100 protein-coding genes (1 of these 100 running past the window's edge) are annotated in these 115343 nt (G+C 74.3%); 50 read left to right on the forward strand and 50 right to left on the reverse strand.

Annotated features, from left to right (window positions below):
- Positions 1-352 precede the first annotated feature (352 nt).
- A complete protein-coding gene (locus AC5L3Z_RS07680) occupies positions 353-766 on the forward strand; it encodes an RDD family protein (protein ID WP_494840659.1) in 414 nt (137 codons plus the stop codon).
- Between the two features lie 140 nt (positions 767-906).
- On the opposite strand, the gene AC5L3Z_RS07685 is transcribed toward AC5L3Z_RS07680, so the two are convergent.
- On the reverse strand, positions 907-1596 hold the full coding sequence (locus tag AC5L3Z_RS07685; RefSeq protein ID WP_494840660.1) for a DUF4191 domain-containing protein: 690 nt from the start codon (positions 1594-1596) through the stop codon (positions 907-909).
- 170 nt (positions 1597-1766) lie between these two features.
- On the opposite strand from AC5L3Z_RS07685, the gene AC5L3Z_RS07690 reads away from it, so the two are divergent.
- Together AC5L3Z_RS07690 and AC5L3Z_RS07695 are read left to right on the forward strand one after the other, a co-directional pair.
- Positions 1767-1973 carry a hypothetical protein gene (locus tag AC5L3Z_RS07690; protein WP_494840662.1) on the forward strand — a complete coding sequence of 69 codons (207 nt, stop codon included), beginning with the start codon at positions 1767-1769 and terminating at the stop codon, positions 1971-1973.
- A gap of 173 nt (positions 1974-2146) precedes the next feature.
- The gene (locus tag AC5L3Z_RS07695; RefSeq protein WP_494840664.1) at positions 2147-5035 is read left to right on the forward strand and encodes an ATP-binding protein; all 2889 of its coding nucleotides are present in this window, start codon (positions 2147-2149) and stop codon (positions 5033-5035) included.
- Between the two features lie 91 nt (positions 5036-5126).
- Here the strand turns inward: AC5L3Z_RS07695 and AC5L3Z_RS07700 are convergent, their stop codons facing one another.
- Both AC5L3Z_RS07700 and lipA read right to left on the reverse strand, forming a co-directional pair.
- Positions 5127-6779 carry a hypothetical protein gene (locus AC5L3Z_RS07700; RefSeq protein WP_494840666.1) on the reverse strand — a complete coding sequence of 551 codons (1653 nt, stop codon included), beginning with the start codon at positions 6777-6779 and terminating at the stop codon, positions 5127-5129.
- 119 nt (positions 6780-6898) lie between these two features.
- Positions 6899-7945: a lipoyl synthase gene (gene lipA, locus AC5L3Z_RS07705; protein WP_494840667.1), complete on the reverse strand. Its 1047-nt coding sequence runs from the start codon at positions 7943-7945 to the stop codon at positions 6899-6901.
- A gap of 357 nt (positions 7946-8302) precedes the next feature.
- Between lipA and aspS the strand changes: the two genes are divergently transcribed.
- Entirely contained in the window at positions 8303-9589 is a 1287-nt protein-coding gene (gene aspS, locus AC5L3Z_RS07710; protein ID WP_494840669.1) for an aspartate--tRNA(Asn) ligase, read from the forward strand.
- 48 nt (positions 9590-9637) lie between these two features.
- On the opposite strand, the gene nadE is transcribed toward aspS, so the two are convergent.
- From nadE to AC5L3Z_RS07730, 4 genes are all read right to left on the reverse strand, one after another.
- Positions 9638-10474 (reverse strand): NAD(+) synthase, encoded by an 837-nt coding sequence (nadE, locus tag AC5L3Z_RS07715; protein WP_494840671.1) that lies wholly within the window; start codon positions 10472-10474, stop codon positions 9638-9640.
- An 89-nt stretch (positions 10475-10563) separates the two neighbouring features.
- Positions 10564-10956 (reverse strand): VOC family protein, encoded by a 393-nt coding sequence (locus AC5L3Z_RS07720; protein WP_494840673.1) that lies wholly within the window; start codon positions 10954-10956, stop codon positions 10564-10566.
- A 50-nt stretch (positions 10957-11006) separates the two neighbouring features.
- A complete protein-coding gene (gene lipB / locus AC5L3Z_RS07725) occupies positions 11007-11648 on the reverse strand; it encodes a lipoyl(octanoyl) transferase LipB (protein WP_494840674.1) in 642 nt (213 codons plus the stop codon).
- Between the two features lie 89 nt (positions 11649-11737).
- Positions 11738-13558, reverse strand: coding sequence for a DUF6311 domain-containing protein (locus AC5L3Z_RS07730; protein WP_494840675.1), 1821 nt, complete (start codon positions 13556-13558; stop codon positions 11738-11740).
- Positions 13559-13779: 221 nt separating this feature from the next.
- On the opposite strand from AC5L3Z_RS07730, the gene AC5L3Z_RS07735 reads away from it, so the two are divergent.
- Positions 13780-14982, forward strand: coding sequence for an extracellular catalytic domain type 1 short-chain-length polyhydroxyalkanoate depolymerase (locus tag AC5L3Z_RS07735; protein WP_494840676.1), 1203 nt, complete (start codon positions 13780-13782; stop codon positions 14980-14982).
- 102 nt (positions 14983-15084) lie between these two features.
- On the opposite strand, the gene AC5L3Z_RS07740 is transcribed toward AC5L3Z_RS07735, so the two are convergent.
- Positions 15085-15984: a TIGR01777 family oxidoreductase gene (locus tag AC5L3Z_RS07740; protein WP_494840678.1), complete on the reverse strand. Its 900-nt coding sequence runs from the start codon at positions 15982-15984 to the stop codon at positions 15085-15087.
- Positions 15985-16377: 393 nt separating this feature from the next.
- Here AC5L3Z_RS07740 and AC5L3Z_RS07745 point away from each other — a divergent pair, with 393 nt between their 5' ends.
- On the forward strand, positions 16378-17277 hold the full coding sequence (locus AC5L3Z_RS07745) for a restriction endonuclease (RefSeq protein ID WP_494840680.1): 900 nt from the start codon (positions 16378-16380) through the stop codon (positions 17275-17277).
- Positions 17278-17488: 211 nt separating this feature from the next.
- Complete coding sequence (locus tag AC5L3Z_RS07750; RefSeq protein ID WP_494840681.1) at positions 17489-17659, forward strand: hypothetical protein; 171 nt, start codon at positions 17489-17491, stop codon at positions 17657-17659.
- Positions 17660-17778: 119 nt separating this feature from the next.
- Here AC5L3Z_RS07750 and AC5L3Z_RS07755 read toward each other — a convergent pair whose 3' ends face one another.
- The 4 genes from AC5L3Z_RS07755 to lpdA form a co-directional block, all read right to left on the reverse strand.
- Positions 17779-18693: an LLM class flavin-dependent oxidoreductase gene (locus tag AC5L3Z_RS07755; protein ID WP_494840683.1), complete on the reverse strand. Its 915-nt coding sequence runs from the start codon at positions 18691-18693 to the stop codon at positions 17779-17781.
- A gap of 94 nt (positions 18694-18787) precedes the next feature.
- The gene (locus AC5L3Z_RS07760; protein ID WP_494840684.1) at positions 18788-20131 is read right to left on the reverse strand and encodes a low temperature requirement protein A; all 1344 of its coding nucleotides are present in this window, start codon (positions 20129-20131) and stop codon (positions 18788-18790) included.
- A gap of 193 nt (positions 20132-20324) precedes the next feature.
- The gene (gene sucB / locus AC5L3Z_RS07765; protein WP_494840685.1) at positions 20325-22163 is read right to left on the reverse strand and encodes a 2-oxoglutarate dehydrogenase, E2 component, dihydrolipoamide succinyltransferase; all 1839 of its coding nucleotides are present in this window, start codon (positions 22161-22163) and stop codon (positions 20325-20327) included.
- Positions 22164-22236: 73 nt separating this feature from the next.
- Positions 22237-23667 (reverse strand): dihydrolipoyl dehydrogenase, encoded by a 1431-nt coding sequence (lpdA, locus tag AC5L3Z_RS07770; protein ID WP_494840686.1) that lies wholly within the window; start codon positions 23665-23667, stop codon positions 22237-22239.
- A 141-nt stretch (positions 23668-23808) separates the two neighbouring features.
- Between lpdA and AC5L3Z_RS07775 the strand changes: the two genes are divergently transcribed.
- Complete coding sequence (locus tag AC5L3Z_RS07775; protein WP_494840687.1) at positions 23809-24138, forward strand: hypothetical protein; 330 nt, start codon at positions 23809-23811, stop codon at positions 24136-24138.
- 546 nt (positions 24139-24684) lie between these two features.
- Here AC5L3Z_RS07775 and AC5L3Z_RS07780 read toward each other — a convergent pair.
- Positions 24685-26256 (reverse strand): leucyl aminopeptidase, encoded by a 1572-nt coding sequence (locus AC5L3Z_RS07780; protein ID WP_494840688.1) that lies wholly within the window; start codon positions 26254-26256, stop codon positions 24685-24687.
- A 162-nt stretch (positions 26257-26418) separates the two neighbouring features.
- Between AC5L3Z_RS07780 and gcvT the strand changes: the two genes are divergently transcribed.
- A complete protein-coding gene (gene gcvT, locus AC5L3Z_RS07785; RefSeq protein ID WP_494840690.1) occupies positions 26419-27543 on the forward strand; it encodes a glycine cleavage system aminomethyltransferase GcvT in 1125 nt (374 codons plus the stop codon).
- Between the two features lie 128 nt (positions 27544-27671).
- Here the strand turns inward: gcvT and AC5L3Z_RS07790 are convergent, their stop codons facing one another.
- The 4 genes from AC5L3Z_RS07790 to AC5L3Z_RS07805 all read right to left on the reverse strand — a co-directional run bounded on the left by AC5L3Z_RS07790 (position 27672) and on the right by AC5L3Z_RS07805 (position 33587).
- Complete coding sequence (locus AC5L3Z_RS07790; protein WP_494840691.1) at positions 27672-28958, reverse strand: DUF2314 domain-containing protein; 1287 nt, start codon at positions 28956-28958, stop codon at positions 27672-27674.
- Between the two features lie 65 nt (positions 28959-29023).
- Positions 29024-29797 (reverse strand): adenosylcobinamide-GDP ribazoletransferase, encoded by a 774-nt coding sequence (cobS, locus tag AC5L3Z_RS07795; protein WP_494840693.1) that lies wholly within the window; start codon positions 29795-29797, stop codon positions 29024-29026.
- A complete protein-coding gene (locus AC5L3Z_RS07800) occupies positions 29787-31739 on the reverse strand; it encodes a bifunctional adenosylcobinamide kinase/adenosylcobinamide-phosphate guanylyltransferase (protein ID WP_494840695.1) in 1953 nt (650 codons plus the stop codon). Before AC5L3Z_RS07800 ends, cobS begins: the two co-directional genes overlap by 11 nt.
- A gap of 48 nt (positions 31740-31787) precedes the next feature.
- On the reverse strand, positions 31788-33587 hold the full coding sequence (locus tag AC5L3Z_RS07805) for a serine/threonine-protein kinase (protein ID WP_494840696.1): 1800 nt from the start codon (positions 33585-33587) through the stop codon (positions 31788-31790).
- 156 nt (positions 33588-33743) lie between these two features.
- Here AC5L3Z_RS07805 and AC5L3Z_RS07810 point away from each other — a divergent pair, with 156 nt between their 5' ends.
- Complete coding sequence (locus tag AC5L3Z_RS07810) at positions 33744-33944, forward strand: hypothetical protein (RefSeq protein ID WP_334531201.1); 201 nt, start codon at positions 33744-33746, stop codon at positions 33942-33944.
- A complete protein-coding gene (locus AC5L3Z_RS07815) occupies positions 33944-34744 on the forward strand; it encodes a site-2 protease family protein (RefSeq protein WP_494840698.1) in 801 nt (266 codons plus the stop codon). The genes AC5L3Z_RS07810 and AC5L3Z_RS07815 overlap by 1 nt, the downstream gene beginning before the upstream one ends.
- A gap of 55 nt (positions 34745-34799) precedes the next feature.
- Here AC5L3Z_RS07815 and AC5L3Z_RS07820 read toward each other — a convergent pair whose 3' ends face one another.
- Both AC5L3Z_RS07820 and AC5L3Z_RS07825 read right to left on the reverse strand, forming a co-directional pair.
- Complete coding sequence (locus tag AC5L3Z_RS07820) at positions 34800-35798, reverse strand: aldo/keto reductase family protein (protein ID WP_494840700.1); 999 nt, start codon at positions 35796-35798, stop codon at positions 34800-34802.
- A gap of 44 nt (positions 35799-35842) precedes the next feature.
- On the reverse strand, positions 35843-41323 hold the full coding sequence (locus AC5L3Z_RS07825; protein ID WP_494840702.1) for a WG repeat-containing protein: 5481 nt from the start codon (positions 41321-41323) through the stop codon (positions 35843-35845).
- Between the two features lie 162 nt (positions 41324-41485).
- On the opposite strand from AC5L3Z_RS07825, the gene AC5L3Z_RS07830 reads away from it, so the two are divergent.
- From AC5L3Z_RS07830 to AC5L3Z_RS07840, 3 genes are read left to right on the forward strand one after another with little or no spacing between them, the layout of a single operon-like run.
- Positions 41486-42337, forward strand: a complete 852-nt coding sequence (locus AC5L3Z_RS07830; RefSeq protein WP_494841265.1) for an ABC transporter permease — start codon at positions 41486-41488, stop codon at positions 42335-42337.
- Positions 42330-43142 carry an ABC transporter permease gene (locus AC5L3Z_RS07835; RefSeq protein ID WP_494840704.1) on the forward strand — a complete coding sequence of 271 codons (813 nt, stop codon included), beginning with the start codon at positions 42330-42332 and terminating at the stop codon, positions 43140-43142. The genes AC5L3Z_RS07830 and AC5L3Z_RS07835 overlap by 8 nt, the downstream gene beginning before the upstream one ends.
- Entirely contained in the window at positions 43139-44152 is a 1014-nt protein-coding gene (locus AC5L3Z_RS07840; RefSeq protein WP_494840706.1) for an ABC transporter ATP-binding protein, read from the forward strand. The genes AC5L3Z_RS07835 and AC5L3Z_RS07840 overlap by 4 nt, the downstream gene beginning before the upstream one ends.
- Positions 44153-44156: 4 nt before the next feature.
- Here AC5L3Z_RS07840 and AC5L3Z_RS07845 read toward each other — a convergent pair whose 3' ends face one another.
- From AC5L3Z_RS07845 to nadA, 3 genes are all read right to left on the reverse strand, one after another.
- Positions 44157-44750 (reverse strand): DUF3043 domain-containing protein, encoded by a 594-nt coding sequence (locus tag AC5L3Z_RS07845; protein WP_494840708.1) that lies wholly within the window; start codon positions 44748-44750, stop codon positions 44157-44159.
- An 80-nt stretch (positions 44751-44830) separates the two neighbouring features.
- A complete protein-coding gene (gene murA, locus AC5L3Z_RS07850; protein WP_494840710.1) occupies positions 44831-46186 on the reverse strand; it encodes a UDP-N-acetylglucosamine 1-carboxyvinyltransferase in 1356 nt (451 codons plus the stop codon).
- A 214-nt stretch (positions 46187-46400) separates the two neighbouring features.
- On the reverse strand, positions 46401-47600 hold the full coding sequence (nadA, locus tag AC5L3Z_RS07855; RefSeq protein WP_494840711.1) for a quinolinate synthase NadA: 1200 nt from the start codon (positions 47598-47600) through the stop codon (positions 46401-46403).
- 95 nt (positions 47601-47695) lie between these two features.
- Between nadA and AC5L3Z_RS07860 the strand changes: the two genes are divergently transcribed.
- The 4 genes from AC5L3Z_RS07860 to AC5L3Z_RS07875 all read left to right on the forward strand — a co-directional run bounded on the left by AC5L3Z_RS07860 (position 47696) and on the right by AC5L3Z_RS07875 (position 51116).
- Positions 47696-48832: a glycerate kinase family protein gene (locus AC5L3Z_RS07860; RefSeq protein WP_494840712.1), complete on the forward strand. Its 1137-nt coding sequence runs from the start codon at positions 47696-47698 to the stop codon at positions 48830-48832.
- A gap of 216 nt (positions 48833-49048) precedes the next feature.
- Positions 49049-49417: an iron-sulfur cluster insertion protein ErpA gene (erpA, locus tag AC5L3Z_RS07865; RefSeq protein ID WP_091104634.1), complete on the forward strand. Its 369-nt coding sequence runs from the start codon at positions 49049-49051 to the stop codon at positions 49415-49417.
- A gap of 218 nt (positions 49418-49635) precedes the next feature.
- On the forward strand, positions 49636-50613 hold the full coding sequence (locus tag AC5L3Z_RS07870) for a carbohydrate kinase family protein (protein ID WP_494841266.1): 978 nt from the start codon (positions 49636-49638) through the stop codon (positions 50611-50613).
- Positions 50610-51116 (forward strand): P-loop nucleotide/nucleoside kinase family protein, encoded by a 507-nt coding sequence (locus AC5L3Z_RS07875; protein ID WP_494840714.1) that lies wholly within the window; start codon positions 50610-50612, stop codon positions 51114-51116. Before AC5L3Z_RS07870 ends, AC5L3Z_RS07875 begins: the two co-directional genes overlap by 4 nt.
- Positions 51117-51135: 19 nt before the next feature.
- Here the strand turns inward: AC5L3Z_RS07875 and AC5L3Z_RS07880 are convergent, their stop codons facing one another.
- The gene (locus tag AC5L3Z_RS07880; protein WP_494840715.1) at positions 51136-51360 is read right to left on the reverse strand and encodes a sulfurtransferase TusA family protein; all 225 of its coding nucleotides are present in this window, start codon (positions 51358-51360) and stop codon (positions 51136-51138) included.
- Positions 51357-52508, reverse strand: coding sequence for a cysteine desulfurase family protein (locus tag AC5L3Z_RS07885; protein WP_494840717.1), 1152 nt, complete (start codon positions 52506-52508; stop codon positions 51357-51359). Before AC5L3Z_RS07885 ends, AC5L3Z_RS07880 begins: the two co-directional genes overlap by 4 nt.
- Before the next feature lie 168 nt (positions 52509-52676).
- On the opposite strand from AC5L3Z_RS07885, the gene ctaC reads away from it, so the two are divergent.
- Both ctaC and AC5L3Z_RS07895 read left to right on the forward strand, forming a co-directional pair.
- Positions 52677-53648 (forward strand): aa3-type cytochrome oxidase subunit II, encoded by a 972-nt coding sequence (ctaC, locus tag AC5L3Z_RS07890; protein WP_494840719.1) that lies wholly within the window; start codon positions 52677-52679, stop codon positions 53646-53648.
- A 10-nt stretch (positions 53649-53658) separates the two neighbouring features.
- Positions 53659-54084, forward strand: coding sequence for a cytochrome c oxidase subunit 4 (locus tag AC5L3Z_RS07895; protein WP_334531248.1), 426 nt, complete (start codon positions 53659-53661; stop codon positions 54082-54084).
- A gap of 1138 nt (positions 54085-55222) precedes the next feature.
- Here AC5L3Z_RS07895 and AC5L3Z_RS07900 read toward each other — a convergent pair.
- The 4 genes from AC5L3Z_RS07900 to AC5L3Z_RS07915 all read right to left on the reverse strand — a co-directional run bounded on the left by AC5L3Z_RS07900 (position 55223) and on the right by AC5L3Z_RS07915 (position 58173).
- Positions 55223-55426 (reverse strand): hypothetical protein, encoded by a 204-nt coding sequence (locus tag AC5L3Z_RS07900; RefSeq protein WP_494840721.1) that lies wholly within the window; start codon positions 55424-55426, stop codon positions 55223-55225.
- Between the two features lie 128 nt (positions 55427-55554).
- Positions 55555-56601: an anthranilate phosphoribosyltransferase gene (gene trpD, locus AC5L3Z_RS07905; RefSeq protein WP_494840723.1), complete on the reverse strand. Its 1047-nt coding sequence runs from the start codon at positions 56599-56601 to the stop codon at positions 55555-55557.
- Between the two features lie 88 nt (positions 56602-56689).
- Positions 56690-57085, reverse strand: coding sequence for a response regulator (locus AC5L3Z_RS07910; RefSeq protein ID WP_494840725.1), 396 nt, complete (start codon positions 57083-57085; stop codon positions 56690-56692).
- 107 nt (positions 57086-57192) lie between these two features.
- Positions 57193-58173 (reverse strand): cytochrome c oxidase assembly protein, encoded by a 981-nt coding sequence (locus AC5L3Z_RS07915; protein WP_494840726.1) that lies wholly within the window; start codon positions 58171-58173, stop codon positions 57193-57195.
- A 108-nt stretch (positions 58174-58281) separates the two neighbouring features.
- Between AC5L3Z_RS07915 and ctaE the strand changes: the two genes are divergently transcribed.
- The 5 genes from ctaE to AC5L3Z_RS07940 all read left to right on the forward strand — a co-directional run bounded on the left by ctaE (position 58282) and on the right by AC5L3Z_RS07940 (position 63431).
- Positions 58282-58881, forward strand: coding sequence for an aa3-type cytochrome oxidase subunit III (gene ctaE, locus AC5L3Z_RS07920; RefSeq protein ID WP_334529408.1), 600 nt, complete (start codon positions 58282-58284; stop codon positions 58879-58881).
- 72 nt (positions 58882-58953) lie between these two features.
- Positions 58954-59787, forward strand: coding sequence for a cytochrome bc1 complex diheme cytochrome c subunit (gene qcrC, locus AC5L3Z_RS07925; protein WP_494840728.1), 834 nt, complete (start codon positions 58954-58956; stop codon positions 59785-59787).
- 67 nt (positions 59788-59854) lie between these two features.
- On the forward strand, positions 59855-60943 hold the full coding sequence (qcrA, locus tag AC5L3Z_RS07930) for a cytochrome bc1 complex Rieske iron-sulfur subunit (RefSeq protein WP_494840730.1): 1089 nt from the start codon (positions 59855-59857) through the stop codon (positions 60941-60943).
- Positions 60940-62571 carry a cytochrome bc1 complex cytochrome b subunit gene (gene qcrB, locus AC5L3Z_RS07935; protein WP_494840732.1) on the forward strand — a complete coding sequence of 544 codons (1632 nt, stop codon included), beginning with the start codon at positions 60940-60942 and terminating at the stop codon, positions 62569-62571. Before qcrA ends, qcrB begins: the two co-directional genes overlap by 4 nt.
- Positions 62572-62750: 179 nt before the next feature.
- The gene (locus AC5L3Z_RS07940) at positions 62751-63431 is read left to right on the forward strand and encodes a DUF4142 domain-containing protein (RefSeq protein WP_494840734.1); all 681 of its coding nucleotides are present in this window, start codon (positions 62751-62753) and stop codon (positions 63429-63431) included.
- Positions 63432-63514: 83 nt separating this feature from the next.
- Here the strand turns inward: AC5L3Z_RS07940 and AC5L3Z_RS07945 are convergent, their stop codons facing one another.
- The 5 genes from AC5L3Z_RS07945 to AC5L3Z_RS07965 form a co-directional block, all read right to left on the reverse strand.
- The gene (locus tag AC5L3Z_RS07945; RefSeq protein WP_334529392.1) at positions 63515-63802 is read right to left on the reverse strand and encodes an Lrp/AsnC family transcriptional regulator; all 288 of its coding nucleotides are present in this window, start codon (positions 63800-63802) and stop codon (positions 63515-63517) included.
- An 80-nt stretch (positions 63803-63882) separates the two neighbouring features.
- On the reverse strand, positions 63883-64704 hold the full coding sequence (locus AC5L3Z_RS07950; protein ID WP_494841268.1) for a nucleotidyltransferase family protein: 822 nt from the start codon (positions 64702-64704) through the stop codon (positions 63883-63885).
- A gap of 80 nt (positions 64705-64784) precedes the next feature.
- A complete protein-coding gene (locus AC5L3Z_RS07955; protein WP_494840735.1) occupies positions 64785-65324 on the reverse strand; it encodes an NUDIX hydrolase in 540 nt (179 codons plus the stop codon).
- 76 nt (positions 65325-65400) lie between these two features.
- Positions 65401-67188, reverse strand: a complete 1788-nt coding sequence (locus tag AC5L3Z_RS07960) for a RelA/SpoT family protein (RefSeq protein WP_494841269.1) — start codon at positions 67186-67188, stop codon at positions 65401-65403.
- Positions 67189-67316: 128 nt separating this feature from the next.
- A complete protein-coding gene (locus tag AC5L3Z_RS07965; protein WP_494840737.1) occupies positions 67317-69074 on the reverse strand; it encodes a DEDD exonuclease domain-containing protein in 1758 nt (585 codons plus the stop codon).
- Between the two features lie 127 nt (positions 69075-69201).
- On the opposite strand from AC5L3Z_RS07965, the gene AC5L3Z_RS07970 reads away from it, so the two are divergent.
- The 4 genes from AC5L3Z_RS07970 (at position 69202) to AC5L3Z_RS07985 (ending at position 73511) form a co-directional block, all read left to right on the forward strand.
- Positions 69202-70608, forward strand: coding sequence for an NYN domain-containing protein (locus tag AC5L3Z_RS07970; protein ID WP_334529380.1), 1407 nt, complete (start codon positions 69202-69204; stop codon positions 70606-70608).
- 120 nt (positions 70609-70728) lie between these two features.
- Positions 70729-70947 carry a hypothetical protein gene (locus AC5L3Z_RS07975; protein ID WP_494840739.1) on the forward strand — a complete coding sequence of 73 codons (219 nt, stop codon included), beginning with the start codon at positions 70729-70731 and terminating at the stop codon, positions 70945-70947.
- 183 nt (positions 70948-71130) lie between these two features.
- On the forward strand, positions 71131-72390 hold the full coding sequence (locus tag AC5L3Z_RS07980; protein WP_494840740.1) for a M48 family metallopeptidase: 1260 nt from the start codon (positions 71131-71133) through the stop codon (positions 72388-72390).
- Positions 72387-73511 carry a glycosyltransferase family 4 protein gene (locus AC5L3Z_RS07985; protein WP_494840742.1) on the forward strand — a complete coding sequence of 375 codons (1125 nt, stop codon included), beginning with the start codon at positions 72387-72389 and terminating at the stop codon, positions 73509-73511. Before AC5L3Z_RS07980 ends, AC5L3Z_RS07985 begins: the two co-directional genes overlap by 4 nt.
- Positions 73512-73652: 141 nt before the next feature.
- On the opposite strand, the gene AC5L3Z_RS07990 is transcribed toward AC5L3Z_RS07985, so the two are convergent.
- Positions 73653-75761 carry an MMPL family transporter gene (locus AC5L3Z_RS07990; protein WP_494840744.1) on the reverse strand — a complete coding sequence of 703 codons (2109 nt, stop codon included), beginning with the start codon at positions 75759-75761 and terminating at the stop codon, positions 73653-73655.
- A gap of 142 nt (positions 75762-75903) precedes the next feature.
- On the opposite strand from AC5L3Z_RS07990, the gene AC5L3Z_RS07995 reads away from it, so the two are divergent.
- Positions 75904-77208, forward strand: a complete 1305-nt coding sequence (locus AC5L3Z_RS07995; protein WP_494840746.1) for a sensor histidine kinase — start codon at positions 75904-75906, stop codon at positions 77206-77208.
- Entirely contained in the window at positions 77160-77873 is a 714-nt protein-coding gene (locus tag AC5L3Z_RS08000; RefSeq protein WP_494840747.1) for a response regulator, read from the forward strand. The genes AC5L3Z_RS07995 and AC5L3Z_RS08000 overlap by 49 nt, the downstream gene beginning before the upstream one ends.
- Here AC5L3Z_RS08000 and AC5L3Z_RS08005 read toward each other — a convergent pair.
- From AC5L3Z_RS08005 to AC5L3Z_RS08025, 5 genes are all read right to left on the reverse strand, one after another.
- Positions 77862-79565 (reverse strand): putative bifunctional diguanylate cyclase/phosphodiesterase, encoded by a 1704-nt coding sequence (locus AC5L3Z_RS08005; RefSeq protein ID WP_494841271.1) that lies wholly within the window; start codon positions 79563-79565, stop codon positions 77862-77864. The two genes, AC5L3Z_RS08000 and AC5L3Z_RS08005, sit on opposite strands and share 12 nt — an antisense overlap.
- 76 nt (positions 79566-79641) lie before the next feature.
- Entirely contained in the window at positions 79642-80454 is an 813-nt protein-coding gene (locus tag AC5L3Z_RS08010) for an SAM-dependent methyltransferase (protein WP_494840749.1), read from the reverse strand.
- Between the two features lie 200 nt (positions 80455-80654).
- Positions 80655-81323: a response regulator transcription factor gene (locus tag AC5L3Z_RS08015; protein WP_007072219.1), complete on the reverse strand. Its 669-nt coding sequence runs from the start codon at positions 81321-81323 to the stop codon at positions 80655-80657.
- A gap of 7 nt (positions 81324-81330) precedes the next feature.
- Positions 81331-83022: a sensor histidine kinase gene (locus tag AC5L3Z_RS08020; RefSeq protein WP_494840751.1), complete on the reverse strand. Its 1692-nt coding sequence runs from the start codon at positions 83020-83022 to the stop codon at positions 81331-81333.
- 14 nt (positions 83023-83036) lie between these two features.
- Positions 83037-84836, reverse strand: coding sequence for an AMP-dependent synthetase/ligase (locus tag AC5L3Z_RS08025; RefSeq protein WP_494840753.1), 1800 nt, complete (start codon positions 84834-84836; stop codon positions 83037-83039).
- Between the two features lie 224 nt (positions 84837-85060).
- Here AC5L3Z_RS08025 and AC5L3Z_RS08030 point away from each other — a divergent pair, with 224 nt between their 5' ends.
- The 6 genes from AC5L3Z_RS08030 to AC5L3Z_RS08055 all read left to right on the forward strand — a co-directional run bounded on the left by AC5L3Z_RS08030 (position 85061) and on the right by AC5L3Z_RS08055 (position 90581).
- On the forward strand, positions 85061-85516 hold the full coding sequence (locus tag AC5L3Z_RS08030) for an SRPBCC family protein (protein ID WP_334529349.1): 456 nt from the start codon (positions 85061-85063) through the stop codon (positions 85514-85516).
- Positions 85517-85550: 34 nt separating this feature from the next.
- Positions 85551-86228 (forward strand): hypothetical protein, encoded by a 678-nt coding sequence (locus AC5L3Z_RS08035; protein ID WP_494840755.1) that lies wholly within the window; start codon positions 85551-85553, stop codon positions 86226-86228.
- 74 nt (positions 86229-86302) lie between these two features.
- Complete coding sequence (locus AC5L3Z_RS08040; RefSeq protein ID WP_494840757.1) at positions 86303-87250, forward strand: ROK family glucokinase; 948 nt, start codon at positions 86303-86305, stop codon at positions 87248-87250.
- Positions 87247-87972: an endonuclease/exonuclease/phosphatase family protein gene (locus tag AC5L3Z_RS08045; RefSeq protein WP_494840759.1), complete on the forward strand. Its 726-nt coding sequence runs from the start codon at positions 87247-87249 to the stop codon at positions 87970-87972. Before AC5L3Z_RS08040 ends, AC5L3Z_RS08045 begins: the two co-directional genes overlap by 4 nt.
- A 151-nt stretch (positions 87973-88123) precedes the next feature.
- Complete coding sequence (locus tag AC5L3Z_RS08050) at positions 88124-89533, forward strand: flavin-containing monooxygenase (protein ID WP_494840760.1); 1410 nt, start codon at positions 88124-88126, stop codon at positions 89531-89533.
- 232 nt (positions 89534-89765) lie between these two features.
- A complete protein-coding gene (locus AC5L3Z_RS08055) occupies positions 89766-90581 on the forward strand; it encodes an alpha/beta hydrolase (protein WP_494840761.1) in 816 nt (271 codons plus the stop codon).
- A gap of 9 nt (positions 90582-90590) precedes the next feature.
- On the opposite strand, the gene AC5L3Z_RS08060 is transcribed toward AC5L3Z_RS08055, so the two are convergent.
- Positions 90591-92009 (reverse strand): alpha,alpha-trehalose-phosphate synthase (UDP-forming), encoded by a 1419-nt coding sequence (locus tag AC5L3Z_RS08060; RefSeq protein ID WP_494840762.1) that lies wholly within the window; start codon positions 92007-92009, stop codon positions 90591-90593.
- A gap of 160 nt (positions 92010-92169) precedes the next feature.
- A complete protein-coding gene (locus AC5L3Z_RS08065; RefSeq protein ID WP_494840764.1) occupies positions 92170-93012 on the reverse strand; it encodes a DUF308 domain-containing protein in 843 nt (280 codons plus the stop codon).
- Positions 93013-93250: 238 nt separating this feature from the next.
- Here AC5L3Z_RS08065 and AC5L3Z_RS08070 point away from each other — a divergent pair, with 238 nt between their 5' ends.
- Positions 93251-93964, forward strand: coding sequence for a lysophospholipid acyltransferase family protein (locus tag AC5L3Z_RS08070; protein ID WP_494840765.1), 714 nt, complete (start codon positions 93251-93253; stop codon positions 93962-93964).
- A 16-nt stretch (positions 93965-93980) separates the two neighbouring features.
- On the opposite strand, the gene AC5L3Z_RS08075 is transcribed toward AC5L3Z_RS08070, so the two are convergent.
- Positions 93981-97556, reverse strand: coding sequence for an ATP-binding protein (locus tag AC5L3Z_RS08075; RefSeq protein ID WP_494841272.1), 3576 nt, complete (start codon positions 97554-97556; stop codon positions 93981-93983).
- Positions 97557-97608: 52 nt separating this feature from the next.
- Between AC5L3Z_RS08075 and AC5L3Z_RS08080 the strand changes: the two genes are divergently transcribed.
- A complete protein-coding gene (locus AC5L3Z_RS08080) occupies positions 97609-97878 on the forward strand; it encodes a hypothetical protein (protein WP_494840767.1) in 270 nt (89 codons plus the stop codon).
- Positions 97879-97962: 84 nt separating this feature from the next.
- On the opposite strand, the gene AC5L3Z_RS08085 is transcribed toward AC5L3Z_RS08080, so the two are convergent.
- Entirely contained in the window at positions 97963-98655 is a 693-nt protein-coding gene (locus AC5L3Z_RS08085; RefSeq protein WP_334529310.1) for a Crp/Fnr family transcriptional regulator, read from the reverse strand.
- 295 nt (positions 98656-98950) lie between these two features.
- On the opposite strand from AC5L3Z_RS08085, the gene AC5L3Z_RS08090 reads away from it, so the two are divergent.
- The 5 genes from AC5L3Z_RS08090 (at position 98951) to AC5L3Z_RS08110 (ending at position 102639) form a co-directional block, all read left to right on the forward strand.
- Positions 98951-99448 carry a polyadenylate-specific 3'-exoribonuclease AS gene (locus AC5L3Z_RS08090; protein WP_494840768.1) on the forward strand — a complete coding sequence of 166 codons (498 nt, stop codon included), beginning with the start codon at positions 98951-98953 and terminating at the stop codon, positions 99446-99448.
- Positions 99449-99541: 93 nt separating this feature from the next.
- On the forward strand, positions 99542-100045 hold the full coding sequence (locus AC5L3Z_RS08095) for a pyridoxamine 5'-phosphate oxidase family protein (protein WP_334529304.1): 504 nt from the start codon (positions 99542-99544) through the stop codon (positions 100043-100045).
- A gap of 178 nt (positions 100046-100223) precedes the next feature.
- Positions 100224-101252 (forward strand): 6-phosphofructokinase, encoded by a 1029-nt coding sequence (locus AC5L3Z_RS08100; RefSeq protein ID WP_334529330.1) that lies wholly within the window; start codon positions 100224-100226, stop codon positions 101250-101252.
- Positions 101253-101325: 73 nt separating this feature from the next.
- Positions 101326-102144, forward strand: coding sequence for a pyrroline-5-carboxylate reductase (gene proC / locus AC5L3Z_RS08105; protein WP_334529301.1), 819 nt, complete (start codon positions 101326-101328; stop codon positions 102142-102144).
- Positions 102145-102288: 144 nt separating this feature from the next.
- On the forward strand, positions 102289-102639 hold the full coding sequence (locus AC5L3Z_RS08110; RefSeq protein ID WP_494840769.1) for a DUF2203 domain-containing protein: 351 nt from the start codon (positions 102289-102291) through the stop codon (positions 102637-102639).
- Positions 102640-102642: 3 nt separating this feature from the next.
- Here the strand turns inward: AC5L3Z_RS08110 and AC5L3Z_RS08115 are convergent, their stop codons facing one another.
- Both AC5L3Z_RS08115 and AC5L3Z_RS08120 read right to left on the reverse strand, forming a co-directional pair.
- Positions 102643-103323 carry a class F sortase gene (locus AC5L3Z_RS08115; protein WP_494840770.1) on the reverse strand — a complete coding sequence of 227 codons (681 nt, stop codon included), beginning with the start codon at positions 103321-103323 and terminating at the stop codon, positions 102643-102645.
- Complete coding sequence (locus tag AC5L3Z_RS08120; protein ID WP_494840771.1) at positions 103320-104186, reverse strand: DUF4397 domain-containing protein; 867 nt, start codon at positions 104184-104186, stop codon at positions 103320-103322. The genes AC5L3Z_RS08115 and AC5L3Z_RS08120 overlap by 4 nt, the downstream gene beginning before the upstream one ends.
- A 141-nt stretch (positions 104187-104327) precedes the next feature.
- On the opposite strand from AC5L3Z_RS08120, the gene AC5L3Z_RS08125 reads away from it, so the two are divergent.
- Positions 104328-104810, forward strand: a complete 483-nt coding sequence (locus tag AC5L3Z_RS08125; protein WP_494840772.1) for a GNAT family N-acetyltransferase — start codon at positions 104328-104330, stop codon at positions 104808-104810.
- Between the two features lie 9 nt (positions 104811-104819).
- Entirely contained in the window at positions 104820-105368 is a 549-nt protein-coding gene (locus AC5L3Z_RS08130; protein ID WP_494840773.1) for a GNAT family N-acetyltransferase, read from the forward strand.
- A 58-nt stretch (positions 105369-105426) separates the two neighbouring features.
- On the opposite strand, the gene AC5L3Z_RS08135 is transcribed toward AC5L3Z_RS08130, so the two are convergent.
- A complete protein-coding gene (locus AC5L3Z_RS08135; protein ID WP_494840774.1) occupies positions 105427-105915 on the reverse strand; it encodes a glutathione peroxidase in 489 nt (162 codons plus the stop codon).
- 143 nt (positions 105916-106058) lie between these two features.
- Between AC5L3Z_RS08135 and AC5L3Z_RS08140 the strand changes: the two genes are divergently transcribed.
- Positions 106059-107678 (forward strand): glycosyl hydrolase family 18 protein, encoded by a 1620-nt coding sequence (locus tag AC5L3Z_RS08140; protein WP_494840776.1) that lies wholly within the window; start codon positions 106059-106061, stop codon positions 107676-107678.
- A 69-nt stretch (positions 107679-107747) separates the two neighbouring features.
- On the opposite strand, the gene AC5L3Z_RS08145 is transcribed toward AC5L3Z_RS08140, so the two are convergent.
- Complete coding sequence (locus AC5L3Z_RS08145) at positions 107748-108740, reverse strand: AraC-like ligand-binding domain-containing protein (RefSeq protein ID WP_494840777.1); 993 nt, start codon at positions 108738-108740, stop codon at positions 107748-107750.
- A gap of 176 nt (positions 108741-108916) precedes the next feature.
- A complete protein-coding gene (locus AC5L3Z_RS08150; RefSeq protein ID WP_494840779.1) occupies positions 108917-109801 on the reverse strand; it encodes a lytic polysaccharide monooxygenase in 885 nt (294 codons plus the stop codon).
- A gap of 125 nt (positions 109802-109926) precedes the next feature.
- Between AC5L3Z_RS08150 and AC5L3Z_RS08155 the strand changes: the two genes are divergently transcribed.
- The 3 genes from AC5L3Z_RS08155 (at position 109927) to AC5L3Z_RS08165 (ending at position 113025) form a co-directional block, all read left to right on the forward strand.
- Positions 109927-110409 (forward strand): hypothetical protein, encoded by a 483-nt coding sequence (locus tag AC5L3Z_RS08155; protein WP_494840781.1) that lies wholly within the window; start codon positions 109927-109929, stop codon positions 110407-110409.
- Between the two features lie 69 nt (positions 110410-110478).
- Complete coding sequence (locus AC5L3Z_RS08160; protein WP_494840782.1) at positions 110479-111885, forward strand: class II 3-deoxy-7-phosphoheptulonate synthase; 1407 nt, start codon at positions 110479-110481, stop codon at positions 111883-111885.
- A gap of 108 nt (positions 111886-111993) precedes the next feature.
- Complete coding sequence (locus AC5L3Z_RS08165) at positions 111994-113025, forward strand: threonine aldolase family protein (protein ID WP_494840784.1); 1032 nt, start codon at positions 111994-111996, stop codon at positions 113023-113025.
- A 75-nt stretch (positions 113026-113100) separates the two neighbouring features.
- Here the strand turns inward: AC5L3Z_RS08165 and AC5L3Z_RS08170 are convergent, their stop codons facing one another.
- Both AC5L3Z_RS08170 and pknB read right to left on the reverse strand, forming a co-directional pair.
- Positions 113101-113958, reverse strand: a complete 858-nt coding sequence (locus AC5L3Z_RS08170; RefSeq protein ID WP_494840785.1) for a deoxyribonuclease IV — start codon at positions 113956-113958, stop codon at positions 113101-113103.
- A gap of 8 nt (positions 113959-113966) precedes the next feature.
- Positions 113967-115343: the 3' portion of a Stk1 family PASTA domain-containing Ser/Thr kinase gene (pknB, locus tag AC5L3Z_RS08175; protein WP_494840786.1), read on the reverse strand. It continues 591 nt past the right edge of the window; the window shows 1377 of its 1968 coding nt (coding positions 592-1968); its start codon lies off the right edge, out of view; its stop codon occupies positions 113967-113969.

The raw sequence follows: 115343 nt of genomic DNA on the forward strand, positions 1-115343 counted from the left end.
AGGTTGAAGTGCTGCATCACGCCGGGCAGGTCACAGAACCGTACGTCGACGAACCTCACGTCCTCGTTCTTGAGGTATCGCAGCAGTTCCTCGGGATTGGCAAACACACGTCCTCCTGGCACGTCCACTCCGGTGGCTGGGCTCTGGCGACGCTATGACCGCGGGGTTGCCCGGCCGTGTCTCCTATGTTTCTGCCGTGTTACGTCGCTCGCGGAGTGTCATCTGCGCCGCTCAGTCCCCTCCGGGTATCCGTTCGGACGATACCGGCCGGGGCGGAGTACCGCCAATTGATGCCATTGGCCCGATTCCCCGCACCGTGCCGATCCGGACGACGCCGATTCGCTGACTACCCTTGACCGCTGTGACCAACCCGTACGCCGCGGCACCGGTGCCGCCCGCCGCAGACCCCGCCTTCACCCCGCCGAGCCTCGGCCCCCGGTTCGGCGCCCTGGTGATCGACTGGGTGCTCTGCCTGCTGGCGTCCAACATCTTCGCCGACCCGTTCCGCGACGCCTGGGCCCCGGTGCTGGTGCTCGTCGTCGAGTACGGCCTCTTCCTCGGCCTCTTCGCCCAGACCCCCGGCATGTACGTGACCCGCGTCCGGTGCCTCTCCTGGGCCGACGGCGGCCGGATCGGGGTGCTCCGGGCGCTGCTGCGCGGCGTGCTGCTCGCCCTGGTGGTGCCCGCCCTGCTCATGGACGAGCACCGCCGCGGCCTGCACGACCGCCTCACCGGCTCGGTCGTCACCCCCGCCCCCCGAGCCTGATCCCGCGCCGCCCGACCCAAGGTCGCGCTCGAACCAGGAAACAGTGGCCCCCGAGCGGAAGGGTCACCACTGTTTCCCGGATCGAGCGCGATCTGGTGAGGTGCCGGACGGGCCCGGCTCTTCCGGGTACGACGAGGGGGTCAGCGGCCCCGGGACTGGCGGAACGCGCTGCGCGGCGGGCGCATGTTCTTCGGGACCGCGCCCTTGGGCATCTGCGGCCGGGCGGTGAGCGCCTTGAGCCGCTTGTCCAGCGCGTTGACGTCCTTGGGGCTGAGGTCGCGGGGCAGCCGCATCAGCGTCATCCGCAGCTTGCGGATCGGCAGCTCACCCTCACCCTGGCCGATCACGTAGTCGTGCAGCGGCGCGGAGCCGATCACCTTCGCCAGCCGGCGCTTCTCCTGACCCAGCAGGCCACGGACCCGCTGCGGGTTGCCCTCGGCGAGCAGGATCACGCCGGGCCGGCCGATGACCAGGTGCACCATGTCCATCTGCGTGGTGGAGCTGACCGCCGGGGTGACCCGCCAGTCGCCGCGCATGCTCTCCATGATCTGCGCCGCCGCGCCGGGCTGGCCCTCGGCGGCGTTCATCATCGCCTTGTTGGATCGCAGGTTCAGCACGATCAGCAGGGCGAGCAGGGTGAACAGGATGCCCAGCGGCAGCCAGAGCCAGCCCCAGAGGATCACCGCGACCACGGTGAGCGCGAGCGGGATCAGCACCGCGCCGGCGGCCAGTGGAGCGAACCACCTGTCCTGCTTGGCGGTGAACTTGAACACCATCCCGATCTGCTTCAGCCGCTGGCCGAACGAGACCTTCTCCTGGGGCTTTGCCATGCCGCAGAGTCTAGTGGTCGCCGCCCGTGAGGTTGATCCGCGTCCGGGGGTCCGCCGGCTGAGTACCTTACGGCGTGCCGACCCCCGCCGGGCGCCGGAGTAAGGACGGGGATCGGCCGAAGATCAGGCAGCGCACCCATGCCCCGGCGGCACCTTCGCGTGGAACGTCGATGTCAGCAGACGACGACCACCGCAAGGAGCCCGCGATGTTCGGCAACGACCCAGACTTCATCCTCACCATCCACCGTACGCACGCCGCCGAGCTGCGTGCCGACGCCGACGTGGACCGGCTCGCCCGGACGCTGCCGCGCCGCACCGTGCGCGGCTGGCTCAGTCGACGCGACCACGCGGGTCGCACCGGCGACGCCCGCCGGTGAGCCCTCCGCGCCCCCCGGCGGCGGTGCCGACCGATCCGCACCGCGCGCCACCGGCCCCGCCCGGTCACCCGGCCGGCGGGGCCGGTGCGGGGCGGTCGGCGAGGGGTGCCCCGCCCACGGACCGACCGATCGGCGGGAACGGCGCCGGCCCCGGCCATGGCATGCTCGGTGCCGTGACCGCACGCGCCGTCAGCACCGTCCTCGTCGGCCGCCGGCGCGAGCTGGTGGCTCTGCGCGACGCGCTCGCCCGGGCCCGTACCGGGGAACCCACCACCGTCCTGGTCGGCGGTGAGGCCGGCGTGGGCAAGACCCGGCTGCTGGAGGAGTTCGGCCGCTCGGCCACCGACGCCGGCGCCCGGCTGCTGGTCGGCCAGTGCCTGGAACTCGGCGAGGTCGGCCTTCCCTTCGCGCCGTTCGCCGCAGCGCTGCGTGCGGTGCTGCGGCGCGACGGCGCCGAGGTCTTCGCCGGGTACGAGGCCGAGTTCGCCCGCCTCCTGCCGGAGCTGGCCCGGGGCCCGCTCGGCGGCACCGCTCCCGCCGTCGCGCCCGGCTCGGACGCCCCGCGCGGCTACCTGTTCGACCTGGTGGCCGAGCTGTTCCACCGGCTCGCCGCCGTCCAGCCCCTGATACTGGTGATCGAGGACCTGCACTGGGCCGACCGCTCCACCCGTGACCTCATCGGCTTGCTGGTCCGGGGCGCCCGCACCGCCCGGCTGCTGCTGGTCTGCACCTACCGCACGGACGAGCTGCACCGGGGGCACCCGCTGCGTCCCTTCCTCGCCGAGCTGGACCGGGCCCGCGGCGTCGAGCGGGTCGAGCTGGGCCGCCTCGACCGGGACGGCACCGCCGCGATCCTGGCCGACCTGCTCGGTACGGAGCCGGCCGCCCGCGCGGTCGACGACATCCACGACCGCACCCAGGGCAACCCGTTCTTCGTCGAGGAACTGGCCGCGGCCGGCGACCCGATCGGCTGCGCCGCGCTGCCGGAGACGCTGCGCGACCTGCTGCTCGCCCGGGTGGAGCGGCTGCCCGAGGCGGCCCAGCGGGTGCTGCGCATCGCCGCCGCCGGCGGCACCCGGATCGCCCACCAGCTGCTCGCCGAGGTGGCCGGGTTGCCCGAGTTGGAGCTGGAGGACGCGCTGCGCGCCGCCGTCGCCGCCCAACTGGTGGTGGCCGACCCGGACGGCGACTACGAGTTCCGGCACGCGCTGGTCCGCGAGGCCGTCCACGACGAGCTGCTCCCCGGCGAGCACGCCCGGCTGCACGCCCGCTTCGCCGCGGCCGTCGAGGCGCAGCCCCACCTGGTCGCGGCCGGCCGCGCCCCGGCCGAGATCGCCCACCACTGGTACGCCGCGCACGACCATCCGCGGGCCCTGGTGACCGCCCGGACGGCCGCCTGCGCCGCCGCCGACCGGTACGCGTACGCGGAACAGAGCCGGTTGCTGGAACGGGTGCTGGAGCTGTGGGAGCTGGTGCCCGACGCCGCCGACCGGCTCGGCATGGACCACCTGGCGGTGCTGGAGGAGACGCTCGCCGCGGCCACCACCGCCGGTGACTACCACCGAGCGCTCACCCTGACCCGGGCCGCGCTGGCCGAGGTGGACGGCGACGCGGAGCCGCTGCGCGCGGCGCGCCTGCTGGAGCGGCGCGGCCGGATGCTGGCCATGCTCGGCAAGAGCGACGGCGCCGCCGAGCTGCGCGAGGCGTACCGGCTGGTGTCGGGGGTGCCGGACGGTCCGGAGCGGCTCCGGCTGCTCGTCGACGTCGCCGCGTACCTGGTCAGGATCGACCCCGGACAGGCCGCGTCGGTCATCGGCGAGGCGATGACGGCGGCGGAGGCGCTCGGCGAGGACGTCACCCTGCTGCCGACCCGGATCGCCTTGCTCTGTCGCACCAGTCGGGCACCCGATCTCGGCCTGGCCGAGATGCGCCGGGCGGAGGCCCTGGCCCGTGCCGCGGACAACGCGCCGGCACTGGTCAGCGCCCTGGTCCACAGCTCGGACGTGCTCTTCGAACTCGGCCGGTACGCCGAGTCGGCGGAGGCGGCCGCCGCAGGGGTGGTCGAGGCCCGTCGGGTCGGAATCAGCCGCTCCTCCGGCGCGTACCTGCTCTCCAACCAGGCCGAGGCGCTGGTCGCGCTGGGCCGTTGGGACGAGGCGGACGCGGCCTGCGCCGAAGCGGCCCGGATCGACCCGCCGGGCGTCTCCGGGCTGCACTGGCTCCAGCTGCGGGCCGGCCTGCGGTTGGCCCGGGGACATCCCGCTGCCGACGAACTGGTCGGTCGGGCGCTCGCGTTCCTGGCGCGGCCGTACCTGTGGCCGAATCACCGCCTGCCGCTGCTGGAGCTGCGGATCGAGGCGGCCCTGGCGGCGGGCGACCGGGGCGAGGCGGTGCGGGCCGGGTGGAGCGCCCTCGCCGACGACCGCCTGTCGCAGCTTCCCCGGGAGGGCTGGCCGGTACTCGGGGCCGTCGCTCGGGTGGCGGCGCTGACGGGAGACGCCGATCTGGCCGCCACCGTGGCCGCGCGAGCCGCCGACCTGCCCGCCCGCCATCCGGCGGAACGGGCGTACGCCGCCCAGGTCACCGCGACCCTGGCCGCTGACGGGCAGGCGGTGGCCGCCTGGCGGGCCGCCGTGGCCGCCTGGCGTGCGGCGGGACAGCCGTACCCGCTCGGCCGGTCGCTGCTGGCGCTGGCCGAGGCGGCGGCCGGCGCGGGGGAGCGGGACGAGGTCGGCGCGGCGGTGCGCGAGGCCAGCGTGATCGCCAGCCAGCTCGGCGCGGCACCCCTCGCCGAGCAGACCGCGACCCTGGCCCGACGGGTCGGCCTGCGCGGCGCGACCCGGGGCCGCCCCGGCGCGGACCTGCTCACCCTGCGCGAACAGGAGGTGCTGCGGCTGGTCGCCGAGGGGCACAGCAACAGCCGGATCGCCGCGGAGCTCTTCATCTCGCCGAAGACGGCCAGCGTGCACGTCTCCCGGATCATCGCCAAGCTCGACGTGAGCAACCGCGTCGAGGCCGCCGCCCTGGCCCACCGCCTCAACCTGCTCGCCGACCCCCGCTGACCCCCTCCTTCCCGTCCCACTGTCGCGGGAAGGGTGACTGCCCCGCCCGAATGTCCATGTCCGTGACAGCGCGCGGGAGGTGGAGGGTGGGTCAGCGGTGCGGGAGGTAGATGCGCCAGCCGTCGATGGTGACCAGGTCGAGGGTGGGCGGTTCGGCGCGCAGGCGTTCGTCGAGGCGGGCGGCGAGCGGCGAGCCGGCGGGGGCGACCCAGGCCGCTGAGGTCGACGCCGCCACCGCCTGGCGGTACGGCCGGTAGCGGTCGTGCCCGGGGTTCAGGTCGTCGTCGATCACGGCGCAGAGCACGTCCTCGCCGCTGGCGAAGGTGAGCCGGTTGCAGGTCCAGTAGCCGCCGTACACGTGCCGGACGCCCCGCTCCCGCAGCGTGGCCACCAGTTCGGCGTGGCGGGCCTCGGCGGCGCGGGCGGCCGGCGCGGCACCGACCGCCCCGGCGGTGGCGACGACGGCGGTGCCGAGTGTCGCCGTCAGCACCCCGGCCGCCGCGAACCGCAGCGCGGGATCCCCTCGGGCGGGGTCGGGCCCGCAGGCCCGCCGCCGGGCGGCGGCCCACAGCGGCCACAGCAGCGCCGGTACGGAGATGAGCAGGCAGGACAGGTAGCGACTGCTTTCGATCGGCGTCCGCCCGGCCGCGCTGCTGACCGCGTAGACGGCGAGCGTCGCGGCGGCGGCGACGACCAGGGCGAGCGTCACCGCCGCAGCGATCCGCGTCCCGCCCGGCCCGACGGTGGCGGTGGGGCTGGGCCGGACGGGGGCCGGCACGCGGCCCGGCGGGCCGGCCGGGGAGACGGCGCGCAGGGTGCGCCCGGCGGCGACACCGGCGGCGGACAGGAGCACCGGCACGGCGACCGCCCACCACAGCTGCCAGGGCGCGCAGTGGCTCGGGAAGCAGAAGCCCATGCCCAGCGGCGGCCCGAGCACCAGCCCTCCGTACAGCCGTTCGGGCCATCCGGCGGTCTGGCCGGCGCCGCTCGCGGCCAGCACGGCGGCGAGCGGGCTGCGACCTGCCACCAGGCTGTGCGCCAGCAGCGGCCCGGCACCGACCAGCGCCCCGAGACCGAGCAGCGCGCCGGCCCGGCCGGCCAGTTCCCGCCGGCGGAACGCCACCAGGACCGCCCCGGTGGCGGCCACGTACGGCAGCACCAGCGGGTCCACCCAGACCATCAGGCCGGCGAGGAACCCCCAGGCGGCCCAGCGCGGCAGCCGGCGACCCGGCCGACCGGCCGACAGGTCGTACGCCAGCAGGGCGAGCGCCACCCCGACCGGGTTCATCTCCGGGTAGCCGCCGCCCGCGATCAGCTGGTTCTTGACGATCCGGTCCGAGCCGAGCGCGAGCAGCACCACGACCAGCAGGGCGAACCAGCGGTCCCCGGTCAGTCGCAGCGCCAGCCGCCAGGCGAGCAGCACGAAGAGGGCGTACAGCGCGAGGGCGGGCAGGCGCAGGCCGAGCGTCGACGGGCCGGCCAGCGCGAACACCGGCGCGGCCAGCCACGCCTCCAGCGTCCCCATGTACGCCTGGCCGTAGAAGAAGACCGGGAAGTCCTCACCCAGGGCGATGCGCACCGCGGCCAGACCCATGGTGGCCTCGTCGCTGTTCGTCGGCGGCGAGTGGTGCAGCAGCAGGCCGAGGCGGTAGCCGATCCCGGCCGCGACGGCGAGCAGGGTGAGCAGCCCGGGCAGCCGGGACCACCGGGCGGGGGCAGGCGCCTGCGGCGCGTACGCCGACACCTGTGCATAACGGACGAACCGTAGCTGATGTCACGTAACGCCGCAGACGTGTGCGCGGGCCGTGATGGCCTGTCGCGGAAGCGGGCTCACCGCCGGCCAGAGGCGGCGCCGGCCGGGGGTCAGCCGGCGGCGGGAGAGCTCTCGCGGGCGTCGAGGGCCTGCTGGTAGAGCCGGCCGGCCCGGTACGACGAGCGCACCAGCGGTCCGCTCATCACGCCCGCGAAGCCGATCTCCTCGGCCTCCTCGCGCAGCTCGACGAACTCCTCCGGCTTGACCCAGCGGGTCACCGGGTGGTGCCGGGGGGACGGGCGGAGGTACTGGGTGATGGTGATCAGCTCGCAGCCGGCGTCGTGCAGGTCGCGCAGCGCCTGGGACACCTCGGTCCGCTCCTCGCCCATGCCCAGGATCAGGTTGCTCTTGGTGACCAGGCCGGCGGCGCGGGCCTGCCGGATCACGTCCAGCGAGCGCTCGTAGCGGAACGCCGGGCGGATCCGCTTGAAGATCCGCGGCACCGTCTCGACGTTGTGCGCCAGCACCTCCGGGCGGGCGCCGAAGACCTCGGCGAGCTGCTCGGGGACGGCGTTGAAGTCGGGGATCAGCAGCTCGACGCCGCAGCCGGACCGCAGGGCGTGGATCTGCCGGACCGTCTCGGCGTAGAGCCAGGCGCCGCCGTCGGGCAGGTCGTCCCGGGCGACACCGGTGATGGTGGCGTAGCGCAGGCCCATCGCGGCCACCGACTCGGCCACCCGGCGCGGCTCGTCGGCGTCGAACTCGGCCGGCTTGCCGGTGTCGATCTGGCAGAAGTCGCACCGCCGGGTGCACTGGTCGCCACCGATGAGGAAGGTCGCCTCGCGGTCCTCCCAGCACTCGTAGATGTTGGGGCAGCCGGCCTCCTGGCAGACGGTGTGCAGCCCCTCGCGCGAAACGAGCCCGCGCAGCTGGGTGTACTCCGGGCCCATCTTGGCCTTGACCTTGATCCACGGCGGCTTGCGCTCGATCGGCGTCTCGGCGTTGCGCGCCTCGATCCGCAGCATGCGTCGCCCCTCGGGGGCGACCGTCGCGGAACGCGCAGCCTGCGGGGTCGTCGTCGCGGAGTGCTCGATCGTCACAAAACCGAGCCTACGCCCGACGGCGGCCGTCGATGAACGTCGGGCGACGGGCGTCACGTCGCAGATGTTGTGACACCGGACACCGGGGACGTCCGAAATGGCGTCACAGCGCTCCGGTGGGGGTGCTAGCGTGCCCGGCAGAGCTGTGACGGAGCCGAGTAGCGCGTCGATCAGCCAGTGCAGAGAGCCGCCGGTTGCTGGAAGGCGGTCTGGCGCCGGCGCGTGAAGACCCTCCCGAGCTGCGGGAAGAACGGCGCCTGCGGGCGCCCGGTAGAACCCGCCGACTGGCCCACGTCACGGGCGACGAACGAGGCTCCCGCTCCGGCGGGGGCGAAGGTGTGGTGGCACCGCGAGGTTCCCGCTCGCCCACACCTCCCGGGGATCGCGTTGCGATTGACCAAGGAGGTAACCGCCGTGCAACGCATCCTGTCCTCCCAGCTCACCGCCCATGTCGGCGAGACCGTACGGCTCGCCGGCTGGGTGCACCGCCGCCGGCTGCTCAAGTCGGTGGCCTTCCTGATCGTGCGGGACGCCGCCGGCCTGGCCCAGGTCGTGCTCACCGACCCGGCCGCCCGGGCCGCCCTCGGGGAGCTTCCCGAGGAGAGCGTCGTCGAGGTTGTCGGCACGGTGGTCGCGAACGGCACCGCGCCCGCCGGGGTCGAGCTGACCGACCCGACGGTACGACCGCTCGGCCCGCCCGCCGTGCCGCCGCCGTTCGACCTGTACCGGCCGGCGCTCACCGCCACGCTGCCGACCCAGTTGGACCACGCCCCGACGGCGCTGCGGCACCCGACCCGTTCGGCGGCGCTGCGGATCTCGGCGGCGGCGGTGGCCGGATTCCGGGCCGCCCTCGACGCCCGCGACTTCGTGGAGATCCACACGCCGAAGGTGGTCGCCTCGTCCACCGAGAGCGGGGCGAACGTCTTCGCGCTGGACTGGTTCGGCCGGCCCGCGTACCTGGCCCAGTCGCCGCAGTTCTACAAGCAGCTGATGGTGGGCGTCTTCGAGCGGGTCTACGAGGTCGGACCGGTGTTCCGCGCCGAGCCGCACGACACCGTGCGACACCTGGCCCAGTACACCTCGCTCGACGTCGAGCTGGGCTTCGTCGCCGACCACCGGGACGTGATGGCGGTGCTGCGCGACACCCTGGCCGGGATGCTCACCCACGTGGCGGAACGCGCCGGTGGCGCGGTGGCCACCCTGGGCCTCGACCTGCCGGCCGTGCCGGCCGAGATCCCCGCGGTGCACTTCACCGAGGCGCTGAAGATCGCCGGCGCGCCGGCCGACGAGCCGGACCTCGCCCCCGCCCACGAGCGGGCGCTGGGGGAGTGGGCCCGCGCCGAACACGGGTCGGACTTCCTCTTCGTCACCGGCTACCCGATGGCGAAGCGGCCCTTCTACACCCATCCGGACCCGCGGCGGCCGGCGTACTCGAACGGTTTCGACCTGCTCTTCCGCGGCCTGGAACTGGTCACCGGCGGGCAGCGGCTGCACCGGTACGACGACTACCTGGCGGCGCTGGCCGCGCGCGGCGAGCCGGTCGAGCCGTACGCGGGCTACGTCCAGGCGTTCCGGCACGGCATGCCGCCGCACGGCGGTTTCGCCATCGGGCTGGAACGCTTCGTCGCCCGGCTGGTCGGTGCGGCCAACGTCCGGGAGGTCACCGCCTTCCCCCGTGACCTGCACCGGCTCACCCCGTAGCGAGCGGGGCCCCTCGTCGGCGCACGGCTGTCGACGAGGGGCCCGGGCTCACCGCTGGACCGGAGGCCCGATCGGCAGGTTCCGCTTGTGGGCGGTGGCCCGGTAGCGGGCCACCAGTGCCGCCTCCACCTCCGCCGGGACCGGTCGGCCCTCCAGGTAGTCGTCGATCTGGTCGTACGCCAGGCCGAGCGCGTCCTCGTCGAGCTTGCCCGGGGCGAGGCTCTCCAGGTCGGCGGTGGGCGCCTTGCCCACCAGGTCGGCGGGGGCGCCGAGCGCGGCGGCGATCGCCCGCACCCGGCGCTTGGTGAGCCCGGTCAGCGGGACGACGTCGGCCGCGCCGTCGCCGTGCTTGGTGAAGAAGCCGGTGACCGCCTCGGCGGCGTGGTCGGTGCCGACGACGAGCCCGCCCGTCGCGCCCGCGACCGCGTACTGGGCGATCATCCGCTGGCGGGCCTTGACGTTGCCGTGGACGAAGTCCCGCTGCCCGGCGTCGGCGAAGGTCAGCCCGGCTGTCTCCAGCGCCTCCAGGGCGGCGTCGGCGGCCGGCTTGATGTCGACCGTGAGCACCCGGTCGGGGCGGATGAAGGCCAGCGCCGCCTGGGCGTGCTCCTCGTCGGCCTGCACCCCGTAGGGCAGCCGCATGGCCAGGAAGACCGCCTCGTGGCCGGCGGTGCGGGCCCGCTCGACGGCGAGCTGGCAGAGCCGACCGGCGGTAGTGGAGTCGACCCCGCCGCTGATGCCGAGGACCAGCGTCCGCAGGCCGGTGTCGACCAGCCGGTCGGCGAGGAAGACCACCCGTCGTTCGATCTCGGTCTCCGCGTCGAAGCCCGCCGGCACCTGGAGCTCCTCGGCGATCTGTTGCTGCGTCGACATCACGTCGGTCATCGGGGGGATCCTTCCGTCGGTTGCCCGTCTCGACAGGAGTCAACCTGCCCCCGGGCGCGGGCGGTCAATCAGGTGGGCCGGCGGGCCGCTCAGGCGGGGCCGAGCAGGTCCCAGGAGTTGCCGGCGACGTCGCGGAAGACGGCGACCCGGCCGTACGGCTCGGTACGCGGCGGCTTCACGAACTCGACGTTCGCCTCGACCATCCGACGGTAGGTGGCGTCGAAGTCGTCGACCTGGAGGAAGAAGCCGACCCGGCCGTGGGTCTGGTCGCCCACCGCGGCCTCCTGCCGCTCGCCGTCGGCGCGGGCCAGCAGCAGCCCGGTCCCGCCGCCGGGCGGGCGGACCACCACCCAGCGCTTCGGCCGCCCGTCGTTGGTGAGCGACGGGGAGTCCTCGGTCAGTTCGAAGCCGAGCACCTCGGTGAAGAAGGCGATGGCCGGGTCGTACTCGGCGACGACGAGGGTGACGAGATCGATCTGCACCGGACCGAGGGTAGGCCGTCCTCCGCCCACCCCGGCGCGCGGCCGGGTCCTCAGACGGTGAGGAGGGTGGACAGCCGCCGCTCCACCGCCGGGAGCACGTCGGCGACGGTCACCGGACGGCCCAGCTCGGCGGTGAGCGAGGTGACCCCGACGTCCCGGAGGCCGCAGGGCACGATCCGGTCGTAGTACGACAGGTCGCAGTCGCAGTTGATGGCGAAGCCGTGCAGGGTCACCCCGCGGGCCACCCGGATGCCGATGGCGGCCACCTTGCGGGCCGGGCCCCGGTCGTCCTGCGGCACCCACACCCCGCTGCGCCCCTCGACCCGGCCGGCGGCCAGCCCGAACTCGGCGCAGACGTCGATCAGCAGCTGCTCGGTGCGCCGTACGTAGGCGACGACGTCGACCGGGTCGGGCAGCCGGAGGATCGGGTAGCCGACGAGCTGCCCCGGGCCGTGCCAGGTGATCTTGCCGCCGCGGTCGACGTCGACCACGGGAGTGCCGTCCATCGGCCGGTCCGACGGTTCGGTGCGCTTGCCGGCGGTGTAGACGCTCGGGTGCTCCAACAGCAGCACGGTGTCCCCCCGCTCGCCGGCCACCACCGACTCGTGCAGCCGGCGCTGCTCGTCCCAGGCGGCCTGGTAGTCGAGCAGGCCGGCGCGGACGGCCGTCACCCCGGAAGTCGTCGTAGTCACCCCGCCAGCCTAGCGCCGTCGGTGGTCGTCACCCGGGGTGAGCCTCGTCGCCGTCGCCGCCCACCAGCAGGGCGGTGACCAGCAGCGGGTCAGGCCGGCGGCACCTTCCACAGCCAGACGTCGTCGACCCGCTGCGGCTGGCCGAGCAGGGCGGTGGCGGTGCGGCGCAGGGCGTTCTCGTCGAGGTCGTACTTGGCGCCGTGCACCCGGTCGGGCAGCACGACCGCCTCGACGCCCCAGTACCGCAGGTCGGCCAGGGAGAGCCGGACGCTGCCCTCGGTGATGATCGGCACCAGACCGGTCCGTCCGGCCTGGTCCATCAGGGTGTCGAAGGTGCGCGGCGGCGGACCGATCCGGCCCCGCCCGTCGGGGCCGCCCGGGCCGAGGAAGAAACCGGCCGGGATGCGGAACTCGCCCTGCCGGTGGGCGAGGGCGTACGCCTGCCAGCGCTGCCCGTCCGGGGTGACGTCCAGGGTCAGCGGCAGCGGGGTGAGCACCCCGTCGGGCGAGACGTGCTCGCGCCACGTGCCGGCGGTGATGAACTCCGGGATCGGCTCGCGCGTGCTGGTCAGCAGCGGGACGGGCAGCAGCGGCAGCAGCGCCGCCGCGAAGCCCAGCACCCAGGCCGCCCGGGCGGCGCGCCGGCGCGGCGGCGCGGCCCGCAACCGGTCAATCGCGTACGCCAGCAGCACGCCGATCATCGGGGCGACCACCAGCGCCAACCGGGACGGCAGCGCGGCGTTGACCACCGGCAGGTCGTCGAGCAACCCGAAGGGCAGCAGTTGCCCGGTGTGCTGCCCGTTCCACTTCGCCTGCGACCCCCAGGAGAGCACCGCGAAGACCATGGCGGTGCCGCCCAGCGCAGCGAGGGTGGCCCGGCGGCCCGGGTCGGCCCGCCGCCACAGCGCCACGAAGCAGGCGACGGCGAGGAGCAGCAGCGGCAGCCCGAAGAACGAGTTCTCCTCGGTCGGGTTGGGCGCCAGCGAGGTGCGCAACCCCGCCTCGCCGGCCAGCGAGCGCTGCGGATAGGCCCCGAACGCGGCGATGTCCTCGGCGTGGATGACCGGATCGAACCCGGTGCCGTGGAAGCGCTGCGGCCCGGCGAAGTGCAGCCAGAGCGGGTACGCCAGCAGCGCCCCGGCCACCAGGGCGGCCACCCCGAGCCCGCGCAGGAAGGTGGGCAGCGCCGCCCGGGCCTCGGCCCGCCGGGCCGGGTGCAGCGACCAGATGGTGAGGAACACGCCCAGCGCCAGCGCGGTGAAGAAGAGCCCCTCGGCGGCGATGGAGAACGCGACCGCCACCAGCGCACCGAGGACGATCCCGCCGCGCAGCCAGCGCCCGGGACGGCGCAGTACGAACACCGCGTGGACCAGCAGCGGCACCAGCCAGCCGGCGGTCCAGTTGAGGTGCGCGTTGGCGTGCGACACCATGCCGGGGGAGTAGGCGATGACCAGCGCGCCGAGCCCGGCGGCGAACCGGCTGCGCACCAGGTGCCGGGAGAGCAGCCAGTACCAGGCGAGCGCGGTCGCGGCGAGGTTGAGGGTGAGGATCACCAGGAACGTCGCCGGCGGTCCGATCAGGTACGTCAGCGGGGCGAAGACCACCGCGTACACGGTGACCGAGGTGTTGACCGCGAGGTTGACCCCGTCGGGGACGTTGATCAGGGTGGTGAAGAGCGGGTTCTCCCCGTGGGTGACGGCGTGCCCGCCGAAGGCGAGCAGCCACTCGAAGAGCGCCTGGTCGCTGGAGTTGACGGTGATCGCCCGGCCGTTCGGGTCGGACCAGAGGCCGCTGGTGACCCAGCCGGCCAGCAGCACGGCGACGAGCGCCACGACCAGGTCGGCCCGACGATTCCGGGCGGCGGGCGCGGCGACGGGCTGGTCGGCGTCCACGGTGGGGGAGGTCGGCACGGAGCGGACGTTACCAACCGGATCCGCCCCCACCGCCCGGACACGGGGCAAGGAGGACGTCTCCGGTGCCGGAGGGAGTCCCGGCGATCCGCGCACCCGCCGTGCACACATCGGTCGGGGCGAATGTGTGAGCGGTGGCCATGTCGCAGGTCGGAAACATGGACGTAACGTCGCGGCAACTTCGGAGTGACCCGGTTCACACACCGCCACAGGAGGTCGCCGTGCGCCGACCCGCATCCATCCTCGCCCGTCTCGCCGGCGCGGTCGCCGGGGTCGCGCTCGCCGCGACCGCCCTGGTCGCCGTCGCCGCACCCGCCCAGGCCGCCACCCTGACCCAGGTCACCGGCTTCGGCTCCAACCCCGGCAACCTCGCCATGTACGCCTACCGTCCGGATGGCCTGCCGGCCAACGCGCCGGCCGTCGTGCTGCTGCACGGCTGCACCCAGAACGCCGCCGGCTACTTCGCCAACTCCGGCTGGCGCAAGTACGCCGACCAGTGGAAGTTCGCCCTGATCGTGCCCCAGCAGTCCACCTCCAACAACGCCAACTCCTGCTTCAACTGGTTCGAGACCGGCGACACCGCGCGCGGCCAGGGCGAGGCGCTGTCGATCAAGCAGATGGTCGACCACGCCAAGGCCAACTTCGCGGTGGACGGCAGCCGGGTCCACGTCAGTGGGCTCTCCGCCGGCGGGGCGATGAGCGCGGTCATGCTCGCCACCTACCCGGACGTCTTCGCCGCCGGATCGGTGGTCGCCGGCCTGCCGTACCGCTGCGCCACCAGCACCGTCAACGCGTTCTCCTGCATGAACCCCGGGGTGGACAGGACCCCGACCGCCTGGGGTGACCTGGTCCGGGGCGCGTACTCCGGCTACACCGGCCGCCGGCCCCGGGTGGCCGTCTGGCACGGCACCTCCGACACCACGGTCGCCCCGCTGAACGCCACCGAGTCCCGCGACCAGTGGACCAACGTGCTCGGCGTCGGGCAGACCCCGACCAGCACGGCGTCGCTGCCCGCCGGCACCAGCCTGGAGGTGTACGGCAACGACGCGGTCCGGCTCTACCGGGTCTCCGGGATGGGGCACGGCACGCCGGTCGACCCCGGCACCGGCGCCGACCAGTGCGGCACCGCGACCTCGTACTTCTTGGACACCATCTGCTCGGCCTACCGGGACGCGCTCTTCTTCGGCCTGAACGGCGGCGTCACGCCGACCCCCACGGCGACCTCGTCCCCCACGCCGAGCCCGACCGCCGCGCCGGTCTGCGTCACCGCCAACAACTACGCCCACGTCACGGCCGGCCGCGCCTACGCCTCCGGCGGCTACGCCTACGCCCTCGGCAGCAACCAGCGCATGGGTCTCTACAACACCTACGCCACCACCACCCTGAAGCAGACCGCCCCCGCCTACTGGGTCATCGGCTGCTGACCCCGCTGACCCCCGCTGATCATGAAGTTGACGGCGATGTCGATCTCCATCACTGCCGTCAACTTCATGACCAACGGCCCGGGGGTGGGGGTGGGGGTCGTATCAGTCGGTGAGGGCGGCGTGCAGGGCGCTGGTCAGGTCGGGGTGGTGGTAGTGGAAGTCAGTCCTGGTCAGCACTCCGGGCAGGACCCGGGTGCTGGTGAGGGCCTCCTGGGCGAAGCCGCCGAGGGCCACCTTGAGGGCCACCGCGGGGATCGGCATGATCGCGGGGCGGCGCAGCTGGCGGGCCAGCTCCCGGGTGAACTCGGCGTTGGTGACCGGGTTCGGGCCGACCCCGTTGACCGGGCCGGCGATGTCGCCCCGGTCGAGCAGGAACACCGTCGCGTCCAGCCAGTCCCGCATGGAGATCCAGGGCAGCCACTGCCGGCCGCTGCCCAGCTTCCCGGCGATGCCCAGCTTGAACGGGAGCAGCTGCGGCTTGAGCAGGCCACCGTCGCGGTGCAGCGGCAGCCCGGTGCGCAGCCGCACCACCCGTACGCCGGCGTCCTCGGCCGGCCGGGTCGCCGCCTCCCAGACCCGGCAGACGTCGGCGAGGAAGCCCTCACCCGCCGGAGCGCCCTCCTCCACCACCCGGTCGCCGGTGTTGCCGTACCAGCCGACGGCGGAGGAGTTGAGCAGCACCGCGGGCCGGTCCGCGGCCGGCAGGCCGGCGATGGTGATGGCCAGGGTGCTGGTGGTGTCCACCCGGCTGGTCCGGATCAGCTGCCGGTACTCGTCGGTCCAGCGCTTGTCGCCGACCCCGGCGCCGGCCAGGTTCACCACCGCGTCGGTCCCGGCCACCACGGCCGGGTCGAGCTGCGCGGCGGACGGGTCCCACCGGTGCTCGTCGGAGGTGCGCGGCGCCCGCCGGACCAGCCGGGCGACCTGGTGTCCGTCGGCGGTGAGGCGGTCGACCAGCCGGGTGCCGAGGAAGCCGGACGCGCCGGCCATGAGGATCCGCATGCTCATATCTTCGGGTACGGGACACCGAACGGATGCGTTCACCCGCTTCCCCGTTCTCCTCGCCGTCGGGCGGACCGGTGGGGCGGCCCGCGACCCGACGCGCCCCACCGGCCTCGTTTCCGAGCCTCGCCCCCGGCTCAGCCGACCGGCGCCCCGCGCAGGTCGGCGAGGAGGTGCTCCACCTGCGCGAACGCCTCGGCCGGCAGCGGGCCCCGGGCGCGCGGCGGTGGGGCGTGCGGAGTTGAGGATCGAGATGATCCGGTCCACGCCGTCCCAGGAGAAGAGGGCGTCCGCCTCTGTGGAAGCCCTCTACGGGGCGCGGAGGTCGAGGGGCTACGGGCGGCACCCATCGCCTGCTACGGTGCCGCGACCGGCACTGGGGGAGGGACGACCATGGAGGTCCGACCGGAGGGTTCGCCTCCTCCCCGGGAGGTCGGCGACTGGCAGGCCGCCGAGGCCAACGCCGTGGAGTGGATGAGATGGCTGGGCCACCGGGACGCCCAACCGACGAAGCCGGGTGCCGACGGCGGCGTCGATGTGATGGCCCAGGGTGCCTTCGCCCAGGTCAAGTGGTACGGGAGGCCCGTGGGTGTAGGGCCTCTGCGGCAGCTCTTCGGAGCGAGGGCCAACCGACCGGGGAGGCTCTACTTCTTCGTCAACGCTGGCTACAGCAAGCCGGCACTGACCTTCGCTGAGTCGGTCGACATGGCTGCCTTCGTCTACTCGTCCGCCACCGGCCTGATCCGCCCCGTCAGCCCGATCGCACGCTCAACTTTCCGGGCGGCCGTCGCCCGACAGAGTGCCCGTAAGCCCGGAAGCCGTGCAGATGCCGGAGCGGCACCAGGGAAGCCTGCACCGGATCCTCGCCACCGCGACAGCTCCACACCGTCGACGCCTTTGCGCACGACCGTCGAGTACCTGCCGGCAGAAGACGGGCCCGGTCTCAGCAAGTCTCAGGTGAGCGACGTGCTCAGGAGTCTCCGGCAGAAGAGGGATGCACGGGTCGGAGCGCCGCGGGTGTCGCCGGACCGCCCCGATGATGATCAGCTCGCCGGGCCAGGGGAAAACCTCCCCTCGGCCGGTTCAGCGGCCCCACCGCAGCCGTCGGCAACTGGCTGCCTTTCCGTCGGCGGATTGGTGGCAGCGGGTATGGCTCTCTGCTGCAACGGCACAGTTCATGACGGGGATTGGCCCGCCTGGTTGGCGGTGTCGGGTGCTGCAGCCTTACTCCTCGGGATCGCCGGTACCATCGCCGCAGTCCGGCAGAACGCCCAGTCGGATGACGAGGCATGAGGCCGCCTGTCGCAGACCTCAGAGTGACTACGACGCCTTCAGGTCCGCCGGCATCGGCAGCTCGCCGAGCACCTTCGCCGGCGCGTTGACCGGCGGGTTGACCAAGGGTCGCACCCGTAACCTCGTGCTTCAGACCCAGGGACTGTTGAGGATGTTCACGGCCTCGGTGTCGCCGAGCGGCCGAAGGGCTGACGACGCCGTCCGTGGGCGGGTGACGGCGGAGCGGCTCGTCCTGCTCGACGAGGTCACATGGGGCTACCTCGACCGACCGGTGCTGGTCTGGCAAGATCGAACCCACTGGATCGACCGGGACACCGCCGAGCTCTGCGTCGGCCGCGGCGTCGGTCGGATCAGCTGTGTCCCCGGCTGGGTCTGCCGCTGACGCCGGACGCGGCCGACGTGAATCGTTTACGTCATCAGCTCTAAAGCGTCTCGATGAGAGGCTCGGCTCCCGAACGAGCACCGGCTCGCCGCTGACAACCCGCCGTCAAACGCCAGCGCTCAGGACAGTCGGGCCAGCACCGGGGCGAGCGGTTCGAGGGCGTCCCGGCGTACCACGAAGCGGGTGACGCCCCAGCGGCGCTCGTGCCCGGCGACCGCCGCGACGATCTCGTCGACGGTGCCGACCAGCACGAACGGCGTGGCGAGCAGCTCGGCGACGGTGAGGCCGACGTCGCGGGCGTGCTCCGCCGCGGCGGCCTCCGCGTCGTCGGTGACCACCACCCGCTGCACCAGCGCCTCCAGCGCGGGCGGGTCGTTCCGTCCCGCCGCGCCCGCGGCGACGCAGGCGAGCTGCGCCTCGATCTGGTCGGCCCGCCACCGCGCGTCGTGGCGGTGGCCGTCGGCGAGGGTACGCCCGAAGCCGGTCAGCCCGACCACGTCGGCGTGCGCGCCGGCCCAGCGCAGCAGCGTCGAGTTGGCGGTGCCCATGGTCAGCGGGATGCGCTCCCGCACCGGGCGCGGCGCGGTCAGCCGGGCCGCCCGGACGGTCAGCTCGGGGGAGTCCACGGTGACCTCCTCGCCGTCGAGCAGGGCCCGGACCGCCTCGGCGACCGCCACACAGCGGCGTACCCGACCGGCCACGTCCGGGCGTTCGCGGCCGACGGCGCGCCACTCGGCCGGGGTGTGGCCGGCGCCGACGCCCAGCCGGGCCCGCCCGCCGGAGACCAGGTCCAGGGTGGCGACGTCGACGGCGAGCAGGAGCGGTTCCCGGACGCCGAGGTTCGACACGTACGACCCGAGCTCGATCGTCGAGGTCACCGACGCGGCGGCGGCCAGCGCGACGAACGGGGAGGTCCGGTGGCCGGGGTGGTCGGCGGCGAGCAGCGCGGCGTAGCCGGCCGACTCGGCCCGGCGGGCCAGGTCGAGCCAGCTCGCCGCGTCGCTGGGGGTGGCCTGGAGCGAGAAGACGGTCACCGGGCCAGCCTGTACCGCCGAAGGGCCGCCGGCCAGTCCGGGCGGGCCGATTCTGCTGACCGACGAATCCGCCCCCGCCGTGGCTGCCGGCCGGCTACGTCGAGGTGCCCATCCCGTCCGTCCCGGTCTCCTTCCACTGGGCCCGGTAGGCGGCCTCGTGCGCCTCGTGGGTGGTCTTCTCGTGGAAGACCACCTGGTGCAGCGCGCGCCGGCCCTCCTCCATGGTGAGCACCTCGACCACCACCAGCCCGACGCAGATCGCGGTGAGCAGGGTGAGCGTGGCCAGCCCGGGCAGGTGGGCGCCGGCCGGGATCCCGAGGGCGAGCAGGAGCACCGCCGCGACCCGGCTCCAGGACAGCGTGCGCAGCGTGCGCCACTGGAACAGCATGTTGCCGCACAGGTAGCAGATCACCCCGCCGAAGAGCAGGGGCACGCTCGGGCCGTGGGCCGGCTCCGTGAGCGGCACGGACGGATCGGCGATCGCGTGAACCACCTCCTCGGCGCCCAGGGCGAAGAGGATGATCCCGGCGATCATCGGAAGGTATAGGTAGGCGTAGGCGTCCCGGGCCATCGCCACCCGTGCCCGCCCCTCGGCGACGTGCAGGGCGATCCGGGCGGCCGGCCCGATGACGTCGTAGTGGGCCCACCAGAGCGCGGCGGTGAAGAAGATGCCCAGCGTCGCCGCCGCGACCGCCGGCCAGGTCGGCGGCTGGCCGAGCAGGTTGCTGCCGACGCCGACCGAGATGACCGATTCGCCCAGCGCGATGATCAGGATGAGTTCGTAGCGTTCCGTCCAGTGCTCGGCCGACGCCACCCCCCAGCCCTCGGCGCCGCCCAGGAGGCCGGACCCGTACTGGAGCACCACCACGCAGAGCCAGAGGCCGTCGCGCACCATGCCCGCCAGGTCGAGGTCGTCGATCCGGGCGGGGATCAACGCCGCGCCGAGCAGCAGGAGGGTGCTGAACACCATCTCCGGGGCGAACCGGATCAGCTGCCTGCGTTCCCGTGGGCTTTCCCGCACGACGTGCAGGTAGAGGATGAAGTGCACCGCGCGGATCACCACGTAGGTGACCGCCACGACCATCGGCCCGGCCGCGCCCGCGCGGGGGTCGTTGAACGACTGCGGCAGGGCCAGCGCGAAGCTGAACAGCGCCGCCATCCCGACGACCATCAGCACCGGCACGAAACCCTCGCCGAGCCGCACCCGGGTGGCCACCACGCTGTGCACCACCCAGGCCCACCAGAGCACCGCCAGCACCAGCATGCCGTGCAGCAACGCCGAACCCGTGATCTCGACGGCGGTGGCCCGGGTGATGATGAAGAACGAGAAGACGAAGACCAGGTCGAAGAAGACCTCGAAGCGGTCCACCCGGGCGCCGGGAGCGACTGCGACGGCGGGCCCCAGCGTCCCGCGCCGCCTCCACCGCCCGCTGCCCACCCGTCCACTCTCGCAGCGCGCGGTCGGCCCGGAGGCGATTCCCCTCAGCCTGCGGCGCGGTGCCGCGGGCCGTCCATCAGCAGGCCGGCAGCCGGCCGGCGAGGTCGCGCTGGCTCGGGGCGCCGCACGCGGAGCGAAACGGCGCAGGGCGCCCCGGTCGACGTGACCGGGGCGCCCTGCGTACGCGGGAGGGTCAGAGGCCCAGCTCGGCCTCGAAGTTGCCGCCCTCCAGGCGCTCCTTGACCGCGGCCAGGAAGCGGGCCCCGTCCGCGCCGTCGATCAGCCGGTGGTCGTAGGAGAGAGCCAGGTAGACCATCGAGCGGACCGCGACGACCTCGCCCAGCTCCGGGTCGTTGACCACGACCGGACGCTTCACCACGGCACCCGTGCCGAGCATCGCCGACTGCGGCGACGGCACGATCGGGGTGTCGAAGAGCGCGCCCCGGCTGCCGGTGTTGGTCAGCGTGAAGGTCGCGCCGGCGAGCTCGTCCGGGCTGATCTTGTTGGTCCGGGTGCGCTCGGCCAGGTCGGCGACCCGCTTGGCGATGCCGCCGAGGTTGAGGTCACCGGCGTTGTGGATGACCGGGACCAGCAGGCCCCGCTCGGTGTCCACGGCGATGCCCAGGTGCTCGGCGTCCGGGTAGGTGATCGTCCCACCCTCGAGGTCCATGCTGGCGTTGACGATCGGGTGCGTCTGGAGCGCCTCGACGGCCGCCAGGGCGAAGAACGGCAGGAAGGACAGCTTCACGCCGTGCCGCTGCTGGAAGGAGTCCTTCGCCTGGGCCCGCAGCTTGGCGATCCTGGTGACGTCCACCTCGATGACCGTGGTGAGCTGCGCCATCTCGTGCAGCGACTCGTGCATCCGCTTGGCGATGGCCTTGCGGATCCGGGGCAGCTTCTCGGTGGTGCCCCGCTTGCTGCTCGGCTGCGGCTTCGCGGCCGGCTTGGCCGGGGCCGCCGCGGCGGCCGGCTGCGGCGCCGGGGCCGGCGCGGCCTTGGCCGCCTTCGCCTTCTCCGCCGCCTCCAGCACGTCCTGCTTGCGGATCCGGCCACCGACGCCGGTGCCGGTGATCGAGGAGAGGTCGACGCCGTGCTCGCTGGCCAGCTTGCGGACCAGCGGGGTCACGTAACCGGCCGCCTCCTCGCCGCCACCCTGGGCGGGCGCGGACGGACGCTGCGGGGTCGGGGTCGGGGCGGACGGCTGCGCCTCCCGCTCGGCCTTGACCGGCTCCGCCGCGACCTCGGCCTCCGCCGCCGGCTCGTTGTACGACATGCCCGGGGTCGGCTCCTCGACCTTGGGCTCCGGCTTCGCCTCGGCCTTCGGCTCCGGCTTGGGCTCCGGCTTCGGCTCGGCCTTGGGCTCCGGCTTCGGCTCGGGCTTCGGCTGGGCCGGGGCGGCTCCGGCCGCGCCGATGATCGCCAGGTCGGCGCCGACCTCGGCGGTCTCGTCCTCGGCGACCTTGATCTCCAGGACGGTGCCGGCCACCGGCGACGGGATCTCCGTGTCGACCTTGTCGGTGGAGACCTCCAGCAGCGGCTCGTCCACCTCGACGGTCTCGCCGACCTGCTTGAGCCAGCGGGTGACCGTACCCTCGGTCACGCTCTCGCCCAGGGCCGGCATCTTGACCGGGGTGCCCTCGCCCGACGGCGCCGGAGCGGCGGCGGCCTGCGGCTGCTGCGGGGCGGGCTGCTCCCGCTCCGGCTCCGGGCCGGTGCCCTCGGCGGCGGCGGTGGGCTCGGCGGCCGGCTCGGCCGCCTGCTGCGGGGCGGCCTCGCCGCCACCGGCCTCCTCGCCCTCACCGGCGATGACGGCCAGCTCGCTGCCCACCTCGGCGGTCTCGTCCTCACCGACCACGATCCGGCTCAGCACACCCGCCGCGGGGGACGGGATCTCCGTGTCGACCTTGTCGGTCGACACCTCGAGCAGCGGCTCGTCGACCTCGACGGTGTCGCCCTCCTGCTTGAGCCAGCGCGTGACGGTGCCCTCGGTGACGCTCTCGCCGAGCCGAGGCATGGTGACCGATACCGGCATCTCTTATGACTCCTTCATTCCCCTGGTGCGATCTCGCCCGTCTGCCGCCGGACGCCGCGGAATAGGTTCTCGATCAGGCGTGCGCGTGCAGCGGCTTGCCGGCGAGGGCCAGGTGCGCCTCGCCCAGGGCCTCGTTCTGCGTCGGGTGGGCGTGCACGAGCTGCGCCACCTCGGCCGGGTACGCCTCCCAGTTGTAGATGAGCTGCGCCTCGCCGACGAGCTCACCGACCCGGGCGCCGACCATGTGCACGCCGACCACCGGGCCGTCCTCCACCCGGACCAGCTTCACGAAGCCGGCCGTCTTGAGGATCTGGCTCTTGCCGTTGCCACCCAGGTTGTAGTTGTAGGTCTTGATCTTGTCGGCGCCGTACTGCTCCTTGGCCTTCGTCTCGGTCAGACCCACCGACGCCAGCTCCGGGTCGGAGTAGGTGACCCGCGGGATGCCGGCCTCGTCGATCACGGCCGGGTTCTGGCCGGCGATCTCCTCGGCGACGAAGATGCCCTGCTGGAAGCCCCGGTGGGCGAGCTGGAGGCCGGGCACGATGTCGCCGACCGCGTAGACGTTCGGCACGCTGGTGCGCAGCCGCTCGTCGGTCAGCACGTAGCCGCGGTCCATCTTCACGCCCTGCTCCTCGTACCCGAGGTTGGCGGTGTTCGGGCCGCGCCCGACGGCGACCAGCAGCAGCTCGGCCTCGACGGTGTCCCCGCCGGCGATGGTGACCTTGACGCCCTTCTCGGTCTTCTCGACCTTCTCGAACGGCTTGCCGACCTTGAAGTTGATCTTCCGCTTGCGGAAGGCCCGCTCCAGCGCCTTGGACGACTCCTCGTCCTCGGCGGCGACCAGGCGGGGCAGCGCCTCGACGATCGTGACGTCCACGCCGAAGGACTTCCACACGCTGGCGAACTCGACGCCGATCACACCGCCGCCCAGCACGATCACCGACGCCGGGACCCGGTCCAGGGTCAGCGCGTGGTCGCTGGTGATGATCCGCTCGCCGTCGATCTCCAGGCCGGGCAGGCTCTTGGCGTACGAGCCGGAGGCCAGGACGACGTTGCGGCCGGTGTAGCGCTTGCCGTCGACCTCGACGACGTTCTTGCCGACCAGCTTGCCGGCGCCGGCCACGAAGGTGATGTTCTTGGTGCCGCCCACCAGGCCCTGCAGGCCCTTGTACAGGCGGGAGATCACACCGTCCTTGTACGAGTTGACCCCGGCCATGTCGATGCCGACCAGCTCGGCCTTGACGCCGAACTGCTCCGACTCGCGGGTCTGGTCGGCGATCTCCGCGGCGTGCAACAGCGCCTTGGTCGGGATGCAGCCGTTGTGCAGGCAGGTGCCGCCGAGCTTGCCCTTCTCGATCAGCGCGACGGAGAGGTCCAGCTGGGCGGCGCGCAGTGCGGTCGCGTAGCCGCCGCTGCCACCTCCGAGAATGACGATGTCGAAGGTCGCTTCGTTCGGCTCGCTCACGTCCAACTCCCAGGTCGCGTCGCTGCATCGGGGGGTCACGGCGGGGTCACAGGAACACACCCCACCTCGGTCATCTTGTCACTAGGGGATGCGCAGCGCGTACCGAGGTGCCCAACGACACGTCGTCGGGACGTACGCTTGGCACCGTCTTCGATGACGCCGGGGGAGGAGAGGGATCGGGTGGGGCTGTTCCGACGACGCAGGCGGACCGAGCCGATCAGCCGGGATCGGGCCGCGGACCGCGGTGACCTGGACCACCTGGAGAACTTCGTCCGGACCCGGCGCGGCGTCGAGGCGTACATCGAGCCGCGGACCACGGTCACCGAGACCACGGTCATGCTGATCGCCGACGACGGGGAGTGGACCCGTCGCCGCATCGACGGCCCCGAGGGCGCCCGGCGCTTCGCCCACAAGCTGGCGATCCCCGTCTACGACGTCCGCCTGATGGGCTATCCGCAGCGCATGCGCGACTACAACGAACGCCGCAAGCGCCGCCCCGAACTCTTCTGACGACCCGTGCCGGCCTCGCCGCCCGGCCGGGCGTCCCTGCGCGACGCGCGACTCGCGGCAGGTCGGGGTGTCCCGGCATCCGGACACCCCGACCGCCACAGGAGTCTGCGGGACGGCACGGCGCGGCGAGGCGCTCGGGTCGTTCGCAAGCGTGATGGCATCTTGATGCCTGTCAGGTATCGCGCTCGCGAGCATGGTGGCGGCACCAACCTGGTTGCTGCGCTTTGGACCTGATGACGTTCACGACATCAGCGTGCCGTTGTCGCCGGTGTGACGGTCGGACCGGCTCGCCAACCGTGATCAGCTGAGTCGTCTACGACATCAGCTCCAAAGGACCCGCGACAGAGCCGTGGGGATCGGGCAACTTCACTCCGATCGGCTGGTCAACAGACTTCCGCATGGGCTGTCCTCCGGATACGAACCGCCACCTCGGGATCGGGCTCGGGCTCGGTCAGGCGTGGGGGCGGGACCGGCGTGCCGGGGCGGGGACGCCGACGGGGCGCCTCCCGGGTGGGGAGGCGCCCCGTCAGGGCTTGCGGGAGGCTGTCAGCCGTTGGCGGCGACGTCCTCGACCAACTGCACCAGGGTGCGGACCGGCACACCGGTGCCGCCCTTGGTCCAGTAACCGGTCGCCTCGCCCGAGTGGTAGCCCGGGCCGGCGATGTCGATGTGCGCCCAGGCCACGTCCTCGGTGACGAACTCGCGCAGGAACACCCCACCCTGGAGCATGTGACCGGCCCGGTCCATGCCGGCGTTGACCTGGGAGATGTCCGCGACGTCGGAGTCCATGCCCTTGCGGACCTCGTCCGGCAGCGGCATCGGCCAGGCGGGCTCGCCGACGGACTCGCCGACGGCCTTGACCCGCTCGCACAGCTCGGGGGTGCCCATCACGCCGGCGATCCGCTTGCCCAGCGCGACGACCTGCCCACCGGTCAGGGTGGAGGTCTCGAAGAGGTAGTCGGTACCGTCCTCGCAGGCCCGCGCCATCGCGTCGGCCAGGATCATCCGGCCCTCGGCGTCGGTGTTGAGCACCTCCACCTTCTTGCCGTTGTACATGGTGATCACGTCACCCGGCCGGTAGCTGGTGCCCGACGGCATGTTCTCCGCCATCGGCAGGTACGCGGTGACGGCCACCGACGGCTTCACCGCCGCGATCGCGATCATCGCCGCGCCGACCGCGGCCGCGCCCGCCATGTCGGACTTCATCTCCCACATGCCCTGGGCCGGCTTGATCGAGATGCCGCCGGTGTCGAAGGTGATGCCCTTGCCGACCAGCGCCACCCGCTTGCCGGTGCCGCCACCGGCGGGGGTGTAGGTGAGCTTGACCAGGCGCGGCGGGGCCTCCGAGCCCTGCCCGACGGCGATGATGCCGCCGTACCCGCCGGCCCGCAGCGCCTCCTCGTCCAGCACCTCCACGCCCAGCCCGGCCTCGCGGGCGGCGGCGGCGACGGCCTCGGCGAAGGCCGGCGGACGCAGCTCGTTCGGCGCGGTGTTGACCCAGTCCCGGCTGGTGCGGACCGCGCCGGCCACCACCGTGGCCCGCTCGATCTCGCCCCGGGCGGTCGCCTCGGCGGCGTCCGGCACGGCGATCAGCACCTCGGCCACCGGCTCCCGGCGGGTCGGCTGCGGCTTGGTCTTGTAGCCGGCGAAGCGGTAGCCGCCGAGCAGCGCGCCCTCGGCGACCGCGCGCAGCGCGGCCGGGGCGTCGGCGTCGTCCGGCAGGGGCAGGCTCAGCGCCACCCGCGGTGCCCCGGCGAGCGCCCGGACGGCCGCGCCGGCGGCCCGGCGCAGCGTCTCCGGGGCGGGGGCGGCGCCGGTCGGCTCCGGTCCGAGCCCGACGGCCGCCACGATCGGCGCGGTGACCGTGCCCAGCGTGGCCAGCTTGATCACCTCGCCCGGGCCGCCGGTCGCGCCGAGCAGCGCCAGCGTCTCGGTCAGCTTGCCGTCGAAGGCGGCCGCGATGCTCTCCGCGCCGTCGGCCAGCAGCAGGGTCCCGGCGGGGCCGTTCGTGGCGGCCGGCTGTCCGGTCTGGCTGTGCACGCCGATCACGATCGCGTCGACGGCGAGCTCGGCCGGGTCGGTGTCGACCAGGCTCAGGGTGGTGCGGGGCGATGTCACTGAAGCTACTCCGGGCGGGCCGGGCCGGTCGCGTCGTCGCGGACCAGCGATGAAGGTCTCCGGCGGCAACCTACCCGCCGGACGTCGGGTGCGTCCCGCCGTTGTTCATGACGGGTCCCGCCGATGCTAACCACCGGTGTGGCCACGGGTAAGTTGCCACCCATGACGGACGTGACCTCCGACGCCGCCGCGACCCGGCTGCGCCGTTCCCCGCTGCACGAGCGGCACACCGCTCTCGGCGCCAAGTTCGCCCCCTTCGGGGGATGGGAGATGCCACTGGAGTACGCCGGCGGCGGCGTGCTGAAGGAGCACACCGCGGTGCGGACGGCCGTGGGCGTCTTCGACGTCTCGCACCTGGGCAAGGCGCGGGTCGCCGGCCCGGGCGCGGCGGCGTTCGTCAACGCCTGCCTCAGCAACGACCTGGGCCGGATCGGTCCCGGCCGGGCGCAGTACACGCTCTGCTGCGACGAGGCCACCGGTGGCGTGGTGGACGACATCATCGCCTACCTGCACGACGACGAGCACGTCTTCCTCATCCCGAACGCGGCGAACACCGCCGAGGTGGTGCGTCGGCTGCGCGCCGCCGCGCCGGCCGGGATCACCGTCACCGACGAGCACGAGGCGTACGCCGTGCTGGCCGTGCAGGGCCCCCGCTCGGCGGAGCTGCTCGGCGCGCTGGGCCTGCCGGTGGCGCACGACTACATGAGCTTCTCCACCGCGACGCTGGAGGGCGGAGAGCTGACCGTGTGCCGCACCGGCTACACCGGCGAGCTGGGCTACGAGCTGGTGGTGCCGGCGGAGCACGCGGTGGCCGTCTGGGACGCCCTCTTCGCGGCCGAGCCCGAACTGCGGGCCTGCGGCCTGGGCGCCCGGGACACCCTGCGCACCGAGATGGGCTACCCGCTGCACGGGCAGGACCTGTCGCTGGAGATCACGCCGCTGCAGGGCCGTTCCGGCTGGGCGGTCGGCTGGGGCAAGCCGGCCTTCTGGGGCCGGGACGCGCTGCTCGCGGAGAAGGCGGCCGGCCCCCGGCGTACGCTGCGCGGCCTGGAGGCCGTCGACCGCGCCATCCCGCGCCCCGGGATGACCGTACTGCTGGGCGACGACCGGGTCGGCGTCGTCACCAGCGGCACCTTCAGCCCCACGAAGAAGCAGGGCGTCGCCCTGGCTCTGCTGGACACCGAGCCGGGGATCGCCGACGGCGACCTGGTCGAGGTCGACATCCGCGGCCGCCGCGCCCAGATGCGCGTCACCCGACCCCCCTTCGTCCAGCCCTCAGTCAAGTAACCCCCACCCCTACGCCTCGGTGATCATGAAGTTGGCGGCAGTCTCTGCGATCAACTTCGCCGCTAACTTCATGATCACCGGACTGGGAGTGGGACTGGGACAGGGCGGGGAGGTATGAGGGGGAGGGGTCAGGCGGGGGGTTCGCCGGCGTCCAGGACGGCCTGGGTCCAGCCGCCCTCGATGACGCCGGTGCCGTCGAGGATCGCCCAGTCGACGATGTCGCTCGCCTCCACCACCACCGGGGAGCCGATCCGCACGGTCGGGTCGGTGTTGGCGTCGCTGGCGCTGTGGCCGACGATCCGCTCCGGCGCGTCCCACGAGGTCACCCCCGCCCAGACGTACTCCGGGCCCTCGTCGCCGGGGAGGCCGTACTTCACCACCAGCTGCGACTCCGGCGGCAGGTCGTCGGCGAGGAAGCGGGCCCGGATGCCGTCCAGCCCGGCGCGGGCGGTGGCGACCGCCCTGCTCATCGCGTCGCCCGGGCGGGCGTAGCGGACGTCCGGCTGGATGCCGGAGAAGAGCGTCGCGCAGGCGGCGGCGAAGTACTTCCCGGCCGGCCCGGTGTGCCCCGGCGGGGGGCGCAGGCTGAGGAACGAGTCGGCCTCCGGGTCGGTGGCCGGGTCCAGCTCCAGCCGGAGCAGCACCGGGGCGGTCGCGCCGTGCTGCTCCGGGTTGCCGTACGCCACCGCGATGTCGTGCCCGGTGACGGTGGCCAGCACCGGCAGCTGCACGAACGCGGGCACCTCCTCGCCGGCCAGCCCGTCGGTCCAGTCCCGCAGCAGCCGTCGCGCCGCCCCGGTCATCACCGCGCCCCAGGCCCGGGTGAGATGGTCCGGCACGCCCTGGGTCTGCAACTCCAGCAGCCCGAACCGGCGCAGCCCCTTGGTGGTGAACCAGAGCCCCTCCGCGTCGGAGGAGTAGGGGACGAGCACCCAGTCGACCAGGCGTACCCGGCCCTGCGCGTCCGGCAGCGAGCGCAGCGCGGCCGCCGGGTCCAGGAACTGCAGGCCGAACACGTCCACCACGTCACCGTCGACCGACTCGGCGACCGCCGCGGCGACCGCCCGGGCCGCCCACTCGTGCGCCGGCGGCCACCCCGGCCGGTACTCGGCCTGCACCACCACCAGGTGGCTGGCCGCGGCGAGCCGGCCCAGCTGCGCCTCGGTGGCGCCGAACGCGGTGAGCAGGTCCGGCGGCAACTGCGGGAACTCGTCGACGGTCCGGGTGTCCACGGTCATCAGCGGGCTGTCCAGCATCTGCCGGGCCAGCCCGTGCACCGGCTCGGCCAGCCGGCCGGCCAGGGCCTGCACCGCCGTCTTCGGGCTCACCCGCGGCAACCCCGCCATCGGCACCAGGTAGGTCGCGCTCAGCGACTCCGGAACCGGAACGGGCAGGAAGTCGTCCGTGATGAGCAAGTCGTCCCCCGGGTGGCCGCGCCGGTGCTGTCGGGGCAAACGCTACCCGCCGCCACCGGTCCGGCTCAGCCGGACAGCACCAGTCCCAGGTAGACCAGCGTGGTGACGACCTCCACGGTGGCGCCGAGCACGTCGCCGGTGACCCCGCCGAGCCGGCGTACCACGTGGCGCAGCAGCCCCACCGCGACGGCGGTGGCGGCCAGCACGGCGACCGGCCCCTGCCACGGGCGGCCCGGCACGGCCGGCACCGCCGCGAGCGCGACGGCGGCCGTGCCGACGGCCAGGGCGACCGGCCCGACGGTCCCGGCGACCAGCGCGCCCAACCCCTCCGGCCGGGCCGCCGGCACACCCCGCCGGCAGGCCACCGCCACCCCGAGCCGCCCCCCCGCCGTCGCCGCGACCACCGCCGCGAGCGCCGCCGGCCAGGACCGCCCGACCAGCTCCGCGAGCGCCGCCGTCTGGAGCAGGAGTACGACCACCAGCGCGGCCACCCCGAACGGCCCCACGTCCGGCTTCTTCATGATCTCCAGCGCCGCCGCCCCCCGCCGGTACGACCCCAGCGCGTCGACGGTGTCGGCCAGCCCGTCCAGGTGCAGTCCCCGGGTGAGCAGGGCGGCGCACCCCACGGTGACCCCGGCGGCGACCAGCGGCGGGGCGAGCGCGCCGAGGAGCAGCAGCACCCCCGCCAGCACCACGCCGAGCAGCGCCCCGACCAGCGGGGCGAGCACCATCGCGGTGCCCGCGACGCTCCGGTCGATCCGGCCCGCCCGCACCGGCAGCGTGGTGAAGGTGGTCAGCGCCAGCCGCAGGCCGTCGGTGCGGCCCGGCTCAGCCGGCACGCCAGCCGGACGGGTCGCGGTCCGGCTCCGGCCCGGTCGTGGTGGGGCCGGGCCCGGCCGGTTCGGGTTCGGTGAAGTCCGGCTCGGGGAAGTCCGGCCCGGTGCTGGCCGGGCCGGGGCCCGCCGGTTCCGGTTCGGCGAAGTCCGGCTCGGTGGTGGCCGGCCCCGGACCGGCGGGCTCCGGCTCGGTGAAGTCCGGTTCGTCCTCGCCGCCGCCGAGCCGGGGGTGTACCGGCAGGGCGGCGGCCAGCGCCAGCACCGACCGCAGCAGCGGCAGCGCGGCCAGCGCGTTCGCCCCCTCGCCCAGGTCGAGCCGCAGGTCCAGCAGGGGGTTCAGGCCGAGCACGTCGGCGGCGAGCCGGACGGCCGGGTGGCCGCCGTGGTCGGCCAGCAGGCACCAGTGCCGGGCCTGCCCGGCCAGGTCCCGGCTCACCATGCCGGCGGCCAGACCGACCGGGCCGTCGAGCAGCACCGGCACCCGGCGGGCGGTCGCGCCGAGCAGCACGCCGGTGGCCACCGCGATGTCGCCGCCACCCAGTTCGGCCAGCACGTCCTTGGCGTCCCGGGGGGAACGCCGGGTCCGGTGCAGCGCGTCCCGGACCGCCGCGCAGCGGACCATCCACGCCGCGTCGTCGATCTCGCCGTTGGCGGTGACCACCCGGCCCAGCACCGCCGGGGGTTCCGCGCCGGCGGTCGCCGCGAGCACCGCGGCGGCGGCGGCCTCGGTGCCGGCGCCGCACGCTCCCAGCACCAGCAGCTCCACGCCCGCGTCGGCGGCCTCCTCGGCGAGTCGCCAGCCGTGCCGCAGGGCCGACTCGACCGCGGCGGGGCTCAACGCCGGCCCCTCCTCGATGGGGGCCGCCGAGGGGGCGTCCACCACCTGGAGGCTCGCGCCGCTCTCCGCGGCGAGCCGGGCCAGCGCGCCCCGCCCCGCGCGGGCCTGCCGGGCCCGCCGCGACGACTCGCCGGGCACCGTGCCGGCGGCGGCGCCGCCCTCGTGGTCGCCCTGCAGCAGCAGCACCCGCACCGAACCCCAGGCCCGTGGGGTGGCGGTGCCCTGGGTGGCGGCGGCGAAGCCGACCACCCGCTCCAGCACACCCAGCCCGGCCCCCGGCACGTCCAGGGTGGCGAGCCGGTCGACGGCCTGCGGCCCGGCGTACTCGTCGGGCATCGGCAGCTCCATGCCGGGCTGGATGACCAGGCCGGTGGCGACCATCGGCAGCGCCATGGTGGGCGCCGCCCACGCGGTGCCGTCGCCGCCGGCCTTCGCGCCGGTGCCCGCCGGCACGGTGGGGGTCAGCACGTCCGGCAGCGGGGTCTCCGGCTCCGCCGTCGTACCGTTGGCGCGGGTCGAGGGCGCGGCCTGGGTGGGCACGCCGGTGGCGCGCGGCCCGGCGGCGGGCTTGAGCCAGACCGGTTGGCCGGCGATCACCAGCGCCACCGCGTCGCAGGCGTCGGCGACGGCCCGGTTCGCCGCGCCGAGCGCGTCGGTGAACGCCCGCCCCAGCGGGGTGGTGGGCACCAGCGAGAGCCCCACCTCGGGGCTGACCAGCACGATCCGCGCCGCGCTGTCGCGGACCGCGGTGGCCAGCTCGGCGATGGTGGCCACGTCGTCGGCGGGCTGGTGCGCCGGGTCGAGCAGCACGGTCACCCAGCCGCCCAGGTCGTCCACGAGCAGCGTCTCGTTCGGGCCGGCGGAGGAGATCACGTCGGCGAGCCGGCGGGGGTCCGTCGCGGTCTCCTCGGTGGTCCAGCCGCCGGGCCGGCGTTCCCGGTGCGCGGCCAGCCGGGCGGCCCACTCGGCGTCGCCCGGGTCGGCGTCGGCCGCCGTCGCCACGTAGCGGACGGTGGGGGCGTCGGCCACCAGGGACTCGGCGAACTCCGACTTGCCCGAGCGGATACCGCCGAGCACCAGGATCGTGTGCCACCCGTCAACGGACATGTCCGTACCTTAGAGCGGAGCGGCGTGGGGCCGCCCGCCGGCCCGTGGTCAGCCGCAGTGCTCGAAACCGCTGCCGTAGCTGGCGCCGCCGGTCGCCCCGCCCCACTTCACGCAGGTGCCGCCGGCTGCGGCGCGGACCGGGCCGGCGTAGTACTCGAACGAGCCGCTGTCGGTGGCCCGGGCCTCTCCCCGCACCTCCAGGAACGCCGACGCCGTGCTCCGCTCGCCGACCGCGGTCTCCTTCAGGGTGACCACGCAGTTGGCCTTCGCGGTCTCGTTCCAGAGCAGGTACACCTTGCCCTTGCGCACCCCGTCGACGGTCAGCGCCGCCGAGTCGATGACCTGGTAACCGCTGCCGCAGACCTGCCCCGCCGAGTACGGGTTCGGCTTCGCCGGCGTGGTCGTGGTCGCCCCGGGAGCCGGTGCGGTGGTGCTCGGCGCGGCGGACCCCGGCTCCGCCCCCGGCCGCGCGGTGGTCGTGCCGGTCGCCGCCGGGCTCGCGTCCGTCGCTGCCGGACGTGAGCCGGTGGCCTTCCCGCTCGGCTTCGGCCGGCCGGCGGAGCGGGTGGGTTCCGGTGCGCCCGGGGTGGACCCGGCGGCCGCCGACTCCGCCGCGGCCAGCTCCGTACCACCCCGGGCCGCGTCGTCCGGCTGGAGCGCCACCACGGCGGTCACCCCGGCCAGCACCGCCACCACCGCGCCCGCGCCGGCCAGCGCCACCCGGCGCCGCCGCGCCGCGCCACCGGCCGGGTGGTGCGGGGGCGGGGCGGTCTCCGGTACGCCGTACCGGCCCGGGTGGCCGGCCGGCGGCGTCGCCTGCTGTCCGCCGGGGACGGCGGGCGCCGGCGGGCTCGCCGGGCGGGGCGGGCCGAACGGCCCGGCGGGTGCGGACGGGCCAGCTCCGGCCGACACCGCCGGCCCGCCTCCCGCCGGCCCGGTCGACGCCGCCGGTCCGAGGGCGACGCCCGGCCCGTCCATGGCCCACGGCGGGCGGGGCGGCGCCGGGAGCACGGCGAGGGTGGCGTCCCGGGCGTCCTGCGCCGCCTCGGCGAGTCGCTCCGCGTCGGCCCAGCGCTCGCCCGGGCTCTTGGCCAGCGCCCGCTCCACCAGCGCGGCGACCGCCGGCGGCGTGTCCGGCGGCAGCGGTGCCGGGCTGTCCTGGGCGTGTCGGAGCGCCACCTGCAACGGGTTCTCGCCGACGAAGGGCGGCTGCCCGGTCAGGCAGTAGTAGGCGACCGCGCCGAGGGCGTACACGTCGGTGGCCGGTGACACCGGCTGCCCGGTCGCCTGCTCCGGCGACATGTACGACGCGGTGCCGAGCACCATGTGGGTGGCGGTCAGCCCGGCCATCGCGCTGGACCGGGCGATGCCGAAGTCGACCAGCACCACGCTGCCGTCCCGCTTCACCAGCAGGTTGCCCGGCTTGACGTCCCGGTGCACGATGCCGGCGCGGTGCGCGGCGTGCAGCGCGGCGGCGGCCTGCCCCACCACCGACATGGTGGAGGCCGGGTCGAGCCGCCCCGCCCGACGCACCCAGGTCGTCAGCGGCTCACCGTCCACGTACTCCATCACCAGATAGCTGACCTGGCTGCCGTCGGCGAGCGTCGCCGAGCCGAAGTCGTGCACGGCGACGATGCCGGGATGCCGCAGCGCGGCCATCATCCGGGCCTCGGCGTGGAAGCGGGTGGTGAACTCGGGGTCGGTCACCAGCGACGGCAGCAGCACCTTCACCGCCACCTCCCGGCCGAGCAGGGTGTCCGTGCACCGCCAGACCGCGCCCATGCCGCCGGTTGCCACCCGTTCGCCCAGCCGGTACCGGTCGCTGAGCACCACGCCTCGAGTCAGCACCGCGTCACCGTACCGGCCGGGGCCGGCGGCGGTGGGACCACCCGGAGGCGGTCGGGGTGCCCGTGGGGGTGAGCGTCGGGCCGTCGCGCGACCGGCCGACTACGCTTGCGGGGGTCCGTCCCCCGGGGACGGTGGAGCGGCGAGGGGAGACGCGGCATGGCGTGGAGCTGGCGGTACGAGGGCACGGACGGCGCGTCGGTCGAGGGACCGGCGGAGACGTTCGGCAGCCAGGCGGACGCCGAATCGTGGATCGGCCAGACCTGGCGGGAGCTCGCGGCGTCCGGCGTCACCTCGGTCGCGCTGGTGGAGGACGACCGGGTGGAGTATCGGATGAGCCTGCTGCCGACGGCGGAGTGATGGGCTACGACCGCCTGGGCGGTGAGCCGCTGGTTCTCGGCGTGCCCAAGGCGGCGTTCCGGCCCAGCCCGATCTTCCTCGCCCTGGTCGCGCTCTTCGTGGCCTCCGGGGTGATGGCCTGGAACGGGTACGGCAACGTCCGGTTCGACGTCTTCCTCTTCGTCGTCTCGGGCTGGGTGGTCTCGCTCTGCCTGCACGAGTACGCCCACGCGGTGGTCGCGTTCCGGGCCGGCGACCGGGACATCGCCCACCGGGGCTACCTGACGCTGAACCCGTTGAAGTACAGCCACCCGCTGCTGTCGATCGCGCTGCCGGTCGTGGTGGTGCTGCTCGGCGGCATCGGCCTGCCCGGCGGCGCGGTCTGGGTGGACCGGCACGCCATCCCGGGTCGGCTGCGGCACACCCTGGTCAGCCTCGCCGGCCCGGCCACCAACGTGCTGTTCACGCTGGTGCTGGTGGCGGCGCTGCGGATCGGCTCGGAGGTCCTCGGCGGGCCGGTCCAGTTCTGGGCCGGGGTGGCGCTGCTGGCGTTCCTCCAGCTCACCGCGAGCGTGCTCAACCTGCTCCCGGTGCCCGGGCTGGACGGCGGCAACATGATCCAGCCCTGGCTGAGCCCGCAGTGGCGGCGCATGTACGACATGTTCGCCCCGTACGGCTTCATCCTGCTCTTCGTGCTGCTGTGGAACCCGCGCATCGGCGGCTGGTTCTTCGGCGCCGTCTTCGCGGTCGGCGACCTGCTCGGCCTGCCGAGCTGGCTCTACGCCCTCGGCCTGGACCAGATCCGCTTCTGGCAGGACTGAGCGGCCCGCCGGCCGGTCCGGCCGGCCCCGACGGGCCGGCCGGACCGGGTGGGCGTCAGGGGCGCTGAGCCGGGCTCTCGGTCTTCGCCGGGTCGCGCTCGGTGACCGGCTCGACGATCTCGTCGATCGCCTTCATCAGCTCGGCGTCGAGCTTCACCCCGGCCGCCTTGACGTTGTCGTGCACCTGCTCAGGGCGGGAGGCGCCGACGATCGCCGAGGAGACGTTCGGGTTCTGCAGCACCCAGGCCAGGGCGAGCTGCGGCATGGTCAGCCCGGCCTGCTCGGCCAGCGGCTTGAGCCGCTGCACCCGGGTCAGCACCTCGTCGGTCAGCCACTGGGCGATGAACCCGGCGCCCGACTTCTCGTCGGTGGCCCGGGAACCGGCCGGCGGGGGCTGACCCGGCAGGTACTTGCCGGAGAGGACGCCCTGCGCCATCGGCGACCAGACGATCTGCCCGACGCCCAGCTCCTCGCTGGTGGGGACGACCTCGGCCTCGATGACCCGCCACAGCATCGAGTACTGCGGCTGGTTGGAGACCAACGGGATGCGCAGCTCACGGGCGAGTTGGTGGGCCTCGCGGAGCTGCGACGCCTTCCACTCGGAGACGCCGATGTAGTGCGCCTTGCCGGCGTGCACGATGTCGGCGAAGGCCTCCATCGTCTCCTCCAGCGGGGTGCTGTAGTCGTACCGGTGGGCCTGGTAGAGGTCCACGTAGTCGGTGCGCAGCCGGCGCAGCGAGCCGTTGATCGACTCCATGATGTGCTTGCGGGACAGGCCGCGGTCGTTGCGGCCCGGGCCGGTGGGCCAGTAGACCTTCGTGAAGATCTCGACGCCCTCGCGGCGCTCGCCGGCGAGGGCCTTGCCGAGCACCTCCTCGGCGCGGGTGGCCGCGTACACGTCGGCGGTGTCGAAGGTGGTGATGCCGGTGTCCAGGGCGGCCCGGACGCAGGCCAGCGCCGCGTCCTCCTCCACCTGGGAGCCGTGGGTGATCCAGTTGCCGTACGAGATCTCACTGACCAGCAGGCCGGAGCGGCCTAGGTGTCGGAATTCCATGCCCCGACCCTAGCCCGACCGGATCATGAACACCGGCCAGCGGGTCAGAGCACCGGGTGGGCGTCGGTCAGCAGCCGGTCCAGCTCGGCGACCACCGCCTCCCGCCCCGGGTGCACCGGGTCGATCAGCGGCTCGCCGCGCCGGTCCAGCGCGCCCCAGCGGCCGGCGCCGTCGGAGACCAAGAACGCCACCGGATGGATCACCAGCGCCCGGTGGGCCGGCTGCACCAGCACTCTGCCGTTGCGGTCCACCACGCCCCGCCGGCCGGCCAGGTCCACCACGGCCAGCCCCTCGTCGGTGAAACCGTCGAAGCGGCGGCCGTCGACCAGGGTGGTGGCGAACCCGTGGTACCGGCCCGGCACGATCATCCGGCCGTAGCGGTCCACCGCGCCCCAGCCGCCGCGGCGCACCGCGGCCACGCCGCCACGGAACGGCCGGACCTCCTCGAAACCCGCCCCCGGCACCACCACGGTGTCCTCGGCGTCGATCGCCATCCAGTCGGCCTCACCGCCGCGCGACACCCAGGCCAGGCCGTCGGCGAAGGCCCGCACCGCCGCGTACGACGGGCCGATCAGGGTGCCGCCCCGCTCGTCGATCAGCTCCCAGCCGGGGGAGTCGACGCGGCGTACCCAGGCCATCCCCTCGTGGAACGGCTGCGCCTCGGCGTACTCGTAGCCGAGCACCAGCTCGCCGTCGGCGTCGGCGTACCCCCAGCGGTCCAGGCCGCCGTCGTGCGTGGGCACCGGCGACCGGCGGCCGCGCCGCACCTCCTCCTGGCTGCGGGGGTACGGCCCGAAGCCGCCCCGCGAGGTCGCCCGCGTGTGCACGGCGTCCAGGCCGGTGCGGATCCGCGCGGTCAGCTCCGGGTCGTCGCCGCGGCGCAGGTCGAGGGCCCGCTCGAAGTGCTCGCACGCCTCCATCAGCCGTCCCTGGTCGTAGCAGGACCGGCCCGCGTGCTCGTGCAGCGCCGCCCGCAACGGGTCCGGCAGCTCGGTGGAGTTGGCCTCGGCGAAGAGCCGGTCCGCCTCGGCGAACTCACCCCGCCAGCGGAGCACCTGGGCCAGCCGGGCGCGGGCCAGCGCCGTACGGCGCAGCTCGCCCGTCGCCTCCGCGTACGTCAGGGCGAGCCGCCCGTCGGCGAGCGCGTCGTCCAGGTCACCGACGATGCGGGAGGCCACCGCACGCAGGCTCAGCAGCCGGGCCCGGGCGCGGTTGTCGAGGGACGCGCCGAGCTTCTCGGTCAGCCGGCGCCGCAGCACCCGCAGCTCGTCCGGGTCGTCGGCCACCTCACGCAGCGTCTCCGGGTCCAGCCGCCACCGGTACCCGGCCAAGACCTGCTCCGGGTCGCCCTGCAGGACGGCCGGGTTCACGCTCTTCGCCGCGCCGCCCGAGGAGTCGGTAGGCTGGGCCGCTTCCGGCGGGGCCTCCGTGGCCGTCGGAGCCTGTTTCGGCGGGGCGTCCGTGGCCGGTTGGTCCTGTTCCTGCGGGGCGTCCGTGGCGGGCTGGGCGTGCTCCTGCGGGGCGTCGGTGGCCGGGGCCGGCGGGGTCTGGTCCCGTTCGGCGTCGCCGGCCGGGGCCGCGACGGAGGGCTCGTTCCCGGTGTCGTCCGTCGTCGTGGCCGTGACAGCGGGCGGTACGGCGGTGCCGTCGCCCGCCGTGGCGGTGGTGGCCCGGTCCGGCTCCCGCGTCCCGGGCGGCGCCGTCGTTCCGGCGGGGGCGGGCAGTTCCCGCGCGTCCGGCGTGGCCGGGGTGGCGACGGCGGGTGTGTTCGGCGGCTCCGGCGTCGGCTGGACGGTCGGCTGCTCCGGGACGGCGGTGCTGCCCGCAGTGGACCGTTCCGGGTGCGGCGCTGCCGGGTCGACGGTGGGCGGACTCGGCTGGTCCGGCTCCGGCGCCGGAGGGGCCTGCGGGGAGGCGGCGGGCCGGTCCTGCTCCTCCTGGGGGGCGCCGGCCGGAGGCGGGGTGGGCCGCTGCCGTTCCGGGGCGTCCAGCGGCGGTACGGCGTCCTGGACGGCTGTGGCGGCACGCTCCGCGGGCTCGGCGGCGTGGTCGAGCGCCGGGCCGGTCAGGCGGTCGGGTGACGGTGCGTCCGGTTCGCCGGTGTCGGTCGTGGGCGGGTCCGGCAGCGGCGCCGCCGAGGCCGGTGCCGGGCCGGCCGGTGCGACCTGATCCGCCGAGGGCTCGGCCGGCGCCGGTGGGGTCTCCGGGTGCGTCGGCACGGTCTGCGCCGGCGTGGTGTCGGGTCGGGCCGCTGTCGGTTCGTCGCGCACCGGGGCGGCCGGCGGCGGGGCCTGGTCGAGGGGCCGGGACACCTGCTCCGGGAACGGCGAAGCCGGATCCGCCGACGCGGCGACCGGGGCCGGCGTCGAGTCGTGCGGGGCGGGCGGCGGGGCCACCGGGGCCGGCGGCGCGGAGACCGGGGCGGGTGGTCCGGAGACCGGGATCGGGCGCGCGGCCACTGGGGCGGGCGGCGCGGAGACGGGGGCGGGAGGTCCCGAGATCGGGGCCGGTGGCGCGACGGTCCGGTCGTGTGGCTCGACCGGCCGGGCCGGTGGTGCGGAGACCGGCTGGGCCGGTGGTGCGGAGACCGGGCGGGCCGGCGTCCCGGCGTCGGAGGACGCCACCGACGGAGTCGGCGTGACCGGCTGCGCCTCGTCCTCGTCGGCCGGGGCCGCCGGTGCGCGGTCGTCGTCCCACCGCGCCTGCCGTGGGGCGGACGGTCGCGCGGTCGCCGGGTCCGGTGACGCGACGGGCGGCACCGGGGCCGACTGCGGGGAGGCCGCCGCCGCGGTCGTGGGCTCGTGCGAGTCGGCCGACAGCGCTGCGGAGGCCGCGGCGGCGGGTGGGCCCGACACCGGCCGCGTGACGGTCGGCTCCCCGGCGCCGGCTGGCGCGGGCGGTGCCGAGGTGGGTCGGGTCGCCGCGACTTCCGAATCGGCGGCCGGGGCCTCGGCCGGGGGAGCCGACACCGGGCGGACGGGCGGCGCGGGGGCAGCCGCGGCGGGCGGCCCGGACAGCTCGGCCCGCTGGTCCGGCGGGGACGAGACCGGCGCGACCGGTGCGGCCTCCCGGCCCGCGAGCGGGCTCTCCTCCGCCGGCGACGGCTGCGGCGCGGCGGGGACGCCGGCCGGGGCCGACGAGGCGGGCGCGGACGGCGCCGGCTCGTCCTGGCCGGTCGGCTCGGTGGTCGCCGGCACCGGCTTGGCCGGACGGAACCAGGCCTCCGCGCTGTTCGGCGGGGACGTCCGCGACTGCGGCGGCGGCGCCTTCTCGGGCGTCGGGACCGGTGGCACGTAGCGGCGCGGCCGGTCGGGCGTGATGGCGAGCCCCGAGGTGGCCGGCGGACCGGCGGGCGGCGTCGACGGCTCGGGGCGGGCCGGCGGCGTGACGGCGGGTGGCCCGGAGACGGGCGTGACGGGAGCGGCGGCTCCCGAGACCGGCGCGTCCGGGACATGGCGGCCCGGGACGGGCGGTACGGCACCCCGCTCGACGGAGGCGGGCGGGGCGGTGCCGGGACCGCCCGCGCCCGGCGGCGGGACCGGCCGACCCGGCTGGTGCCCCTGCTGTCCGCGCGGCGCCGCCGTCGGCGGGTACGGCTCCGCCGTCGGCCCGCCGGAGACGGGACGACCAGGAAGGGGCCCGCCGGAGACGGGTACGCCGGAAACCGGCGCGGGCGACGTGGGTGCGCCGGAAACGGGACGGCCGGGGAAGGGCCCGCCCGAGACGGGTGCGCCGGAGACCGGACGGCCGGGGAAGGGCCCGCCCGAGACGGGTGCGCCGGAGACCGGACGGCCGGGGAAGGGCCCGCCCGAGACGGGTGCGCCGGAGACCGGACGGCCGGGGAAGGGCCCGCCCGAGACGGGTGCGCCGGAGACGGGCGCCGGCGACGTGGGTGCGCCGGAGACCGGTGCGCCGGAAACGGGCGCGGGCGACGTGGGTGCGCCGGAGACGGGACGGCCGGGGAAGGGTCCGCCGGAGGTGGGGGCCCCGGAGACCGGTGCGCCGGAGACGGGTGCTGCCCAGGTCGGGGCGCCCGGGACCGGCCGGCCCGGGACCGGCCCGCCGGAGGTAGGGGCGCCCGAGGTCGGCCGACCCGGCACGACCGGCCGGGACCAGGGTCCACCGGAGGTGGGCGCGCCGGAGACCGGAGCGCCGGAGACGGGGCGCGCGGGAGCGCCCGCCGCGCGGGCGGCGGGACGCTCGTCGTAGCGGGACGGGCGGGGGTCCGGGTGGGTGTGTGGGGTCGGCTCGGTCGGTCGGCCGTACTCGGGACGCCGGCCGTCCCGGCCGTGCTCCGGCCGGGCCGGTCCGGGCGCGGGCCGGTGCCCGCCGTCGCGGTCCGCGCCGGGTCGCGCCCACTGCTGCTCGCGGTACGCCTCGCCGGCCGGTGCCGCCTCGCGCGACCGCCGGTCCGGGTACGTCTCGGCGGGCGGGACGGCCTCGCGGGGCCGCCGCTCCGGGTACGTCTCGCCGGGTGCGCCCGCCTCACGGCCGCGCCGCTCCGGGTACGTCTCGGCCCGGGCGGCCGCCTCGCGGGGCGGGCCCCACCCGTCGGGCTGCCGTCGCTGGTCGGGCTGCCGTCGCTCGTCGTACCCCGGCTGCCACCGCTGGTCGGGCACCGGCCGGGCCGGGCGGGAGCCGTCCTCGTGGTCGCGGGCGGCCGGTGGGCGTTCCGCGTGGTCCCGGCGCGGTTGCCAGCGCTCGGCCTCGTCCCGGTACCGGGTCGGGCCGTCCCGTTCCGCGTCCTCCCGGTACCGGGAGGGGCCGTCCCGCTCCGGACGGGCGCGGCGGTCGGCCGGGCCGGGGAACTGCTCGTAGGCGTCGCCGGGTGCACCCCGGCGTCGGCCGTCGTCGACGGGCCGGCGGTCGTACCCGGGTCGCTCCGGGGCGGCGGGCCGGCGGGGCGGCAGGCCCTCGTCCGGCTCGGGCATCCAGCCGGGCTCGGCGCCGCGCGTCGGTTCCGGCCGGGGGCCGGGGGAGACCGGGGTGATGTCGGGCGCGACCCGCCCGTGGCCGGGCCGGGCCTCGTACCGGTCGGGGCCGCCCCGGTCGCGGTGCCACGCCGCCTCACGGGACCGGTCGTCCGGTCGCGCGTCGAGCCGGCCGGGCCGCTCGTCGGGGCGCGCGTCGGAGCGGCCGGCCGGGGCGGCCTGCCGGTCGGTCTCCGGACGGCGTCGCTCGCGCTTCCAGGTCAGCTCCGGCGCCGGCGGCCGGTACAGGTCGTGGTTGCTGGGCCGCTCGGCCGGCAGCTCGTCGGGTGCGGGACCGCCCCACCGGGGCAGTTCCTCCTCGTGGTCCTCCCAGGACCGGCCCAGGTACGTCCCGTCGGGGCGGGTCGGCGCCAGCGGGGGCACCTCGGCCCGGCCCACCGCGCCGGCGCGTCCGCGCGGCGGGGGTGCGTGCCGGGTGCCGATGTCGCCGGGGTAGCGCTGGCCGGGGAACTGGGGGTGCCACTCGGTGGTCGGTTCGACCACCCAGGACGGCTCGGCCGGATCGTGCCAGCGGTCGCGGTAGCCGCCCGTCATCGGGGGGCTCCGTCGCCGCGCGTGCGCCGCGCCCCGATGCCCGGCTCGCGTCGCTCGCTCACGGCGGTGTCACCTCGTTGCAAATTGTCGTGCCGGGCGCCTCGGGGTGCCGGTAGAGTCGCCCGATCCGGCACAGCGTGGCTGCGGATGGAGGGTAGCGGCGTGGGCTCGGTCACCGCCACTGTGGCACCGCCCACGGACCCAAACGTTATCCGATGGTTTCGGACATTCTGGGCGATATCCCGTGCGGGCTTTCGACGATACGCCACCTACCGGCAGGCCGCCGTGGCGGGCGTGGTCACCAACTCGGTCTTCGGGTTCCTCCGCTGCTACCTGCTGCTCGCCGTGGCCGGGACCGCCGGCGACGCCGCCGGCTACGACCGCGCCCAGCTCGCCACCTTCGTCTGGGTGGGGCAGGGCCTGCTGGCGGTCGTCCTGCTCTGGGGCTGGACCGAGCTGGCCGACCGGATCCGGACCGGGGACATCGCCGGTGACCTGCTCCGGCCGGTCCCCCCGGTGACCAGCTACCTCGCCACCGACCTGGGCCGGGCCGGGTACGCCGCGCTGGTCCGGCTGGTGCCGCCGGTGCTGGTCGGGCCGATCTTCTTCGACGTGTACCTGCCCACCCGGTGGCCGACCGTCCCGCTCTTCGCGGTCTCGGCGGTGACCGCGGTCGTGCTCTGCTTCGGCTGCCGGTTCCTGGTCAACGCCAGCGCGTACTGGTTGCAGGACGTCCGGGGCCCGATGATCCTCTGGACCGTCGGCTCCGGCGTGCTGGCCGGGCTCTACTTCCCGCTGCGATTCCTGCCCGAGGGCGTCCAGTGGGCGCTCTGGCTCGGCACCCCGTTCCCGAGCCTGCTCCAGACCCCGCTCGACGTGCTGGTCGAGCGGGACCCGCCCGGCACCCAGCTGGGCCTGGTCGCCCTCCAGCTCTGCTGGACGGTGGCGATCCTGTTCGTCTGCCACCGGGTGCAGCGCCGGGCCGAGCGACGGCTGGTGGTGCAGGGTGGCTGAGGCCGGCGGCACGATCGCGGCGTACCGGGCGCTGCTGCGGGCCCAGGCGCGGTCGCAGACGGCGTACCGGACGTCCTTCGTCGTCGACGTGCTGGGCAACGTCGGGTCGACCGTGTTCGACGTGGTCACCGTGCTGGTGATCTTCGGGGTCACCCGGGAACTGGGCGGCTTCAGCCTCCGCGAGACCCTCGTCATGGTGGGGCTCTCCTCCTGCGCGTTCGCCACAGCGGACCTGCTGGTGGGCAACATCGAGCGGCTGCCCCGCTATGTGCGCACCGGCCTGCTCGACGCGGTGCTGGTCCGCCCGCTCGGCGCGCTGCCCCAACTGCTGCTGATGGACCTGCCGCTGCGCAAGGTGTCCCGGGCGCTGTTCGGGCTGCTGGTCCTCGTGGTGGCCCTGGTCTCCGCCGGGATCGAGTGGACGCCCGGCCGGGTGGTGCTGGCCGTCGTCGCGCCGCTGGCCGGGGTGGTCTTCTTCGGCGCGCTCTTCGTGGCCACCGCCACCGTCTCGTTCTGGTGGGTCGAGTCGGGGGAGCTGGCCAACTCGGTCACCTACGGTGGGCGGGACTTCACGTCGTACCCGGTGACGGTCTTCGAGGGCTGGTTCCGCGCGGCCTTCGCCTACGGCCTGGGGTTCGCCTTCGTCAGCTACCAGCCGGCGCTGGCGCTGCTCGGCCGGACCGACCCGCTCGGCCTGCCGTCCTGGGCGGGGTGGGTCGCGCCGGCCGTCGCGCTGGTCGCCGCCGCGGGCGCGGCCGCGGCCTGGCGCACCGGCGTCCGCCACTACCGGAGTACGGGGTCATGAACGTCATCGACATGCGGGGTCTGCGCAAGGAGTTCACCGTCCGGGTCCGGGCCGGCCGGCTGCGCCGGGACAAGCGGCTGGTCACCGCCGTCGACGGGGTGGACCTGCGGGTGGAGCGGGGCGAGATGCTCGGCTACATCGGCCCGAACGGCGCCGGCAAGTCCACCACCCTGAAGATGCTCACCGGCGTGCTCACCCCCTCGGCGGGGGAGGTACGGGTCTGCGGCCTGCGTCCGGTCGCCGAGCGCACCCGGCTCGCGCTGCGCATCGGCGTGGTGTTCGGCCAGCGCTCGCAGCTCTGGTGGGACCTGCCGCTGCGCGACTCGTTCGACCTGCTCCGGCACGTCTACCGGGTGCCGGCCGGTGAGCACGCCGCCCGGCAGCGCCGCTGCCGGGGGCTGCTCGACCTCGACGCGTTCCTGGACACCCCGGTCCGCCAGCTCTCCCTCGGGCAGCGGATGCGCGGCGAACTGACCGCCGCTCTGCTGCACGGCCCGGAGGTGCTCTTCCTCGACGAGCCGACGATCGGGCTGGACGTGGTCAGCAAGCAGGCCGTCCGGGACTTCCTCGGCGAGCTGGGCCGGGCCGGGGACACCACGCTGGTGCTCACCACCCACGACCTGGCCGACATCGAACGGCTCTGCCGTCGGCTGGTCGTGATCGACCACGGCCGGGTGGTGCACGACGGCTCGATCGCCGACCTGCACGCCCGCTACGGCTCCCGCCGGCTCGTCGTCGCCGAGCTGGACGCCGCGCTGGCCGCGCCGCCGGAGCTGCCCGGCGCGCCGCTGCACCGGGTCGAGGCCGACGGCCGGCGGCTGGTCTACGCACTGGAGTCGGCCGGGGTGGCCGAGGTGGTGTCCGGGCTGGCCGGGCTGGCGACGCTGCGGGACATCTCGGTGGTGGAGCCGGACATCGAGGAGGTGGTGACCCGGCTCTACCAGGGGCGGGAGGGGCCGGCGGTCGACGTCGCCGGGGCGGCGGGCGCCCCGGCCCGACCCCGGTCGTGACCGGTCAGACCGGGTCGCCGATGTCGACCCGCGGCGCGGGCGCGCGCATCCGGCGGAAGGTGATCGACCGCATGATCGCGTAGAGGTAGAGCGACGCCATCCGCTCGCCGCTGTTCGGGAAGCGCTCCCGGACCAGCTTCCTGATCTTGCGGGAGATCAGGATCGAGTCGACCACCACACCGAACGCGAGCAGGCCCCACACCACGTTCGAGGCCAGCCGGATCGCCGGCGGCATCGCCGCGTTCGACCCGATCAGCACGATCAGCGCGCCACCGAAGAACCAGGTGCCGACGGTACGCCGGGAGTCGACCACGTTGCGGGCCAGCAGCCGCTCCGGGCCCCGGTCCCGGGGGCCGCCCTCGCGGCGGAACTCCGCCGCGGCCTCGGCCCGGGCCACCCGGCGCCGCTCCCGCGCCTCCTGCTTGGTCAACGGCTTGGTCGGACCGGCCGGCCGGCGGCCGGCGACCGGCCGCTTCGGGGTCTCCCGGCCCTTGGCCGGGGTGTACCCCCGGGCGGGCGCGGGGGCCGGCTCCTCGGTCGCCACCGGGGCGGAGGAGTCGGGGAGGTCGGCGGACTTGCGGCGAAACAGCGACGGCACGAGGTGAAGGGTAGCCAAACGCCGGCGCCCGGTGCACATCACGGTGCACCGGGCGCGCGGTGGGAGCGGGGCGAGGTCGGTTACGGGCGCTCGACGTGCGCGCCGAGGCTGGCCAGCTTCGCCTCGAAGTCCTCGTAGCCTCGGTTGATCAGGTCGACGCCGTAGACCCGGGAGGTGCCCTCGGCGGCGAGCGCCGCGATCAGGTGGCTGAACCCGGCGCGCAGGTCCGGGATGACCAGGTCGGCGGCGTGCAGCTTGCTCGGGCCGGCGATCACCGCGGAGTGCTTGAAGTTGCGCCGGCCGAAGCGGCACGGGGTGCCGCCGAGGCAGTCCCGGTAGACCTGGATGTTGGCGCCCATCGTGTTCAGCGCCTCGGTGTAGCCCAGCCGCTGCTCGTAGACCGTCTCGTGGACGATCGACAGGCCCCGGGCCTGGGTCAGCGCGACGACGAGCGGCTGCTGCCAGTCGGTCATGAAGCCCGGGTGCACGTCGGTCTCCAGCGCCACGGCGTTGAGCTCGCCGCCCGGGTGCCAGAACCGGATGCCGCCCTCCTGGCCCGGGTCGCCCAGCTTCGGCGGGCGGGCGTCGGTGACCTCGTACTCGCCGCCGACGGAGCGGAAGACGTTCAGGAAGGTCATCATGTCGGCCTGCTGCGCGCCGAGCACCTCGACGTGGCCGCGGGTGGCCAGCGCGGCCGCCGCCCAGCTGGCCGCCTCGATCCGGTCCGGGATCGGCCGGTGGGTGTAGCCGTGCAGCTTCTTCACACCCTGGATCTCGATCACCCGGTCGGTGTGGACCTTGATGATCGCGCCCATCTTCTGCAGGATGCAGATCAGGTCGATGATCTCCGGCTCCACCGCCGCGTTGCGCAGCTCGGTGACGCCCTCGGCCATCACCGCGGTCAGCAGCACCTGCTCGGTGGCGCCGACGCTCGGGTACGGCAGGGCGAACTTGGTGCCGTGCAGCCCGTTCGGCGCCGACAGGTGCAGCCCCTCCGGGGTCTTCTCCACGGTCGCGCCGAACTCGCGCAGCGCCTGGAGGTGGAAGTCGATCGGGCGCGGGCCGATGTGGCAGCCGCCGAGGTCCGGGATGAACGCGTGGCCGAGCCGGTGCAGCAGCGGGCCGCAGAACAGGATCGGGATCCGGCTGGATCCGGCGTGCACGTTGATCTGGTCGGTGCTGGCGCTCTCGACGTTGGCCGGGTCGAAGACGAGCTCGCCCTCCTCCTGGCCGTCGGTGACCTTCACCCCGTGCAGGCCGAGCAGGCCGCGGACCACCTCGACGTCGCGGATGCGCGGAACGTCGAACAGTCGGCTGGGGCTGTCACCCAGCAGGGCGGCGACCATCGCCTTGGAGACCAGGTTCTTCGCGCCGCGCACGCGGATCCGCCCTTCCAGCGGAGTACCTCCGTGTACGACCAGGACGTCGTCGGTCAACGCAACCTCCAGCGCGCGTCAGGTGGTGCCATGTGTCGAGGGTGGGACAAGCTGTCCAGCTACCCGGAACGGCGCCGGGTCAAAACGGCCGCCGTGCGTCATCGCCCCGGCAGCATAGCCCTCGGTGACGAAAATGGAATCGGTCACATCACCAGTGCGGGCACGAACTGGGGTGTCCGGTGCGTATCCGTACCAGCGATGTGACCGAGGGTGATCAAGAGGCGGTGGGCGGCGCGATGACGGCGCCCGGCAGGGCGAGCATCTGGTCCAGCGCCACCCGGGCGTGGTGCGCGGTGTCCGGATCGACCGTGATCTGGTTGACCACCCGGCCGGCGACCAGCTCCTCCAGCGCCCAGACCAGGTGCGGCAGGTCGATCCGGTTCATCGTCGAGCAGTAGCAGACCGCCTTGTCCAGGAACATGATCTGCTTGTCCGGGTGCGCCAGCGCCAGCCGGCGGACCAGATTCAGCTCGGTGCCGACCGCCCACGCCGAGCCGGCCGGGGCCGCCTCGATGGCCTTGATGATGTACTCGGTCGAGCCGACGAAGTCGGCGGCGTTGACCACCTCGTGCCGGCACTCCGGGTGGACCAGCACGTTGACCCCGGGCACCCGCTCGCGGACGTCGTTGACGCTGTCCAGCGTGAAGCGGCCGTGCACCGAACAGTGCCCGCGCCACAGGATCATCTTCGCGTCGCGCAGCTGCTCCGGGGTGAGCCCGCCGTTCGGCTTGTGCGGGTCGTAGAGGACGCAGTCGTCCAGCGAGAAGCCCATCTCCAGCACCGCCGTGTTGCGGCCCAGGTGCTGGTCGGGGAAGAAGAACACCTTCGAACCCTGCTCGTACGCCCACTCCAGGGCCCGCCGGGCGTTGGACGAGGTGCAGACCACGCCGCCGTTGCGCCCGACGAAGCCCTTGATGTCCGCGGAGGAGTTCATGTAGGTGACCGGGACCGTCTCCCCGGCGATGCCCAGCTCGGTGAGCACGTCCCAGGCCGTCTCGACCTGCGACAGCACCGCCATGTCCGCCATCGAGCAGCCGGCGGCCAGGTCGGGCAGGATCACCTTCTGCGCGTCCGAGGTGAGGATGTCCGCGCTCTCGGCCATGAAGTGCACGCCGCAGAAGACGATGTACTCCGCCTCGGGGCGGGCGGCCGCCTCGCGGGCCAGCTTGAACGAGTCGCCGGTCACGTCGGCGAACTGGATCACCTCGTCGCGCTGGTAGTGGTGACCCAGCACGAACACCTTCGTGCCGAGCGCGGCCTTGGCCGCCGTGGCGCGGGCCACCAGATCCGGGTCGCTCGGCGCCGGCAGGTCGCCCGGACACTCCACGCCACGCTCGGTGGCGGGGTCGCTGCCGCGGCCGAGGAGCAGCAGCGCAGTGGCGGTGTTGGAGGGTTCCACCCAGGTCGAAGTCACGCCCTCATGGTCCCACAGCGCCCCGGTGGCGCAGCTGGGGCCGGTGTGGGCTGCGGCACTGTCCCGAGCCGGTGTGGCCTGCCACACTGCCAGGCATGCGCGTGCTGCTCTGTCCGGACAAGTTCGCCGGCACCCTGGCCGCCCAGGACGTCGCCGTCGCCGTGGCGGAGGGCTGGCGCACCGTCGCCGCCGCCGACGACCTGCTCATCCGGCCACTCGCCGACGGAGGCCCGGGCTTCGTCGCGGTGCTCGCCGACGCCCTCGGCGGACGCCGGATCCCGGTGCCCACCGTCGATCCGCTCGGTCGGCCCGCCGCCGGTGAGATCCTGCTCACCACCGACGGCGTCGCCTACCTGGAGAGCGCCCAGGCGTGCGGGCTGCACCTGCTCTCCACCGCCGAGCGCGACCCGAAGGCCACCACCTCGTACGGGCTGGGCGCGCTGGTCACCGCCGCGGTGGAGCACGGAGCCCGGACGGTGGTGATCGGGCTGGGCGGCTCCGGCACCAACGACGGGGGCGCCGGACTGCTCGCCGCGCTCGGGGCCACCCCGCTGGACGGGACCGGCCTGGCCCTGCCGTACGGCGGGGCGGCGCTGGCCGCCGTCGCCGCGCTCGACGGGGCGCCCCGGCTGCGCGGCGCCACCCTGGTCGCCGCCACCGACGTGGACAACCCGCTACTCGGGCTGCACGGCGCCAGCAGCGTGTACGGCCCGCAGAAGGGCGCCGACCGGGCCGACGTGCTGCTGCTCGACGCCGCGCTGGAGCGCTGGACGGAGGTGCTCGAACGGGACCTGCCGGGCTGCCCGGCGGGGTTGGGCGCGCTGCCCGGCGGCGGGGCGGCCGGCGGCCTCGGCGCCGCGATCCTCGCCCTCGGTGGCCGTTGCGAGTCCGGCATCGACCTGGTCACCCGGGCGATCGGGCTGGACGCCGCGCTCGACGCCGCCGACCTGGTGATCACCGGCGAGGGCTCCTTCGACCACCAGTCGCTGCGCGGCAAGGTGGTCGCCGGGGTGGCCGGCGCGGCCCGGGACCGTGGGGTGCCCTGCGTGGTGCTGGCGGGACGGGTGAGCACCGGGCGGCGGGAGGCCGCCTCCGCCGGGGTGACCGAGGCGTACAGCCTGGTCGAGCACTTCGGCGGGGAGGAGCGCGGCGGGATCGAGGCGGCGATGGGCCGGCCGGCCGAGGGGCTGCGCGCGCTGGGCGCCCGGCTGGCCCGGCAGTGGAGCCGCTGACCCCGTCCGCCCCATCCGCCCCACCCGACGGCGTCGCCGCCCGGCCCGGCCGCTCCGCCCGCCGGCCTGCGGCGCGGGTCACCGCGACGGGTCACGGCCCCCGGGTGAGCCCGGCCGCGACGGCGTACGATCGGATCTGGACCACACCGGGAATCACTGGACGACGCGCGACGTTGGCCAGTGCGTCCGGACCCAACCGCGCAGGGAGATTTCCACGTGACCACGCCAGCGCAGACCGAGTCGACCGAGGCCAAGGCCCCTACTTCCGTCGTCCTCACCGACGTCGCGGCGCAGAAGGTCAAGGCCCTGATCGAGCAGGAGGGCCGCGACGACCTGCGGCTCCGGGTCGCGGTGCAGCCGGGTGGCTGCTCCGGCCTGCGGTACCAGCTCTTCTTCGACGAGCGTTCGCTCGACGGTGACGTCGTCACCGACTTCGACGGTGTCGAGGTCGTCGTCGACCGGATGAGCGCCCCCTACCTCGCCGGGGCGACCATCGACTTCGCCGACCGCATCGACGCCCAGGGCTTCACCATCGACAACCCCAACGCGGGCAACTCCTGCGCCTGCGGCGACTCCTTCAGCTGAGTCGCCCCGAACCCCTGCGACGGGGCCGGCCCTCCCGGGCCGGCCCCGTCGCTCGTTCCCGCGCCCGTTCCCGCGCCGACCATGCAGTCGTGGTGGGCGTTGTCACCCTTTCGCGCCCTGTGCACCCCACCGGAACTGCATGATCGACCGGACCGGGGATGGGGTCAGGGGCGGGCCGGTAGGCTGACCGCGCCGTGTTCCCGACCCTGAAGGTTGACATGAAGATCGCCGTGACCGGCTCGATCGCGACCGACCACCTGATGAGCTTCCCCGGTCGCTTCGCCGACCAGCTCATCGCCGACCAGCTGCACAAGGTGTCGCTCTCCTTCCTCGTGGACGAGCTGGTCCTCCGTCGTGGCGGCACCGCCGCGAACATCGCCTTCGGGATGGCCCAGCTCGGGCTCCGTCCGGTCCTGCTCGGCGCGGTCGGCGCCGACTTCGCCGACTACCGGTCCTGGCTGGAGCGGCACGGGGTGGACTGCGACTCGGTGCACGTCAGCGAGGTGGCGCACACCGCCCGCTTCGTCTGCACCACGGACACCGACATGTGCCAGATCGCCTCCTTCTACGCGGGGGCGATGAGCGAGGCCCGCAACATCGAGCTGCTCCCCGTCGCGCAGCGGATCGGCGGCCTGGACCTCGTCCTGGTCAGCGCCAACGACCCGGCAGCGATGATCCGCCACTCCGCGGAGTGCCGGGAGCGCGGCTACGCCTTCGTCGCCGACCCGTCCCAGCAGCTCGCCCGGATGGACGGCTCGGACGTGCTCGGCCTGATCGACGGCGCCGACTACCTGATGACCAACGAGTACGAGAAGTCGCTGCTGCAGAGCAAGGCGGGGCTCAGCGACGAGCAGCTGCTGGACCTGGTGAAGGTCCGGGTCACCACGCTGGGCAAGAACGGCGTGGAGATCGCCGGCCGGGAGATCGGCGTCATCCACGTACCGATCGCCCGGGAGATCCAGGCCATCGACCCGACCGGCGTCGGCGACGGCTTCCGGGCCGGCTTCTTCACCGCGCTGAACTGGGGCGTCACCCTGGAGCGGGCGGCCCAGGTGGGCTGCCTGCTGGCCACCCTGGTGCTGGAGAACTTCGGCGGCCAGGAGTACGAGGTGCGCCGTGACCTCTTCGTGAAGCGCCTCGCCGAGTCGTACGGGGACGCCGCCGCCGAGGACGTGCGGCCGCACCTGCTGCCGTGAGTCAGGTACTGGTCGCCTTCGCCGGGCTGCCGGGGGTGGGCAAGAGCACCCTGGCGGCCCGGGTCGGCGTGGCCCGGTCCGCGCCGGTGCTGCCGGTCGACCCGATCGAGCGGGCGATGGCCCGGTTCGGGCTGGTCGGCGACGTGCCCGGGATGGCCGCGTACGGCGCGCTGGCCGGGCTGGCCGAGGTGCAGCTCGGGCTGGGCCTGAGCGTCGTGATCGACGCGGTCAACCCGGTCGCGAGCGCGCGGGGACTCTGGCACGACCTGGCCGAGCGGGCCGGGGTGCCGCTGCGGGTGATCGAAGTGCACTGCGGGGACGAGGCGGAGCACCGCCGCCGGGTGGAGGCGCGGCTGTCGGCCGAGCCCGACCCGCTGAGCCCCACCTGGGACCAGACCCTGCTGCGCCGCGCCGAGTTCGAACCGGTCATCGGCCCCCGGCTGGTCGTCGACACCTCGGTGGACATCGACCCACTCCCCGCCATCCTCACCTACCTCACCTGAGCGCCCGCCCCAGCGGGGGTCAGCGGGTGCGGCGCACGTCGTAGGCGGGGCCGGGGGTGGTGGCGAGGAACTCCTGGCCGCGCAGGCGGCACCAGGCGGGGATGTCGACGGCGGCGGCCGGGTCGTCGGCGCGGACCCGCAGGACCGCCCCGACCGGCAGCTCCGGCAGGCGGCGGGCCAGCGCGATCACCGGTAGCGGGCAGCGCTGCCCCCGGCAGTCCAGCACCTCCGTGGGATCGCTCACAGCCCCACCACCCCGGCCTCGGCCCGCAGCCCCGCGACGATCCCGGGCAGCTCGGTCAGGAAGCGCTCCACGTCCGCCTCGGTGGTCTCCCGGTGCAGCGAGACCCGGACGTTGCCGTGCGAGAGCACCCCCATGGCCTCCAGCACGTGCGAGGGCCGCAGCGTCGAGGAGGTGCAGGAGGAGCCGGAGGAGACGGCGAAGCCGCGCCGGTCCAGCTCGTGCAGCAGCACCTCGCCGTCGACGTACAGGCAGGAGAAGGTGACCAGGTGGGGGAGCCGGTCGACCGGGTCGCCCACCACCTCGACGTCCGGCACCTCCGCCGCCACCCGGGCCCGGATCCGGTCCACCAGCGGCGCCAGCCGGGCCGCCTCCGCCGCGGCGTCGGCCGCCGCCGCGCGCAGGCTCGCCGCCGCCGCCACCACCGCCGGCAGGTTCACCACCCCCGGCGTACGCCCCGACTCCCGCTCGTCGGCGGGCCAGGGCGACTCCCACCGGGTGCCCTTGCGGACCACCAGCAGCCCCACCCCGGGCGGACCGCCCCACTTGTGCGCGCTGGCGGTCAGCACGGACCAGCCCGCCGGCACCGGCGCCCGGCCCACCACCTGGGCCGCGTCCACGTACAGCGGCACCCCCGCCTCGGCGCAGGCGGCGGCGGCCTCGGCGACCGGCTGGACGGTGCCCACCTCGTGGCTGGCGGCGATCAGCGCGGCGAACGCCACCCCGGGCGCCCGGACCGCGTCGGACCAGGCCGGCAGGTCGAGCCGGCCGAGCCGGTCCACCGGCACCGACGTCACCGCGCCGCCGGCCGCGACGTGCCGCTCGGCGGCGTGCAGCACGGCCGAGTGCTCGATCGCCGAGTGCACCAGCGTGGGCCCGGTCCGCCGCCGGCCGGCGAGGCCGCCGAGCACGGCGGAGTGCGCGGCGGTCGTACCGCTGGGGGTGAAGGAGAGCTCGTCGGCGCGGACGCCGAGCGTCTGCGCGGTCGCCTCGCGGGCGGCGTCGAGCAGTTGGCGGGCCCGCCGCGCCGGGGAGTACAGCCGCGCGGGGTCGGCCCAGCCGTCGTCGAGGGCGGCCAGCAGCGCCTGCCGGGCGACCGGGTGCAGCGGCGCGGCGGTGGCCGCGTCCAGGTAGACCGGGGAAGGGCTCACGGCTGCTCACGCTATCGCGCCGGTATGCCCAGGATTCCCCGATGGGGGCGGGAAGTGACCCCAACACGGCCGACCCCCCCATGGTCGAGTAATCTGCGACCGTCGGTGACGCCTTTGCCGTCGGTGTTGATGGAAACCCACCGCGGCGCGCTAGGGAGGCAGGACCAGGTGGTCGCAAGGAGTTCGGAGGTACGGCCGTCGGCCGTACGGCACAGCGCTTCCCCAGGAGCCGGTGGACGCCGGCGGCGTGGTGCTGGTCGGCTCGCCGGGCTCGGTCTCGGCGGAGCTGCGCTGCTGGTTCTGCTCACCGGGTGTGACGTCGGCAGTGCGGTGGACGGCTTCGGCTGGCCGCAGGGCGGCATCACCCCGGAGTCGCACCGGATGTACGACCTGTGGATCGCGTCCTGCATCGCCGCCCTCGCGGTCGGCGTCTTCGTGTGGGGCCTGATCTTCTGGTGCGTCGTGCGCTACCGCAAGCGCGGCAACGAGCTGCCGGTGCAGACCCGCTACAACATGCCGATGGAGTTCCTCTACACCATCGCGCCGATCCTCATCGTCTCCGTGCTCTTCTACTACACGGCGGTGGTGCAGACCGACGTGGTCCGGACGACGAAGAACCCGGACGTCACCGTCGAGGTCGTCGCCTTCAAGTGGAACTGGCAGTTCAACTACCGCGACGGCCAGGGCCCCGAGGCCAACACCGTCGCCTCGGTGCTGGGCACCAGCGAGGTCATCCCGGTGCTGGTCCTGCCGACGGACCGGTCCATCCGGTTCGAGGAGACCAGCCGCGACGTCATCCACTCCTTCTGGGTGCCGGAGCTGCTGTTCAAGCGGGACGTCATGCCGGGCAACATCCGCAACGTGTTCGAGGTCTCGAAGCTGCAGACCGAGGGCGCCTACGTGGGCCGCTGCGCCGAGCTGTGCGGCAGCTACCACGCCTTCATGAACTTCGAGCTGCGCGTGGTCTCCCCGGAGAAGTACGACCAGTTCCTGGCGGCCAAGCGGGACGGCAAGTCGACGCAGGAGGCGCTCAGCGCCATCGGCGAGGAGCCGTACGCGCAGACCACCAAGCCGTTCGAGACGCGGCGCAACACCGCGAACTTCAACCCGGACAACGCGTCCGCCGGCGCGGGAAACTGAGGGATCCGGCATGAAGACTGAGTGGCGTATCTTCCTGGTCATCGCCGCGTTCCTGCTCGGCGCGGCCATCCTCTACGGCGTCTGGACCTACGGCGACGGTGGCCGGGTCGAGTGGGTCGGCACGGTGGGCCTGCTGCTGTCGTTCCTGCTCTGCGCGATGTGCGGCGGCTTCTTCTGGTTCGTCTCCCGCCGCATCGACCTGCGGCCGGAGGACCGCCCGGACGGCGAAATCGCCGACGGCGCGGGCGAGATCGGCTTCTTCAGCCCGGGCAGCTACTGGCCGTTCGGCCTGGCGCTCGCCGCCGCGGTGGCCGGTCTGGGCCTGGTGTACTGGCAGTTCTGGCTGCTGGGCGTCGGCCTGGTGGCGGTCATCCTCGCCGCCTGCGGCCTGCTGTTCGAGTACTACACCGGCACCCGCCGCACGGCCGAGCACTGACCCGACGGCTTCACCCGTAGGCCCGCGTCCCCGCTTCGGGGACGCGGGCCTACGCGTATGTGGGGTCGGGAAGGCGGCCGGCCATGGGCACCGTGCCCGTGCGGGCGGTCGCGCGGTGCTGGCGGGTCGTGGCCGTGCTGGCGGTCGTGCGGTGCTGGCGGGTCGTGGCCGTGCTGGCGGTCGTGCGGTGCTGGCGGTCGTGGCCGTGCAGGCGGGCCCCGTACTGTGCTGGTCGTTGTCCGGTGCTGGTCGTTGTCGGGTGCTGGCGCCGGTTGGTGCTGGTGAGTGAGCTGTGTGGCGGTGGCGCCGACCTGGTTGCTGTGCTTTAGAGCTGATGACGTAAACGACTCAGCGTGCCGCGCCTGCCCCCGCCCGCCCTGCCCGCCCCGCCTGCCTTCGCCCCGCCTGCCCTCGCCCCACCGGCCATCGCCTCTCGCCGGTCTCGCCGCCCGTCGGCTTCGGCGGTCGCCGCTGGCCGGTCTCGCCGCCTGTCGGCTTCGCCGGTCCCCCCTGGCCGGTCTCGGCCGCCCACCGGCCTTCGCCCCGCCGTGGTTTGCGGCGTGTCGGGGTGTTCGGCGACGGGGATACCCCGACCTGCCGCAAATCGCGGCGGGCGGTTCCGCCCTCCGCCGTGAGGGCGATCGCCGGGGCGCGTGGTGGTTGCGGTCCCCGTCCGTCGCCGCCTCCGCCCTGCATTGCGGCGTGTCGGCTGTCGCCGGTGTGATCGTCGAGCCGCCTCGCCGACCGTGATGCCTGAGTCGTTTACGACATCAGCTCTAAAGGACCCGCAACAGAGTCCTGGGGTCGGCGACTCCGCGCTGCCTCCGGCCGGGTGGGCCGGTCGACTCCCGCAAAGCGCAAGGGTGCCGTCCTGCCGGGACGACCGTCAGCCTGGAGTGATCGGACTCGGGACGGCCTATGTTGGTGCGCTGGTCCTGACGGCTTGGGCGGGCGCGACGTCGTCCTCGGACAGGAGCCGGGCGTCTCGAACAGGAGCCGGGCGTCTCGGGCCGGGGCTGGGGCCGAGGTCGGGGCCGGGGACGAGTGCGGGGCCGGGGACGAGTGCGGGGCCGGGGACGAGTGCGGGGCCGGGGACGAGGGGCGGGGCCGGGGCATAGCTGGGCCGGCAGGGGTGGGGTCAGGCCGCGCGGCGGCGGGGACCGGGGTGCCGGCGTGCGGCGAGCTGCGGGGCGCGGAAGGCGAAGGTGGCGATCAGCACGGCCACGCCGCAGCCGGTGCAGATCAGCTCCGGGCAGTCGGCGCCGTGGCCGTCCGCGCAGGGTGGGGCCTCGAACGGCTGAACGCCCTCGCAGCTGTCGCAGTAGAGCTCGCGGTCCGACACGGGCGTCTCCTCTCGCTCCGGCGTTCCCCGACGGGCAGCACCGCCATCGGTGGAAAACGGAAAATTACTCCCGTGTAGTTTGGCACGCCCCTCCGACACTTTCCGGCACGCCACCCTCGCCCGGTCGTTCAGCCCGCGTGGGCGACCTCGATCCAGCGCTCCAGGACGGCGGCCGCCGCACCGGAGTCGATCGACTCGGCGGCCCGGTCCAGGCCGGCCCGCAGCGCTCCGGTCAGGTCCCCGTCCACCGAGCTCTGGGTGGCCAGCGCGGCGGCGGAGTTGACCAGGACGGCGTCGCGTACCGGCCCGGTCTCCCCGGCCAGCAGCCGACGGGCCACGCCGGCGTTGTACGCCGCGTCACCGCCCCGCAGGTCAGCCAGGGTGGACCGGGGTACCCCGAGGTCGGTCGAGTCCACCAGCGCCTCCGTGACGGCGCCCTCCCGGGCCACCCAGAGGCGGGTCGGGGCGGCGGTGGTGAACTCGTCCAGGCCGTCCTCGCCGCGCATCACGATCACCGAGTCGCCGCGAGCGGCGAAGACGGCGGCCATCACCGGGGCCATCCGCCGGTCGAAGCAGCCCACCGCGCCGGAGCGGGGACGGCCCGGGTTGGTCAGCGGGCCGAGGAAGTTGAACGCGGTGGGCACCCCCAGCTCGCGTCGGACCGGCCCGGCGTGCCGCATCCCCGGGTGGAACCGGGGCGCGAAGCAGAAGCCGATGCCGGCCTCGGACACGCAGCGGGCCACCGCCTCCGGGTCCAGGTCCAGCGGCACACCGAGGAACTCCAGCAGGTCGGCGGTGCCGCAGAGCGACGAGGCCGCGCGGTTGCCGTGCTTGACCACGCGTACGCCCGCGCCGGCCACCACCAGCGCGGTCATGGTGGAGATGTTCACCGTGTGGGCGAGGTCACCGCCGGTGCCCACCACGTCCAGCGCGGTGCGGCGCACCTCCTCCGGAAGCTTCACCTCCACCGACCGGCCGAGCATCGCCTCGACCAGGCCGGCCAGCTCGGCGGGGGTCTCACCCTTCGCCCGCAGCGCGACGGCGAAGCCCGCGACCTGGGCGGGGCTGGCCGCGCCGGCCATGATCTCGTCCATCGCCCAGGCGGTGTCGCCGGTGGAGAGCTCCTCACCGCGCAGCAGCGCGTTGAGCAGGTGCGGCCAGGTCCGATCGCCCATGGCGGGCCTCCCGAGCGGGCGTGAGGTGCGGGTGGGACGGATCGCGCCCGTCACCCCGGGCGCCGGGGGCGCCGCCGAGCGCGGTGACTCAGGCGGCGGCGTGCGTACGCAGCAGCTCGGCGACCGTGGTGCCGGTGGTCACCGGGTCGAGCGGATGCACCAGGGTGGCGTCGACCTGCGCGTACGCGGCGAGCCATCGGTCCGCGGCGCGGGCGATCACCACGCAGGTCGGCGGGGCGTCGTCACGGTCGTCCTTGATCTGCCGGGCGATGCCGATGCCACCGCCCGGGGACGCCTCGCCGTCGAGGAGCATGAGGTCGATCTCGTAGTCGTCGACCAGCCGGATGCACTCGGCGTAGGTGGAGGCCTCGACGAACTCGATCTCCAGGCCGGGCGCGGGACGGGTGCCGACGGCCAGCCGCATCCGGTCCCGGACCTGCGGGTCGTCGCTGTAGAGCAGGACGGTGCAAAGACGATTGCTCATCGCTGGACTGGCTCCCACCTCGTAGCTGCCCGCTGATCGTACCGGTCGGTGTGGCGTACCTGACATCCCGCCCGCCGGGTCCCGGCGGACCCCGCCGTCGGCGCTGCTCAGGGTTGGGCGACCGGGGGTGGGGCGGCCTGCGCCGCGGCGGCGGCGCGGTCGCGGGCCTCCTGGCGGTCCAGTTCGCGGTCGAGCCGGCGGGCCTCCCGCTCCGACTGCTTGACCCACTGCAACACCAGCACCGCGAGCATCGTCACACTGACGAACTCGCCGCCGGCCCAGAGGACACCGCCGGCGACCACCTGGTCGTCCCAGGGGTTCGACCAGCTCAGGCCGAGCGACGGGTACCAGTCGCTGCCGAAGAGCGTGGTGCTCTGCATGATGGTGAGCCCGAGCACCGTGTGGAACGGCACGGAGAGCAGCATCAGCAGCGCCCGCCCCGGGTACGGCCACCGCCCGGGCAGCGGATCGAGGCCGAGCAGCGGCCAGAAGAACACGCAGCCGGTCATGATGAAGTGCGCGTGCACCACCTCGTGGGCCCAGGCGTGTTCGAGGGTGTAGCGGTACAGATCGGTGAAGTAGAGCGCGAACGGGTTCACCACGAAGATGGCGAACGCCACCAGCGGGAAGCTGTAGATCCGGGCGATCCGGCTGTGCACGACCGCCAGCAGCCGCTTGCGGGGGCGCACCGGCAGGGTGCGCAGGGCCAGCGTGACCGGGGCGCCCAGGGCCAGGAAGATCGGCGCGATCATCGACAGCACCATGTGCTGGATCATGTGCACCGAGAGCAGCGCGGTGTCGTACGCGTGCAGTCCGCTCACCGTGACCGACGCGATACCGCCCAGGCCGGGGCCGAGGAAACAGACCGTGCGGACGACCGGCCAGCGGTCCCCGCGCAGCCGGAGCCGGTGGACGCCGTAGAGGTAGAGACCGGCGGCCAGCACGAGTCCGAGGGCGAGCCAGCTGTCCAGCCGGGTCTCGGTGAACACCCGGGCGATGGTGAAGGGCGGCGGAACGGCCTCGCCCCCCGCCGCCAGGGTCGACGGGGCGACCGAGGTGGCGGCGAAGATCGGATCGACGTGCAGCACGCTTTTCAGGGTAGGTCAGGCGAACCGGACCACCGAGATCGGGCCACGGAAGGCGTTGGTTTGCCACCCCGCTGATGGCCGGCCCCGGTCAAGGGCAATAATGACCGCGTGACTGCGGCCCCAGCCATTGACAAGAGCCGGATCCACTCCCTGACCCGACCCAACATGGTCAGCGTCGGGACGATCGTGTGGCTCTCCAGCGAACTCATGTTCTTCGCGGCGCTGTTCGCGATGTACTTCTCGATCCGCGCTGCGGCGCCGGAGCAGTGGGAGAAGCACACCGAGCACCTCAACATCCCCTATGCGACCACCTTCACGGTGATCCTGGTGTTGTCCTCGGTGACCTGCCAGCTCGGTGTCTTCGCGGCCGAGAAGGGTGACGTCCACGCCCTGCGGCGCTGGTTCACGATCACCTTCGTGATGGGCCTGATCTTCGTGCTCGGCCAGGTGAACGAGTACCGCGAGCTGGTGCACGAGGGCGTGAAGATCAACGAAGACGGCTACGGGTCGATGTTCTACCTGACCACCGGCTTCCACGGCCTGCACGTGACCGGCGGTCTCATCGCCTTCGTCATCTTCATGATCCGCACGACCATGGGCCGGTTCACCCCGGCGCAGGCCACGTCGGCCATCGTCGTCTCGTACTACTGGCACTTCGTCGACGTCGTGTGGATCGGGCTCTACGCCATGATCTACTGGCTTCAATGATCTTGGCGCGTCACGCACCGCGCCGCTGCTCCGTCCCCTGAGACAAGGTCCAACCGGTTAAGGACACAGGTCATGACTTCTGACAACGACCGCCGACGCGGTCTGCTCGCGCACCTGCGCGGGCGGCCCGTGGCGCGCAGCAGGGGCCGCCGCCGGCTGGGCGCCGCGGTCCGGCTGATCGCCGCGCTCGCGCTGGCCGGCGGCGCCTACACCGCTTTCGCCCCTGGCGTGCAGGCGCAGGAAAACCCGCCGCTGACCGGCGCCGCAGCCGAGGGCAAGGCGCTGTTCGACGTGAGCTGCGTGACCTGTCACGGTCGCAACGCGCAGGGCGTCGAGGGTCGTGGCCCGAGCCTGATCGGGGTCGGCGCCGCCTCCGTGGAGTTCCAGGTCGACACCGGCCGCATGCCGATGGCCCGCCAGGAGGCCCAGGCCCAGCGCAAGCCCCCGGTCTTCACCGACGAGCAGGTGCGCCAGCTCGGCCAGTACATCCAGGAGCTGGGTGGTGGCCCGCAGGTCCCCGAGGGGGAGCTCCGCGAGGGCGCCAACCTGGCGACCGGTGGTGAGCTGTTCCGGATCAACTGCTCGCAGTGCCACGCCTTCGGCGGTGGCGGCGGCGCGCTCTCCTCGGGCAAGTTCGCCCCGAGCCTGCGCCCGGCGAGCGACCGGCAGATCTACGCCGCCATGCTGAGCGGCCCGCAGAACATGCCGGTCTTCGGCGACAACCAGATCTCCCCGGAGGAGAAGGCGGACATCATCGCCTACATCCAGGAGACCCTGAAGCAGGGCGAGGACCAGGGCGGCTTCAACCTGGGCCGGTACGGTCCGTCCACCGAGGGTCTGGCGATCTTCCTGGTCGGCATCGTCGCGCTGGTCTTCGCCAGCCTGTGGATTGCGGGCAAGTCGTGACCGAGCCGAACATGAGTACCATTGCCGTGGTGCCGGCTCCCGGCACCGCCCGTAGCGAGGTGACGGCATGAGCACCCACACCGAGCCCCAGACCCCGCGGGGTCCGGAGCCGCTCGACGTTCTCGATCCCCGGCTGTCCCGGTTCGACATCGTCCAGGAGGGCGCGCGTCGGGACGACATCGAGATCGTGCACTACGAGGAGCAGGTGGTTCCGGGCAGCAAGGCCGAGCGCCGCCTGACCCGGCTCGTCGCCGGTTTCTTCCTGCTCACCGGCCTCGCGGCCACCGCGTTCCTGGTCGTCTACATCTGGTGGCCGTGGCACTGGGAGGCCGGCCGCGGCGGGGACAAGTGGTACACCCCGCTGCTCGGCCTCACCCTCGGCGTCGCGCTGCTCGCCATCGGCTTCGGCATCCTGACCTGGGGCAAGAAGTTGCTGCCCAAGGAGGTCTCGATCCAGGACCGGCACGACCAGCCGGGTTCTCCGGAGGATCGCAAGATCACCGGTGAGACCATGCTCTACCTGGCCGACGAGATGGGTGTGCGGCGCCGTCCGCTGCTCGGTGTCTCGCTGGTCGCCGGTCTGCTGCCGGTGGGCGCGGTCGCCGCGGCCCCGCTGGTCGGTGGCCTGATCTCCCAGCCGCACAAGAACAACCAGATGTTCACCACCGGCTTCGCGCCGGCGGAGGGCGGTCGACGGATCCGGCTGGTCCGCGAGGACGGTCGACCGATCCGCCCGACCGACATCAGCGCCGGTGGTCAGCTGACCGTCTTCCCCGGCATCGAGCACGGTGTGAGCAACAAGCACGCCGACTCGCCGACCCTGCTGATCCACCTGCGGGAGTCGGACGCGCAGCAGTCCCGCGAGGCCAACGCCCGGGTCGGGCACGGCGACTACATGTGGGGCAACTACGCGGCGTACTCCAAGATCTGCACGCACGCCGGCTGCCCGGCGAGCCTGTACGAGCAGCAGACCAACCGGCTGCTCTGCCCGTGCCACCAGAGCCAGTTCCTGATCACCGACAACGCGCGGCCGATCTTCGGCCCGGCCAGCCGACGGCTGCCGCAGCTGCCGATCGAGGTGGACGAGGAGGGCTTCTTCGTGGCGAAGTCCGACTACACCGAAACCGTCGGCCCCGACTTCTGGGAGCGGCCATGAAGCGCCGAAAGTTTGACGTAGCAGCGGTGCCGGGCAAGGCCGCCGGGGAAGTGGACGACCGCTTCCAGGTGGCCACGCCGCTGCGCAAGCTGCTCAACAAGGTCTTCCCGGACCACTGGTCCTTCCTGCTCGGCGAGATCGCGCTCTTCTCGTTCGTCGTGCTGCTGCTGACCGGTGTGTTCCTGACCTTCTTCTACGAGCCGGCGATGACCGAGGTCATCTACAACGGCAGCTACGCCCCGCTGCGGGGCACGCCGATGTCGGCCGCGTACGCCTCCAGCCTGGACCTGTCGTTCGACGTCCGGGGTGGCCTGATCATGCGGCAGATGCACCACTGGTCGGCGCTGCTGTTCATGGCCGCGATCGTGGTGCACATGCTCCGGGTCTTCTTCACCGGCGCGTTCCGCAAGCCGCGTGAGGCGAACTGGATCATCGGCTCGCTGCTGTTCTGGATCGGCTTCCTGGCCGGCTTCACCGGCTACTCGCTGCCGGACGACGGCCTCTCCGGCACGGGCCTGCGGATCGCCTCGGCGATCATGCTCTCCATCCCGGTGATCGGCTCCTGGCTGACCTCGTCGATCTTCGGTGGGGAGTTCCCCGGCGAGATCATCATCAGCCGGTTCTTCATCGCCCACGTGCTGCTCATCCCGGGCCTGCTGGTGGCGCTGATCACCGCCCACCTGGCGCTGATCTTCAAGCAGAAGCACACCCAGTGGCCCGGCCCCGGCCGGACCAACGAGAACGTGGTCGGCGAGCGGATGTTCCCCCGCTACGCGCTCAAGCAGGGCGGCTTCTTCATGGTCGTCTTCGGCGTGATCGCGCTGATGGGTGGCCTCTTCCAGATCAACCCGATCTGGTACTTCGGCCCGTACGAGGCGTGGGTGGTCTCGGCCGCCAGCCAGCCCGACTGGTACGTCATGTTCCTCGACGGCTCGACCCGCCTGATGCCGGCCTGGGAGGTCAACATCCCGATCGGCGACGGCTACGTCATTCCGCCGCTGTTCTGGCCGACGGTCGTCCTGCCGGGCATCCTGGTCGCGATCTCCCTGTTCTACCCGTTCATGGAGGCGCGGCACCTCAAGGACCGCAAGCACCACAACCTGCTCCAGCGCCCGCGGGACGTTCCGGCCCGTACGGCGGTCGGCGCGATGGCGGTGTCGTTCTTCGTGGTGCTGACCCTCTCCGGCGGCAACGACGTGATCGCCGACAAGTTCCAGATCAGCCTCAACGCGATGACCTGGGCGGGCCGGATCGGCCTGCTGGTGGTCCCGCCGCTGGCCTACTACGTCACGTACCGGCTCTGCCTCGGTCTGCAGCAGCACGACCGTGAGGTGCTGGCCCACGGCGTGGAGACCGGCATCATCCGGCGCCTGCCGGACGGCCGTTTCGTCGAGGTGCACCAGCCGCTGACCTCGCTCGACGGGCACGCCGACGGGCACGGTCAGCTGGACTACGTCGGCTGGGTGGTGCCGAAGAAGATGAACCGGCTCGGCGCCCTCGGCCCGGCCATCCGGGGCTTCTTCTACCCGATCGAGAAGCCGGCCGAGGCGCCGGTCTCGCCGGGCCACCCGCCGGTCGAGCCCCGACCGGAGCGGGAGGAGATCAGCAGCGGCGAGAGCCGGCGCTGACCCCCGACGCACCTGAGCGTGGCGCCCGCCGGAGTTTCCGGCGGGCGCCACGTCCGTTTCCGGGCCGGTCGTCCCGCCGGGTCGCCACATCCGGGCGACCCGCCCACGAACGGGTGGACACGCAGGAATAAGCCCCGTCAGCCGGGTATCCGTGCGGTCCAACGAATCGGGGAGGGAACATGTTGGGAATCAAACGCCTCGGCCTGCTGGCCGCGCTGGTGGTGGTTGGCCTCGCGCCCGCCACGGCGGTACAGGCCGCGGCACAGCCGTCGGCGCAGGACACCCAGTACCTGCAGGCGGTGCACCAGGTGAACCTGTTCGAGATCACGGCCGGCGACCTGGCCCGGCGGAAGGCCCAGAGCGAGGACGTCAAGCGGCTGGGCGAGATGTTCCGGACCGACCACACCCAGCTCGACCAGACGGTGCAGAGCACCGCGCAGCAGCTCAACGTGACGCTGCCCGGTGAGCCGACCGCGGACCAGCAGGAGGTGCTCGACCGGCTCGGCAACCTCGACGGCGCCGAGTTCGACCGGCAGTGGGTGACCGCGCAGTTGGCCGGCCACGTCCAGGCCATCCAGGCCACGCAGACCGAGATCTCGCAGGGCACCGAGCAGTCGGTTGTCCAGCTGGCGCAGAACGCGCTGCCGATCCTCCAGGCGCACTACGACGAGCTGGTGACCCTGGCCCAGCAGCTGGGCGTCCCGGTGCCGCAGACCAGCGCCACCGGCACCCCGAGCCCGGGTGGCACCACGACGCCGGGTCCGGGTGTTCCCGTGCCCCCGGCTCCGGGTGGCACCGGCACCGAGCAGCCGGCCCCGGGTGGCACCATCACCAACTCGCCGGCTCCGGGTGACGGCTGACATCACCGTACGACCGATGGCCGGTCCGCCCTCCCGGGCGGGCCGGCCATCGCCGTGCGATGGGTGGCGCGGGGGCCGGGCCGTCAGTCGGCGCCGGCCAGCCCGATCGCGAACGCCTCCTCCAGGTCGTGCTGGGAGTAGGCCCGGAACGCGATGTGCGACTCCGTGTCGATCACCCCGGGCACCTTGGAGATGCTGCCGGCGATCACCTCGGCGATCTGCTCGAACTCCCGGACCCGGACGATGGCGATCAGGTCGACGTGACCGGCCACCGAGTAGACCTCGCTGACGCCGGGCAGGTCGGCCAGGGTCTCGGCCACCTCCGGGATCGAGTCGGTGGCGCAGTCGATCAGGACGATCGCGGTGATCACTGGACGATTCTCCGTTCGTCGGCGTCGTGGCTCATGCTAGATGCTGACCGGCCCGCCCGGAGCGGGACCGCCCCCGCCGCTCACGCCGCCGGCACGGTCAGCCCGTCGCCCGTCCGGATGACGTCGCGCAGCCGTTCACCCGCCTCGACCGTCGCGCCCGGCCAGAGCACCGCGCGCGCCACGTCGCCGTGCACCACCGCCCCGGCGCCGACCACGGAGCGCCGCAGCGGGCCGGTCACCGCCGCCGTCGGGTCGACCAGGCTGCCGCCGCCGGCGGCGTGCAGGTTGGCGGCCAGGTAGTCGGCCGGGGTGCCGGTGTCGTAGAAGACACCCGGATAGGGGACCACCTCCAGGGCGCCCGCCGCCTCGGCCGGCCGCCACACCGCCCGCACCAGGTCGCCGAAGGTGGGCGGCAGGTCCCGGACCAGTCGCCAGGGCAGCAGCGAGAACCCGGTGAAGTCGTGCCCGTCGAAGGTGCCCGGCGCCGTCGGGTCCGCGGCGGGCCGACCGAGCAGGCGTACGGTGTGCCCGTCCCAGCCGGCCAGCAGCGCCGCGATGTCGGGCCCCGGCGCGGCCCCCGGGTCGGCGAGGTACGCGTCGGCGTTGCCGACCAGCACCCCTCGCCCGGCGATCCAGTCCCGCAGGTTGCCGATGCCGCCGGCCGTGCCGAGCGGTCCGCCCGGTTCGACGGAGCGGTGCGCCCGGTCGCCGACGTGCGCGACCACCTGGTCGGCGAGGTAGGCGGCGTTGACCGCGACCCGGTCCGGGCCGGTCAGGCCGAGCCCGGCCAGCCGGGCCAGCGCCCGGTCCAGCAGCGGGACGTTGCCGACGGGGCAGAGCGCCTTGGGTGCGCCGGTGGTGAGCGGCCGCAGCCGGGTGCCCTCACCCGCGGCGAGCACCACCGCGCAGATCCCCGCCGCGGTCCCGGTGGCCGCCCCGGCCCGCGCCGGCCCGCTGCCGCCGGTGGGACGCCCGTCGGCGGTCACGCCGCCGGCTCGCCGGTCGGCGGGACCTTCCCGGCCATCGGCCCGATGCCGTAGTGGCCGAGCAGGTTGGCGGTGGCCCGGCTGAGCCGGGGCAGGTCGTCCAGCGGGTGCCAGACCGCCTCGAGGACCTCGGCGCCGTCCACCTTCAGCGCGGTGGTGGAGGCGGGCACCTCCGTCTCGAAGACCACGTCCACCCAGCCCCCGGCGTGCACCAGGGCGTTCGGCACGGCCGGGCGGAGCCGCTCCGGGGCGAGCCGGATGCCGGACTCCTCGTACAGCTCGCGGGCGGCGCCGACGACCGGGGGCTCGCCGCGCTCGAGCAGCCCGGCGGGGAGGCTCCAGCTGTGCCCCGGAGGCTGCCGCAGCAGCAGGATGCGGCCGGTCCCCTCGGCCTCGCTGTCCCGGACCAGGGCGACCGCGCCGACGATGTACTTCGGTACGGCCAGCCGGACCAGCCGGCGGCGCATCGTCACCGGCAGCCGGTAGAAGACCTTGTAGGCGACGGCCCGGCCGGTGGCGCGCGTACGGGGGATCATGACTCCAGGCTATGCCGTGCGGGGCCCGCCGTGGTGGGCGGGGCGACCGCTCCAGCCCTACCGTGGCGCTGCCGGGTCACTGCCGGTGGTCCACCAGGTCGATGAGCTGACGGACCACCGTGTCCGGTTCGACGGTCCGGTCGAAGACGGCCACCAGCAGGGTCTCCAGGTCGGGGTAGCCGAGCTCCTCGGACAGGCGCAGCAGTGGCAGGTCGCTGGCCAGCCCCCGGTCGTGCTTGCGCAGCGCCAGCCCGATGGTGGCCCGGCCCAGGCGGACCTTGTCGGCGATGGAGATGCCCGGCTCGGTGTGCTCGGCGAACCAGCGGTTGATCTGCATCTGGGCGTGCGGCGACTTGACGAAGCCGAGCCACTCCCGCCGGGGGCCACGGGGCGCGGCGTCGGCCTCGAAGCCGCTCTCGGCGTCGTTCTCGGTGTAGATCTCCACCACGTCGCCCTCGTCCAGTTCGGACGACAGGGGGGCCAGCCGGCCGTTGATCCGGGCGGCCAGGCAGTGGTCGCCGCGCGCGGCGCCCAGCTCGTAGGCCAGGTCGACCGGGGTGGCGCCGGCGGGGAGCACCACCGGGCGGCCGTCGGCGACCACCTGGATCTGCGCCTCCGCCAGGTCGCAGCGCAGCGACTGGAGGAACTGGGCCGGGTCGGGGGCCTCCTGCTCCCAGTCCAGCACCCGGCGCAGCCAGGAGAGCTGGCCGGGCCGGGTGGCGTCGCCGGAGGAGCGGGGGAAGCGGAACTCGGCGGCGATGCCGTACTCGGCGGCGCGGTGCATCTCCCGGGTGCGGATCAGCACCTCGACGGTGCGGTCCTGCGGTCCCAGGACGCTGGTGTGCAGCGACCGGTAGAGGTTGTTCTTCGGTGAGGCGATGAAGTCCTTGAACCGGCCGGGCACCGGACGCCAGCGGCCGTGCACCGCGCCGAGGGCGGCGTAGCAGTCGGTGGCCGGGCCGTCCACGACGATCGCGATCCGGGGCAGGTCGTACGGGGCCGGGTGTCCGCCGGCGACGGTGTCCTTCCAGATCGAGTAGAGGTGCCGGGGGCGCGGGCCCACCTCGGCGTCGACCCGGCTGCGGCGCAGCGCCACCCTGGCCTGGGCCACCACGTCGTCGAGGTAGGCGTCCCAGCCCGGCCGGTCGTGCACGTGCCGGGCGATCCGGGCGTGCTCCTCGGGCTCCAGGTGCAGCAGCACCACGTCGTCCAGCTCGCGTTTGAGGGTCTGGATGCCGAGCCGGTCGCAGAGCGGGATCAGCACCTCCTGGGTGGCCCGGGCGATGCGCTGCCGGGAGGCGGCCGAGCGGACCCCCAGCGTCCGCATGTTGTGCAGCCGGTCGGCCAGCTTGATGATCAGCACCCGGACGTCCTTGCCGGCCGCGATGATCATCTTGCGGATCGTCTCCGCCTCGGCGGCCTTGCCGTAGAACGCCTTGTCGAACTTGGTCACCCCGTCGACCAGGTGGGCCACCGCGTGGCCGAAGTCCTCGGCGAGCGCCTGGAGGGTGTAGCGGGTGTCCTCCACCGTGTCGTGCAGCAGCGCCGCCACCAGGGTGGTGGTGTCCATGCCGAGATCCGCGCAGATCTCGGCGACGGCCAGCGGGTGGGTGATGTACGGCTCGCCGCTCTTGCGGAACTGGCCGCGGTGCATGTTCTCCGCGATGGTGTACGCCCGCCGCAGCACCGAAGGGTCCGCGCCGGAGTGGATGCTGCGGTGACTGCGTACCAGCCGGGCGACCGGATCGCCGTCGGTGGTCGGCCAGGTCAGCAGCGACCGCAGCCGGCGGGCCAGTGGCAGCTCTCCCGGCTGGGTCGGGAGCGCGCCCCCCAGGGCGGCGCCGTGTCCGGCGTCGACGTCCACGAGGGACACCTCCTCACCCCGGCTCCTCGGTCACCGTCACCAGTAACCGGAAGCAGGCCCACGAAACGGGCAGGACTGCACTCCCTCAACAGCCTAAGTGAGGCACGGTCGTCCGATCGGTCACTTGCTCATGAGCGTTCGGTCGAGAGTTGGTGGGCTCCGCCGTTCTCGGCCTTCGCCAGCAGGTCCCGGAAGCGGGCCGCGCCGGAGACCGGGGACGACCACTCGGAGGACATCTCCACCAGCCGGGTCTCCGGCCGCTCCAACCAGGACAGGATGCGCTCGGTCTCCTCGGCCGAGGCGCGCGGCACCGGCCCGTGGCCGGGCTCCACCGTCTCGGCGGTGGCCCGGATCGCGGTGATGGTCGGTCGGGGGTGGACCCCCGGCGGGGAGACCCCCGCCCCGGCCAGCCGGCCGTACCGGACCAGGGCCAGCTCCCAGCCGCCACCGGCCGCCGGCCGGGCCGCGGTCAGCTCGGCGATCCGGGTCAGGCCGGCCAGCCGCTGCATCCGGACGGCCGCCCGGAGCACCGCGGCCAGCCGGGACCGCACCACCGCCGCCTCCTCGTACCGCTGGGCGGCCGAGAGCGCCTCGATCTGGGCGAGCAGGGCCTGCACCACGACCTGGGGGTCGCTCGCCGTCGCGGTGCGGAACGGGGCGGCGGCGCGGTGGTCGTACTCCTCGGGGGTGATCCGGTGCTCGCAGGGCGCCGGGCAGCGGCCCAGCTCGGCCAGCGCGCAGGCCGGCGTGACGGTGCGCAGCGAGAGCCGGTGCGTGCACTGGCGCAGCGGAACCGCGTCGTGGAAGCCGGCGGCGGCCAGCTCGGCGGCCTGTTTGGACCGGAACGGACCCAGGTAGGCGGTGTCGCCGGGGGAGAGGTTGCGCACCACCGACAGCCGCGGGTAGGGACCGTCGGTCAGCTTCAGCCACACCATCCGCTCGGGGAACTTGGACCGCCGGTTGTACGGCGGGGCGTGGGCGCCGATCAGGCGCAGCTCGCGGACCTCCGCCTCCAGGGAGTGTGCGCACTCGACCGCCTCCACCCGCTCGGCCGCGGCCAGCATCTCCGACATCCGGGCCCGCTTCTCCGCGGCGGTGAAGTAGCTGCGCACCCGGGTGGCGATGTCGCCGGAGGTGCCGACGTAGAGCGGCCGGTCGTCGGCGGCGCGGAAGATGTAGACCCCGGGCGCCTTGGGCAGCCCCTCGGCCAGGTGCCGTTTGCGGCGCTGGGTGGGGGTGACCGCGCGGGCGAACTCGATCGCGTCGCCGACCGTGTCGACCCGGTGCCCGCCGAGCCGGGCGATCAGCCCGTGCAGCACGTCGACGGTCGCCCGGGCGTCGTCCAGCGCCCGGTGGGTGGGCTGGGTGGCGGTGCGGAAGTAGGCGGCCAGGGTGCCGAGCTTGCGGTTGGGCACCTCGTCGCGGGTCAGCACCCGGCGGGCCAGCGCGGCGGTGTCCAGCACCCGGGGGTTGGGCCAGCGGTAGCCGTGCCTGGCGCAGGCCGCCTTGAGGAAACCCACGTCGTAGGGGGCGTTGTGGGCGACCAGCACGGCGTCGGTGATGAACTCCAGGAAACTCGGCAGCACCTGCTCGATCGGCGGCGCCGGGATCAGCATGGCCTGGGTGATACCGGTCAGCACGGTGATGAACGGCGGGATCGGCACCCCCGGGTTGACCAGGGTGGCCAGCACCCCGAGCTGCTCGCCGCCGCGCACCTTGACCGCGCCGATCTCGGTGATGCCGCCGCCGTCCGGCGCGCCGCCGGTGGTCTCCAGGTCGACCACCACGAAGGTCGTCGCGTAGAGCGGCAACGCCGGGTCGACCCCGCCGCCCGCTGTCGGATCCAGACCGGCCAGCGTCTGCTGGACGTACTCCCCAGGTGCCACGCGCGGCAGGCTAGCGGCCAGGTCCGACACTCCCGTCCCAGCAGCCTCACAGGTGGTCACGGGTCTAGGATGAGAGATCGGCTCACTCATCCGGCAGTGGGCCCGGTCGCGGTGGGAGACTTGCCACATGCCCCTCACCGAGCCGTACGACGACCACCTCCCGGAGGAGGGGTCGTCCGCCGCCGCGCCCGGGGCCGGCGTCGATCCGGGTGCGGGGGCGCCCGAGCCGGAGCCCACCCTGCCCGAGCCGGTCCGGCAGCGCATCGTCGCGCTCACCGCCGCCGTGCTGCCCGGCCTGCCCGTCGACGAGGTGCCGGTGCCGCTGCGCCGGGTGGCCAAGTTCGCGCCGAACCGCCGCGCCCGGCTGGGCGCGCCCGCGATCGCCGCCCAGCTGACCGCCGACCCGCTGTTCCGGCAGCGGGTCACCGCCCGGGTGCTCGCCGACTCCGGCGACCTGGGCGCGGCCGTGGTCGAGGGCACCGCCCCGGCCGCCGCCGACCCGGTCGAGGTGGCCGCCCTGGCCTACCTGGCCCGGCCGCGCGGCTGGCGGGAGCTGATCGAGGCCAGCGGCGCCGCGGTGCGCGCCGAGGCGGACAGCGCGGTCGTCGCCGAGCTGGTCCGCGAGGCCGAGCAGCGGGCCACCCGCGCCGAGCACGACCGGGCGGTGGCCCGGGTCGAGGCGGAGAAGCTCCGCGACGAGCTGGCCCGGGTCCGCGAGGAGCTGGGGCAGCTGCGTGAGGAGGCCCGCCAGCTCCAGCGCACCCTGCGGGAGACCCAGGCCCGCGAACGCAAGGCCACCGAGCTGCTCGCCACCGAGCGCGGCCGGGCCGCCCGGGCTGCCGCCGACAGCGACGCCGAGCTGCGCCGGGCGCGGGCCCGGCTGGCCGAGGCGGAGGCGGCGGCGGGGATGGCCCGGGCCAGCGCCAAGGAGGCCCGCTCGGTCGACGACGCCCGGCTCTGGCTGCTGCTGGAGACCATCGGGCAGGCCGCCGTCGGGCTCCGGCGCGAGCTGGCCCTCGACCCGGTCGAGAAGCTCCCCGCCGACTTCGTCGCCGACGCCTTCGCCGAGAACCCGGCCGCCGCCCCCACCGGTGGGCCGGCCGCCCGGGCCCGGGACACCGACGACCCGGCCCGCCTCGACCAGCTGCTCGCCCTGCCCCGCGCGCACCTGGTGGTGGACGGCTACAACGTGACCAAGCGGGGCTTCGGCGAGATGTCGCTGGAGCAGCAGCGCAAGCGGCTGATCACCGGGCTCGGCGGGATCGCCGCGCAGACCGGTGACGAGGTGACCGTGGTCTTCGACGGCGCCGAGCGGATGCACGGGCTGCCGCCGACCCCACGCGGGGTACGGGTGCTCTTCTCCCGCAAGGGCGAGACCGCCGACGAGCTGATCCGGCGGCTGGTCCGCGCCGAGCCGTCGGGGCGCCCGGTGGTGGTGGTCTCCTCCGACCGGGAGGTCGCCGACGGGGTCCGCCGGCACGGGGCGTACCCGCTGGGTGCGGACTCGCTGCTGCGCCGGCTCTCCCGCTCCTGAGGTGTTGATCACCGGTTGTCCGGTTCTGTCGTACCCGGGCTCTAGTGTCCGACCTGACCGACGGTGGCCGGGCGGTGACGAGGTCGTCGCCCCCGCCGCCGCACTGCGTCAGGAGGCACGATGCTCATCGACTGCGACGGCTGCGGGATCCGCGGCGCCGGCTGCGCCGACTGCCTGGTGACCGCCCTGCTCGACGACTCGCCGACGGCCGGCCTGGGCGCCGCCGAGCGCCATGCGGTGGAGGTGTTCGCCCGGGCCGGCTTCGACGTGGAGGTGCTCGGCCACGAGTCCGGCCCGCCCGTGCGACGCCGCGTACCCGGTCGCCGCCGGGCGGCGTAGCCGCCCCCGTCCCGGTGCGGCGGCTCCCGCTCCCGGTGCCGCACATGGTGCGTGCCGGCGTGCCGACGTCCCGTCCGGGCCGACCGCGCGGGGCCATAGGATGGGCGCTCACGGCGGGAGGAGCGGTGGGATGACCCGGGGACGACGCCACGCCGGCAGGCCGACGACCGACGGGGTGCCGAGGTGACCCCGCGCGGTTGGGCGCTGCTCACCCTCGCCGGCCTGGTGCTGGCGCTGCTCGTGACGAGCGCGCTGCTGGTGCCCTGGCACCGCCCGCCGGCACCCCGCGCCGACCAGCTCGCCGCGCTGCGCGACCTCCCCGTCGACCAGGTCGACCGGAGCCGCGCCTTCCGCGCCGCGCTGCGCCCCGGCACGTACGGCGCACTCGTGGCCGGCCTGCTGGTGGCGCTGCTGCTCGGGCTCACCCCGCTCGGCGCCCACCTGGTCGAACTCGCCGGCCGTCCGTTCGGCGGCCACTGGGCCGCCCGCGCGGTGCTCGGCGGCCTCGCCGTGGTGCTCGTCGCCGACCTGCTCACCCTGCCCTTCGCCGCCTGGCGGCAGGCCGTGCTCACCCGCTACGGGCTCAGCACCCACGGCTGGAGCGGCTGGACGGTCGACCTGCTCAAGTCGTACGCGGTCAGCGCCGTGATCGGCGCGATCGCGCTGCTCGGCTTCTACACCGTCACCCGGCTCGCCCCGCGCTGGTGGTGGGCGTTCGGCGCGGCCGGCGCCGCCGGGCTGGTGGTGCTCCTCTCCTTCGTCCTGCCGGTCCTGGTGGAGCCGGTGTTCAACCGGTTCACCCCGATGGAGCAGGGCGCGCTGCGTACCGAGCTGATGGCCATGGCGGCCCGCGACGGCGTGCCGGTGCGGGACGTGCTGGTCGCCGACGCGTCACGGCGGACCAGGGCGGTCAACGCGTACGTCTCTGGGCTGGGGCCCACCCGGCGGGTGGTCGTCTACGACACCCTGCTGCGCGAGGCCACCCCGGCGGAGGTGACCAGCGTGGTGGCGCACGAGCTGGGGCACGCGAAGGACCGGGACGTCACGGTCGGCACGCTGACCGGGGCGCTCGGCGCCGCTCTGACCGTGGTCGGGCTCTACCTGATCGGCTCCTGGGCGCCGCTGCTGCGGCTGGCCGGGGTCGACTCCGTCGCCGAGCCGCGCGCGTTCCCGCTGCTGATCGCCCTGGTGACGGTGACCGGGCTGATCGCCGGGCCGGTCCAGGCGCTGGTCTCCCGCCGGGTCGAGGCACGCGCCGACGCCCACGCGCTCGCGTTGACCGGCGACCCGGCCACCTTCGAGGCCATGCAGCGCCGGCTCGCCGGGATCAACCTGGCCGACCCCGACCCGCCGCGCTGGGAGTACCTCTGGTCGGCGTCGCACCCGTCCACCGTGGAGCGGATGGCCGCCGCCCGCGCCTACGCCAGGGAGGCCGGCCGATGAGCCGGACGTTGCTGATCACCAACGACTTCCCGCCCCGCCCCGGGGGCATCCAGTCCTTCGTGCACGGCCTCGCCGTGCAGCAGCCGGCCGGCTCGGTGGTGGTCTACGCCTCCAGCTGGAAGGGCGCCGAGAAGTTCGACGCCGATCAGCCCTTCCCGGTGGTCCGGGAGCGGACCCGGGTGCTGCTGCCGACCCCGCTGGTGGCCCGCCGGGCCGCCCGGCTGGCCCGGGAACACGAGTGCGACACCGTCTGGTTCGGCGCCGCCGCCCCGCTCGGCCTCCTCGCCGCCGGGCTGCGCCGGCGGGCCGGCGTCCGCCGGGTGGTCGCGCAGACCCACGGCCACGAGGTCGGCTGGGCGGCGCTGCCCGCCGCCCGCGCCGCGCTGCGCCGGATCGGCCGGGGCGCGGACGTCGTCACCTACCTCGGCGACTACACCCGGGTACGCCTCGAACGGGCGCTGCACGGGTTGACCGACCTGCGCCGGCTCGCCCCCGGCGTCGACGTGGACACCTACCACCCGTCGGTCGACGGCGAACCGGTCCGGGTCCGGCTCGGCCTGGCCGACCGTCCGGTGGTGGTCTGCGTGTCGCGGCTGGTGCCCCGCAAGGGCCAGGACATGCTGATCCGCGCCATGCCGGAGATCCGCCGTCGGGTTCCGGACGCGGCGCTGCTGATCGTGGGCGGCGGGCCGTACCGGGCGACGCTGGAGAAGCTCGCGCGGCAGGTCGGCGTCGAGCGCGACGTGGTCTTCACCGGCTCGGTGCCCACCGTCGAACTGCCGGCGCACTACGCCGCCGGTGACGTGTACGCGATGCCCTGCCGCACCCGTAACCGGGGTCTCGACGTGGAGGGGCTCGGGATCGTCTACCTGGAAGCCTCCGCGACCGGCCTGCCGGTGGTGGCCGGTGACTCCGGCGGCGCGCCCGACGCGGTCCGCGAGGGCGAGACCGGGTACGTGGTGCGCGGCCGGGACGTCGCCCAGCTCGCCGACCGGGTGGCCACCCTCCTCGCCGACCGGGACCTGGCCCGTCAGCTCGGCGCGGCCGGTCGGGCCTGGGTGGAGAAGGAGTGGCGCTGGGAGACCCAGGCGCACCGGATGGCCGCCCTGCTCGCCGGCTGACGACCGGTCCGGCTGCGCCGGCCGGGGGCGTGACACCACCGCGAGCGTGACACCTCAGAGGCATCGACACGACTCCGAGGTGTCACGCTCGTCGACAACGGCCGGTCCGACATGTGCGTGGCGCTCGCCAAGCGGTCGCGGTCAGGCTCCGGCGGGGACCGGCTCGGCCGGGGCGGTCGCGGCGTCCCGGCGGGACAGCTTCCCGGGCCACCAGGTGCGGGCGCCCAGGTCGAGCGCCAGCGCCGGGATGAGCAGGCTGCGCACCAGCAGGGTGTCGAGCAGGATGCCGACGGCCACGATCACCCCGGTCTGCATCGACGGCACCAGCGGCAGCACACCCAGCGCGCCGAAGGTGGCCGCGAGCACGACCCCCGCGCTGGTGATGACGCCGCCGGTGACGGTCAGCGCGTGCAGCACGCCCGGCCGGTGCCCCAGCCGCGCCGTCTCCTCCCGGGCCCGCGTCATCAGGAAGATCGTGTAGTCGACGCCGAGGGCGACGAGGAACAGGAACGCCTGCAGCGGGATGCCCACGAAGAGCTTGGGGTGGCCCAGCGCGTCCAGGACGAGGCCGGCGGCCCCCATCGCGGCGGCGTACGACAGGACCACGCTCACCATCAGCAGCAGCGGCGCGACCAGCGCCCGCAGCAGGAGCACCAGGATGACGAGGACGACCGCGAGCACGAGCGGGATGATCACCCGGTTGTCCCGGCCGACGACGCGCTCCTCGTCCACCAGGACCGCGGTCCTGCCGCCGACCAGCGCCTGGGCGCCGGGCACCTCGTGGACCGCCGCGCGGAGCCGCTGCACGGTCGCCAGGGCGGCGTCGCTGTCCGGCGTGTCGGCCAGCACCGCCGGAATCCGCACCCAGGCGCCGTCGGCGGAACGCTCCGGCTCGTCGACCCGGGCCACACCGGGCACCGCCCGGGCGGCGGAGGTCACCTCGTCGGCCGTACCGGCCGTGGCCAGGATCTCGGCCGGCGACGCCGAACCGCTCGGGTAGTGCGCCGCGATCAGCCGCTGACCGGTCACCGAGCCGACCTCCGAGGTGAAGGATTCCTCGTTGGGCAGGCCGATGCTCAGGTTGCCGATGCCGAAGGTCAGCGCGACGAGCGCCGCCGTGGTGCCGATCCAGACCGCGCGGGGCCGGCCCCCGACCAGCGCCGCGATCCGGCGCCAGATCCCGTGGTCGCCGGTCGCGTCGGCGGTGGCGGCGGTCGGGGCGTGGCGCGGCACGAACGGCCAGAAGACCCACCGTCCGCAGAGGACGAGCACCGCCGGCAGCAGGGTGGTCATGGCGAGCAGGGCGGCGCCGATGCCGACCGCGCCGACCGGGCCCAGCCCGCGGGTGGACGGCAGTTCGGCGGCGAGCAGGCAGAGCAGTCCGATCGCGACGGTCGCCGCCGAGGCGCAGATCGCGCCGAACGACCGGCGCAGCGCCACCCGCATCGCCTCGTGCCGGTCGGCGTGCCGGCGCAGCTCCTCCCGGTACCGGGCGATCAGCAGCAGGGCGTAGTCCACGCCGACGCCGAAGACCAGCACGGTCAGGATGGTCTGGCTCTGGAAGTCGACCGTCACCCCGCCGTACCTGGCCATCAGATAGACGATGCCGCCGGCGAACTGGTTGGCGATGCCGGCGGTGACCAGCGGGATGAGCCAGAGCACCGGGCTGCGGTAGGTGATCAGGAGCAGCACCGCGACGGTGGCCGCGGTCGCCAGCAGCAGCGTGAGGTCCATCCCGCCGAACGCGTCGAAGACGTCGCTCTCCGCCGCCGCGTCACCGGTCAGCGCGGTGCGCAGGCCGGCCGGCTGGTCGACGGCGAGCCGCTCCTTGACGTCGGTCACCGCCGCCAGGCGCCCGGTGTCGTCGCCGGCGACCGGGAAGGAGACCAGCAGCGCCTTCCCGTCCTCGCTGGGCACCGGGGGCGGCACCGCACCGCCGTCGGCGTACCGGGCGAACACGACGCGGTCGGCCTCGGCCTTGGCCCGGTCGGCGTCGGTGAGGCCGCTGTCGCGGACGTAGACGGCGATCGCCACCGGCTTCTCCGACTCCGGGAAGGCCGCCTCCGCCCGCGCGACGGCCCGGCTGCTCTCCACGCCGGCGGGCAGCAGGCCGAGGGTGTCGTTGTCCTGCACCTCGCTCAGCTTGACCGAGAGCGGGCCGGCCACCGCGACGAGCACGAGCCAGAAGACGATCAGGGCGTACTTGCTGCGTCGGCCGGACGGCAGGCCGGCCAGTCTTTGCCGGGACATGTCGGGTTCCTCCGAGGATCGGGTTCGCTTCCTGCCGTCGATCCTTCTGGTCGCCGGGCGCGGGAACAGGAGTGTCACCTCCCCGACGCCGGTGGTCCTAGCACCACCGAACCCGGCTCGGTCGTGACCGAGAATGGAACCCGTGGACAGCCCGGTGAGAGAGTTCGCCCGCCAGACGCTCCGGCCCGGCGCGACCGCCGCCCTCCAGGGCCTGGCCGTGGCCGTGCTCTCCCTGACCACCAACCTCGCGCTGTTCGCGCTGTCGCTGGTGTCGCTGCTGCTCATCCCCGCCTTCGGCATCGGCTTCGCGCTGTTCCCGATGGTGACCGCGCTGGTACGGCTCTCGACCGGGCTGCAACGCCGGCTCGCCCGGTGGGCCGGCGTGCCCATCGCCACGCCGTACCGGCCGCTGCCGCCGGACGCGCAGTTCGGCACCTGGCGCCGCTTCCGGTGGGTGGTGGGCGACCCGGCCACCTGGCGGGACTTCGCCTGGCTGGTCCCCGGCGCGCTCACCGGTGGGGCGTGCCTGCTCGCCTTCGCCCTGCCGCTGTACGGGCTGGAGGGCGCGCTCGGGGTGCCGCTGCTGCTCTACCTGATCGCCGACTCGTACGGCTACGGCCTGTTCTGGCCGATGACCAACCTCGCCGAGGCGCTGGCCGCGCTGCCGCAGGGCTGGCTGCTGCTGCTCGGCGGCCTGGCCGTCGCCCCCTGGCTGGTCTGGCTGCACCTGACCTTCGCCCGGCTCTTCCTGGCCCCGACCCGGGCGGCGGAGCTGGCGCTGCGGGTCCGCCAGCTCACCGTCACCCGGGCCGACACCGTCGACGCCCAGGCGGCCGAGCTGCGTCGCATCGAGCGGGACCTGCACGACGGGGCGCAGGCCCGGCTGGTCGCGTTGAGCATGAGCATCGGCCTGGCCGAGCAACTGCTGGCGCGGGACCCGGCCGCCGCCGGGAAGCTGCTGGCCGAGGCGCGGGAGACCAGCGGCCAGGCCCTGGTCGAGCTGCGCGACCTGGTACGCGGCATCCACCCGCCGGTGCTCGCCGAGCGCGGTCTCGACGGCGCGGTTCGCGCGCTCGCGCTGGCCGTGCCGCTGCCGGTGAAGGTCGAGGTCGACCTGCCGGGCCGCCCGGAGGCGCCGATGGAGTCCGCGGCGTACTTCGCGGTGGCCGAGGGGCTGGCGAACGTCACCAAGCACAGCGGCGCCGCCCACGCCTGGATCCGGCTGGGTCACCGCGACGGGCGGCTGACCATCGTGGTGGGTGACGACGGCCGGGGCGGCGCCGACCCGGCGGCGGGCAGCGGACTGGCCGGTATCGGGCGACGGCTCGCGGCCTTTGATGGAACGATGGTGGTGACCAGTCCGCCCGGCGGGCCCACAGTCGTGACCATGGAGCTGCCGTGCGAGTTGTCATCGCCGAAGACCTCGCCCTCCTCCGGGACGGGCTGACCCGCATCCTCGAGGCGTTCGGTTTCGAGGTGGTCGCGGCCGTCGACAACGGACCGTCGGTGCTGTCGGCCCTGGTGACCCACCGGCCGGACGTGGCCGTTCTCGACGTCCGGCTGCCGCCGACCTTCACCGACGAGGGGTTGCAGGCGGCCATCCGGGCCCGCGCCGAGCTCCCCGGCCTGCCGATCCTGGTGCTCTCCCAGCACGTCGAGCAGCTCTACGCCCGGGAGCTGCTCTCCGACCGCGCCGGTGGCGTCGGCTACCTGCTCAAGGACCGGGTCTCCAACGTGGCCCAGTTCGTCGACGCGGTACGCCGGGTGGCCGGCGGTGGCACGGTGATGGATCCGGAGGTGGTCTCCCAGCTGCTGGCCAGCCGTTCCGGGGCCGAGCCGTTGCGGGAGCTGACCGCCCGGGAGCGCGAGGTGCTGGGCCTGATGGCCGAGGGGCGGTCCAACGCGGCGATCGCCGCCCGACTCTTCGTCACCGAGAAGGCGGTCAGCAAGCACATCAACAACATCTTCTGCAAACTGCGAATGCCGCCGTCGGACGACGACAACCGGCGGGTGCTGGCGGTGCTGACGTACCTCCACGGCGACGACGGTCAGTGGCCGGTGCCGGGGCGGGCACCGCGTCGTACCGCCGCCGGGCCGTCGCTACCCGCCTGAGCCGACCGTCGCCGCACCGGCCAGCGTGGACAGCGCCGGGGAGCGACCGAGGCAGCCCGCGGCCGGCCCCGGCCGACCGAAGTACCAGCCCTGGCCGGCGTCGCAGCCGATCGCCCGCAGCCGGTCGGCCTGCCCTTCGGTCTCCACGCCCTCGGCGGTGACCGTCAGGTCCAGCGCGTGGGCGAGCGAGACCAGCGAGGCGAGGATCCGCTCGTCGGTACGGCTGGTCGGGTCGGTCACCGGCGCGCGCAGCCCGGCCACGAACTCCCCGGCCACCTTCAGCTCGGTCACCGGCAGGTCCCGCAGGTACGCCAGGTTGCAGTAGCCGGTGCCGAAGTCGTCGATGGCGATCCGGACGCCCAGGTCGGCCAGGACCCGCAGGGCCCGGACCGGCTCCTCCGCGGTGCTCATCATGGTGCTCTCGGTGATCTCCAGCTGGAGCCGCTCGGGCGGCAGGCCGGTCTGCCGCAGCAGCCCGCCGACCTCCTGCACCAGGCCGGGCCGGTGCACCTGGCGGACCGCCAGGTTGACGCTGACGAAGGGCGCCGGTGCGCCCCAGCTCTCGGCCTCCCGGCAGGCCTCGGCGAGCACCCACCCGCCGAGCCGGACGATCAACCCGGTCTCCTCGGCGAGCCCGATGAAGCGGTCCGGGCGCAACACCCCCAGCTCCGGGTGACGCCACCGGACCAGCGCCTCCACGCCGAGCAGCGCCCCGTCGCGCAGCGAGGTCAGCGGCTGGTAGTCCAGGTAGAACTCGCCCCGGTCGATCGCCGCGGGGATGGCCGCCGAGAGGGCGTACCGGTCCAGCTCGTCCCGGTGCCGGTCGGGGTCGAAGAGGGACCAGCGGGCGCCGCCGGCGGCCTTGGCCCAGTGCAGCGTACTGTCGGCCGCGCGCATCAGCTCGACGGGCGAGGCGCCGGCCACCGGCCGCTCGACGATGCCGACGCTGGCCGAGACGGTCAGCTCGTGTCCGTCCACCAGGGCGGGTTCGCCGACCGCGGCCAGCGCCGCCTCGGCGACCCGGACCACGTCGTGCGTGCCGGTGGTCCGCTCGACCAGGACAACGAACTCGTCCCCGCCGAGGCGGGCGACGAGGTGGTCGCCGAGGGCCCGGCGCAGCCGCGCCGCCACCGACACCAGCAGGGCGTCGCCGACCTGGTGCCCGAGCGAGTCGTTGACCACCTTGAACCGGTCCAGGTCGAGGAAGCAGACCCCGATCCGGTCGGCGCCCCGGCCGGGCCGGTCGATGGCGGCGGTGAGCCGCTCGGTGAACAGGGTGCGGTTGGGCAGGTCGGTCAGCGGGTCGTGGGTCGCCTGGTGGCGGAAGCGGGCCTCGCTGTCGCGCAGCGCCCGCTCGGCCTGCGCGCGGGCCGTCATCGCGGCCCGACGGATCGACTCCTGCTCGTCGAGGGTCCGGTCCCGCAACGCGCGGGCGTACCCGGTGGCCACCGTGGCCAGCAGCCGGGCCATCCGGTCCTCGACGTCGTCGGTGACCAGGCCGAGGTCGCGGACCAGCCGGAGCTGGATGACCTCCACCGTGCGGCCCAGCCCCTCGGCGGAGGCGATGTGCGCGGCGACCAGTTCCGCGCCGACCTGGTGGCCGACGCGGGGGTCGAACGGCTCCGCCCGCAGCGCGCCGGCCAGCCGCCCGGTGAGCCGGTGCAGCAGCGCTTCCAGCTGCGCCTGGGTCATCGGCAGGTAGCTGGTGCCGGAGACCGCCTTGGCCCAGGCACGGGCGAACGTCCCGGGGCAGGACGTCGCCGCCGGCTCAGCCACCGAGACGTCCGACGCCACCGATGAAGACGGCCCGCTCGGCGTCCTCGGCGCTCTCCGCCGTCTCGGGGCGCCACTGCGGCACCCAGACCACGCCCGGTTCGACCAGCTCGAACCCGTCGAAGAACGCGGTCAGCTCGGCCCGGTCGCGGATCGACAGTGGATTGTCGGTGCGCCGGTAGACCCGCTCCGCCTCGGCCCGCTCGCCGGTGTGGCCGCGGCTCTCGTCGCTGGCCTGCGACAGCACCAGGTAGCTGCCGGGCGCGAGCGCCGCGCGCAGCGTCCGCAGGATCTCCTCGGGCCGGTCGGAGTCCGGGATGAAGTGCAGCACCGCCACGACCATCACGGCGACCGGCTGGGAGAAGTCGATCAGCCTGGTCACCTCGGGATGGGCCAGGATCGCCGCCGGCCGGCGCAGGTCCTCCCGGATCACCGTGGCGCCCGGGTTGCCGCCGAGGATCTCCCGGCTGTGCGCCACGGCCACCGGGTCGACGTCGACGTAGACCACCCGGGCGTCGGGAGCGATCCGTTGGGCGATCTCGTGCACGTTGCCGACGGTGGGGATTCCCGAGCCGATGTCGAGGAACTGGCGTACGCCGGAGTCGACCAGGAACTGCACCACCCGGCGCAGGAAGGCCCGGTTGGCCTGGGCCATCAGCGGAGCGTCGGGCACCGCCTCCATCATCGCCCGGGCCGCCGCCCGGTCGGCGGCGAAGTTGTGCGAGCCGCCGAGGTAGTAGTCGTACATGCGGGCGACGCTGGGGCGCTCGATGTCGATGGTGTCGGGTGCCCAGTCCGGCCGCTGCATGCCCCACCTCTTCGTCGACAGACGCGAGAACGTCGCCCGCGCGGGCCACCCGGGTATTCTGCCCCTCCGCCGCCCCGGTGCAAAGACCGCCGTCGCTGCGCGGTCGTCCGCTCACCCCGGGGAGTCGGCGGCGCCCGGACAGACCGAGGGGCCCGGGTCCGACGAGCGGACGCGGACCCCTCGGGCACGCTCGGAGGCGGTCAGAACTTCGGCGCGTCCGGGGCCTCGAGCAGGCCGAGCCGCAGCGCGGTCATCAGCGCCTGCGCCCGGTTGGCGGCACCCAGCTTCTCGTAGAGCTTGGAGATGTGGGTCTTGGCGGTGGACTCGCTGACGAAGAGCTGCTTGGCGATGCCGGCCACGCTCATGCCGTCGGCGAGCAGCCGCAGCACCTGACCCTCCCGCGGGGAGAGCTGCGGGCCGGAGGGGGCCAGCCGACGCTTCATCGCCTCGGCCAGGTCGGCCGCGGTGAACGCGCTGGGGGAGGAGGCGGCGTGCCGGGCGGCGGCCACCACCTCGTCGGCCGGCGCGGTCTTCGGCACGAACGCGCTCGCCCCGGCCTCCAGGGCGCCGAAGAGCTGGTCGTCGCCCGCGTACATGGTGAGCACGACGATGCCCATCGAGGCGCTGGACTTGCGCAGCGCCCGGGTGGCCTCCAGGCCGCTGCCGTCGGGAAGCCGCAGATCCATGATCACGACGTCCGGCTGCAGCGCGCCGGCCTGGCGTACGCCTTCTGCCGCGGTGGCGGCCTCGCCGACGACCTCGAACTGCCGGTCGCGCTCGAAGGCGTGCCGAAGGCCCTTGCGGATCAGATCGTGATCGTCGACAAGGAGGACCTTGGTACGAGTTGCCGGTGTCGGACTTGTGGTCATCCTCGGGTTACTCCCCTTCTGCTGCTGCGCTGCCACGCACGGTATCGCGCCGGGGCGACGAACCCACCACCACCGCCACGGTCGTGCCGCTGGGTTGGCGCGGCCTGATCTCCAACCGGCCCCGGATACGTTCCGCCCTCTCGGCCATGATCGCAAGACCGTAGTGCCCGTCCGTACGCTGGTCACCGATGCCGTGACCGTCATCCGACACTTCGATCTGCGCGTACGGGGGGTCCACCTCGCAGGTGACCCAGAGGTTCGACGCCCCGGCGTGCTTGCGGGCGTTGGTGACCGCCTCCTGCGCGATGCGCAGCAGCTCGGCCTCGGTGGCGGCGGGGAGCCGGGCGGTGGACTCGTCCAGCGACAGGTGCACCCGCAGGCCGCCGGAGGCGCCGACCGTGCGCGCGTACTCGGCGATCGCCGCGGCCAGCCCGCCGTGCCGGTCCACCTCGCTGCGCAGCTCGAACAGGCTCAGCCGCAGCTCCGTGATCACCCGGGTCACCTCGCCGCGCAGGGTGCGCAGCGCCTCGGCGGTCTCCTTCGGGTCCTCCTCGACGTAGGCCAGCGCGTTGTCGATGCCGTAGCCGACCATCACGAGCTCCTGGGCGACCCCGTCGTGGATCTCCCGGGCCAGCCGCTGCCGCTCCTCGTTGGTGGCCAGCGAGCGGACCTCGTCGAAGAGCAGCGCCGCCTCCAGCCGCAGCGCGGCCGGTCCGGTCAGCGCGGTCACCCGGGACACCACCGGCGGCGGGTACGCGTGCGCGGTGTCCGCCTCGATCACCACCAGGCCGATCGTGCGGACCCCGGCGACCAGCGGCACGATCAGCGCGGAGACGTCCCCCCGCCGGTGCGAGCGGGCCTGTGAGCGGGCCGCCGTCTGCGGTTGCTGGCTGGCCCAGGCGTCGGCGATCGCCGAGTCCGCGTCGAGCGTGGTCTCCCAGTCGACCCGATCCACGCCCACCTGGGCGAGCACCACCAGCCGGCCGCCGCCGCTGGCCGATAGGACCGCCGCCCGCTCGCCGGGGGCGACGGTACGCAGCTCCTCCAGCAGGTGCTCGGAGATGCCGCCCGGGTCGAGGGTGGCGCCGGGCAGCTGCCGGGCCACCGTGCGCAGCTGGGTCAGCAGGCGGGTCGCCTCCGCGTACGGCTGGGGCTTGCCCTCGCCGCGGACCCGCATCACCTGGTGCAGGGTGCCCGCCGCGTAGAGCCCGAGCGCGGCCAGGATCAGCCACTGCGCGCAGACCGCGAGGTACCCGGGCTGGCCGAGTTGCCGCCCGCCGTCGACCTCGGTGAACGCGCCGGCGACGAGCAGGGTGGCCGCGGTGACCCCGAGCAGCGCGGCGCCCTCCCGGAACCGGCGGCGCAGCGCGGTGACGGTCACCGGCACCGCCAGGTAGGGCAGCACCGCCGAGGCGCCGAGCCCTGCGATCGACCCGCCGAGCGCGGACTCGACGGCGACCTGGCTGGCGGCCAGCCCGATCACCACCGCCTCGGCGAGCCGGCTGAGCGGACCGAGCAGCCGGTGCTCGGGGGCGAGCAGCGAGGGCAGGCCGGCGACCGCCAGCAGGGCGATCCACCACAGCTGCCCGGGGTCCCGGGTGGCGGTCAGGGTCAGGACGGCGACCAGCGCGAGCAGGACCCCGCGGGCGGCGGCGGCGAGGGGACGCGTCTGCGGCCGGGCAGGTGTGGAGGCGGGCACGTGACGGATCGTAGTCAGCCTCGGTAGATGTCCGCGATCTCGGACGCGTACGTCTTGTGCACGACCTGCCGCTTGACCTTGAGCGACGGGGTCAGCTCGCCGGTCGCCTCGGTGAAGTCGCGGGGCAGGACGCGGAACACCTTGATCGCCTCGGCCTTGGAGACGGACTGGTTGGCCTGGTCGATCGCGCCCTGGATCTCGGCCCGCAGCGTCTCGTCGTCGCGCAGCTGCTCGACCGTGGTCTCTGCCGGCCGGTCGTGCGCGGCCAGCCACTTGGGCAGCGCCTCCTCGTCGACGGTGACCAGCGCGCCGATGAACGGCTTGGCGTCGCCGACCACCACGCACTGGCTGATCAGCGGGTGCGCCCGGACCTGGTCCTCCAGCACGGCCGGGGCGACGTTCTTGCCGCCGGCCGTCACGATGATCTCCTTCTTGCGGCCGGTGATGCTGAGGAAGCCGTCGTTGTCGAGCTGGCCCAGGTCGCCGGTGCGGAACCAGCCGTCGGCAGTGAGCGCCTCGGCGGTCGCCTGCTCGTTCTTCCAGTAGCCCTGGAAGATCAGGTCGCCGGAGAGCAGGATCTCGCCGTCGTCGTCGATCCGGACGGTGACGCCGGGCAGCGGCCGGCCGACGGTCCCGATCCTGGTCGCGGTGGGCAGGTTCGCGGCGGCGGCCGGGGAGGTCTCGGTCAGGCCGTAGCCCTCGCAGATGGTCACCCCGATGCCGCGGAAGAAGTGCCCGAGCCGGGCCCCGAGGGGCGCGCCGCCGGAGATGGCGTCGCGGCACCGGCCGCCGAGCGCGGCGCGCAGCTTGCGGTAGACCAGCTTGTCGAAGAGCGCGTGCTGGGCGCGCAGCGCCAGACCCGGCCCGTCGGGGGTCTCCAGCGCCTCGCTGTACGCGATCGCCACCCGCTCGGCCCGGTCGAAGATGCCGCCCTTGCCGTCCGCCTCGGCCTTCTGCCGGGCGCCGTTGTAGACCTTCTCGAAGACCCGGGGCACGGAGAGCACGAAGGTCGGCTTGAACTCCTGGAGCTCGCCGACGAGGTTCTTGGTGTCGAGGCAGTGCGCCATGGTGGCCCGGGCCTGCACGACGCCGATCTGGATGAGCCGGGCGAAGGCGTGCGCCAGCGGGAGGAACAGCAGGGTGGAGGCGCCCTCCCCGAAGAGGTTCGGCAGCACCGGCACGGCGTTGGCGATGTCGGCGTACATGTTGCGGTGGGTCAGCACGCAACCCTTGGGCCGACCGGTGGTGCCGCTGGTGTAGATGATCGTGGCGAGGTCGCCGGCGCCGACGGCCTTGCGGCGCCGCTCGACCTCGGCCGGCTCCACCGCGGCGCCGGCCGCGACGATCTCGTCCACCCCGCCCAGCTCGATCTGCCACACCTGGCGCAGCTCCGGCAGCCGGTCCCGGACCCCGGCGACGAGGGTGGCGTGCGCGGTGGACTCGACCACGACGGCGACCGCGCCGGAGTCGGCGAGGATCCAGGCGGCCTGCTCGGCGCTGGAGGTCTCGTAGATCGGCACGGTCACCCCGCCGGCCGCCCAGATGGCGTAGTCGAGCAGGGTCCACTCGTACCGGGTGCGGCTCATCAGGCCGACCCGGTCGCCGGGGGAGACGCCGGCGGCGACCAGGCCGCGGGCGACCGCGACCACCTCGTCGCGGAACTGCCGGCAGGTCACCTCGGTCCGCGCGCCGTCCCCACCGAGCCGGACGAACTGCACCGCGTCCGGCGCGACCTCGGCGTTGTCCCAGACCGGATCGGTCAGGTTGGCCGCGTCGCCGATGGTGACGATCGGCGGAACGGAGAACTCGCGCACCTGCACTCCCTCGTGCTCGCACTGCTCTGGCCGGCCGCCCCGGGGGTCGGCTCTGTCGCAACCTACCCGTCCGCCCCGGCCAATGGGACAGGCAGGTTGCCCGGGTGCCTACCGGGACGCGACGGCGCGCCCCCACCGGGACGCGACGGCGGCCGCGCCCGGCGCGGCGTGGCGTGGCGGGGTGGAGCGGCGCGCGCGGGGGACGCGCCGGGTAGCCTCCCCCCATGGCGGACTCCTCCACCCAGTCGATCATCATCGGCGCGTCACCGGACCGGGTGGCCGCGGTCATCAGCGACTTCCCGAGCTACCCCCAGTGGACCGACGCGGTGCAGCGGGTGGAGGTGGTGGAGGAGTACGAGGACGGCTATGCCAGCCAGGTCCGCTTCACCATCGACGCCGGCGTGATGGCCGACGAGTACGTGCTGGCGTACGAGTACGCCGAGGACCTGTCCCGGATCGAGTGGCACCTGGTGGCGCCGTCGAAGATGCAGCGGTCCCAGCGGGGGTCGTACGACATCGTCGGCAACCCGGACGGCACCTCGACGGTGACCTACACCCTGGAGGTCGAGCTGTCGGTCGCGATGCTCGGGATGTTTCGCCGCAAGGCCGAGAAAATGATCATGGACACGGCGTTGAAGCAGCTCAAGCGCCGGGTAGAGACCTCCGGTGCGGCGCAGTGACGCGGCCGTCGGCGGCGGGGTAGGGGAGCCGGGCATGGGGAGCACGGATCCGGGCTCGGCCCGGGAGGAGGCCGAGCGGCTGGTGGCCACGCTGCTCGCGACGGCCCGGCTGGCCTCGGCCACGTCCGGGGCGGGCCCCTGGGGTCCGCTCGGTGGGATCCTGACGGGTGTCCTCGGTCACAGTGCCGGCGGTTCCCGATCCACGGGCGCCCACCCCGGTCAGTCCGGGGGATTCGCCACCGGATCGCCCGAATGCTGCATCTGTCCGGTCTGCCGCGGTATCGCGGCGTTGCGGGACCCGAGTCCCGAATTCGCGGAGCGGCTCGCCACCGGAGCGGGCGACCTGGCCGCCGGGATCGCCAGCCTGATGCGCGCGTTCGGCCCGCCCGGGGCCGGGGAACCCACCCCGGGGTCGCCGCCCGCCGCCGCCGAGCCGCCCGGCGGGACCGCGGGCGAGGGCCCGGCCGCCGACCGCGTGTGGCGCGAGGCCACCCGTACCGGGCATGATTCTCCGTCGGCGCCGCAGCGGGACGTCTGGTCCGCCGCCACCCGGGCGGAGGACACGGTCGTGCCGGCCGCCGCCGCCCCGCCCGGCGACGACGCCGGGCCGGTCACGCCGGCCCAGGCTCGGCCGACGGCCGATGCTCCGGTGGTGCCCGCCTTGCGTGCGCCGGCCGGCGCGGGCGGGGACGCACCAGGCGACGAGGCCTGACCACCGGACATCCCGGCATCGCACGGCCGGTTCCCGGCCGATGTCGGTCAGCACAGCAGAGGGGAGTGGCAGCGGTGACGCTGACCATCGGAGTCGACGTCGGTGGCACGAAGGTGGCCGGCGGTGTCGTGGACGACACCGGCAAGGTTCTCGTGCAGGCCCGGCGGGACACCCCCGCGGACGACGTAGGCAAGACCCGCGACGTCATCATCGAGCTGGTCACCGAGCTGGCGACCGGCCACGACGTCGGCGCGGTCGGCATCGGCGCGGCCGGCTGGATCGACGCCTCCCGCTCCACCGTGCTCTTCGCCCCCAACCTGGCCTGGCGGGACGAGCCGCTGCGCGAGTACGTCAGCACCGCCACCGGCCTGCCGGTGATCGTGGAGAACGACGCCAATGTGGCCGCCTGGGCGGAGTTCCGCTACGGCGCGGCCCGCGACGCCGACGACTCGATGGTCATGTTCACCATCGGCACCGGGGTCGGCGGCGGCATCGTGCTCGGCGGCGAGCTGCTGCGCGGCGCCAACGGCATCGCGGCCGAGCTGGGCCACATGCTGACCGTCCCGGACGGGCACCAGTGCGGCTGCGGCCGGCTCGGCTGCATCGAGCAGTACGCCAGCGGCAGCGCTCTGGTCCGCTTCGCCCGGGCCGGCGCCCGGCAGGAGCCGCAGCGCGCCGCCGCGCTGCTGGAGCTGGCCGGCGGCGACGCCGAGGCGGTCACCGGCCGGATGGTCACCGCCGCCGCGCAGGCCGGCGACCCGATCTCCGCCGAGGCGTTCGCCCAGATCGGGCGCTGGCTCGGCACCAGCCTCGCCGACATGGCGCAGATCCTCGACCCGCAGGTGCTGGTGGTCGGCGGCGGCGTCGTCGAGGCCGGCGACCTGCTGCTCGGCCCGACCCGGCGCTCCTTCACCGACGCGCTGGCCCAGCGCAGCCGGCTCCCGGTGGCCGAGGTGCGCCCCGCCGAGCTGGGCAACACCGCCGGCGTGATCGGCGCCGCCGACCTCGCCCGCCGGCTGTGAGCGCCGCCGGACCGGGGGCCGCCGCGCCGGGTGGCGTGCCGCTGCGGGTGGTGTCGTACAACATCCACAGCCAGCGCGACGACACCGCCGCGCTGGCGGCGGTGGTCCGCGCCGCCGCGCCCGACGTGGTGATCGTGCAGGAGGCGCCGCGCCGGTTCCGGTGGCGGCAGAAGTCCGCCGCGCTGGCCGAGTCCTTCGGCCTGGTGGTCGCCGCCGGCGGGTTGCCCTCGCTGGGCAACCTGCTGCTGACCAGTCTCCGGGTCCGGGTGACCGCGACCCGCTGCCAGCGGTTCCCGCTGACCCCCGGCCGGCACCTGCGCGGCGCGGCGTACGCGGAGTGCGTCGTGGGGGGCGCCCGGTTCCTGCTGGCCGGCTCCCACCTGTCCACCGACCCGGGGGAGCGCCCGGGTCAGGCCGCCCTGCTCAAGCGCGAACTGGCCCGGAGCGACCTGCCGGTGGTCTGCGGCGCCGACCTCAACGAGGGCCCGGACGGCCCGGCCTGGCGCACCGTCGGGGAGGGACTGACCGACGCGGCGGTGGCCGCGGACGCCGCCGACCGGCACACGTACTCGTGCGCCGACCCGCGCCGGCGGATCGACGCGCTCTTCGTCGACCCGCGCGTGGCGGTGGTCGGCTACGACGTGGTCGACACCCCGCTGACCCGCCGGGCCAGCGACCACTTCCCGGTCCTGGTCGACCTGCTGCTGCCCACCGCAGGCTGACCCGCCGCTCAGGGCAGCGCCCGACCGTCGCGCCGCGACGGTCGGGCGCGCCCGTCGTCCCTGCTCCCCGTGGCGGGCTGGACAAGGGGTCGCCGGTGCGGGAAGGATGCTCGCCGGACCGGCGTTCGTGCCGCACCTAAGGAGATTCCCGGTGTCCTCCTCCACCGAGCACGGCCGGCCCGATCCGGAGACCACCACGCTCGCCCTGAGCCGGGACGGCCGCCCGGTCTCCGACCGGGGCGAGACGGTCTGCGTGATCGGCGCCGGCGCCAGCGGCCTCACGGCCGTGAAGAACCTTGCCGAGCACGGCTTCGGCGTCGACTGTTACGAGCGGGAGACCGGCGTCGGCGGCGCCTGGAACTGGCGGCACGACCGCAGCCCGGTCTACGCCAGCACCCACCTCATCTCGTCCCGGCCGTTCACCCAGTTCCCCGACTTCCCGATGCCGGACTCCTGGCCGGACTATCCGCACCACAGCCAGCTGCTCTCCTACTTCGAGCGCTACGCCGACCATTTCGACCTGCGCCGGCACATCTGGTTCGGGACCGAGGTGGTCCGGGTGGAGCCGGTGGCCGGGGACCGGTGGGACGTCACCACCCGCAGCACCGGCGGGTACGGCCCGGAGCGCACCTCCCGGTACGCCGCCGTGGTGGTCGCCAACGGGCACAACTGGTCGCCGAAGCTGCCCAGCTACGAGGGGCTGGAGGAGTTCCGCGGCGAGATCATGCATGCCTCGTCCTACAAGGACCCAGCGCAGCTGCGCGGCAAGCGGGTGCTGGTGGTCGGCGCCGGCAACACCGGCTGCGACATCGCGGTGGAGGCGGCCCAGCAGGCGTCCCACTGCTGGCACTCCACCCGCCGCGGCTACTGGTACGCCCCGAAGTACGTCCTCGGCCGCCCCGCCGACCAGGTCAACGACGCGCTGCTCGCGCTGCGGGTGCCGCTGCGCGTCCGGCAGTGGCTCTACCACTGGACGCTGCGGCTCACCGTCGGCGACCTGACCCGGTTCGGGCTGCCCAAGCCGGACCACCGGGTCTACGAGACCCACCCGATCGCCAACAGCCAGCTGGTCTACTACGTCGGCCACGGCGGGATCACCCCGGTGCCGGAGCTGGCCCGCTTCCACGCCGGCGGGGTGACCCTCACCGACGGTCGGGAGATCGACCCGGAGCTGGTCGTCTTCGCCACCGGCTACCTGCCGCGCTTCGAGTTCCTCGACCCGACGATCCTCGGCGACGCCGAGGGCGTGGGCCGGCCCCGGCTCTGGCTCAACGCCCTCGTCCCGGGCCACCCGACCCTCGCGGTGGCCGGTCTGGTGCAGCCCGACTCCGGCATCTTCACCCTGTCGCACTGGCAGACCGTCCTCTTCGCCCGGCTGCTCCAGCTGCGCGCGACCCGGCCGGACCGGGCGACGGCCTTCGGGGCGAAGGTGGCGGCCGGCGCGGGGGAGCGGTACTCGGGGAAGGTCAAGGACAGCAGCCGGCACTGGTTCGAGGTGGGCCACGCCGACTACCTGCGCGCGGTGCAGCGCGCCCTCGACGAGTTGGAGAAGTCCCGGTGAGCGCGAGGAACGCAGCGCAGCGGAGTCCCGCAGTCGCGAACGAAAGGCAGGCCCGGTGAGCGCGAGGAACGCAGCGCAGCGGAGTCCCGCAGTCGCGAACGAAAGGCAGGCCCGGTGAGCGCGAGGAACGCAGCGCAGCGGAGTCCCGCAGTCGCGAACGAAAGGCAGGCCCGGTGAGCGCGAGGAACGCAGCGCAGCGGAGTCCCGCAGTCGCGAACGAAAGGCGGACCCGATGAGTGAGCGGCTGCGGATCATGCGGGGCCGGGAGTGGGCCCGACCGGTCCGGCCGGTCCGGCGGGAGGTGCTGGGCGCGGCCCCGGAGCTGGAGGAGGGGCGCCCGCCGATCCTGTTCGTGCCGGGCTTCGGCCACGGCGCCTGGGCGTTCGCCGAGCACTGGCTGGAGCACGCCGCGTCCCGCGGCTTCCCGGCGTACGCGCTGAGCCTGCGCGGGCACGGCGGCAGCGAGCCGGCGCCGGAGGCGACGCTGCGGGCGTACACCCATGACGTGGTCCAGGTGGCCGCGGGCCTGCCGCGCCGGGCGGTGCTGGTGGGGCACGGCGCCGGGGCGCTCGTGGTGACCCACGCGCTGGCCCGCTATCCGGCGCGGGCGGCGGTGCTGGCCGCCCCGGTGCTCGGCGGCTGGCCGACGGCCGGCACGGCGCTGCGCCGCAACCCCCTCGGCACGTTGCCCGCGGTGGTCGGCGGCCCGCTGCGACTGCACCGCCGGCAGCTGTTCAGCCGGGAGCTGCCGGAGGCCGACGCCCGCCGGTACGTCTCCCGACTCGGCCGGGCCGGCCGGCGGGCACAGTGGCAGCTGCTGGCCGGCCGGGAGGCCGAGCCGGCGGTGGGCCGGCCGCCGGTGCTGGTGCTGGGCAGCCCCGACGACCGGGTGGTCCCCCCGGCCGCGCTGAACGACGCCGCCCGCCGGTACGGGGCGGCGCCGCTGCTCTTTCCGGGGATGGGGCACGACCTGATGCTCGACGCCCGCTGGCGGGAGCCGATCGACGCGATCCTCGACTGGCTGGTCAAGGACCCGTCGGCCCGGTGACGGGGCGGCTCAGCCCGAGCCGCCCAGCCGGGTCACCAGTGAGCCGGTGTCGTCCAGGGCGCTGAGGTAGGAGCGGGCCCAGGCCCGGATGTCGTGGCGGTGCAGGTGCGCGCGCATCGCCCGCATCCGGTCGCCGAGGTCCTCCGGGGCGGCCCGCAGCGCCGAGAGCAGGCCCTGCTTGAGCCCCTCCAGGTCGTGCGGGTTGACCAGGTACGCCTGGGGCAGCTCGGCGGCCGCGCCGGCGAACTCGCTGAGCAGCAGCGCCCCGGTGTCGTCCACCCGGGCGGCGACGTACTCCTTGGCGACGAGGTTCATCCCGTCGCGCAGCGGCGTGACCGCCATGACGTCGGCGACCCGGTAGAGGGCGGCCAGCTCGGTCCGATCGAAGGGCTGGGTGAGGTAGTGGATGGCCGGCTCGCCGACCCGGCCGAACTCGCCGTTGATCCGGCCCACCTCGCGTTCGATCCGCTCGCGCAGGATCTGGTACTGCCCGACGCGTTCCCGGCTGGGCATCGCGACCTGGACCAGCACGGTGTCCCGGACCTTCACGTCCCCGCTGGCGAGCAGCTCGCTGTAGGCCTTGAGCCGCTGCTCGATGCCCTTGGTGTAGTCCATCCGGTCGACGCTGAGGATGACGTGCTCGGGGGCGCCGAGGTCGCGGCGCAGCCGGGCGGCCCGGTCGGTCACGGTCGGGCGGCCGGCGAGCGCGGCCATCTCCGCGGTGTCGATCGACACCGGGTACGCCCCGATCCGGACCACCCGGTCGTCGACGCCGATCCGCCGGTCGGTGGCGGGCAGGCCGAGCACCTTCGTCACGAGCTGGGCGAAGTTGTGCGCCGCCTGGGCCCGCTGGAAGCCGATCAGATCGGCGCCGAGCATGCCGCGCAGCAGCTCCGCCCGGCGGGGAAGCTGCATGAACAGCTCCGGCGGTGGGAACGGCACGTGCAGGAAGAAGCCGATCCGCAGGTCGGGGCGGAGCGCCCGGAGCAGGCCGGGGACCAGTTGCAGGTGGTAGTCCTGCACCCAGACCACGGCGCCCGGTTCGGCCACCTCGGCGGCCGCCTCGGCGAACCGCTGGTTGACCCGCTGGTACGCCTCCCACCAGCGTCGGTGGTATTCCGGCTGCTCGACCGCGTCGTGGTAGAGCGGCCAGAGGGTGGCGTTGGCGAAGCCCTCGTAGTGGTCGCGCAGGTCGTCGGTGGTCAGGGCGACGCTGTGCAGGCGGACGCCGTCGACGTCGGCGAGGGTGGGGGCGCCGCCGGTGCCGCCGGCCCAGCCGACCCAGGTCGCAGGGCTGTGCCGCAGCAGCGGGTGCAGCGCGCTGACCAACCCGCCGGGGCTGCGGCGCCACTCGCAGGCGCCGTCGGGTGCCGCGCTGTCGTCGATGGGGAGCCGGTGGGCCACCACCACTAGGGAAGTCTGTCGCATCTCGGGCATTCCGATCTGCAGCGGACCGGCCGGCCGACAGGAGGAAGAACCGGGCAGTCGGAGGGGGAAGTGACGGACAGCGGTATTCCTACTGACCGTAAGTTACACCACTGTTACCCCCTCGGCGGGGGCGGCGACGTCCCGGGATGCGGGCGGGCGCTCAGACCACCGCGCCGTCGTCGGGGTCGTGGTCGTCCTCGTCACCGGGGCGCAGCCGCCAGACCAGCGTGACGAAGCCGGCCAGGATGCCGGTGAAGCCGAGCAGGGTCACCACCGAGGCGTCCACCGGCAGCAGCGCCGGGTTGAGGAAGAGCACGAACCCGACCACCACCGACAGCACGCCGACCACGGCGTACTTCGACACCCGGGGCAGCGGCGGCGGCGGGGGCGGGGTGTAGCCCTCCTCCGCGTCGTCGTCCGGCAGGTCGGCGCCGAAGGTGTCCAGCCCGTCCAGCAGCGACGGCTCCTCCTGCCGCCCCCGGCCCACCGAGATCCCGGAGATGTCCGCCGCGTACGGCAGCCGCCGCACGTCCGTGGCGGTCGGTCCGGTCGCCTCCTCGGCGCGGGCGGACGGACCGCCGCCGGGACCGGCCTGGTCGGCGGGCTCCTCGTCGACGTCCTCGGCGGCGGGCCACGGGTGGCTGCCGGCCGCCGGCGCGGTGTGGAAGGCGGCGACGATCCGGTCCCACTCGGCGTCGACGTCCGGCTCGCCGCGCGGCGGCTCCGGGGTCGACTCGTCGGTGAGCTGGGTGAGGTAGTCGCGGGCGGTGGTCAGGTGCGAGCGGTCCACGTACAGGCGGTCGACCGGGCGGGACGGCACGGTGGTGGTGCGGGTGATCGGGTTGAGGTCGGCCGAGGGTTGCAGGTAGGCGGCGATCCCGCCGGCCGCGAGCACGTCGAGCAGATGCTCGCCGACGCGCGGGTCGACGTCGCCCGCGACGGCGTACTCGCTCGCGTCGAGCCCGTTGTCCCGCCGTCCCCGGCGGGCGCCACCCGCTGACACCCGGACATCCTCCTTGTCGCGCCCCGCGGCGCGGTCGTCCCGGCGCCCCGTACGCCGTGCTCTGAATCGTGACACGTCAGGACCCGGTTCCGGGAGTGCGTTGTGGCGTGCCGCTCCCGGTTCGTAGGCTCAGGGCGGACGTTCCCACCCACCGGCGCCCACGACGGCGGCGCCGGTGCCCCCGGCGGCCCACCCGGCCCCGGTGGGGTCGCCCGACCCCTGCTCTGGAAGGACCCCGTTGCTGTACTGGCTGATGAAGTACATCATCCTCGGCCCGCTGCTCAGGCTGATCTTCCGGCCGCAGGTGGAGGGGTTGGCGCACGTGCCGGAGACCGGTCCGGTGATCCTCGCCAGCAACCACCTCTCCTTCTCCGACTCGATCTTCACCCCGCTGATCGTCCCGCGAAAAGTGACATTCGTCGCCAAGGCGGAATACTTCACCGGTAAGGGCATCAAAGGCTGGCTCACCAAGGCGTTCTTCGCCGGGACCGGCTGCATCCCGGTGGACCGCTCCGGCGGCCGGGCCGCCCAGGCCGCCCTGGACACCCAGCTGAAGGTGCTGCGGGCCGGCGGCGTCGCCGGTATCTACCCGGAGGGGACCCGGTCGCCCGACGGCCGGCTCTACCGGGGCAAGACCGGCGTGGCCCGGCTGGCCCTGGAGAGCGGCGCCCCGGTGGTCCCGGTGGCGATGCTGAACCTCGACCACATCCAGCCGCCCGGCAAGCTGATCCCCAGGATCGCCCGGGTGCGGATCCGGTTCGGCCCGCCGCTCGACTTCTCCCGCTACGCCGGCCTGGCCGGCGACCGGTTCGTCGAGCGCGCGGTCACCGACGAGATCATGTACGAGCTGATGGAGCTCTCCGGCCGCGAGTACGTCGACATGTACGCGGCCAAGCTGAAGAGCCAGCCCGCCCCGACCGAGCCCACCCCGTCCCTGCCCGTCGCCGCCTGAGCGCCGCCCCGCCCGCTCAGCCGCCGTCCACCCCGGCCGGCGCGGCGAGCCGGAGCAGCCCGGGTACGTCGTTGCGCTCGGCGAACTCGCGTACCCGGTCCCGCGCGGGCGTCGCTCCGGCCGGATCGGCGGCGGCGAGCGCGCCCAGCGAGAGCGCGGTGGTCAGCACGTGGTCGGTGGTGTCGGTCATCCGCGCGTAGCTCTGCGCCGCCGCTCCGAACAGCCGCGCGGCGGTGCCCGGATCCCCCTCGGCCAGGGCCAGCGTCGCGTCGGCGACCTGCCCGGCCGCGGCGGCCCAGGGCGTGGCGCGGGGCGCCCGGACGAGCATCCCCCCGACCAGCCGGGCCGCGTCCGGGCCGAGCACCGCGGCGACGTGCCCCACTGCCGGCACCCACTCGGCGAACGGGATCATCCGGGTCCGCCGCCAGTCCTCGTCCAGCTCCACCAGCAACTCCATCGCCTCGTCCCGCAGCCCCCGCACCGCCCGGCAGAGCGCGGCGTGGGCCAGCGTCGAGCGCAGCACCCGGTGGAACCCGCTGCGCCGGGCGGCGGCCAGCGCCCGGGCCACGTGGTCCGGCTCCCCGACCCCCGGCGCGAACTCCCCGCCCTCCGGCGGGGTGCGCAGCGCCCGCATCCAGCCGGAGACCGCCACGATGTGCAGGTCCCACTCGGCGGTCGGCCGCCGGGTCGACTCGGCCGCCACCTCCAGCGCGGCCACCCAGTCACCGGCGTAGTACGCCCGGGCCCACTGGTCGGCGAAGCTCGTGGCGAGGCTGTGCCCACCGGCCAGGTCCAGCGAGAGCTGCTCCTCGACCAGCCGGGCCGACCCGGTCAGGTCGCCCTCCTCCTGCGCGGCCCAGGCCAGGTTCTGCACCGCCCGGCGCCGGCTGGTCAGCCGCTCCACCCGGCAGTGCTCGGCCACCTCCGTCAGCTCCCCGTACGCCTCCGCGGCGCCGGCCAGGTAGCGGGCCACCGCCAGGGTGATCCGGGCGTTGGCCCGCACCTCCGGCAGTTCCAGCCGGTCGGCCAGCTCGGCCGCGGACCGGGCGGCCGCGCACGCCGGGTCGGTCTCGGCGTTGAGCATCCGTACCCGGGCCAGCTCCAGCAGCGCCTCCGCCTTCTCCGCGGTGTCCGGCAGGCCGGCGTAGATGCCGATCGCCCGGTCCAGGCAGCGCAACGTCTCCGACCGGTCGGCCCGGCTCCACGCCGCGGTGGCGAGCAAAGTCCAGGCCCGGGCCGCCCCGGTCCGGTCCCCGGCGGCGGCCAGCCGGTGGGCCAGCTCGGTCAGCCGCCCGGTGCCGCCGTCGACCAGGAACCCGTCGCCGTCGCGGAAGAGGGCCAGCTCCGCGTCGAAGAGCTCCAGCGCCGGATCCGGCTCGGGGGAGACGGCGAGCGCCCGGGCGACCAGCGTGGCCGCGTTCTCCAACGCGTGCAGCGCGTACGCCCGACGGGCGGCGCGGTGCAGGGCGGTCCGGGCGGCCAGCGCGTACGGGGCCGGGTCGAGGCCGATCGTGCGGGCGATCTCGTGCGCCGTCCAGCGGTGGTTGGCCAGCACCTCCGCCAGGTCGTGCTGACGCGCGTCGGCCAGCTGCTCCAGCCACTCGGCGGTGCGCTGGTGCCGCAGCACCCGCTCCGCGCGGGGCAGCCGCTGGTAGCAGACGTCCCGCACCAGGATGTGCCGGAACCGGTACTCCGGCTGCCCCGGCATGGTGGAGGCCGGCAGCTCGTACACCATGTCGCGGCGGTGCAGCCGGTCCAGCGCCCGCTCCACCCACTCCACCGGCCGGCCCAGCGCGGTGGCCACCGGCGCCGGCCAGAACTGCACCCCGACCACCGCGGCGGCCTGCAACACCGCCCGGTCGGCCGGGTCGAGCAGGTCCAGCCGGTTGGCGATCACCGCCTGCACCGTGCGCGGCATGCCCGACGTCCCGGCCAGGTCCAGCCGGGCGGCCGGCTCCAGCAGGCCGCCGTCGAGCAGCATCCGGGCGTACTCCTGGGCGTAGAGCGGGTTGCCGTCGGCGAACTCGATCAGCGGCGTGCGCGCCGAGGCCGGCAGCGCGGCCTTCCCGAGCAGCAGCGAGTAGAGGGCGTCGATGTCCGTGTCGTGCATCGGCGGCACCGACAGGGACATCGCGCCGCTGATGGTGCCCGTCCAGGCCGGTTGCCGTTCCCGCAGCTCCGGCCGCGCCGTCGCCAGGACCAGCAGGGGTACGCCCCGCGCCGCCGCGCCGAGCTGCTCGACGAAGGTGAGCATCGCCTGGTCGGCCCAGTGCATGTCCTCGAAGACCAGGACCGTCGGCCCCTGCGCGGCCAGCGTGAGCAGGAAACGCCGCCAGGCGGCCTCCGTCTCGCCCGGGCTGAGCCGCTCCCCGGGTACGCCCACCAGCGGCCCCAGCGCGCCGGCCAGGTTCCCGGCGTGCGGGTCGGCGAGCTGGGCCAACCGCTGCCGCAGCCGCTCCCGCAGGACGGCCGGGTCGTCGGTCTCCGGCGCGCCCACCCAGCCGCGGACGATGTCGGCGAGCGCGGCGTAGGTGACGTTCTCGCCGAACGGCGGGCACTGGCCGACCAGCCAGGTCACCCGGTGCCCGGGCAGGTTCGCGGCGTGCCGGGACAGCTCCCGCAGCAGCCGGCTCTTGCCCACCCCGGCCGGACCGAAGACGGTCACCAGTTGGGAGGCGCGTTCGGTGACCGTGCGGTGCAGCGCGCTGACCAGCAGGCCGCGCTCGTGGTCCCGGTCGACCATCGGGGTCAGCTCGGCGGTGCGCGGGTCGGCGCGCGGGCGGGCCCGCACCGCCAGCCAGAGCCGGCTGACCGCGGAGCGGCCGCGCAGTGTCACGGGTGGACGGTCGACGTACTCCATCTCGTGCCGGGTAGCCGACCAGGTGCTCTCGTCGACGACCACGCCACCGGGCGGTGCGAGCGCCTGCAACCGGGAGGCGGTGTTCACCACGTCGCCGGTGACGAAGGCCTGCCCGCCGTCGCGGGTGGCGGAGAGGTCGACCAGCGCCTCGCCGCTGGCGATGCCGACCCGGAACTCGAGCGGCCGCTGCGGGCCGGCGGCCTGCCGGGCCAGGCTGCGCTGGAGCTCCAGCCCGGCCCGGACGCAGCGCAGCGCGTCGTTGTCGGTGGCGACGGGGGCGCCGAAGAGCGCCATCACCGCGTCGCCGATGTACTTCTCCACCACCCCGCCGTACTGGTGGACCAGCTTGCGCACGGTGGCGAAGTACGCCTGCTGGAGGCCGCGGGCCTGTTCCGGGTCGGCCCGTTCGGCGTACGTGGTGAAGTCGACGATGTCGATGAAGAGCACGCTGACCTGGCGACGGTCCTCCTGCACCACGACGGCGTGGTCGCGCAGCGGCTGGCCGCAGTTGGTGCAGAAGTTCGCCTCGGTGCCGTTGGCGTGCCCGCAGGCGGCGCAGGCGAGCGTCAGCGCCTGTCCGCAGCCGCCGCAGAAGCGGTCGTCCGGCCCTGCCGCCCGGGAGCAGTGTCCACACTTGAGGTCGATGTCGGGCTCCGTACGTGAGGAGGTCCCAGTATCGGTGTCCGGCCGGTCAGTCGGGTACCCGACGTGCGGCCGGACCCTGCGACTGATCGGCCGGGACTACCCTTCCTCACGAGGAAGGTTCACCCGTCAGGAGAGTGCCGTGCAGGTGAGACTGTCCGCCCCCTGGACCGACCCGGACGGGACGGTCCGGTCCCCGGGCGAAACGGTGGATGTCGACGCGGTCACTCTCGCCCGACTGGAGGAGCACGGAATGGTAGAGAACCCCGACGGCCAGAGCGCCGACGACACCACCACCACGTCGACCACCACGTCCACCGATCCGCAGAAGATCGGTCCCGGCCCGGGCACGCCGCCGGAGAAGATCGGTCCCGGCCCGGGCGCCCCGCCCGCGGACGACACCACCAAGTGATTCACCGGCAGGGCCGGCGGACCGACGGTCCGCCGGCCCTGCCGTTTCCGTGGAGCGTCGGGTCGGGGGCGGAGCGCGGCTGCGTCAGCGCTCGTTCATCCCGGCCCGGCGGCGCAGCGCCGAGACGTCGGTGACCACGATCCGGCGGCCCTCCGTGCGCAGCCAGCCCCGGCTGGCGAAGGAGCCGATGGCCTGGTTGACGCTCTGCCGCGAGCCGCCGGCCATCTCGGCCAGCTGGCTCTGGTTGAGCTCGATCGTGATCATCGGGGCCTGGCTCTCGCCGGCCAACCGGACCAGCGTCTTGGCCACCCGGCCGGGCAGGTCGAGGAAGACGTGGTCGGCGTTCTGCTCGGTCAGCCGGCGGATCAGCGCGCCGAGGGAGCGCATCACCGCGTCGAGTATGCGCGGGTTGGAGTGCACCAGCTCCATGAAGGCGGGCCGGGACAGGGCGAGCGCGGCGCAGTCCTCGATGGCCTCCGCCGAGGCCGACCGGGTGGAGGCGTCCAACAGGGAGACCTCGCCCAGCACGTCCGGGGGTCGGATCACCGACAGCACGGCCCGCTCGCCGGTCGGCGCGGTGCGGAAGACCGCCACGGCGCCGCGGCGCAGCACGATCAGCGACTCGCCGGGGTCGTTCTCCACGAAGAGCAGCTGGCCCTTGCGGTAGGTGCGGGGCACCGCCGCGGCGATGACCCGCTGTCGCACCTCCGGCTCCAGCCCGGCGAACATCTCCACGCCCGTGAGGGCGTCACCCGGCTCCGGCAGGCGCATCTCCACGGCCCAACCCCTCCCCGGTCAAGGACCAAACCCTCGCTGACCGGGTGAACTCCGATCTGCCCGGTGCGAGGTCGACTGAACCGAATCGGTGTCCGGTAGCGGTACACATCAGATCATGACGGTCCGGTCGCTTGCTGTACACCCCTCAATTCACTTCCGTGACGCCGCCGGGTCGTCGCGAGCGGCGCGTTGAGGTGCGGATCCACCGCCAACCGGGCCGTGGCCGGGGTGCCCGGCGGCGCGGCGGACGGACCCGGCCGGCGCCGGCCGGCGGCCATGGGACAGGATGACCCCGATGGTCTACCGCTATTTCTACGACTGCGAATTCATCGAGGACGGCCGGATCGTCGACCTCGTCTCGATCGGCGTCGTCGACGAGTACGGCCGCGAGTTCTACGCGGTCTCCACCCAGTTCGACGACTCCCGGGCCGTGCCCTGGGTGCGCCGCAACGTCCTGGACAAGCTCCCGTCACCGGCCGACCGCGCCTGGCGTTCCCGGGAGCGCATCCGCGACGACCTGTACGAGTTCCTGATGGAGCCGATCCGGGACCGTCCGGGCGAGCAGCTCGAACTCTGGGCCTGGTACGCCGCCTACGACCACGTGGTGCTGGCCCAGCTCTGGGGGGCGATGCCGGCGCTGCCCCGGGAGATCCCCCGGTTCACCAAGGAGCTGCGTCAGCTCTGGGACGACCGGGGCCGGCCGACGCTGCCGGACGCCGCGGCCGACCGGCACGACGCCCTGGTCGACGCCCGCCACAACCTGGCCCGCTGGCGGGCGATGACCGGCGGCTGAGCCGGCCGGCGGTGGCGGGTGTGGCCAGTTCCCGTAGGTTTGACCCGGTCCGTCCAGGGCAGGGTCTGACGAGCCGACGCGAAGGGGATCGTCATGTCCAACGAGCCGACCACCGCCGCCGACGCCCGCCGGCGGGTCACCGAACTGATTCGTCAGGCGCGGATCTGCATGCTCACCACCATCGGGGTGGACGGCCGGATGGTGAGCCGCCCGATGGGCCTCCAGGAGGCCGAGTTCGACGGCGACCTGTGGTTCTTCGCCTACGCCGACTCGGCCAAGGTGCGCCAGATCCGGGTGAATCCCGAGGTCAACGTCGCCTTCTCCGACCAGCGGCACCACGCCTGGGTGTCGGTCTCCGGCACCGCCCGCGAGGGGTACGACCGGGCCCGCGCCGAGCAGTTGTGGAACCCGCTGTTGAAGACCTGGTTCCCGGACGGCCTGGACACCCCCGGACTCACCCTGATCAAGGTGCACGCCGGCTCCGCGGAGTACTGGGACTCGCCGAGCAGCACGGTGGTCAACCTGCTCGGGTTCGCCAAGGCGGCGGTGACCGGCCGGCCGCCCAGGGCGGGGGAGAACCACGAGGTCAGCTACTGACCGGTAGCCGGCCCGGCGGGTGGGACCGCCCGGGGCGCGGTGTGGTCGGACACCCGCGCCGACTACAGTGCGCACTGACGGCCCGCCCCGGGCCGGCAACGGCGCCGATGGTCTGATCTGACACATACCCTGGGGCTTAACCGGGCTTCACCTGATGCTCCAGGAGGATGAGCAGATCATGCGTATCGGCGTGCTCACCGGCGGCGGCGACTGCCCAGGTCTCAACGCGGTCATTCGGGCGGTGGTCCGCAAGGGCGTCGCCACCTACTCCCACGAGTTCGTGGGCTTCCAGGACGGTTGGAAGGGCCCGCTGGAGGGCCTGTCCCGGCCGCTGGGCATCGCGGAGGTCCGCGGCATCCTGCCGCGCGGCGGCACCATCCTCGGTTCGTCCCGGACCAACCCGTTCAAGATCGAGAACGGCGTCGAGCGGATCAAGGAGAACCTCGCCGCCCAGGGCGTGGACGCGCTGATCGCGATCGGCGGCGAGGACACCCTCGGCGTCGCCACCAAGCTGCACGAGCTCGGTGTCCACGTGATCGGCGTGCCGAAGACGATCGACAACGACCTCGGCGCCACCGACTACACCTTCGGCTTCGACACCGCCGTCAACATCGCGATGGAGGCGATCGACCGGCTGCACACCACCGCCGAGAGCCACCACCGCACCCTGGTGGTCGAGGTGATGGGCCGGCACGCCGGCTGGATCGCCCTGCACGCCGGCCTCGCCGGCGGCGCCAACGTGATCCTGCTGCCGGAGCGGCAGTTCGACGTCGAGCAGGTCGCCGGCTACGTCGAGAAGCGCTTCCAGCACCAGTACGCCCCGATCGTGGTGGTCGCCGAGGGCGCCCAGCCGCTCGACGGCCAGATGGTGCTGCACAACCAGGAGCTCGACGCGTTCGGCCACGTCCGCCTCGGCGGCATCGGCCAGTGGCTCGCCCAGCAGCTGGAGGCGAAGACCGGCAAGGAGGCCCGCACCGTGGTGCTCGGCCACATCCAGCGCGGTGGCACCCCGACCGCGTTCGACCGGGTGCTCGCCACCCGGCTCGGCCTCCAGGCGATCGACGCGGCGCACGAGGGTGACTGGGGCAAGATGGTGGCGATGCAGAGCACCGACATCGTCCGCGTGCCGCTGGCCGAGGCCACCCGTGAGCTGAAGACGGTGCCGCTGGAGCGGTACGCCGAGGCCGAGGTCTTCTTCGGCAGCTGACCGCCCGGTGCCGGCGGCGCGGCGGGCCACCCGCCGCGTCGCCGGCCTCCGTCACGGAAGGGGTACGACTGCGATGGCACCCGGCAGGCACACGGTCGCGGTGATCGGCGCCGGCAAGATCGGCGAGTTGATGCTCTCCGGGCTGCTGCGCTCCGGCTGGCCGGTGGAGCGGCTGCTCGCCACCGCCCGGCGGCCGGCCCGCGCCGAGGAGCTGACCGCCCGGTACGGCGTACGGGTGGTCGACAACCTCACCGCGGTCGACGAGGCCGCCGTGCTCGCGATCTCGGTGAAGCCGCAGGACGCGGCGGTCCTGCTGGACGAGATCGGCCCCAAGGTGCCGCCGGACAAGCTGGTCATCTCGCTCTGCGCCGGTCTGCCCACCGGCTTCTTCGCCCGCCGGCTGCCCGAGGGCACCCCGGTGGTGCGGGTGATGACCAACACCCCGGCCCTGGTGGACCAGGCGATGACCGCCATCTCGGCCGGCGCGCACGCCTCCGGCGAGCACCTTGAGCTGGCCGAGGAGATGTTCAAGCCCCTCGGGGCGACGATCCGGGTGCCCGAGTCGCAGCAGGACGCGGTGACCGCCCTCTCCGGTTCCGGCCCGGCGTACTTCTACCTGCTGGTCGAGGCCATGATCGACGCCGGCATCCTGCTCGGCCTGCCCCGGCAGGTGGCGCACGAGCTGATCGTGCAGACCGCGATCGGCTCGGCGGTGATGCTGCGCGACTCCGGCGAGCACCCGGTGAAGCTCCGCGAGGCGGTCACCTCACCCGCCGGCACCACCATCTCCGCCGTCCGCGAGCTGGAGAAGCACGGGGTCCGGGCGGCGCTGCTCGCCGCGCTGGAGGCGGCCCGCGACCGGGCCCGCGAGCTGGCCGCGCAGGCCGACTGAGGCGGGTCGCCGGGCACGCCGGGCGGCCCGTTCCCGGCGCGAGCCGGGCACGTCGACCGGCCCCGGACGTCCCTGGAACCCCGGAGCAGCAGGTGCGCGGTTCCCGGCCGGCCGGCAGCGGCCCCGGTGGCCCATACTTGCCGGGTGTTCACCCTCGCCCAGGCCCGGCACCTGGCGGCCACCCTGCGTCCCCGCGTCGACGAGCTGATCCGGCTCCGCGCCGACCTCGCCGAACTCCGCGCCGACCTGGCGGGCGCGGGCGTCTCGGCGCTCGGCGGCCGGGCCGAGGTGAAGGCGCTGGAGGCCCGGCTGCACGCCGTGCTGGAGGAGCTGAACGGCCACGACATCCAGGTCAAGGGCATCGCCCCGGTGCTGTTGGACTTCCCCGGCGAACGCGACGGCCGGCCGGTGCTCTGGTGCTGGCTGGAGGGGGACACCGACGTGCGCTGGTACCACCGGGCCGAGTGCGGCTTCGCCGGCCGCCGGCCGGTCTGACGCTCAGCCGGCCGCCGAGCGGGGCAGTGGGTCGCCCGTCGCCTCGGCGACCGCGAAGACCACCACGTTGTCCCGGTAGTGGCCGGTGCGCCGGTCGAAGTCGCCGCCGCAGGTGATCAGGCGCAGCTCCGGGCCGGGGGTGGGGCCGTACACCCGGGCGCTGGGGAAGGTGTCCTTCCGGGTGCGCAGCGAAGCGGTCACCCGGAAGAGCATCCACCGGTCGCCGCGCCGGACCTCGATCCGGTCGTCCGCGCGCAGCTCGCCGAGGCGGGCGAAGACGGCCGGCCCGCGGCGGGAGTCGAGGTGGCCGGCGATCACCGCCGGACCCGGGTCGCCCGGCGGGGGGCCGCCGCCGTACCAGCCGGCGCGGTCGTGGTCGGCCGGCGGCACCAGCTCGCCGGCCGCGTTCAGCCCGAGCACCGCGAGGTCGGCGTCGACGCCGATCCGCGCGACGCGTACCCGGGTGGGTGGACCCTGCGGCGTGGGCGGCGGGGCGGCGGTCCTGGCGCAACCGTCGGCGCAGCCCGGCCGCCAGCTCGCCGGTGGCACCGGCCGGGCCTCCCCGGCCAGCCCGACCTGGGTGCCGGCGGCGAGGCAGGCCGCCGCGCCGGCCGCGGCCAGCGCGGCCAGCGGTACCCGGCGGTCGCGGTGCCGCCGGATCGCGAAGCCGGGCCGGGTGGTCACCAGACCGGCCGCCGCCGGCGTCGCACCAGCAGCGCCGCCCCGACCACCACGGCCGCCGCGAGGAGGCCGCCGGCGACCATCGGGTACGCCCCGCGCCCGCCCCCGGCCAACCCACCGGCCCCGGCCGGCACCCCGCCGGCGGGGGTGACCACCCCGCCCCGGGCGTCCTCGCGCAGCTCGGTGGCGAGCCCGCCGCGCTCGGCGTCCAGCACCAGCAGCGAGTAGACCCGGCCGCCGCTGAGGGTGACCTCGGCGTCCGTGGTCGGGCCGTGGTCGCCGCCCAGCCGCAGCCGCCAGCGTCCCGGCTCCACCTCGCGGTATCCGGTGGTGGTGGCGAAGCGGACCGCGTCGGCGATGGCCGGCCCGTCGGTCGCCACGACGTCGATCACCGGCGCCCGGACCGACGCCTGCACCACGCGGACCTTGGCCTGCCCGGAGGCGGGGGCGCTGAGGTCGTCGGCGAGCACCCGCAGGCCCAGGTCGGCGTGCCGGCCCACCCCGGCGACCGTGTACGCCGCGCCGGCCTCGACGGCCACCTCGGTGGTGAGCACCGGCGGCTGGCTGGCCGGGGCGCCCGCCTCGCGCATCGCCACCGCGTAGCGGCCGGCGGGCAGGGTCAGGTACTGGGAGACCACGCCGTAGCCGACGGCGGGGAAGACCCGGGGCTCGGCCGCGCCCGGCGCGGAGAGGTAGACGTCCACGGCGGGGGTGTCGGGGGAGAGGTGCGCGAGGCGCACGTACCCGACGTCGGGTCCGGCGGCGGCCCGGGCGGGCGGCGTGGCGGCGGCGGTCAGCGCCGCGCCGAGCAGCAGCGCCCCGGTGGCGGCGACGAGCCGGCGGGGCACGGTACGGAGCGTGTACATGTCGCCTCCGAGGCGTGAGTGGACGGTCGTAGAGTCTCGCGGGCGGGACTTCGACGCAACCATCGGCGCGCGTGTCGCCGCATGTCCGATCGTCGGGATCGGCGGCCGGGCCGGGCCGGCACGGTGCGGTACGGTCCGGGAGTGATCAAGGTGCGCCGGGCCGGGCCCGGGGACGCGGGGGAGATCGTCCGGCTGCGCGGGGTGATGCTGGCGTCGATGGAGGGGGCGGAGCCGCCGCCCGGGCCGTGGCAGTCGACCGCCCGGGAGGTGCTGCGCGAACGGCTCGCCGACCCGGCGGACCTGATGGCCGTGTTCGTGGTGGACGCTGCCGACCGGCCCGGGGTGCTCGCCGCCTGCGCGACCGGCACCATCGAGCGCCGCCTGGGCGGGCCGGGCAACCCCAGCGGCCTGACCGGCTACGTCTTCAACGTCGTCACCGACGCGGCGTACCGGCGGCGCGGCTACTCCCGGGCCTGCCTGACCGGGCTGCTGGACTGGTACCGCGACCGGGGCGTCCGCAGGATCGACCTGCGGGCGTCGGTGGCGGGCGAGCCGCTCTACCGCTCGCTCGGCTTCCGGGACACCCCCGGGCCCACCTTGCGCCTGAGCCTGCCCGCGTCCTGAGGAGTCGCCGTGTTCGCCCTGCCGTTGACCGCGACCGCCGAGCTGCGACCGCTGTCGCCCTGGCACGCGGAGGAGTTCCTGGCCCACCTGGACCGGGCCCGGGCCCACATCTCGCCCTGGGTGGGGGCGTCCTTCGTGGCCACCGACCTCGACTCGGCCCGTACCGTGCTGCGCCGCTACGCCGATCTGTGGGCGCGCGACGCCGGCGGCGTCTGGGGCATCTGGGACGGGGGTGTCCTGGTCGGCGGGGTGATGTTCGTGTCGTTCGACGCCGCGCTCGGCGTCTGCGAGGCCGGTTGCTGGCTGGAGCCGGCGGCCGAGGGGCGAGGGCTGGTCACCCGCGCGGTCGGCCGGATCGTCGACTGGGCGGTCGGCGAGCGCGGCATCCGGCGGGTGGAGTGGCGTACCAACGCCGACAACGCGCGCAGCATCGCCGTGGCCCGGCGGCTAGGCATGCGCCGCGACGGCACGCTGCGGCAGCTCTACCCGGGGCCCGCCGGGCGGATCGACATCGAGGTCTGGTCGGTGCTCGCTGACGAGTGGCGCTCCCCGGCCTGACCGGGCTTCCCGGCGTCGACGGGGCGTCGGGGCCTCCCGTCGGTGAGCTACGGGCGGCTCAGGCCGGGAGCACCTTCTCGATCGCGGTGCGCAGCTCGGCGGAGTCCGGGGTGACCGTCGGGGCGAACCGGGCCGCGACCGTGCCGTCCGGCGCGACCAGGAACTTCTCGAAGTTCCACCGGACGTCGCCGGTGTGCCCCTCGGCGTCCGCGGTGGAGACCAGCTCGGTGTAGAGCGGGTGGCGCGCGGGCCCGTTGACGTCGACCTTCTCGGTCAGCGGGAAGGTCACCCCGTAGTTGACCTGGCAGAAGTCGCTGATTTCCTCGGCGGTGCCCGGCTCCTGCCCGGCGAACTGGTTGGACGGCACCCCGAGCACCACCAGGCCGCGGTCGGCGTACTCCTCCTGGAGGCGCTGGAGGCCGGCGTACTGCGGGGTGAGGCCGCAGCGGGAGGCCACGTTCACCACCAGCAGCGCCTTGCCCCGGTGCCGGGCGAGGTCGGCCGGGCCGCCGGCGAGGGCGTCGATCTCGATGTCGAAGACGGTCATGCTGTGAGGCTACGCGGCGTCCCGGGCCCTTGAGTGCGCGCGGCGACAAATCGAGACATGCACATCTTGACTAAGTGATGACGAGCTGAGTAGCGTCTCCCCATCCTTCTGGAAAGTTTCCTAACTGTTTGGGGAGGTGCCACATGAAGAGATCGCTCCGCCGCGCCCTCTGGGCCGGCGCCGTGGTCGCGGTGACCGTCGCTGCGGTACCGGTGACCTCGGCGTTCGGCGCCGGCAGCGTGACCGCCTCGTTCGCCAAGGCCCAGGACTGGGGAACCGGCCACGAGACCCGGGTCACCGTCGCCAACGGCTCCACCGCCAGCGTCGACACCTGGCGCATCGAGTTCGACCTGCCGGCCGGCACCACCGTCAGCAGCGCCTGGGACGCCGACATCACCAGCAGCGGCAACCACTACGTCGCGGTCAAGAAGAGCTGGGCCGGCCCGATCGCCCCCGGCGCCAGCTTCAGCTGGGGCTACAACGGCACCGGGCCGTACCAGGCCCCGCTGAACTGCACCATCAACGGCGCGCCGTGCGCCGGCGGCGGCACCCCGCCGACCACCACTCCGCCCACCACCACCCCGCCGACGACGCCGCCGCCCACCACGCCGCCGCCGACGACCCCGCCGCCCACCACCCCGCCGACCGGGGACAAGAAGATCGTCGGCTACTTCGCCGAGTGGGGCGTCTACCAGCGCAACTACCACGTCAAGAACATCCAGACCAGCGGCTCCGCCGCCAAGCTGACCCACATCCTGTACGCCTTCGGCAACACCACCGGCGGGCGCTGCACCATCGGCGACAGCTACGCCGCCTACGACAAGGCGTACACCGCGGCCGACAGCGTGGACGGCGTCGCCGACACGTGGGACCAGCCGCTGCGCGGCAACTTCAACCAGCTGCGCAAGCTCAAGAAGATGCACCCGCACCTGAAGGTGATCTGGTCCTTCGGCGGTTGGACCTGGTCGGGCGGCTTCACCCAGGCCGCGCAGAACCCGGCCGCCTTCGCCGACAGCTGCCACGCTCTGGTCGAGGACCCGCGCTGGGCGGACGTCTTCGACGGCATCGACGTCGACTGGGAGTACCCGAACGCCTGCGGTCTCTCCTGCGACACCAGCGGCCCGAACGCCTTCAAGAACGTGGTCAGCGCGCTGCGGTCGAAGTTCGGCTCGTCGGCGCTGGTCACCGCCGCGATCACCGCGGACGGCAGCAACGGCGGCAAGATCGACGCCACCGACTACGCCGGGGCCTCGTCGTACCTCAACTGGATCATGCCGATGACGTACGACTACTTCGGCGCGTTCAACGCGCAGGGCCCCACCGCCCCGCACTCCCCGCTCTACTCCTACGCCGGCATCCCGCAGCAGGGCTTCAACTCGGACGCGGCGATCCAGAAGCTGAAGAGCAAGGGCATCCCGGCCAACAAGCTGCTGCTCGGCATCGGCTTCTACGGCCGGGGCTGGACCGGGGTCACCCAGTCCGCTCCGGGCGGCACCGCCACCGGGGCGGCGCCGGGCACCTACGAGCCGGGCATCGAGGACTACAAGGTCCTCAAGAACACCTGCCCGGCGACCGGCACCGTGGCCGGCACGGCGTACGCCAAGTGCGGCAGCAACTGGTGGAGCTACGACACCCCGTCCACCATCAACGGCAAGATGACCTACGCCAAGAACCAGGGCCTCGGTGGCGCCTTCTTCTGGGAGCTCTCCGGTGACACCGGCAACGGCGAGCTGATCGGCGCCATCAAGGGCGGTCTCGGCTGAGCCGAGCCGACGCACCACCCACACGGCGGGGAGGGACCACGGCGGTCCCTCCCCGCCCGGCGTGTCCGCTCAGTCCCGGCCCGCCCGCTCGCGGTGCTCCCGGGGGGAGAGCCCGTAGGCGGTCCGGAACGCCCGGCTGAAGTGGGCCCGGTCGGGGAACCCGCAGCGCGCGGCGACCTCGTGGACGGTCAGGTGGGCCAGCCGGGGGTCGCTCAGGTCCCGGAAGCAGCGCTCCAGGCGGCGGGTCCGGATCAGGGCGGCGACCGTGGTGCCGGTGCCCGCGAACGACCGGTGCAGCGAGCGCAGGGACACGTGGTACGCCTCGGCCACGGCGGCCGGGGTGAGCTCGGGATCGGCCAGGTGCCGCTGGACGAACGCCTCGACCCCGGTGCGCAGGCCGGTGGCCCGGACCTCCGGGGGCAGGGCAGGTTCCAGGTCCAGCCGGCTGGCGAGGGTGCCGGTCAGCAGGTCGAGGACGGCCCGGTCGAGGTGGGGCGCGTCGGCCGGGGCGTACTGCTCGGGGTGCGTGGCCACCTGGCACAGGATCCGGGCCAGCAGCAGGCCCATGCCGGTGCTGGCCGGGATCTCCGCGGCCAGCAGGGTGTCCACCCGGTGCGCGGGCAGCGGCAGCGCCGCGCGCGGCACCAGGGCGGTGACCGTCCGCAGGAGCGGGTCGCCCGGTCCGTCCGGCCGGTGCGTCGACCCGTGCGGGCGGGCGGTGTCGATGAGGGCGAAGCCGGCCGGGCCGAGCGGGCCGGTCCGCCGCTCCTGCGACACGCCGCCGTGGCCGGACAGGGGCAACGCCAGCTGGTACAGCTCCGGGTCGGTGCTGCGGATCATCCGGGACGTGCGGTGCAGCTCCAACGAGGGGTACTCCCAGACGGCGAGGCGGACCACCCCGAGCTCGACGACCCGGGCCGAGGCGGTGAAGTCGAGGGTGTGCGCGCTGCTGATCCGGGCCGGCACCGACTCGCGGGCGACGAGGTCCTGCCAGAAGTCGAACCGCTCCGCCGGGGGCAGCCCCGCGGTGTCGACCGACGCGACGGGAAGGATGGCCCTCACCCCCTGTCCTCGGCGTACGTTCCGCGATCCCCCGCAGAGTAGCCAGCCACCGACCCGCCGCCGGCTGCCCGGGCCCGCCGCCGCTTCGCCCCACCGGTGGTACGCCATGGCTGTCACCGGGCTCCGATGACAGCCATGACGTACCGCTCGTGGGTGTCCGAGCCGTGGGGCTGTGGTCAGGCGGGGAGCCAGAGGGCGGGGACGTTGGGCGGTTCCCAGCCGGTGAGCGAGGTGTGCGCCTGACGGCACCGCCAGGTCCGCCCGTCGTACGAGACCAGCGCGTCGACGGCGTACGCCGTGCCCGGCTGCCAGGCGGGCGCGGTGCCGGGCGGCGGGGTGGTGGGCGGCGGGGTGGTCGTGGGCGGGGGAGTGGTCGGCGGGGGTGTGGTCGGCGGGGGCGTGGTGGTGGCGGGCGGGGTGGTCGGGGTGCCGCCGAACGTGACGTCGGAGCAGGTGTAGAAGGCCTCCGGGCTGTCCGAGCGCTGCCAGATCGAGTAGACGACGTGCCGCCCGGTCCGCTGCGGCAGCCGGGCCGTCATCCGGTACGCCCCGTCGGTGAGCGCCGGGTCGGTGGCGGTGTGGAAGAGCTCGAGGTCGGACCAGCGCAGCGGTTGGGTGGGGTCGTACCCGGCGCGGGTGACGTGCAGCTGGAAGGTGCCGCGGTGCGGCGCGGTGGCCCGGTAGGCGAACGTCCAGTTGCCGCCCGACGGCAGGGCGGTGGCCGGCCAGTCGGCGCGGGCCAGGTCGAAGCCGCGGTACTTGTCGCGGTTGGCGCTGCACAGGCGGCCGTCCGGGATGAGCTGGCGGTGCCGCCCGGCGGCGTCGGCGATGTTGACCTCGTTCCAGTCGTACAGCGCCTGGGTTCCGCCGGCCGCGACCGCCGCGCGGCAGGCCGGGGTGTCGGGCGACTCCGGCCCTTCCAGGAAGCAGGCGTACGTCCGGCTGACCGGGGACTGCATGGAGCCGTGCGCGCCGGCGGCGCCGACCAGCGCCAGCGTGGCCAGGGCCGGGAGACCGCCGAGCGCGGCCACGGTCAGGGCGCGACGTCGTCGTCGTTCCATCGCTCCTCCTGTAATAGTTAACATTATTAAATGAAGTCTGGGCCATGACGGCGTGCCATGCAAGCGCGTCGATGTGACACACTCGCCGCTCGGAATCCGCGAGGTCCGCACCGAGGGGAGGGCCGATGGGCCCGAGGCACCGCACCGCCGGCGGCGTCGCCGTCCTGGCGCTCCTGCCGCTCGCCCTGCTCGGCTGCGGCATCGGCGGGGACGACGAGGGTGGCGACGCCGCGCCCCAGCGGGCCCCGGCCGAACAGGCCACCGCCAAGTCCCGCGAGCGGGTGCAGGCCTACCTCGACGCGATGACCGCCAAGGACGTCGCCGCCGGCCGCAGCCAGCTCTGCGCTCCCATGCACGAGGCCTTCGACGCCGCGGCGACCGGCCCCAACGGCGATTTCGCCGACCACTTCGAGGTGGTCGGCGCGGCCATCACCGACATCCGTACCGGCCCGCGCGGGCAGGAGGTCAGCACCTCGGTGACGGTCACGGCGGGCGCCCGGGAGCTCGTCCGGCCGCTGCTGTTCACCGTCACCCGGGCCGGCGCCGACTGGTGCATCTCGGGAGAGGCGCCCGGCGGGCACACCCCCGCCCCGGCCGGCACTCCCTGACCCTCCCATCTGCCGGAACCCTCACCCTCGGCGGCGGGTCGCGCCGGCCGTCGCCGTACGCTTTCTGTCATGCGCCATGAGTGGCATCAGCTGAGCTACCCCGCCGTGAGCAGCCCCGGGCTGCAGACCAGCCGGCCCACCGCCGACTCGGCCGAGGACGCGGCCCTCGGCCTGGACCGTTGGCGGGACCTGCCCCGCGCGCAGACCCCGCCGTGGCCCGACCCGGCCGCCGTCGCCGAGGTCTGCAAGGTGCTGGACACCGTCCCGTCGGTCGTCGCGCCCTACGAGGTCGACCAGCTCCGGCGGAAGCTCGCCCTGGTCTGCGAGGGCAAGGCGTTCCTGCTCCAGGGCGGTGACTGCGCCGAGACCTTCGCCGACAACACCGAGAGCCACCTGCTGGCCAACGCGCGGACGCTGCTCCAGATGGCGATCGTGCTGACCTACGGCGCCTCGCTGCCGGTGGTCAAGGTCGCCCGGGTCGCCGGGCAGTACACCAAGCCCCGGTCGCTGCCCACCGACGCCCGGGGCCTGCCCGCCTACCGCGGCGACCTGATCAACTCGCTGGAGGCCACGCCGGAGGCGCGGGTCGCCGACCCGCAGCGCATGATCCGGGCGTACGCGAACTCGGCCGCCGCGATGAACATGCTCCGCGCCTACCTCGCCGGTGGCCTGGCCGACCTGCACGCGGTGCACGACTGGAACAAGGGCTTCGTCCGCAACTCCCCGGCCGGCGAGCGCTACGAGGCGATCGCCCGGGAGATCGACCGGGCGCTGGCGTTCATCCGGGCCTGCGGGATGACCGACGACGAGGCGCTGCGCACCGTCACCCTCTACTGCTCCCACGAGGCGCTGGCCCTCGAGTACGACCGGGCGCTCACCCGGGTCTCCGACCGCCGGGCGTACGGGCTCTCCGGGCACTTCCTCTGGATCGGCGAGCGGACCCGGCAGATCGACGGGGCGCACATCGACTTCATCTCCCGGATCGCCAACCCGATCGGCGTGAAGCTCGGCCCGACCACCACCCCGGACGAGGCGATCGAGCTCTGCGAGAAGCTCAACCCGGACAACGTCCCCGGCCGGCTCACTCTGATCAGCCGGATGGGCAACCACCGGGTCCGCGACGCCCTGCCGCCGATCGTGGCCAAGGTGACCGCGGCCGGCGCCAAGGTGGTGTGGCAGTGCGACCCGATGCACGGCAACACCCACGAGTCGTCCAACGGCTACAAGACCCGGCACTTCGACCGCATCGTCGACGAGGTGCTCGGCTACTTCGAGGTGCACCGCGGCCTGGAGACCCATCCGGGTGGCCTGCACGTCGAGCTGACCGGCGAGGACGTCACCGAGTGCCTCGGCGGCGCCCAGGGCATCGAGGACCTCGATCTGCCCGACCGGTACGAAACCGCCTGCGACCCGCGACTGAACACCCAGCAGTCGCTGGAGCTGGCCTTCCTCGTGGCGGAGATGCTCCGTGGCTGACGCGAGGAGTGAGCTTGCGAGCCCCGCAGTCGGCAGCCGAAAGAACGACCGTGGCTGACGCGAGGAGTGAGCTTGCGAGCCCCGCAGTCGGCAGCCGAGAGGACAACCGTGCCTGACAACCTCATCGATCTTCGATCCGACACCGTGACCCGGCCGACCGCCGGGATGCGGGAGGCGATGGCCGCCGCCGAGGTCGGCGACGACGTGTACGGCGAGGACCCCACCGTCGAGGCGCTGGAGGCCGAGGTCGCCGCGCTCTTCGGGCACGAGGCGGCGCTCTTCGCCCCGACCGGCTCGATGGCCAACCAGCTCGCCCTCCAGCTCGTCGTACCGCCGGGGGAGGAGCTGCTCTGCGACGCCGACGCGCACGTGGTCACGTACGAGATCGGCGCTGCCGCCGCGTACGGCGGGATCTCCTCGCGGACCTGGCCGGCGGTCGGCGCGGACATCGACCCCGACGTGGTCGCCGGGATGATCCGGCCGGACGGCTACTTCGCGGTGCCGACCCGGGCGATCGCCGTCGAGCAGACCCACAACCGGGGCGGGGGTGGGGTGATCCCGCTGGCGACCCTGCGGCAGCTGCGGCGGGTCGCCGACGACAACGGGCTGGCCCTGCACTGCGACGGCGCCCGGATCTGGCACGCGCACGTCGCCGACGGCGTGCCGCTGGCCGACTACGGCACCCTCTTCGACACCGTCAGCGTGTGCCTCTCCAAGGGCCTCGGCGCGCCGGTCGGCTCCCTGGTCGTCGGCAGCGCGGACAAGATCGCCCGGGCCCGGTTCCTGCGCAAGCGGATGGGTGGCGGCATGCGGCAGGTCGGCATCCTCGCCGCGGCCGGGCGGTACGCCCTCGCGCACCACGTCGAGCGGCTCGCCGAGGACCACACCAGGGCGGCCCGGCTGGCCGACGCGGTCGCCCCGTTCGGGGTGCTCGGCGCCCCGGTCCGGACCAACCTGGTCCCGCTGGACCTGGCCAAGCACCCGCTGGACGCGAAGGCCCTCGCGGCCGCCGCCCGCGCCGAAGGGCTGCTCATCTCGGTGCTCGGGCCGCGTACCGCCCGGCTGGTCACCCACATGGACGTCGACGACGACGGCGTGGACCGCGCCGCCGAGATCCTCACCCGCCTCCTGCGCGCCTGACGGGATCGGCAGGGCCCCGGTCAGGGGCCCTGCCGAGCACGGCGCTGCGCCCGGGCACCCGGCCGGGCAGGTCGGTCAGGGGTGCAGCCGGTTGAGGGTGGCGATGTCGGCGGCGTGGCCCAGGTGCTTCTCCGACGGGGTCTCCACCACGATCGGCACCCCGGCGGTGGCCGGATGGGCCATCAGCTCCGCGAAGGCGGGCTCGCCGATGCTGCCCTTGCCGATGTTCTCGTGCCGGTCCCGGGTGGAGCCGCAGAGATCCTTCGAGTCGTTGGCGTGCACCAGCCGCAGCCGGCCCGCGCCGACCGTGGCCACCAGCGTGTCCAGGGCCGCCGTCATGCCGCCCTCGGCGGCCAGGTCGTGCCCGGCCGCCCAGGCGTGGCAGGTGTCGAAGCAGACCCCGAGCCCGGGATGCCGGTCGACGGCGTCCAGGTAGGGGCCCAACTGCTCCAGGCGGGAGGCCAGCGACCGGCCCCCGCCCGCGCTCGGCTCCACCAGCAGCATCGGCCCGCCGGCCGCCGTGGCGGCGTCCAGCAGCGGCAGCAGCGCCTCGCGTACCTGACGCATGGCCGCGTCGGCGTGCCCGGCGTCGACCGCGCTGCCGGCGTGGAAGACCACGCCGCGGGCACCGATCTCCCGGCCCCGGCGCAGCGCGTGGGCGAGGGTCTCCGCGGACCTTTCCACCGTCGCCGCCGTCGGGGAGCCGAGGTTGACCAGCAGCGACGCGTGGATGAAGACCGGTACGTCCCGGGCGGCGCAGCCGTCGCGGAAGAGCACGTCCTGCCCCGGGTCGCCGGCCGGCAGCGCCCAGCCCCGCGAGTTGGAGACGTAGACCTGCGCCACCGCGGCGCCGACCGTGTCGAGGTAGGGCAGGGCCGTCTTCGCCAGACCGCCCGAGGTGGGGGTGTGCGTGCCGACGGGTCGGCGTGCCATGGCCGTGGTCACAGGCACCCCAGGGTGACCGGCGTGCCCGGCGGCACCGGCGTGTTCTCCGGGTTCTGGAACCGGACGATGCCGTTCGGGTTGAACTGCACGGTCACCGGGAAGCCCAGGCCCTGCAACTGCTGCTGCGCCTGGGCGCACGGCAGGTCGACCACCCGGGGAACGACCACCTCCGGCGGGCCCTTGCTGACGTCCAGCTTGACCTGGGCGCCCTTCTCCACTCCGGCCCCGTCGGTCGGGCTCTGCCCGAGCACCTCGTCCTTGGGCTTGGGCGAGTCCTTGTACGTCTCCGCCGGCACCAGCCCGAGCTGCGTCAGCGTCGCCCGCGCCTCGTTGACGTTCTTGCCGACCAGGTTCGGCACCGTGATCGGCGCCCGGCCCTTGCTCAGCACGACGGTGATCTTCGCGCCCGGCTGCACCTCGACGCCCGCCTTGGGGTTGGTGGCCACCACCACACCCTCGGGCAGGTTGTCGTCGAACCGGGGCGGGCCCTTCACCACCACCAGCTTCGCGTCGGTCAGGTCCGCCTCGGCCAGCTCGAAGTCCTTGCCCAGCACGTCCGGCAGGGGGAAGCGCTCCGGCCCCAGCGAGAGGGTGAGGGTGATGGTGCCGCCCTTGAGGATCCGGCCCGCCGAACCCGGCTCCTGCGCCACCACGCTGTCCCGGGGGACCTTCTCGTCGTGGCGGGGCTCGGCGTAGCTGAGGGTGAACCCGGCCCGGTCGGCCTGCGCCTGCGCCTCGGCCTTGCTCAGGCTGACCAGCTGCGGCGCGACCGTGTAGCGGCCCACTCCGACCCACCAGCCACCCACGGCGGCGAGCAGGCCGAGCGCCACCACGGCGGCGGCCAGCGAGAGCCGGCCCCGTGAGGTGCCCCTGGCCCGGGTCCACAGCTCGGCCAGCCCGGCCAACGGGCCGGAGCTCGGGGCCCGCCGCCGGTGCGTCCGTTGCCCCTCCGGCAGCCGGGCCCACGCGGGGCGCTCGGCCGGCCGGACCGCCGACACCACCATGGTCGGCTGGGACACCGGCGACGCGTCGTCGGACACCCGACGCAGCACCGCCGTGTGGCTGTTGGCGCTGCCCAGGTCGTCCCGGGCCACCTGGACCTCGGCGAGCAGCGCGCCCGCGTCCGTGGGCCGGGCACCGGGATCGCGTCGGGTGGCCCGCGCGACCAGGTCGTCGAGCCCCCTCGGCAGCCCGGGGACCAGGGTCGACGGCGCCGGGACGTCCCGGTCGACGTGCTGCCAGGCCACGTCCACCGGCCGGTCCCCGTCGTACGGCACCCGCCCGGTGAGCATCTCGAACAGCACGATGCCGGCGGAGTAGACGTCCGTGCGCGCGTCGGCGTGCCCGTCGGTGACCAGCTCCGGCGCCACGTA

This window comes from Micromonospora sp. LZ37, assembly GCF_059359015.1.

What these genes read in the sequence shown, in the direction of transcription:
- AC5L3Z_RS07975 (WP_494840739.1), top strand. Translation starts at nt 70,729, where the DNA reads ATGCTCATCGACTGCGACGGCTGCGGGATCCGCGGCGCCGGCTGCGCC.
- AC5L3Z_RS08055 (WP_494840761.1), top strand. Translation starts at nt 89,766, where the DNA reads ATGAGTGAGCGGCTGCGGATCATGCGGGGCCGGGAGTGGGCCCGACCG.
- AC5L3Z_RS08100 (WP_334529330.1), top strand. Translation starts at nt 100,224, where the DNA reads ATGCGTATCGGCGTGCTCACCGGCGGCGGCGACTGCCCAGGTCTCAAC.
- proC (WP_334529301.1), top strand. Translation starts at nt 101,326, where the DNA reads ATGGCACCCGGCAGGCACACGGTCGCGGTGATCGGCGCCGGCAAGATC.
- AC5L3Z_RS07810 (WP_334531201.1), top strand. Translation starts at nt 33,744, where the DNA reads ATGGCGTGGAGCTGGCGGTACGAGGGCACGGACGGCGCGTCGGTCGAG.
- AC5L3Z_RS07815 (WP_494840698.1), top strand. Translation starts at nt 33,944, where the DNA reads ATGGGCTACGACCGCCTGGGCGGTGAGCCGCTGGTTCTCGGCGTGCCC.
- AC5L3Z_RS08160 (WP_494840782.1), top strand. Translation starts at nt 110,479, where the DNA reads ATGCGCCATGAGTGGCATCAGCTGAGCTACCCCGCCGTGAGCAGCCCC.
- AC5L3Z_RS07940 (WP_494840734.1), top strand. Translation starts at nt 62,751, where the DNA reads ATGTTGGGAATCAAACGCCTCGGCCTGCTGGCCGCGCTGGTGGTGGTT.
- AC5L3Z_RS08005 (WP_494841271.1), bottom strand. Translation starts at nt 79,565, where the DNA reads ATGACCCAGGCGCAGCTGGAAGCGCTGCTGCACCGGCTCACCGGGCGG.
- AC5L3Z_RS08090 (WP_494840768.1), top strand. Translation starts at nt 98,951, where the DNA reads ATGGTCTACCGCTATTTCTACGACTGCGAATTCATCGAGGACGGCCGG.
- AC5L3Z_RS07840 (WP_494840706.1), top strand. Translation starts at nt 43,139, where the DNA reads ATGAACGTCATCGACATGCGGGGTCTGCGCAAGGAGTTCACCGTCCGG.
- AC5L3Z_RS07690 (WP_494840662.1), top strand. Translation starts at nt 1,767, where the DNA reads ATGTCAGCAGACGACGACCACCGCAAGGAGCCCGCGATGTTCGGCAAC.
- qcrB (WP_494840732.1), top strand. Translation starts at nt 60,940, where the DNA reads ATGAAGCGCCGAAAGTTTGACGTAGCAGCGGTGCCGGGCAAGGCCGCC.
- AC5L3Z_RS07955 (WP_494840735.1), bottom strand. Translation starts at nt 65,324, where the DNA reads ATGATCCCCCGTACGCGCGCCACCGGCCGGGCCGTCGCCTACAAGGTC.
- trpD (WP_494840723.1), bottom strand. Translation starts at nt 56,601, where the DNA reads ATGGGCGATCGGACCTGGCCGCACCTGCTCAACGCGCTGCTGCGCGGT.
- AC5L3Z_RS07740 (WP_494840678.1), bottom strand. Translation starts at nt 15,984, where the DNA reads ATGCGGATCCTCATGGCCGGCGCGTCCGGCTTCCTCGGCACCCGGCTG.
- AC5L3Z_RS07990 (WP_494840744.1), bottom strand. Translation starts at nt 75,761, where the DNA reads ATGTCCCGGCAAAGACTGGCCGGCCTGCCGTCCGGCCGACGCAGCAAG.
- AC5L3Z_RS07860 (WP_494840712.1), top strand. Translation starts at nt 47,696, where the DNA reads ATGCGCGTGCTGCTCTGTCCGGACAAGTTCGCCGGCACCCTGGCCGCC.
- AC5L3Z_RS08095 (WP_334529304.1), top strand. Translation starts at nt 99,542, where the DNA reads ATGTCCAACGAGCCGACCACCGCCGCCGACGCCCGCCGGCGGGTCACC.
- AC5L3Z_RS07825 (WP_494840702.1), bottom strand. Translation starts at nt 41,323, where the DNA reads ATGACGGGCGGCTACCGCGACCGCTGGCACGATCCGGCCGAGCCGTCC.
- nadE (WP_494840671.1), bottom strand. Translation starts at nt 10,474, where the DNA reads ATGACCGACGTGATGTCGACGCAGCAACAGATCGCCGAGGAGCTCCAG.
- AC5L3Z_RS08140 (WP_494840776.1), top strand. Translation starts at nt 106,059, where the DNA reads ATGAAGAGATCGCTCCGCCGCGCCCTCTGGGCCGGCGCCGTGGTCGCG.
- AC5L3Z_RS07910 (WP_494840725.1), bottom strand. Translation starts at nt 57,085, where the DNA reads ATGAGCAATCGTCTTTGCACCGTCCTGCTCTACAGCGACGACCCGCAG.
- AC5L3Z_RS07870 (WP_494841266.1), top strand. Translation starts at nt 49,636, where the DNA reads ATGAAGATCGCCGTGACCGGCTCGATCGCGACCGACCACCTGATGAGC.
- AC5L3Z_RS08170 (WP_494840785.1), bottom strand. Translation starts at nt 113,958, where the DNA reads ATGGCACGCCGACCCGTCGGCACGCACACCCCCACCTCGGGCGGTCTG.
- sucB (WP_494840685.1), bottom strand. Translation starts at nt 22,163, where the DNA reads ATGCCGGTATCGGTCACCATGCCTCGGCTCGGCGAGAGCGTCACCGAG.
- AC5L3Z_RS08120 (WP_494840771.1), bottom strand. Translation starts at nt 104,186, where the DNA reads ATGTACACGCTCCGTACCGTGCCCCGCCGGCTCGTCGCCGCCACCGGG.
- AC5L3Z_RS08135 (WP_494840774.1), bottom strand. Translation starts at nt 105,915, where the DNA reads ATGACCGTCTTCGACATCGAGATCGACGCCCTCGCCGGCGGCCCGGCC.
- AC5L3Z_RS07800 (WP_494840695.1), bottom strand. Translation starts at nt 31,739, where the DNA reads ATGTCCGTTGACGGGTGGCACACGATCCTGGTGCTCGGCGGTATCCGC.
- AC5L3Z_RS08010 (WP_494840749.1), bottom strand. Translation starts at nt 80,454, where the DNA reads ATGCAGCGGCCGGACTGGGCACCCGACACCATCGACATCGAGCGCCCC.
- AC5L3Z_RS07685 (WP_494840660.1), bottom strand. Translation starts at nt 1,596, where the DNA reads ATGGCAAAGCCCCAGGAGAAGGTCTCGTTCGGCCAGCGGCTGAAGCAG.
- AC5L3Z_RS08035 (WP_494840755.1), top strand. Translation starts at nt 85,551, where the DNA reads ATGGGGAGCACGGATCCGGGCTCGGCCCGGGAGGAGGCCGAGCGGCTG.
- AC5L3Z_RS07820 (WP_494840700.1), bottom strand. Translation starts at nt 35,798, where the DNA reads ATGGAATTCCGACACCTAGGCCGCTCCGGCCTGCTGGTCAGTGAGATC.
- AC5L3Z_RS08155 (WP_494840781.1), top strand. Translation starts at nt 109,927, where the DNA reads ATGGGCCCGAGGCACCGCACCGCCGGCGGCGTCGCCGTCCTGGCGCTC.
- AC5L3Z_RS07970 (WP_334529380.1), top strand. Translation starts at nt 69,202, where the DNA reads ATGCCCCTCACCGAGCCGTACGACGACCACCTCCCGGAGGAGGGGTCG.
- AC5L3Z_RS07895 (WP_334531248.1), top strand. Translation starts at nt 53,659, where the DNA reads ATGAAGACTGAGTGGCGTATCTTCCTGGTCATCGCCGCGTTCCTGCTC.
- AC5L3Z_RS07985 (WP_494840742.1), top strand. Translation starts at nt 72,387, where the DNA reads ATGAGCCGGACGTTGCTGATCACCAACGACTTCCCGCCCCGCCCCGGG.
- AC5L3Z_RS07745 (WP_494840680.1), top strand. Translation starts at nt 16,378, where the DNA reads ATGGAGGTCCGACCGGAGGGTTCGCCTCCTCCCCGGGAGGTCGGCGAC.
- AC5L3Z_RS08015 (WP_007072219.1), bottom strand. Translation starts at nt 81,323, where the DNA reads ATGACCACAAGTCCGACACCGGCAACTCGTACCAAGGTCCTCCTTGTC.
- qcrC (WP_494840728.1), top strand. Translation starts at nt 58,954, where the DNA reads ATGACTTCTGACAACGACCGCCGACGCGGTCTGCTCGCGCACCTGCGC.
- gcvT (WP_494840690.1), top strand. Translation starts at nt 26,419, where the DNA reads ATGACGGACGTGACCTCCGACGCCGCCGCGACCCGGCTGCGCCGTTCC.
- AC5L3Z_RS08060 (WP_494840762.1), bottom strand. Translation starts at nt 92,009, where the DNA reads ATGCGACAGACTTCCCTAGTGGTGGTGGCCCACCGGCTCCCCATCGAC.
- AC5L3Z_RS08030 (WP_334529349.1), top strand. Translation starts at nt 85,061, where the DNA reads ATGGCGGACTCCTCCACCCAGTCGATCATCATCGGCGCGTCACCGGAC.
- AC5L3Z_RS08150 (WP_494840779.1), bottom strand. Translation starts at nt 109,801, where the DNA reads ATGGAACGACGACGACGTCGCGCCCTGACCGTGGCCGCGCTCGGCGGT.
- qcrA (WP_494840730.1), top strand. Translation starts at nt 59,855, where the DNA reads ATGAGCACCCACACCGAGCCCCAGACCCCGCGGGGTCCGGAGCCGCTC.